Origin of the sequence: Paenibacillus sp. Marseille-Q4541 (assembly GCF_018310695.1) — a bacterium.
In the GTDB taxonomy this organism is placed as follows: domain Bacteria; phylum Bacillota; class Bacilli; order Paenibacillales; family Paenibacillaceae; genus Paenibacillus.
Genome location: NZ_JAGXCY010000007.1, coordinates 1 through 115,343 on the forward strand (window position 1 = coordinate 1; position 115,343 = coordinate 115,343).

Consider the following 115,343-nt stretch of genomic DNA (forward strand, 5'->3'; position numbering starts at 1 on the left):
ACTTAACATTTTGTGCATAAGAAAGTAGATTGGAGGTGAGGCTGCCCGTATGAATGGTGGCTTGGTTCGTCTCAAAGAAGTCTATGAAACGCTTAATCCTTCGGAACGCAAAATTGCAACTTACATCCTCCAGCACCCCGGAGAAATGATCGAGTTCTCCGTTGCTGAACTTGCTTCCAAGAGTGGAGCAAGTCAAGCAGCCATTATTCGTTTGTGCAAAACGATCGGCTTCAAGGGGTACCAAGATTTGAAGCTGAAAGTGGCAGGTGATCTGCAGGGGCACAGCGACGAGGCAGGCTATCAGGAGATCAGACCGAATGACAGCGTATCAGCGATCATCCAGAATGTGTCTATCAATAATATCCAGTCTATTCGGGATACGCTGAAAATTATGGATGAGGCGATGGTTGAGCGTGCTGCCTTTTTAATGGAAAAAGCAAGACGTATTTATTTTTTTGGCGTCGGTGCCTCCAATTTAATCGCGATGGATGCCCAGCAGAAGTTTTTGAGGATTAACAAAACGAGTTTTTATTTCGCAGATCCTCACCAGCAACTGACAGCTGCCGTGACCATGACCAAAGAGGACGTCGCCGTATGTATTTCCTACTCGGGAGAGACAGAAGAGGTACTGCGCGTAGGTGAAATTGCAAGACAGCGAGAGGCAGAAGTAATCAGCTTGACGAAGTACGGACATTCGAAGCTCAGTAAACTAGCAACGGTGCCCTTATTCACGTCTTCTACAGAGAATGAGATACGCAGCGGTGCCATGGGTTCCCGCATTACTCAGCTTAATCTGATTGATATTTTATACCTCTGTGTAGCCAGCAAGAATTACGAGCAATCCGTAAAATATCTGGAAGAGAGCAGAAGGGCCCTAAAAAGGTAGAGAATCAAAATCTACGTTGTTCCTTGAAGGAACACGAGGGGAGATATTTTTCATGAGAAAAACGTTAATTCTGCTGACTTCTATTCTAATGTTTGCCGCAACAGCTTGCAGCGGCGGGGGTGGAGGCAATTCTCAAAGTGCGGATGCCAAAGATACGGTTACGGTATGGACGTATCCTGTTCATAACAAATATGAAGACGATTTAAAAGATCTTCTCGCTGACTTTAAGAAAGATCATCCTAATATTACGGTCAAAACTGAAATGCTGACTTGGGCTGAGGGCCCTAAGAAATTCGATGTTGCCCTGAATACAGGAAATCCGCCAGATTTGTATTTCCACAGTGTGGATGGCAGTTATGTGGATTCAGGTCTAGCTATCCAGTTGGATGATTTTCTGACACCGGAAATCAAGGATGACTACTATCCGGGGACGCTCGAACTGGGTCAAGTTCAAGGAAAACAATATGGACTTCCGATTTATCAGTATCAGTGGGGTTGGGGCGGTAACAAGAAGATCCTAGATGATGCTGGTGTTGATTGGAAAAAGATTCAGCAAGAAGGCTGGACATGGGATGAATTCTTACAAATTGCGCCTAAGCTGATGGGCAAAGCACCCGATGGTACGACACAGTATGCTTTTGTGACTGAAGGACAAACGATGGAAATCATGGAACTCCTCTCCCGTAACTACAACATGCCGGATGTCCTGAATGCGGAAGGTGAATTTCAGTGGAATGATGATCGAATTCTAGAAACACTCAAGTTTCTCGAGTCACTGCGCACGGAAGGATTTATGCCAAAAGAAACGGCAGCGATTGCTCCAGCAAAACGGGTAGAAATGTTTTACGCTGGGCAGGCAGCCATTATTTCCAAAGCAATTCCTTACTACGACGTATTGATTAAGCAAAGAAATGCGGATATTGATGCCGGAACAGTACAAGGTGACAAAGTAGAGTTCGTATTACTGCCGGTTCCACATCATAAAGACGCACCGCAAAAATCAACAATGGGCGGCGAAGGTTATGTAGCCTTTAAACAAAAGAAAGACAAAGGTGAGCAGCATGCCAAAAATACATTCCTCGTTATGGAAGCTCTTAGCGGTGCCAAAGCAGGAAATTCAGCCAACGAGCTTGTCCTTCCTTTTGTAAGAAAATCGCAGGCTGAGTACTTTGAAGGTAAAGGTTTAGGTACAGAAGAAACCATTGCCGCAGCTAAAGTGATGGCTGAAAACATGGAGCAACCTGTAGTTCTGTCGCTGGATTCTGATCTTGCAGCTAAGCAGAAACAATTCAAAGAACAAGTCATGAAACCAAATATTCAAGCCCTCTTTACAGGTGAGAAATCAGCAGAGGAAATTGCCGCTGAATTCAAAACTAAGGGAGAGCAAATGTTCAAGTAAAGTACAGCTAAACCAAATCATGCAGTACCAAAGGAGAATCGGGATATGAAGAAACCACTAACGCTCATGCTCGCCATGATGATGCTCATCGTTACGGCGTGTGGTGGAGGAACTTCCGGAGACGGCGGAGCACATAGTGCAGATGCAAAAGATACCGTTGTGGTATGGACATACCCTGTTCACGGAACGTATGAAGATGATTTGAAGGAGCTCATTGCTGATTTTAATCAGGACCATCCCAATATTACAGTCAAATATGAAATGCTGTCCTGGGCTGAGGGACCGAAAAAATTTGATGTGGCACTAAACACCGGGAATCCGCCAGATCTCTACTTTCATGCGGTAGATGGTGCTTATGTCAAAACAGGGCTTGCCTTAGAGCTGGACTCGTATATTACCCAGGAAATGAAAGATGACTTTGTACCAGGTACCTTGGAGCTCGGTCAGATTCAAGGGAAACAATACGGTCTGCCTCTCTATCAAAGTCAGTGGACTTGGGGTGGGAATAAGCGGATTCTAGAAGAAGTGGGCATCGACTATAAGAAGATCCAAGAAGAGGGCTGGACCTGGAGTGAATTTACGGAAGCGGCTGCCAAACTAACGGGGACAGCTCCAGATGGTTCCAAGCAGTATGCTCTCGTTACCGATGGTACTTCTCTTGATTTTATTGAAATGATTGCTAACAACAATGGAATGCCTGATGTTCTGAACGACAAGGGAGAATTCCAGTGGGGTGACGATCGCATTTTAGACACCTTGAAATTCATCAAAAACCTCATTGATCAAGGCTACATGCCTAAAGAAACTGCGGCAATTGCTCCTGCTAAACGAACAGAGATGTTCTATGCTGAGCAGACCGCAATCCTCTCCAAAGCACTTCCCTACTACGATGTCATGATTCAAAACCGGAACAAAGATATTGATGCAGGAACCATTCAAGCAGAAAAAGTAGAATTTGTACTGCTGCCAGCTCCTTATCATGATAACGCCAAGCCAAGAACAACGATGGGTGGCGAGGGTTATGTAGCTTTTAAACAGAAGAAAGATAAGGGAGAACAGCATGCAAAAAACACCTTCCTTGTCATGGAGGCACTGAGCGGTGCTAAAGGCGGAAACTCAGCTAATCAGCTCGTATTGCCATTCGTTCGTAAATCCCAGCAGGAATATTTCAAGGATAAAGGTGTTGGGAGTCAAGAGACAATTGATGCAGCAAAAAAACTGGCTGAAAATCTAGATGTTCCCGTCACGCTTACGCTGGATGTTGATAAAGCTGCTCAGCTCAAACAGTACAAGGAGCAAGTGGTGAAACCGAATATGCAGGCACTCTACTCGGGTGAGAAGACGCCAGAGCAGATTGCCGAAGATTTTAAAGTCAAAGCAGAGCAGATGTTTAAATAATGTCTCTTAGAAAAGCCGGGCGAACAGGAAAAAATATCATCTTGATGATCCCTCTTGTTCGCCAGGTCTCTTCTTTTACCCAATAAACATACGCAGTTCATGATGTTCCTAACAACAGATAGGGGTGAACAACGATGCAGACAGCGCTTGCGCCGAAACGGGCGCCTTCTTCCGGTCCAGGACGCTTTTTCAAAGAATATGGCTGGGCCTATCTTTTTATTTTTGCACCAGTCCTGTTGTTCCTTATCTTTACACTTTATCCTGTAGGCAGCGCCTTTGTGATGAGTTTTCAGGAGTATGATGTTATCCAGTCCAGCTGGGTTGGAGTTGATAATTACAGTAGGTTATTTCAGGACACGATTTTCTGGAAATCGATGCGGAACACACTTCTTTTCACATTAGGAACGGTTCCTATCAACATCCTGATTACGTTTGTACTCTCTGTGCTAATCTTTCAGATGAAAACAAAGTGGCAAACGTTCTTCAAGGCGACGCTGTATTTACCAGCCGTTGCTTCCGGTGTGACCATCTCCGTTGTATGGCTCGCCATCTTTGACCCGACGGGGTCTGGTCTTCTTAACCGCTTTATTGGTTTGTTTGGCCTCGATCCGGTTATCTGGCTAGGCCAGTCCAGCACCGCATTATTTTCGCTTATTCTGATGAGCTGGCTCGGATCGCACGGGGCAGGCATTATTTTGTACATGGCTGCTTTAGGTGGAGTTCCCAAATCACTCTATGAAGCCGCAGATATTGATCACGCAAGTGCATGGACCAAATTTACCCGGATCACGTGGCCTCTTTTGAAACCCACCACACTTTATTTGCTCGTTACTGGGGTTATTGGTTCATTCCAGGTGTTTATCTCGGTTTATCTTATGACGCAGGGTGGACCAAACTTTGCAACGACGACGATTGCCTACCTCATCTATCAAACAGCCTTTACATTCTATGAATTTGGTCTGGCGTCCGCACAATCATTTATTCTTGCCATTATTATTGTGGTCATTTCTGTAGTGCAATTTAAATACTTCTCAAGTGATGTTGAATACTAGACGGCAGCCAAGAGGGAGGTGCTACCCGTAGATGGATACGAAAAAAAGATCAATTCTGCTCATTCTCGCCGCCGTTATTATTTTGCTGTGGGCCATTGTGACGGTTATTCCTTTGTACTGGATGCTCGTTGGTTCAGTTCAGGATACGAAAGTATCAGCTACATTTCGTCCGCAGATGATTCCGGAAGTCGTTTCAATGACACCTTATGAAAGGTTTTTTGGTAAAACGGATGCCTGGCGATGGTTATGGAACTCCTTTTTTATCGCAGCGGTAACGACTATTACGAATGTGTTCTTTGCCTCACTTGCAGGTTATGCCTTTGCCAAGCTGAAGTTCCCTGGGAACAAGGCGATTTTCTGGGTACTGCTGAGCACGATGATGATTCCCGCACAGGTGACACTCATTCCGCTTTATGTACTTATGGTCAATGTGTTTAACATAGGGGATACCTATACAGCGATTATTTTACCGATGGCCGTTAGTGTAGGGAATATATTTTTAATGAAGCAATACATGTCTTCTCTTCCGACCTCACTCATTCATGCCGCTCGTATTGATGCCTGCAGTGAGTTTGGGATCTTTTGGAAGGTCATACTTCCGATGGCTAAACCAGGACTTGCTGTCCTTGCTATTTTTAGCTTTGTTGCCTCTTGGAACGAATTTTTCTGGCCATTCTTGATTACCAATTCAAACGAGATGCGGACCATACAGGTGGGACTGGCTTCCTTTGTATTCGGTGACGCTTCCGATTTTGCCGCGATGATGGCGGGGGCTACCGTTGGTGCACTCCCGATGATTATTTTGTTCTTCTCCCTGCAGCGTTACTTCCTGCAAGGCATTACCATTGGAGCCGTTAAAGGCTGATGACATGAAGGAGGAATTCCTATGGCACGCGTAGAGTTTCGACAAGTGCGTAAGCAATTTACAGATGATAAAAAAGGAACTTTTACCGCGGTGGCGGGCTCTGATTTTGTCATTGAAGACCAGGAGTTTGTCGTGTTTGTCGGTCCTTCCGGCTGCGGTAAAACAACGTCGCTTCGCATGATTGCAGGCCTTGAAAAACAGACCGATGGAGACATTCTGATCGGAGATCGGGTAGTAAACAATCTACATCCCAAGGATCGGGATATTGCGATGGTGTTTCAGGATTACGCACTGTACCCGCATATGACTATTCGTGAAAATCTCTCATTTGGACTTCGGAATCTGAAGAAAGATAAGCAGTTTATTGATCAGCAAGTTGAAAATGCGGCTTCCATTCTGGGGCTTACCCATATGCTTGAAAGAAAACCTCGTGAACTTTCGGGGGGACAAAGACAGCGTGTTGCAGTAGGTCGTGCCATTGTACGTGACCCGCAAGTGTTCCTGTTTGATGAGCCGCTTTCTAACCTTGATGCCAAGCTGCGCATTCAGATGCGAGTAGAGCTAAGTGAGCTCCACAAAAGACTCGGAGCGACCATCGTATATGTAACTCATGATCAGGTAGAAGCAATGACGCTTGGTGAGCGTATCGTCGTTATGAACAACGGCGTCATCCAGCAAGTTGATTCACCTACCGAACTTTATGCGAATCCCCAAAACATGTTTGTTGCCGGTTTTATCGGTTCCCCAGCAATGAATTTTATGGATGCGACGGTAAAAGGAAATCAGGTTGCGGTAGAAGGTGCCTCCTTTACCCTTTCAGATGGAGTAGCTGCTGGTCTTTCCGGTTATCAGGGCCAAAAAGTGATTCTCGGCATACGTCCTGAGCATATTTATGGAGAAGATTTGGCCCCAGTGCTTGAAAGCCCGCATAAACTTGCTGTGAAAGTAGAAGTGGTCGAGCACTTGGGCTCGGAGAACTTGGTGTATTTTCATGTTGGTAGTCGAATGATTACAGCGAAGGTGAATCCGGAGACGATTGCATACAGTGGTCAGCCTAAAACTTTCTTATTAGATCTTAGAAAAGCCCACTTTTTTGACCCTGAGACAGAAGAGCGAATCCGCCTATAAGGCACTTTAAGGAGTGATGAAGCGATGCGAAAGTTAAATGAAGTCCTGGTGAAGACAGGTGCAGAGGTCTACCGCGAGATCGTTCCGGTGGCTTTGTACAGCCTGATTAGCTCACTAATCCTGCTTCCTGCCATTCTGTTACTGCCACTTACGGTAAGTCTGATTGTCGTACCGTTCGTTTACATGCCACTGTTCTTTGGCGTACTTCATGTATTTCATCATAAACTGGAACGGAGAAGCAGAAGGTCAGGAATGCGTGATTTGCTGGAGGGAGCAAAAAAAGGCTACTTTGCCGCGGTGATCATGGGACTATTCGTATCGCTGCTTGTCATCATTCTGTGGTCTACATGGTGGTATTACGGAAGCAAAGAGGGCATGTTCTATACGGTAATAGCCTTATTTCAAACGTACTTTGTCATCATGGCCTTCATCTCCCAGTTCCACACCTTCCAGTTGATTCTGCAAAAAGAAATGGGCATCTTCCGCGCCATGGGTGAAAGTGCCAAACTGCTATTTCGTTATCCGGGATATACGGTGGGTGCATTTTTTCAGGCTGCCTTGCTAAGTTTATTGCTTGCTCTAACAGCTGTAGGTTTCTTCGTTCTCTTTAACGGCATGATGGGCGTGTACCTGAACAAAATAACTGCAAATGTGCTCCAAGAAGATGAGCAGCCAGTAAATGACGAGTGGGATGAAGGACATTTTGGAACAAAGCATAGCGTTTCTTCTATGAAATAACGAGAGCGGAAGCAGCACAGTTGTTTCATAATCTGCTTCAAAAATAAAGAAAGAGCGCAGGTATGAAATTACCTGCGCTTCTTTTATTCAAATTCTGTTTCATTCTCGGTAGAGCGGCTAGTTTGTTACCTCATATAGAAGGAGGACGTAACCATGACAGTAAAAGTACGTACAGGAGCAGATCTGATACAAGATCTGGATCATCCATTTCTAAGAGGCAAGCGGGTTGGTCTAGTCACTAACCCGACTGGTATTACTTCGGATTTCCGAACAACGATTGAGGTATGTTCCCATCTTCCGCACAGTAAGCTGACAGCCCTCTTTGCAGGGGAACACGGACTATACGGAGAGCGGCAAGCTGGGGTTTTTTTTGAAGATGAGTTTCATTCAGAACTGAATATCCCTGTATTTAGTCTCTATGGGAAGCATAAAAGGCCAACGGCGGAGATGCTTGCTCACGTAGATACAATTATTTTTGATATGCAGGATATTGGTATCCGTTTCTATACCTATTTGTCCACTCTTTTCTATATAATGGAATCATGTGCTGCGAGTGGGAAAGCGCTCTTAGTTCTTGACCGTGTGAACCCCCTTGGCGGAGAACAGGTAGAAGGTGGATTACTGCAGGAAGGGTATGAGTCTTTTGTAGGTGCATGGTATATGCCAATACGTACGGGAATGACGATAGGTGAAATCGCCTTGATGAGAAATCAGGAAGAGCGAATGCATTGCGATTTGGATGTGGTGAAGCTTGCGGGATGGACCCGAGGCATGGAATTTACCGAAACGGGTCTTCCTTGGATGATACCATCTCCCAATATGCCAACACCGGATGCGGTCCGTGTTTATGCAGGGACGTGTCTCTTCGAAGGGACAAATCTCTCGGAAGGACGGGGAACGACACGTCCCTTTGAGTGGATTGGTGCTCCTTGGATCGATGGAAAAAGGCTAGCTGATCAATTGAACAGTAGGTGCCTTCCTGGCGTTCATTTTCACCCGGTATACATAACACCGATGTTTTCTAAACATCAAGGTACGTTGTGCGGAGGAGTACGTCTTTTTGTAACAGATCCGCTCTGGTATCGGTCTGTGGAGACGGGGCTTGTCTTGTTGCATGAGGTGATCAACCACTGCCCGGAAAAGTTCGAATGGCTTGCTCCGCCAGAAGGAAGAACGAGATGTTTTATAGATTTGCTTACAGGCGGGGAAGAAGTTAGAAGTGTTGTGGCAAATCAGGCAGGACTCTCGCAAATCATGAAGAAGTGGAAGCAGGATGAAAGTGCTTGGAAACAACGACGTAAACCTTATCTATTATATGGGAGATGAAGACATGGATCGAAACCTGAATGTAGAAACGTTACTTAAGAAACTGAGCTTGCGTGAAAAAATAGGACAACTGCTGTTATGCGGATTGCCAAGTACAGAGCTGACAGAACCGCTTGCTGATTTTTTTAGAGCCAATCCGGTCGGCGGCATCATTTATTTTGCGAGGAACGTACAGAATGTGGGCCAAGTTGCGAATCTAACTTATGAGTTGCAAAACGTAGCACAGAACGCTAATCAAATTCCGCATTTCATCTCTATCGATCAGGAAGGCGGTATGGTTGCAAGGATTGCCGAAGGGATCACTTTATTCCCTGGAAATATGGCGATTGCCGCTGCGGGTTCACCGGAAGATGCATATGAAGCTGCACTTGCGAGCGGTAAAGAGATGAGTGCGCTTGGAATTAACCTGAACTTTGCGCCCGTTCTTGATGTAAACAATAATCCGCTTAACCCGGTTATTGGCGTTCGCTCTTTTGGGGAGTCTCCGGAAGTCGTAGCTGAATATGGTGCGAATTCTGTTCGTGGACTGCAAGATGCCGGTGTGTCTGCTGCAGCCAAACATTTCCCTGGACATGGTGATACCGCAGCTGATTCCCATCATGACTTGCCTGTTGTTCCTCATGATCTAGCCCGGATGAATGAGGTGGAGCTAGTTCCGTTTATCAAGGCGATTGAAGAAGGCGTAGATTTCATCATGTCAGCCCATATTTTCTTCCCGGCACTGGAATCTGAAGGGAAACCTGCTACCCTATCTTCCTCAGTACTCACAGGTCTGCTAAGAGAGGAACTTGGTTACCAAGGTGTAATTATGACCGATTGCATGGAGATGAACGCAATTGTAGATACCTATGGAACCGTAGAAGCATCCGTGATGGCGATTGAAGCAGGAGCAGACTTGATTTTGATCAGCCATACGCATGATTTGCTGACCGGAGCGTACGAAGCGATTGAAAAGGCGGTAGCCGAAGGAAGAATCAGCGAAGAACGTATTAATGAGTCTGTTCGCCGTCTACTTGAAATGAAAATTCGCCGCGGGATTATGACCGAACAAGGTGATTTCCCTGCTCATAAGGTAACTGCACCCGTAATTAATGCCGAAGGGCTTCCGGTTGGGGTTGGAGTTAAAGAACATCAAGATCTTGCACGCCGAATCAGCGAGCGCAGCATGACTTTGGTTCGTGATGAAATAGGTATGTTGCCTCTGAAGAAGCAGCGTACACTGGTCGTAACGGTCGCTTCGTCTGCTATGACCATTGCGGATGAAATTATTAAGGATCAATATAGTCTGGGGACTGCACTGATCGAGCAGGGGCTAAATGCGATTGATCTGAGCATCCCTGCTGCAGAGGTAGCTGAAGAAACGGCACGTGTGCTGGAAGCAGCTCAAGAGGCAGAAATAGAACAGATCGTCATTGCGACGTATAATGCTCATTTCTATGAAGAACAGTCCGAGCTTGTTAAACAGTTGCAGGCGCTTGGAAAACCACTTGCGGTTGTCGCTACTCGTAATCCGTATGACATTGCAGCTTTCCCTGAGGTAAAGGTATACATGGCTGCATATGAGAGCAGACCTCTAACGATGGAGAGCATTGCGAAAGCGCTGCTCGGTTCGATTCCTTTCCAAGGAACACTACCTGTCTCCCTAGGCGACCAAGAAAAAGCAAATACGGCCCACGTATGATTACCGGATTCCATCAGGAGACAGAGAAATTAGTCATCGGACTGATGTCCGGTACGTCCCTTGACGGAGTTGATGCTGCCCTTGTCCAGTTAGCTGGGAGCGGGCTTCGTACGAAGGTAAAGCTGTTAGCTTTTACAAGCTTACCTTATGAACAGCATTTCAGAGAGCAGATTAAAGAGCTCTGTAATGTAGACCATTCTAGTGTAGATAAAATTTGCTCTATGAATTTTCGGCTGGCAGAACGGTTTGCGAAAGCAGCGCAGGCAGTAGCGGATCAAGCCAGCCTTTCGATGGAGCAGATTGATTTTATTAGTTCACATGGACAGACGGTGTGGCATATTCCCGAGCTTGACCCGAAGCAGCCTGAGCTGAGTCGGTCTACCTTACAGCTTGGCGATCTGTCTATTATTGCACAGCGTACAGGCAGGCCCGTTGTTGGGGATTTCAGGCCGGCTGATATGGCTGCTGGAGGTCAAGGTGCACCCCTAGTGCCTTATGGCGATTTGATCCTCTTTAGGGATGCTCATAAGGGAAGAATACTTCAGAACATTGGTGGAATTGGTAACTGTACTGTGCTCCCAGCAGGTTGTCAGCAGGATGATGTAATCGCTTTTGATACGGGGCCTGGAAATATGATCGTAGATCAGATTGTTCAGACGTTATCCGCTGGGGAGCAGTTGTATGACAGCGGTGGCCAATGGGCGGCTTCTGGCACTCCAGATAAGGATATGGTTCAGCGGTTGATGGAACATCCTTATTTTCAGCTGCCTGCGCCGAAGTCCACCGGCCGTGAAGTGTTCGGAGTAGCCTATGCCACTAAATTCCTAGAGGTAGCGGCAGGGCGAGGTTTATCACAGGCAGATATGGTAGCTACAGCAACCTGGTTTACAGCTGTTTCCATAGCGCACAGTTACGAGAAATTGATTTTCCCTAATCATGATATTGATGAGATCATTATTTCGGGTGGGGGAGCCCATAATGTAACTTTGATGAAGATGATTAACGATCTTTTACCGGGGAATCAAGTTACGACTTCAGGAGCATATGGACTCATTGATGACGCGAAGGAAGCTGTGATCTTTGCCATACTTGGCAATGACTTTATGCATGGAGTAGCCAATAACATGCCATCAGCAACAGGAGCAAGTAAAGCTGTTGTTATGGGGAAATTGGCATTAGGATAAAATATCGTGCAAAACTATTGTGAAAAAAAGGAGAGCCTAAATGGGCTCTCCTTTTTTATAGACAAAAACATATAATGTCTAATTATATTTAAACGTAATATTGATTAGTTTGACATTTTACAAACGAATTCATATAATATCTATATATTAATAAACAATGCAGGGAGAAATTACTGTGACAGAACAACATCCTGATTTTGCGTATGATGCCTCTCTGGAGGAAATGAAACGCGGATATATCGAGACAGAATATGAATATGTTTGTGTCTGCTGTGGTTACGCCGCTGAAAAAGGGATCATCTACCCTCACAATGGAGTGTTATACGAATCATTCAGATATATACAAGTCCATATTCAGCAGGACCATGGCTCGGTGTTTGAATTCCTGATATCACAAGATAAAAGAATTAGTGGACTTTCTGATGTACAGCGCAGGTTGCTAGCTCAATTTTATCAAGGGAAAAAGGATGCTGAAATCCAAAAAGAGCTTGGAATTGGCTCTACGTCTACGATTCGAAACCATCGATTTGTACTCAAGGAGAAGGAACGACAAGCAAAAGTGCTGCTCGCCGTGATGGAACTGCTGCATTCACATGAACCCGATGCTGCCGGATTACCTCCTGCTCCACTTCGAAGCAAAGTGTCGCAGGAAGTGAATAAGGAGACTAACTCACTGACCGAGCAAGAGCAGGTACTCAGCAAATATTTCCCGTTTGGTACGGATGGCCCGCTTGAAACGTTTGGTGCTCAGGAGAAGCATCGTCTCATCATTATGGACGAAATCGCAAGACGTTTTGATGTAGAGAAAGTTTATACCGAAGCAGAAGTGAATGGCATTCTCGAGCAAGTCTATGAGGATTATGTGTTACTTCGCAGATCTATGGTTGATTACGGAATACTGAGCCGGGAAGAAGATGGAAGCAGTTACTGGCTCACACCTCAGGAAGGAGAGAATAGCCAGATGACAAACCGCAGAGAGGAATTAAAACAGCTAGCAAAGGAAATGAAGACAGAAGCAGGTGTCTACCAGATTCAAAATAAGGAAAACGGCAAGCGATATATAGCAAGTACGCCCAATTTGAGAAGTCTGAATGGTCAGCAGTTTATGCTGAATATGGGCAGTCATCGTAACCGCAGGCTTCAGGAAGAATGGAAGCAGTATGGTGAAGATGCTTTTGCTATTGAGGTTGTAGAGAAGCTAAAAGTACCGGAAAGCAATCTGTTTTTTGATGCCAAAGATGCACTCAAGAAGCTGGAAGCAAGTTGGCTTGAAAAGCTACAACCTTATGGGGAAAACGGTTATAACGAAGCATAATGCTAGGAGATACAGCACGCAAATCTTATGATCGAACAAAGATCAAATACAGGTAATAGAGTTAAGATTACATCTATCTAAAGAGGACGGGGCAGAAGCGAGCTGCCCCGTCCTCTTTTTGATTTACGGGACAAAGTCTTGGATGAAAAGGGGAGAGGGGGATGTCTGCATCATTGTTCATCTTTTTCAAATAAGTTATTGACAGATATAGTAATTGAGACTAGTATTCATTCATATAATACTGATTATCATTCTCAATAGAATGATGATCGAGAACGTTATTATTCGATTATATTCATAAGGGAGATAAAGAAAGATGAAGAGATTACTCGTTCCATTTATTTTAATTATGGTGCTGGTTATTAGTGCTTGCGGAAACGCAGGTAATGGCTCAAGTAGTACTGGCGCTTCTGAATCCGCTAACAATGGATCTGAGCAAACCAAAGATTCCGGACAGGTACCGGTAGAGTCTGGGACAATTACATATCAGTCAGAAAGTGGACCGATTGAGGTTCCTGCGAACCCACAGCGCGTGGTTGTTCTGTCAACCTATACTGGGGACTTGATTTCTTTAGGTGTAAATGTGGTCGGAGTCGATTCATGGGCGATGGCAAACCCTAAATTTAAAGAGAAATTACCAGGTGCAGTAGAAGTGTCAGATGAGAATCTGGAGAAAATTATTGAACTAGATCCAGACCTTATTATCGGATCGTCTGATAACAAAAACTTGGACAAGCTAAAAGAAATCGCTCCAACAGTAACGTATACTTACGGAAAAGTAGATTACCTTACACAGCATCTAGAAATCGGTAAGGCAGTGAACAAAGAAAAAGAAGCACAGGCTTGGATCGATGACTTTAAGCAACGTGCCCAGACTTTGGGTGACGAAATCAAAGCAAAACTCGGTGAAGATACTACCGTTACAGTAATGGAAAGTTTCGATAAACAAATGTACGTTTTTGGAGATAATTGGGGTCGTGGGACGGAAATTCTTTATCAGCAAATGGGGCTGAAAATGCCGGAAAAAGTAAAAGAAATGGCTCTTAAGGACGGATACTATGCGATTTCTTCAGAAGTCCTTTCCGAATATGTGGGTGATTATCTGGTGTTCAGCAAGTCTGCAGAACAAGATAATTCATTCCAAGAGACTTCCACATATAAAGAAATACCTGCCGTAAAAAATGGTCATGTATTTGAAGCAAATGCAAGTGAGTTTTATTTTAATGATGCGTTAACATTGGACTCACAACTTGAATTCTTCCGTGAACACTTTCTAGGAAATGAATAGGGAAAGAACAGATGACAATGTTTAAAAATAAAACGATTAGCATACCGATGATCGCAAAATTCATCGTCGGCGCCATCTTATTTGTAACTGCATTTATGCTAGCGATCGTCCTTGGTGCAGCAGATACGAGCCTTAAAGATGCTTGGTCTGCCATTACCTTTGGAGCCACTAATGAGGCCATTACGATGATACGGGAAATTCGGCTGCCAAGAGAAATTGCAGCTGTATTAGTAGGCGCGGCTTTAGCGGTATCGGGAGCAATTATGCAGGGGATGACTCGCAATCCACTTGCTGATCCAGGCCTGCTTGGCATTACAGCGGGTGGTAATTTTGCACTTGCTGTCACGCTTGCCTTACTGCCTTCGGCGAACTATTTTACAGTCATGCTGGCCTGCTTTGTAGGAACAGCACTTGGTACGCTGCTTGTTTTCGGTATAGGAATGCTGGCGAAAAACGGGCTGACACCGGTGAAATTGGTCCTGGCCGGCTCTGCTATCTCTGCTATGCTCTATGCGCTCGCGGAAGGAATCAGTTTATATTTTCGAATCTCGAAGAATGTATCGATGTGGACATCTGGAGGATTGATCGGTACAACATGGGGTCAGCTGCAGTTAATCATTCCTTTTATTCTTATCGGGCTGATTGTTGCGATGATTCTATCACGGCAGCTTACCATTCTAAGTTTGAATGAAGAGATTGCAGTAGGCCTTGGACAGAACACCAAATATATTAAAATCATTCTGCTTCTCGTTATTATTGTTTTAGCAGGTGCGTCTGTTGCTCTTGTGGGAAGCATGGCATTTATTGGCCTGATGGTTCCTCATATTGTACGTTTCATTATCGGTACAGATTACCGATATGTTCTTCCGATGTCGGCGATTTGCGGTGCTACTTTTATGCTGCTTGCCGACACGCTGGGTCGTACCATTTATGCTCCTTACGAAACACCTGTAGCAGCGATCGTTGCTATGTTAGGATTACCTTTCTTCCTGCTCATTGTCAATAAAGGAGGGAAAGGTTACTGATGCTCGGATTTCAAAAAAACAGAAAAGTTGGCATTACGCTGGCTGCGCTCGCTTTGCTTATTTTGTTCACTTTGCTTGTCAGTCTAAGCCTGGGTGCTTCTTCTTTATCTTTTAGCCGCCTGCTTCCGACCTTTCTAGGTAACGGGACATTTAAGGAAGAGTTTGTACTGTTCTCGATTCGGCTTCCGAGAATCATTATTACACTGCTCGCCGGGTTTGCTCTTGCCTTATCTGGTGCGATTCTGCAAGGAGTAACAAGAAATGATCTTGCCGACCCAGGGATTATCGGGATTAACTCAGGTGCCGGCGTAGCGGTCGCTATCTTCTTTCTATTTGTTCCGATTGAAGCAGGGAGTTTCACATATCTCATTCCAGTGGTTGCTTTTATAGGGGCATTGCTGACGGCAGCTGTTATTTATGTTTTCTCTTATCGGCGCGGGGTGGGGCTGATTCCGATGCGACTCGTGCTTGTCGGAGTCGGGTTCTCGATGGCACTTTCTGGCGTTATGATCGTGTTAATCTCTTCCACCGATCAGGTGAAAGTAAGTTTCATCTCTCGCTGGCTTGCGGGGAATATATGGGGAACGGACTGGATTTTTATCTATTCAATCCTGCCATGGCTGATCATCTTAATCCCTTTCACTTTGTATAAGGCACGCCGTTTAGACCTGCTGGGACTTAGTGAAGGAGTAACGATTGGTCTTGGAGTCTCCATTAACAAGGAAAGAATTATTTTGCTTGTCTCGGCTGTTGCACTTGCGGCCGCTGCCGTATCTGTTGCCGGGAGCATTGCTTTTATCGGGCTTATGGCTCCTCATATCGCTAGAGCGCTCGTGGGACCAAGGAATTCAGTTTCATTACCTGTGTCGATATTAACAGGAGGCTGGCTGCTACTGTTAGCAGATACGATTGGTAGAAATATTGCAGACCCTGATGGTATTCCTGCTGGCGTAATTGCGGCGCTGATCGGTGCTCCTTACTTCATATATTTGTTGCTGAAGAAATAAATCAATGCTCTTATTGGTAAAAATAAAAAAGACGAAACAGCCAACATGCTGACTTCGTCTTTTTTTGTTTATTTTTAAATGTAATAATTGGTTATATGTGTAAAATGTAAGCGGTATTACATATTTATTAATTTAGAGTGAACGTGTATGATAAAAGAAAGAGGAACCGGTGTTCCAAGGGGGTCAAGAGATGAGATCATTATGTAAAGTCATTATCGTCGATGACGAAATGTTGGTCAGACAGGGGATCAAACATCTTCTGGACTGGGAACAAGCTGGTTTTTGTATCGTAGGGGAAGCTTCAAATGGTTTGGAAGCGCTCGATTTGGTGGAAGAGCTTCAACCACATATTGTAATTACAGATATAGTCATGCCGATTATGGACGGCGAAAAACTGGTGAGGGTAGTGAAAGAGCGATACCCAGCAATTGAAGTTATCGTACTTAGCAGTTTCAGTGAATTTGATTATGTACGTTCTACTTTCCAGAATGGGGTAGCAGATTACATTTTGAAACCTAAACTAGAGGCAGAATATTTGCTCTCTATCTTGAACAAAACAGCTGCCAGAATAGAAGGACTAGGTAATCCAGTACAAGAAGAGCGATCGGAAGAAAATCAGATAGAGCAAGCAATTGATAGAATGATATCCGGCTATGAGGCAGAGTTATCTGAAGAGGTTGTCAGCAGACAGTTTCCTTACGAGAAGTTTGTTCTCATCGGTGTGGATTTAAAACGAATGAAGGAATCAACTTGGCAGAAGAATATTGAAAAACAATGGGATCGGTATATGGAGCAGTTCGGGACACAACAAGCTAAATATATGAAAGTACGATCACTTTCTGGTACTCTTCTTTATTTACTGAATGCAGATGACCCATGGAAGGAACGAATTGAACATTGTAAACAGTTCATTTCCCGTATTGTACAAGAGAACACACAGCAAATACCTCTTCATTTTGTATTTAGTGACCGGTTTACTGATTTTTTCAAGTTGGGAGAGGTTTATAGAGATCAGTACGAGAAACTAAAACGATATTCGTTTTATTTGCCGACCAGTTTGGTACTGGAGAGAAGTCATTTGCCTGCATTGCCAGAGTCCTTATCAGAGATCGACATGGCAGAGCTGGTAGATGGATTAAAGCGAAAGCAATTTCATAAAGCGTTTACTACTTTTCTCGAACATGTACATTTCAAATCTCTGGACTATGAAACCGATGTTTTTGAATTCAAGTCACTGCTTGGTAATTTTATATTTAATGTTACGAATACGCTGGGCAAACTGAAGTATGAAATTGTTCCGCTAGAAAACAAGAAATATGATTATTTCCGTCAGATTGACGAGGCAATGTATGCACGTGATGCAATCTTGCTCATTGAGAAATTTATTCAGGAGGTAGAGGGTATTACGAGCGAGACGGAATCGTCAGTGAATCCCGGTATCCACCGACTGCTGACGTACATTCAAGAGCATTATGCAGAGCCGATTACACTGACCGAGGTCGCAAAAGAGTTCCATTTTAACGCATCGTATTTATCCAGTTATTTCTCTGCTAATAATAATGAAGGATTCAGTGAGTATTTGAATAAGGTCCGAGTAGAGAAGGCGAAAGAAATGCTGGTATTCACAGATGAGTCCATCTCCGAAATCAGTGATCGAGTAGGCTACTCTGACCAGAGTTATTTTACGAAAGTATTCAAGAAGATGACAGGCGGTTCACCAAGTCAGTATCGTAAGGAGCAGGTACAGGAGAAACAGAATCTATGATGAGGGGGAAGCTTGCAAGTTTGAAAAAACAAAGCCTATTTGTGAAGCTATTTCTTGTAACCCTAATCAGTATTATTGCGGTGTCGCTGCTTTCGGTGGCCATTACAATTCGCATGTCTGAAAATCTGTTTCTAAAGACGTTTAGCATTACCAATGAAAAACTACTTGGGCAAGTTAAATCGAACCTGGAGTCATACAACAGTGCTGTAGCGACGAGCGCCACCCAAATTGCACAGAGTGGAGTCATTCGAAATTATTTGACGAGCGGCGAATCGGACGCTGCATCTATGTCAATGCAGACGTATACGATGACCGAACGCCTAAAGTCTATTAAATCCAATCTTAGTGCCTATGAAGTGGGAGTGACCTTGATTGGTACTAACGGACGAAGTTATACGACCGATCCTTGGTACTGGTCTATGACCGCAGAAGAATTGAAGAATCATGAGATCACCAAGCAGACGGAAGCACATCCGCGCCAAATTATGTATCAGCTTTATGATGGTAAAAAAGAGTCGGGAAAGGAAGAGGAACCCATCCTGGTCGCATCTAAAGCCTTGTATCAACATTCTACGGGTCAAATATATGGCAAAATGTATGTCATGCTTCGAGATAGTTATTTTCAATCTTTTTACGAAAATTTCACGAGTGAAGGTAACGATGTACTGTTGATGAATTCCCAGGGGCAGATCGTCTCCAGTAATCGCAGTGAACTGATAGGGCAAACGGATGCTGCTTTATTGCATACGGTAACGGAGCAGGAGGAGAGTGGTGTCAGCAGCTCTAATCTTTCTTTTAACGGAAGCGAGCTTACCGTATTATCGGAGTATTTGCCTGAGTTTGATTTTTATCTCGTGAATCTTCTTGATAAAGATATAGCCATGGGTGATATGGTTAATGTAAAAGCGCTTACGCTCACGATCATGTCCATTGTTCTGCTATCCCTGATCGTCGTCTATCTGATTACTAGAAAAATGACGAAATCGATGAGAGGGCTTGTCAGCCATATGTCTCGAATTCCGACCAGTGGATTTAATCACCGTGTAGATGTGACAAAAAGCGGATATGAGGTAGAGGAGCTTGGGAATGCTTTTAATTATGTTCTGGATGAATTAAACGATTATGTGGACAGATTGGTAGAGACGCAGAAACAACAGCGCAAAGCCGAACTTGCAGCACTCCAAATGCAGATCAATCCACACTTCTTATATAATACGCTTGCCTCTGTTAAGTTTCTTGTACAACAAGGGAATAAAGAAAAGGCCGCAGAAACCATTAATGCACTAATTACCTTACTGCAGAATACCGTCAGTAACGTACAAAGTACGGTTACCGTTCGTCAAGAACTGGACACGCTCAAAAATTATATTTTTATCAATCATGTGAGGTATGGTGAAAAAATTCGGGTGAGTTACTTCATTGAGCCAGACAGTATGGACTATCAGGTTCCGAAGTTAATGCTGCAGCCTTTTATCGAAAATGCATTCTTTCATGCATTTAATCAAAAAGGTGAGGGGACCATTTTTATTATGATTTCGGTTCAAGATGAACATCTCGTCTGTGAAGTGAATGACAATGGAGATGGGATGGATCTTGGTTCATCTGAAAGCGGTGAGGATGGAGTCTTTCCAAAGACAAAGAGGAATCGCCAATTATTTTCTGGTATTGGGATTCAGAATGTGGACCATAGACTTAAGTTCATGTACGGGGAAAGCTATGGAGTGGATATTAACAGCAAACTTGGTGAGGGTACCAAGATCAAAATAACACTTCCTCTTGTAAAACAGGACGAAGAAAGTATATAAATGATGAAGCAAAAAACATCTGATTTGGAATATAAAAGGGTATAAATCTAAAGAAAAAACCAAAATCTAAAAATAGTACACGTAAAAAGCACGAGATAAGAAAGGGAACTAAGAAAAGCACCAAAGCTTGTAAATATAGTTCTAAAGAAAACGCATACAAGGGTGATAAGATGGGGGTGTAGTAAGTAAACGCTTCCATCTTTTTTACTTTTAATTAAAGCCTTGAGGGGGTTATTTCATTGAGAAAATTACCAAAAATACTTTCTGTACTGCTAGCTAGCGCAGTAGTGCTTTCCGCTTGTTCTACAGGGTCAGACGGACAATCTAGTGAGGGAAGCAGTGCAGATACAAAAGAGATTACAGTCTGGGCATGGGACCCGGCATTTAACATTGCTGCAATGAATAAAGCAAAAGAAGCTTATGCAGAAACGAATCCCGACCTGAAAATCAACGTCGTGGAAAATGCACAAGCGGATATCGTGCAGAAACTGAACACGGGCCTAAACTCCGGTTCTACTAAAGGACTTCCTAACATTGTTCTGATTGAAGATTACCGGGCACAAAGCTTCTTACAATCGTACCCAGACTCTTTCTTCAAAATGGGTGACCTCATTAACGCAGCTGATTTTGCAGATTACAAAGTCGGACCTACTAGCGTAGATGGCGAACAATACGGCGTTCCTTTTGATTCTGGTGTTACTGGATTGTATGTAAGAACAGACTATCTGGAGCAAGCCGGATACAAGGTGAGCGATCTTCAGGATATTGATTGGAACAGATACATTGAGATTGGTAAAGACGTAAAAGAGAAAACAGGAAAAGCTATGCTGACACAAGATCCTAACGATCTTGGAATCATCCGTATGATGGCTCAATCAGCGGGTTCTTGGTACACAACAGAAGATGGCCAAACGCCTAGCATTGCTGACAATGCAGCCATGAAAGCCGCATTCGAAACTTACAAGCAGTTAATGGATTCCGGCATCGTTAAAGTGATTTCCGACTGGAGCCAGTTTGTTGGTGGCCTTAACAGCGGTGATGTAGCATCCGTTCCAACTGGAAACTGGATTACGCCTTCTATTAAAGCAGAAGCTGCCCAATCCGGTAAATGGGCTGTAGTTCCTCTTCCAAAACTTCCGGGTGTAGAAGGTGCTACTCATGCATCTAACCTAGGCGGCAGCTCATGGTATGTAATGAACGTCGATGGTAAAGAAGCAGCAGCAGAGTTCTTGGCTAAAACATTCGGTTCTGATTCAGATCTGTACCAAACATTGAACAAAGAAATCGGTGTAATTGGTACACTCAAGGCTGCATCAGAGGGTGAAGCGTACAAAGCGGAAGACGAGTATTTTAGTGGTCAAAAAGTGGTATCCGACTTTGCTGCCCTGACCGAGCAAATTCCTAACGTAAACTACGGTTTGAACACGTATGCGATTGAGGATATCCTGGTTGTTGCGATGCAGAACTATATGGGCGGAAAAGATCTTGATTCCGTATTGAAAGATGCTCAATCCCAGGCTGAGACGCAAATTCGTTAATTGATTGCCTGCAAGCGGACCCTTGCTCCTTCTGCTTCTCCTCTAGAGAAATCTCTACAGAAGGAGGAAAGGGCAAGGGTCCTCTTTATGAAAACCATACAGAGAAAAAAACATACTAGAAAACATAGAGAAGGGTGTGGAGTGGTGTGAAATCTGCGAAGACCGCGACGAGTACCGGAAGCCCTAAGGGCATGGGCAGTCAGAGACGCATAAATATGACAGGCTGGTTGTTTGTGCTCGTGCCGGTTCTTGCGATTAGCTTGTTCTATTTTTATCCGATGGTTCAGGCACTGATTCTGTCATTCAAATCAGGCCGAGGAATGAATCTGGATTTTGTCGGATTTGATAACTATCTTCGTTTGTTCCAGGATAGCAACTTTATTACAGCAGTAAAAAATACATTTATCTATCTCATCATTCAAGTTCCAGTGATGCTGGTTCTTGCCATCTTTATTGCCGTTCTGCTAAACGATGAAAATCTGAAATACAAAGGTTTCTTTAGAACAGCAATCTTCTTACCGACAGTAACATCACTTGTTGCTTACTCCGTAGTATTTAAATACATGTTTGGCGGAGACGGCATTGTAAACAAACTACTGATGAATGTACACCTGATTTCGGAACCAATCCAGTGGATTACCGATCCGTTCTGGGCGAAAATTACGATTATCATCGCCATTACTTGGCGCTTCACAGGCTATAATATGATTTTCTATCTGTCTTCTCTGCAAAATATTGATAAATCAGTATATGAAGCAGCTCGGATTGATGGAGCGAATGCTTTCACCCAATTCTTCAAAATTACAATTCCACTTCTAAAACCGATGATCTTATTCACGACCATTACATCGACCATTGGTACCCTGCAGTTATTTGACGAAGTTGTCAACATTACGAAGGGTGGACCGGGTAATTCCACCATGTCGATTTCACAGTATATTTATAACTTATCGTTTGAGTACACACCTGACTTTGGATATGCAGCAACTGTTTCCTACTCCATCGTAATTATGGTAGTTCTGCTGACACTCATTCAGAACAAAATTGGGGGCGATAAAAAATGATAAAACCCAAACGATTTTTTACGTATCTATTTCTCATTCTCGCTGCCCTGATCTCGATCTTTCCTTTTCTATGGATGATCACAAGTTCAACGAATTTGTCAGTAGATGTTACGAAGGGAAGAATGTTACCTGGATCGCATCTGATCGACAATGTAAAGAACCTATTTAATAGTGTAGATATGTGGCAGGCTCTTTGGAACTCAGCTAAAATCTCTATCGTAACGACGATCCTCTCGTTACTTGTTGCATCGGCAGCAGGTTATGGATTCGAGATCTACCGCAGTCGTGCCAAAGATATCGTATTTAACATTTTGCTAGCATCGATGATGATTCCTTTTGCAGCGATTATGGTTCCGCTCTATCAGATGTTTGCGAAAGTATCTAGTGTGATTCCCTTCCTTGGGATCGACACAGCTTCGGCCGTTATTTTGCCGACATTTACTACTGCGTTCTTAATCTTCTTCTTCCGCCAAAGCTCGAAGATGTTTCCGAGAGACTTGCTGGAAGCAGGACGTATGGATGGTCTGACTGAAATTGGACTTTTCTTTAAGATCTACATGCCAACGATGAAATCAACGTATGCAGCAGCTGCGATTATTACGTTCCTCAACAGCTGGAACAACTATCTGTGGCCGCTCATCGTATTGCAATCGCCTGAAAATATGACGGTACCGCTGCTGATTTCTAACCTAGGATCAGGGTATGCACCGGATTATGGAATGATTATGTCGGCGATTGTCATTACTACTTTGCCTACTGCTCTTGTATTTTTTATCATGCAAAAACACTTTGTAGCAGGAATGACAGGGTCGGTTAAGTAAATGAATAGGAGTACCTATTAGGAAAGGCTGTTGTGACGTCAGTGTACGTAAGTACTGGCGTCACACAGTCCTTTCACATATAGAAATGGAGGATCAATAATGAAACAATTACTAGATCAAAAAGTAACTCCCACTACAGCGTGGCTGTCTGATGTAAGCGTATTCGGAGTAGGCAGGGTACCTGCTCATTCTGATCACAAATATTATGCAACAACCGAAGAGGCGGAACAGAGCGGAGAAATGCCGCTTCGCTATAGCTTGAATGGGAGCTGGAAGTTCAGCTATGCTAAGCAGCCCGCTTCGCGCCAAGTGGATTTTTACAAGAAGGATGTATCCTGCCGAGGTTGGGATCTAATCGAAGTTCCGGGACATATGCAGTTGCAAGGGTACGGAAACCCGCAATATGTGAATACCATGTATCCGTGGGATGGACACGAAAACCTTCGTCCTCCGATGATTTCAGAAGATCATAATCCGGTAGGCAGCTATGTGAAGTATTTTACGGTACCGGAAGGATGGGACGGACGCCCTCTTTATATTTCTTTCCAAGGTGTAGAATCGGCTTTCTATGTATGGCTGAATGGAGAATTTGTTGGATACAGTGAAGACAGTTTTACACCTAGCGAGTTTGATCTTACCCCTTATGTAACGGATGGCGAGAACAAACTAGCCGTAGAAGTATATCAGCGCAGTACGGGCAGCTGGCTGGAGGATCAGGATTTCTGGCGTTTCTCCGGTATCTTCCGGGAAGTATATCTATACACTGTACCTGAGGTACACGTCCAGGACGTTTTTGTGAAGACAGATTTAGATGAGAAGTACGAGATGGGTACACTTCTGGCCGACCTTACACTCACTGGAACGTCTGCTTCTAAAATCGAGTTCGTATTGAAGGACGCAGAGGGCAATATCGTTGCGGCGCAGGAAGCCCTGTCCTCAAGTGATCATCTTTCTATGAATTTAGCTGCGGGCCAAGTTCATCTATGGAGTGCAGAGTCACCTTATCTGTATACACTGTATGTTTCTTTGTATAACGAAGCAGGAGATCTAGTTGAAGTTGTTCCTCAAAGAGTAGGCTTTCGCAAGTTCGAAATGATAAATAAAGTGATGCATCTTAACGGTAAACGAATTGTTTTCAAAGGTGTTAACCGGCATGAATTTAATGTGTATCAAGGACGGAATATTACGAAGGAAGATATGATCTGGGATATCAAGACGCTCAAGCAGGGTAATATGAATGCAGTTCGTACATCCCACTATCCAAACCAAACACTTTGGTACGAGTTATGTGACGAGTATGGAGTATACGTGATTGATGAAATGAATCTGGAAACTCATGGTTCGTGGCAGAAAATGGGGGCAGTTGAGCCGTCATGGAATGTACCTGGGAACCAAATGGAGTGGGAAGATATCGTGATGGATCGTGCGATTTCCATGGTAGAGCGGGATAAGAATCATCCTTCTATTCTGATCTGGTCTTGTGGTAATGAATCGTACGCTGGGCAAGTGATTTTGAATGTATCGAATTATTTCCGTGAAAAAGACAGTACTCGTCTTGTGCATTATGAAGGGGTATTCTACGATCGAAATTATGGTGCAACGAGCGATATGGAGAGCCGGATGTATGCCAAAGTAGCGGATATTGAAGAGTATTTGAATGATAACCCGGATAAGCCATATATCAGCTGTGAGTATATGCATGCGATGGGGAACTCACTCGGAGGCATTAGTAAATATACCGATCTTGAACAGAAGTATCCAATGTACCAAGGCGGTTTTATTTGGGACTACATGGATCAGGTAATTATGAAAAAAGACCGTTACGGCAAAGAATTTATGGCCTATGGTGGGGACTTTGACGATCGTTCTACCGATTACAACTTCTCCGGTAACGGAATTGTATACGCAGACCGTCGCTGGTCTCCGAAAATGCAGGAAGTAAAATTCGTATATCAGAATGTGAAGCTGATGCCGAGCCTGACGGGAGTAACGATTCGAAACGAGAATCTATTTGTGGGTACGGATGCGTATGATCTTGTATACACGCTGAACAAAGAAGGGAAGCAACTGTTCTCCGGAAGAATGGATGTTCATGTGGCTCCGGGAGAGGAAAGACATATTGCGTTCACTCTGCCTGAAGTAAGTAGCCAGCCTGGCGAGTATAGCATAGACTGTTCTCTTGTACTGAAGGAAGGAACGCTATGGGCAGAAGCTGGATACGAAGTATGTTACGGACAGCATGTGTTCCTCGTGGAAGAGGCAAAAGGGGATTCATCTCGTGCGAAAGGATCAACAGCGCCAAATGATTTCCGCGTTGTAGAGGGCGATGTGAATATCGGCGTTCATGGCCGTGATTTCTCGGTTATGTTCTCAAAACAAGCGGGAACACTGATTTCCGTCAACTATGGGGGACGGGAGATGATCTCAGCTCCGCCAGCTCCGCTCTTCTGGAGAGCGATGACGGACAACGATAAAGGAGCAGGACTCCATTTTGATTCTTCAGCTTGGTATGCAGCAAGCCTGTCTCGCCGGACACTGGGCTTAGAACTTGCAGAACAGGATGGACAAGCAACGATAACGTACACGTATCAACTCAGTGTTTCTGAGGATGTACGGGTAAAAGTTGCTTACACCGTATTTACAGACGGAAGTATTCAGGTCGATTCTACTTATAAAGGTGCAGCTGGCTTGCCTAAATTCCCACTCTTCGCACTATCCTTCAAAGTTCCAGCAGATTATGCGAACCTTAACTGGTATGCAAAGGGGCCAGAGGAGAACTATGTAGACCGTGCTGAAGGGGCAAGACTCGGACGTTTTGAGAATCGTGCTGAAGACAATGTATCTGCTTATCTCGTTCCGCAGGAATCGGGTAACCGTACGGGCGTTCGAGAAGTTGCTATTACGAACGATACAGGAAAAGGGATTCTCATTACAGCTCCTGCGTCACAGCCTGTAGAAGCAGGAATCTCGCCTTATACGGCGTTTGAACTGGAGCAAGCAACCCATCATTACGAGCTGCCAAATGTACATCATACCGTGGTGACCATTGCCGGATGCCAAATGGGTGTGGGTGGAGATGATAGCTGGGGAGCACCCGTGCTGGATGAATACTTGATCGATTCAGCAAGCGATCTATCTTTCCAATTCACAATTCGAAATAACGGATAATTATATATGTAGAAAGAGCCTTTCCCCGATGAAGAGGAAAGGCTCTTTTGTTATTATCTGTTATTGTATTGATCAATTAACTGAAAAGAAAATAGATTTATGTTTTAATCTAATTGGATAATTATTTCTTTCTAGAGGAGATGGTGAATATTGTATCTAATTGCTCAAAAAAATGTGATGAATATTAAACAATTAATAGATATTTATATACACTCAGAGGAAATCGTGTCATCTCGCGAAACTTCTAGTTCAGAAAAGAAAGAGAAATGTAAAGACATAGAACTAAGACTGGAACATGTTCTACAAAAGTGCACCTTAGATGATTTGAGGGTGATTTATGCCGTCGCTTCAATCGGATCTCATGAAAGAGGTGAAAGACATTATTATTCTAATAACAGTATAGAAATCATTGAGTTAGATATTAGAGAAAATGAAGAGGAACTAATATTTAAGCATAGTAAATATATTTCTTTTCTTACTAAAGAAGAGTTGATTGAATATTTTTTATCCCAAGCTTTTATGACGCAAAGTTTAAACGAAGGAATGAAGATACTAAAACTGAGCTGAGGTGGTAATTATCGTAATTTCAATTAATATTCACGAGATATCATTTTTCTATGATGTGATAGATGAGGTAGGTTCTAATTTAGAGCAATTACAACAAGAGTTTGGGTGCTGGCTGAGTAGTGTTGAGGGAAATCATCCATTTCGAATATATACAGAAATCATTGAAAGTAATGGAGAACTATCTTTTGCTGATTATGTAAATATCTATGGTGCTGACGACTTTATCGCTTGGTTAAATGTAGATAAATACAATGATAAAGTAGCAGTTAAGATCAAAAATACTGATAATATATCGCCAAAAGCAACAATTCATTTTTAATCAATCTACCACTTATTGACCTTCAAACCATTGAAGTCATGGTTCGTATCATTCGTTAATTCGTTAATAGAAAGACGGCATCCAATACATTGGTTGCCGTCTCTTTTGGTTATTGAGCTAACATGAAGTTTAGTTCAATAAGAAATTAATTTTTTAGTACATTTGAGGTAACGGGGTTCCTGCGGGTCTCCACCAAGATTCAACTGTTCTCCAAGCTGTTTCATAATTGTAGCCACTTCCCATCAAGTATCCGATAGCAACAGCTTCAGTCAACGCATGTTGAAAACCAAGATAGTGGGCTTCTCGTAATCCATGTCTAACCGCTGGGCTAATGATGGCAAGAGTCTGTTGATGAAGATCAGTATCCCGATAATAGGCTTGTTGATGATCTTCTTGCTGAAGGTGTTGGTTGTTAAAATTCATTTTTAAATCCTCTCCCCTAAGTAAGTATTCGAAATAACCTATGCGAGTATAGGTGAATGCGGAACAGGGGAGGCACAATCCGTACTCAATTTTATTTTTTAGGAGAGATTGGTTTATTACACCAAAATACTATTCCTCTTTTGGAGATGCAAACATCCAATGTAACGCCCCCAGGAATTGTTTCGCGAAAAAATAATCATCATGAGTTCCGCCTTCTTCCAATACAAATTTCAGCTGATCAGAGTTCATTCCCTTCTCCAGGAACAAGGCATGAGCTTGTACCGTGTATGTAACCATATGACGTTGGATATTCTCCTTATAGACTCCTTCGAGGCTGCCCACGGACAAGAATAGCTTTGCTCTATGTATAGAAAGTGGGGATGTTTCGATGAAAGACAACATGCTTTCATACCATAGGGAAGCAGACAACGCTCCAATTTTCCCGAATACATCAGGGCGAAGATAACCTGCGTAGAGGGAAATCAACCCGCCGAGGGAGGCTCCGAGGATTCCTGTGTGCTCGGGCTCGATCAAAGTGCGGTACGTATGGTCGATATGCGGCTTTAATGTATCTGTAATGTAGGCAATATATTCAGCCCCTTTTCCATCAAATCCGGGAAAAGCGGTACCTCGAAGGGAAGGAGCGGGCCATGGGGTATATTCATGACTCCGATTCGTAGGTTCGATCCCTACAAAAATGAGCTCAGGGAGTTCTTTCGTTCTAAATTTATGATTGAGCAGATTAAACACTTGGCTTACAAGGTCCATTCCATCTTGAAGGTAGACAACTTGAAATCGTGTAGAATTATTTTCCTCACGGTAGGAGGGGGGCAAATAGACCGATATTTGTTTACCTAAAATGACTTCCTGCTGATAAAGTTCTCTCATGTGGGTATTCTCCTTATACATCGATTTGTATTCATGAACCGAGATTATTGCGTTACCCATTAGCATAAGAGAAAACAAAAAGACCATCCATGGACAATATCCTGAATGATCATGGATCGCCTTCTTGCTAAAAATGAAAGCGCAAACAATTAATGACTCTTCAATGTCATTACCTAGCTACCAGCAGGCCTGCTTTTTTGGCAAGAAATTGCGTGAATAGCGCGTGTAGCATCCCTATAATGGAGGCAAGCAAGATTGCAGTTATTTTGGCAGTAGTGCTCCAGAAATCAATAAAATGAAACAAAACGGCAAATAACAAAACATAAATAAGTACAGAAGCAGCAAAGGTCGTCATTCGTTTGGATACGGCCCCGGCCACACCCTGTAAGGGAATGGAGAAGCACGCAATATAAATTGACGGGAGAAAAAGAAACAAGGTGTTTTTATCAGCAAACAAGGAGAAGATTTGATCGGAATGATTCGAAGGCCAGGCATAACCGATACCAACCAAAGCGAGCAGAGCAGATCCAAACATCCAACTCACGTAAAAATAGAGCATAAAATAAATCACGCTCCTTTAAGAAAAACGATTTTTGTAACAGCTTCTGTCATAGGAATCTCCCTTCATGAAGATGTGCGCTGTTTTCTCTTTTTACTCACTGACACGACACAGACCCCTGAAATTAATTTCAAGCTTAAGACTATAGGATAAATATATTCTCTAGATAGCATGACATTCCTCTTTTGGAGATGATGAAAAAATACAAATTTTATCATTTTAGTATTTGAATGAGAGTGAATGAGGGCAGAGGACATAGAAAACCCTTCACAAGCTTTGGGCTCGAAAAGGGTTAGAATGATTTATTTTTCAAGCATGATAAATGGATCACTGATGAGCACTATTTGCTTCTTGTCTTCCCGGTCTGTTGTATGAACGAACTCCACTTCCTTCGTCAAACGATACGTTCCCGTCGGCAATTTTTGTGTAACAGGTGCGCCAAGCTCAACTTGTTCATCGGGTTCTAGTCTATGTAGGGGGCTGTTATAGGAAAAATCGACATGGACCTCTGTCCATGTGCCATCGATGTCAATTTCTATTCCTGTAAACTCACCATAATGGAGGTTCATGTCCGTTTGATTCGTCATCCGAAAACAAACTGCATCGCCGACGATGTACTCTTTTTCGGATAATCCATACTTTACTACTTCTGAGCCGGTTAGATCGATTTTTGAGATCTGCTGTTCCGGCAGGACAAGGTTGGATTTTTCGCCAAGGCTTACTCCTTTTGTTCTCTCAATTCGATCTTTCAACGAAAGGGCGGGAAGAGCGGACATAGCAGACTCAGATGAATCCTTTTGGTCAGGAGGGGTTGTCTCGGTGATGATAAATGGATCACTAATGAGTACCCATTGGTCACTCTCTTGCCCAGTCGCCTCTATTATCCATACTTCCTTAATTAAACGGTATTCGCCAGAAGGTAGATCCCCCGACCTTGCGTAGGTCTTCACTTCAGACTTTCCCGAGTCGAGCCCATACGCAATATCGATAACACTTTCATTTTCAAAATAAACCTCGAACCAGCGCTTTCCTACCTTTTTCTCAAAATGAAGCCCCGCGCCATAGGAAATAGGATGCCCGGATAGATTGGTCAGCTCATAAGAGAGGATTTCCCCTCTTTTATATTGCGACTGTAGGACGTGAAATTCTAATTTCCCGTTTTGTTGTATCCCAGACCTTGTGTAAGGAGATTCTTTGCCCTGCTTCATCTGCTCTCCTTCATCAGAGCGGGCTGCAGTATCAGTCCCAGTAAGATCGCTACAGGAGACGAGAGGGATCGTGAGTAGTAGCAGCGATAGCAAATGTGTTATCTGTTTCATGGCTAATTTTTTATTCCACATAAAGCATATCCTCCGTAATTTTCTCATAAATCTTATCTTTCTGAAGGACGCCCATGATTGCGTTTTTCAGAATCGTAAGGTTCTGATTGTTTTTATCGCATTCATTCCACTCGTAGGGGTACGTATTATCGTCCTTGTAAAGTGTCAGCTTATAGCTCTCATGCGGTTTTTTATTACAGGTTACCGTTTCCTCATTGTTGTCTTGATCCCATAAGAGACCTTGATTCACGGCTTCTTTATAGATGAGTTTCATGTCTTTCTCTCTCAGCTGAAAGTCACTGACGCTCTTATTCACATCACTGCTTACCTTCACGTCAAGTTTCTGTTCTCTTGTATCTATAAGGATTAGAATGTTGTTGTTTACGCCGTACTCGAACCTAAAATCGAAAGGTTTCCCCTTGTTGAATCGTTGGTAATCCAGCTGAATAAGTGATATTTTTCCAGATTCAGAGTATCCATCTTTACAATCTGTCAGTTCATAGGCCAAACGGTTATCTGCCTCCGTACGATCTAGCGAGCTGCATGTGTAGTTAAGAACTTCTTTACTTCCGAAGTGGTCCTTTCTCGTATCATACTGGACGTGAATTGATCCCTCCTTCGTGTACTCCAAGGTATAAAAGATAGGGTCTCCTTCAATGGTGTATAAGACGATACGTTGAACCGCATTTTTTTCCTGAATGAATTTATCCAGCTTGTAAAGGTTTTGCACGTATCCATGCAGACCGATCACATCCGATGTAGGATCAGGATCAGCCGGAGCTGTAGATTGTTTCATGTCTTGTGAAGGGTTACGTGTGGCTTCCGGAGCAGGTAGATCTTCTAAGGCGGGGTCGTTCGATGTACACCCGGTAACGGCGACAAGGACGAGTACAAGAAACATAAGCCCCTTTAATTTGACCATCATCATAAGCCTCCTAACGTCTCTACCTTATATTGAATATGGACGCAGTCAGCTTGGATTTTGTTCCCTTTAATTGGAATGTGAAATGAAGAAGAAGTTCAACATATAGCTTGCTTTACGGTACAATGTAAACGCACACAAAATTTCTTAAAGGTGGTTTGAATCCCCCATGGAAATGAGTAGCACGGAGAAAAAGAGCACCCATTGGAGCAATGTTGATAGCCAGGTAATAAGAAATGCCCTAAAATCAAGCCATGCAGATGCGAATGAAGATTTGGGTGGCCTTATTTTTGGGACGCCGAACTGGAGAGATAAACTGCGCCTAACACAAGAAAACCCATACTTTCATAGAAGTTGGGAGCAGATCAGGTCAAAGGCCGTACAAGCAATGAGTGAACCTTTGCCTGAGCTTTCCTTTGCTCTTTTCCGGCAATTTGCTGAGACAGGTGCGCGTAAAGTGTATGAGGATATTTATTTTGAACGGAGAGCCAGGTTGAATGCTCTTAGTGTTCTGACAGCGGTAATTACAGATGAACCGGAGCATACAAAATATATCGTTTCCTTAGAAAATGTGATCTGGGAAATCTGCGGAGAGTATACGTGGTGTTTGCCCGCCCATCTTCCAGCAGAAGGCGATCCAACCCAAGAGGTGGATCTGTTTGCTGCCGAAACGGCACAAACGCTTGCCGAAATCTACGCAATGTATGAAGGAGAACTGGATCGTAGGGTGACGGAACGTATTCGTACAGAAGTGAGAAGACGTGTGCTTACTCCGGTTTTTACTGAGAAGAGACCTTTCTTCTGGCGCAATTCGGATCATAACTGGTCAGCGGTATGTGCTGGCGGAAGCGGGATGGCTGCTCTTATTCTGATGACTAATTCGGAAGAGCAGGCAGAAGCAGTGGAGCAGGTACTAGGTTCCTTACAGTCTTTTCTAAGCGGCTATGGCGCGGATGGGGGATGTGCAGAAGGACTTGGTTATTGGGTATATGGATTTGGATATTTCACCTATTTCTCTGAGATGCTGAGGGAATATACAATTGGCAAAATCGATCTGCTTGCAGCAAGTCATACGCAGGCGATTGCCCGTTTTCCTTCGTCTATTCATCTTTCAGGTGGTGTGTACGTTAATTTCTCCGATAGTAGTGAACGCGAGGTACTGCCATCGGGATTACTTAGCAGATTGGAAGAACGAACAGGAAATATAAATGAAATTCCCTTCCTTATTCCTGGGATGCTAGATGATCCGGTACGTAGATGGGCACATCTGATTCGTAACTTCTTGTGGAGTAGTGGAAACAAGGACGCCAAGCAGAGTTACAATAACAATTTCTTAACAGAGGCATCTGAACGTACTCTTCTTGATACAGCGGAATTCCCGGACCTTGGCTGGTGGGTGAGCAGAGGTACTGTACCTAGGCTTCAACATCAGGTTGAGCAGAGCAATGGGCTAGCGGTAGGTTTTGCTTTGAAAGGTGGGCATAACGGGGAACCACATAACCACAATGATTTGGGACAGTTTATTGTGCTTGGTGGCGGAGAAAGTTTGCTGTGTGATTTGGGAGCAGGCATGTATACCAAAGCTTATTTTCAAGAAGGAAGGGAATCGATTATTAATATCTCCTCAGGCGGGCACAATGTCCCTATCATCGGTGGGTATATGCAGCAATCAGGTGGCGAATATGTTGCCAATGTCCTTGAATCGAGGACAGATAAGGAGCAGTTAATAGTAAAGCTCGATCTGACAAGTGCTTACTCTGAAGCTCCGATTCGCAGTTTTATCCGTTATGTTCATTTCAGATGTCCATCCATTGAGGAAAGGACAATACTGCAATTGGAAGATATTATTGAATGGCAGGAAGCAGCAGAATCCGTAGAAGAAAGACTGATTAGTCAGGTGTCCCCTGTAATCGGGAAAGATAACGTAACATGGAGTGGTAGCAGAGCGAGGTTGATCCTTACCTACGATTCGGCTCGCTGGACGGCATCATGCATTGAAACATCCCACTTCACCCATGAGGGAGAGCCGTTTATTTTTTATACGACTTCACTAGTAAGTACAGATCATGACGACAACGAAACTAGGTGCCGGCTTCAGTTTGATATAGAGGAAATCTAACAAAAAAAGAGCAGCCAAAAAATAGCTGCTCTTTATTTATGTCTTGGTGCCTAGTAGTCTCTTCTAAGTTATTAACGTGTGACAGGTAGAATGCCGCTTGAGAAATAGACGGATAAGAACACGATGCTGACAAGAACTGCTGCTCCAACACTCCAGAAAATAAGCTTTTGAATCATGGTTTGAAAACTCCCTTTTACATTATTAATAATTGGTACCATTAGCTATTATACACATCAAATGTTAGTTAAAAGAGACAAAATTATAATATTTGTGTCTATTAAAGAAGAAGTTGATTTTTATAGCGCACGATGTAGAAAATTCATCACTTTTTTTCCAAATTAATAAATAAAAACACCCTCAAATCTAATAATCTGTAGTCTCTTGACCGACAAAATAAGAAGAATACGAACAGATATGGGGGGAAATCATGATAAAAAACAGGTTGGCAAAAGTAATGGCGGCGTTTATGGCTCTTATTTTGATTTTGACAACAACAGGACTGACTTCCGTGAATAGGGTGTCCGCAGCAGACGCGGAAATTACCAAACTCGTTTTATCCACGGATTCATTAAGTTTGGAAATTGGGGATAGCAGTACATTGACAGCAACAGCGATCTTTAGTGATGGCAAATCAAACAATGTAACGATCAGCACAGACTGGACGAGTGACAATAGTTCTGTTGCTTCCGTATATAACGGTACAATTACAGCTAAAGGCGAAGGTACGGCAACCATAGTCGCTGTATACCAAGGCAAGTCCCAGGCTGTTAATGTGAAGGTAACGAAGAAAGTTAAAGCACTGACAAAGGACAAGCAAACGCTTGATCTACGTACAGGACAGGAAGAGAGTATTGCGCTTAAAGCGATTTATACCGACAATACGGAAGAAAATGTATCAAATATAGCAGAGTGGACGACTTCTGACAGCAAAGTAGCTACTGTAATCAATGGTTCCGTACGCGCTTTGTCTGCAGGTACAGCAACGATCACAGCGAAGCTCGGAAAACAAAGCGTGTCTGTTGAGGTTGGAGTCGAAGTCGTGAGACGCATCGAGATGGACCATACGAAACTATCACTGCTCCTAAACGATGAAGAGAAAGTAATCCTTACAGCTACGTATCCGGATGGAGAGACGAAGGATGTTACAGCAGATGCTGTATGGTCTTCCAGCAATGAGAAAGTAGCGGATGCATTCAAAGGGAAAATCGTAGGTTATAGTGCAGGTACAGCTACGATTACAGCTGAATACGGCACAAAGACGACGACTCTTGAAGTGGAAGTAGATAAGACACGTAAGCTTGTTGCGAGTGAACAAAGTCTTTTTATGAAAATGAATGAAAGCAAACAAATCAACTTATCCGCTGTTTATCCAGACGATACAGAAACGGATGTTACCAAAAACGCGGTTTGGACTTCGAGTAATGAGAAGGTAGCGGATGTAATTGATGGCAAGGTGTATGCCAATGCGTCTGGATCTGTGACGATTACAGCGAAATACAGCAATCAGACTGTTGAAATTCCAGTGGATGTAGAAGTTGCTCGTCATCTGGATATCGATAAGGAAGAGCTTGGACTCAAAGTAGGCGGTACACACACATTTAAAGTAATGGCGGCTTTTGCAAACGGCGTAACAGAAGATGTGACGAGTAAGGCTACCTGGACGTCCAGCGAAGAAAGTGTAGCTTATGTTACAGGCGGTAAGCTGACAGCATACAAATCGGGTAAGACCACGGTAAAAGCTTCTTATGGCGGTAAAACGGTAGAAGTCGCAGTTAGCGTTGATATTCCGACCAAAGTAGAGATGGCAAGTAAAAAAGGAGTTGTTCCTGTAGATGGAACACTACAAGCCAATGTCATTGCTACTTACACAGATAATCGGGAAGAAGTAGTAACAGAAAAGGCGGAATGGAGCTCAAGTAACGAGAAGGTTGCTGAAGTTTCTTCTAAAGGTTTAATCACCGGGGTAGCAACAGGAAAAGCAACGATTACTGCGAAATACAATGGAAAATCGTATACAATGTCAGTAGAAGTAGGACTTGCTAGCGGCTTGCAAGCTGACGTTCCTATGGTAGCGTTGCTCTCCAAAGAAACATACCAACTTAAGCTTACAGCATCGGACGAACATGGTAATGAGCAGGATGTAAGTAATGATGCAACTTGGAAATCAAGCAGTGCCCGTGTAGCTGACGTGAAAAAAGGCTTAATCACTGCATACGGCAGTGGTAAGACCAATGTTACAGCCGAGTACGGTGATCAGAAGGTAACGATTGCAGTAGAAGTTGACGTTATTGAGCGCATGGAAATTTCGAAATCAGCCCTTTCTCTTAAAACAGGGGATAGTGTTGATTTGACGCTCAACGTAATGCTTAACGATGGTTCAACGCGTGATGTGACGAACACTGCAGAATGGAAAACGAACAGCTATAAAGTAGCTGAGGCAAGCAAAGGTAAAGTAAAAGCAGTAGGTTATGGAAAAGCCAAGATTACAGCGAAATACGGAAGTAAATCGGTTTATGTACCGGTTGATGTGGATACGCTGAAATACTTGCAAACAAATGAAGTGAGTCTGACGCTGAAAAAAGGCCAAACGGTCAAAATTGCGGCAGAAGCAACTTATGCAGATGGCTCGGAGGCTGATGTATCCAAGCCGGCTCTATGGACTTCATCCCGAATTACGGTTGCTACAGTGAAGGACGGTACGATACGGGCAACTGGAAAAGGGAAAGCGACCATTACGGTCAGCTTTGCTGGCAAGAAGTCAAAAGTGAGTCTTGTCGTTACGGAGTAATTCTTTAGTGTTATAAAAGCAGCAAAAGGCCGCTATTCCTTATATGGGATAGCGGCCTTTGAGTTGAAATCGAATTTATACGATCGTATGAGATAACACAATCGCTCCATAAGCAAATGCAATTAAGATAACAAATGCGGGATGAATCTTCGTCTTCGTGAGTATAAACAGCGCAATCGCTGCAATAATTAAAGTCTGCCACACATTAATAGTATCAATCGAGACGAGTCCCATTTCCCAGGTCAGCAAAATCATGAGTACGGCAATTACAGGCTGAACAAGTAAGGTCATTCCTTTGACTACATTAGAAGTACGATATTTATTAAGTAAGCTAAGCAGTAAAATAAGCGCTGCTGCCGAAGGAACGACAGTAGCGAAGGTAGCGATAATAAATCCGGGCCAGCTGGCAACTTGGTATCCGACAAAAGCGGCAATTTTGGTCGCAATCGGTCCAGGAAGGGCATTCCCGATCGCAAGGACATCACCAAATTGTTCATTTGTCATCCATCCATAATGGTTCACAACTTCTTCTTGCATAAGCGGTATGGATGCAGGTCCACCGCCATAACCAAGCACATTGGCTACAAAAAATCCCCAAAACAGTTCCCACCATGTTTGTAGTTGTTCCACGGTTTATGACACTCCTTTATCGTTCTGTTTGCCGCGTTTCAATCGCTGCACGAGGTTTAGATGGAACATGCCATAAACAAGGAAAAGCATAACCACGATCCCTGGGTGAATTTGAAGCAGCTGCAGCAGGACAAAGGCAAGAACGCCAAATAGGATAGCAAATCCTTTTCCAAGGCCTTTCCATGCCTTCAGTGCAAATTCATAAGCCATAATACCAAGCATGACGACAATAACAGGTCTTACCGCTGCGATCATTCCTGCAATGTATTTGGAGTCCTTCAAGGTGTACATCACACCGAGCAAGGCAACAATGGCAATACTTGACGGTAAAATATGAGCAAGCACCGATACAATGGCGCCGGAAACCCCTTTTTTCTTATAGCCCAGATAAGCAGCCATCTTGGTTGCAATGGGTCCGGGAAGAGCATTAGCGAGCGCGAGCGTTTCTCCGAATTCCTCATCTTCCATCCACTTATAGCGGGTTACTGCTTCATAACGGATAAGGGGAATAACGGATGGTCCACCGCCGTATCCCAAAATCCCAGTCCTGACCATCCCAATGGTCAGTTCTTTGTAAGGCTGTAAGTTCATCGCTGATGTCTCCTCCTATAGGCGCATGCCCATGCGGCTCTTGTAACGTTTGAGCAGCAACTGGGATTCTACCTTCACAATCCCGGGCATTTTATATACTTTCTCTAATAGAAAATGTTCCATCTCTTCCATATCTGCAAAAATACCGTGCATATGTAACGTGCTAGGACCTGTCATGTGGTACAGGCTGGTAACCGCAGGCTCTTGATCGAGCTTCTCTGCAACTTCATCCAAATACTGCGGTTCAATGTCTACATTAAAAAAGGCAGATACAGATAACCCCACCTTCACCGGATTAATGACGACGGTAAAGCGTTCGATGACTTCCTTCTCGGAAAGCGCGTTAATTCGGGCCTGAACGGCAACGCGAGACAACCCAATTTGCTGACCAAGATCGGTGTAAGAGATACGGCTGTTTTGGTGAAGGGCTGCTAGTATTTTGCGATCTATTTCATCCAAATTATGCATGCGGGGGATTTCCGATGGGGAAACCTGATCTGCCCAATCCTCACTCATGGTACGACCACCTTTCAAATGCATATGAATACTATTTGTAATATATATACATTATTTAAAAACTTTTCGTAAGATAAGTCAATGATTTATATGCATATCGTTTATTTTAATGACTTATTTCTTTCTATTTGTTTGTTGAGGGACATACAAAAAAACCAACAAGTATCCGGCTAATCGGATGATCTTGTTGGTTTTTTACGTCATAGCATATACGTTACTCTTTAGCAAAAATAAGGGTGATCATCGTTCCTTCTCCAGGAGAAGATGTGATTTTCAGCGTGCCGCCAGCACTTCTCGCTCGTTCTTCCATACTGAAAAGACCAACGCCAGCCTCATTTCCGGCTGCTCCAGCGGTAAACCCTTCACCATTATCACTTATCGTGACGATTAGCTTCGCTTCACGGTCGTCGATCGTGACTATTGCTTCTTCAGCATCGGCATGTTTGGCAATGTTGGTCAGCGCTTCCTGAATAATACGGTACATTGCAAGTTCCAGCTGATGGGGTAATCTTCGGCGTAGATGGCACTCGAAGCTGACATCAATTCCATAATAGCTCGTGAATTTCTCAATATAGGTACGAATCGCAGGAACAACGCCTAGATCGTCCAATACCGAAGGACGAAGCTGCCAGGCAAGACCTCGTACATCTTCAATGATAGCAGTTACCTGTTCACGCAGGGGCTGTAAGTCGGAAGGAAGTACGGATTCATTCGAAGTGAGCTGATCTAGCTGAATCACGAGAGAATAAAGGCTTTGGCCAATTCCATCATGCAGCTCTCTGGAAAAACGTTTGCGTTCATCTTCTTGAATCCGAATGACCTTTGTCATCATGGATTGCAGTTCTGCTTCCGTTTGTTTTAGTCTCGTAACTTCGTTACGAACGGCTAAATACCTTTGGGGTTTTCCTTCTTCGTCCATCAGCGGTACGATCGTGGTATTTACCCAGTAGTAATTTCCGTCTTTGGTTGTATTACGAATTTCTCCTTGCCATACCTTACCCTTGCGAATCGTAGTCCACAGATCCTTCATAAAAGCAGAATCGTGATACCCCGAGTTGATAATGCGATGATCCTGTCCAATGAGTTCTTCTCTGGTATATTTTGAAATTTCACAAAATTTATCATTCACATATAGGATTTTACCTTTGGTATCGGTCATAGCCACAATAGAGGATTCATCTAAGGCAATTTTGAGATCGGTGAGTTCCCGAAGTGCACTTTTCACTTCATTCTTCACCGTTTCATGCTCCATGTGGTGTTCTACTTCATTCACCAGTGTATCGATGGAATAATTACGAAAAGGAGTTGTAAAGCTTTGTGCGTCAGTCATAAGTCATAAGCCCTTTCTTCATGGCAAGCTTGACGAGCTCAGGTCTGCTTTTCAGCCCAAGTTTATCCATGAGGTTACTCTTATGTGACTCAACGGTTTTGACGCTGATAATAAGCTGTTCAGCAATTTCCTTATTGGAATATCCTTTGGCAATCCAGGTCATGATCTCTTTTTCACGATCGGATAAGGATTCAAAAGGTCCATCTGTTTCCCCGCGCCGAATCATGTCAGAGTATTCCTTCATCAGTTTCTTCGTTGCACTTGGATACAGGTAAGCTGTTCCAGCCGCCACAGAGCGAATAGCAGCAATGAGCTCCTCATGTGGGGCGCTTTTTAGGATGTAGCCTGAGGCACCTGCATGGATTGCACGGAATAAATATTCCTCATCATCATGCATCGTTAGAATTAATACGCCAATATTCGGCATTTTTTGTTTTAGTTCGGCGGTTGCGGTGAGGCCATCCTTTCCAGGAGGCATACTGAAATCCATGAGTACAACATCAGGATTCAGTTCTTCAGCCTTTACAATAGCCTCATCACCATCGGCTGCGTCCCCGATGACTTCAATCTCATGCTTCCCTTGAAGCAAGGCAGATAGTCCAGATCGCACCACAATATGGTCGTCTGCTATTACGATACGAATCAAATGCTCTCCCTCCCTTTCTTTAAGGTCCGGTGTGATGTAGTTAACATTTTACTACACATAAGAAGAGGCTGCATCTGATCTTTTCAGGAAGAGAGCTGTATATACTTGTTGGGTTCATTGGATTTAGCAAAAAAGGACTTAAATCACAATCGGTATGGTTGGCATTGAAGAGGAGAGGTTGGAAGCTTCCTTTTGCACATGCTGGATTTCATTATGATGAAATGTACGTGAGTGGTATCGTGTACCGGTAAGAAGGAGCCCGATCAGAGATTGGCTCTGGAAGAGAGGGACAGAGATAATGCTTGTTAGCCGCTCTGCGAGCAAGAGTGGACAGGAATGAAACAGAGGGGCAGCATGGCTAGTGTTAAAGCTAGCACTGAAAACCCGGCCGGACTTGAAGACAGGTTCTGCAATCCCTTCATTTGTCTTAAAAGAGAGTTTGCCAGTGCGTTTACTACGGCTTCCGATGTGAAAGATGACATGCAGTTTTCCATCTGTTTTGGAGAGAAGCAAAATCGCGGTAAAGTCGGTATTTAGACTTAGCTGCATTTGATTTAAAGCATGCTCTTCGGCTGGGGATAAGTGTTGCATCATCATCAATCACATCCTTCGGTTTTGATTTATGCAACTAAGATTACTCGTTTTTGAGAAAGAGGCTGTGAAAAATATCACCAGATCTCAGGGGAATGAGTAAGATAGGGGAATTTTGGATCGATAATCAGGTGATTCCCTGATCCCTTTTGATGGAGCGCAAAGTACAATAGAGATATAAGAAGAGCGAGGGGCGATTTAAGATGACACTAGTATTAGCCAGAAGAGGACGTGAGGTAGAGGTGACCATGTGCGAAGGTAACGAGACCAGCCAGGGGGAAGCTGAACTGAAAAAAGTACTTCAGGGCTTGATGCAGCTTAAATCGATCACAGCCGGAGATACACTGTTCTATGAAGGTGACGATGTTGAGGCATTGTACTATATCAAGTCGGGCCGTGTTAAGATAACAAAAACCAACGAGGATGGTAAGGAGATCATTCTTTCGTTTATGCAGACAGGGGATCTGGTAGGGGAATTTGGAGGCATGGATGGAGAGTTTCATGGATATGGAGCTGAGATCGTCGAAGAAGGCATGGTGGGCGTGATCAGGATAAGGGAACTTGAGATCTATCTCAGCCAAAACGGAGAGATGGCCTTGGAATTTATCCGCTGGATGGGGACAACACAGCGAATGATGCAGTATAAGCTGCGTGATCTTTTAATGAACGGAAAAGCGGGTGCGCTCGCTTCGATGCTTGTAAGAGCATGCAACAGTTATGGGAAGGCAACTGCCGAAGGGATCCTGATCACCAAAAAGCTGAATCATGCTGACCTGGCAGAACTGATTGGAGCAACTAGGGAGAATGTAACGAAGACACTAAGCGGTTGGAAAGAACAAGGGATCGTTGAAGTGTCGCAGGGACGAATTCTCGTCCGTGAACTAAGCGAACTTCATAAGATTTGCGGTTGCCCGGCAGGTAACCTGTGTTCTTCGCAGATTTGCCGTTTGTAACTTAAAAAATAACGTGAACTAAAAAAGACACCTACAGGGTGTCTTTTTGTATATTTATTCTAGAATCAGCGAACGGCTTCTCTAAAATGCATTATGTTTATTGGTTAGAAACAAGCTTTTTGGAAGGATAAGTATAGGATAACTTACGTAAAATTTCCTTTTGCCATTTCTCATCGCCGATGGACACAGCCAGATTGAGCAGGTCTAGGTAGTCATCAAGCTGCAAAGTCGTTTTGGTTACCGATATGTTCATTCTGTCCTTCAGTCCCCTTTTACAATAAAATATGCAAAGCTGCCATGGTAGGACAACTCGCAATAATGATAATCATTATCAATAATTTTATTATGCATGGTTTCTTATGGAATTGCAATCATTTGTAGTTATTTTTCTTTTATTCTTTTGGGGAGTAGTAGATAGGTAATAATCAGAAAAGGTACATAAATGCCAAGAAAGGCACCGGGAATAACCAGCAGTGGGTCCAGTAAAATATGATGGACTTGGGTAGTGAAAGTTGTTCCGTTCGCATTGGTTTGGTACACCGCAAGAAGGATCGTAATACCAGCGAGGTAAATGCAAAACAGGGCAATAAAGTGCAGTAGACGCTGCAATGGTTTATAGAGCAAAGAAAGTCCGCTGAGAACAAACGGGAAAAGTATAAAGCCCGCAATCATGAGTGTGTTCATGTAAGTCAGTCCTCCTTTTTTGTTAGAAGTATGGACAGATTGATGGGACCGCATACTTTGTTCCACAGTTAGAACCATTGAAGTTCAGATGATGCCAGCCATAAGCACGAAGGAAATGCGCAGAAATAGTCACACTTTTTTTACGATTCATATGCGTGAAATGAAGAAGAATTAACCTTTTTTATAGGAAAAAGCCGATATTAACTATTGAATTTACACATAATGGGTCATATTCCTTTATAAGAGGAATGATCTGTTACGTTTCTGTTAATTTATACAAGGAGTATTCAGGCATAATGACAAAGTACCATTTTTAATTATTTGCCTGGGAGGCTTTTTATAATGAAACAATTACATAGAAGAACATATAAAATATACAAAACAATAGGAATGGCTGTACTAACAGGCGTGCTAATGATGGGTGGACTTAGCGGAACAGGATTAGTTCGTGCGGAGGCATTGGATCGTCCATCTGTAACTACCATAAGTCCAGTCTTGACGGACTTTGTTACTTATGAGGAAATTACAAGAGAAGAAACATATCTTAATATTCATATGAAAGTCCCTGTCCTGAAAGGGCTGATTGATACAAAATATCAGGCCGAGTTGAATGATAACATTAAGCGTCACGCGGAGAAAGACATAGCATCGTTTGAAGCGGAAGCTAAAAAAGATGCGAATGAAGCTAAAAAACAAAATGTAGAATGGCGGCCATATGAGCTGTCTATGGATTATGAACTGAAGGCAGACGGAACAGGGAATCCGAATGATATTGTGTCACTGGAAGTCGTCACTTCCAAGAGCAGAGGGAATAACCCAGAGGAGCGGAAAGACTTCTATAATATCCGCAATGTAAAGGAAGCGAGCCGGGTTACGCTCAAAGAGCTGTTCGGGCCTAGCTACAAGCCGTTTATTGATCAGATGATCCAAAATACAATGGATCGGAATCCTGAAAATTACTTCCCGGAAGAATTCCAAGGAATTAGTGCAGAACAAGGTTTCTATGTTCAGGATAACAAAGCCGTTATCGTCTTCGGCAAATATGAGATTGCTCCGGGTTCGATGGGATCTCCTGAGTTCGAATTCCCTCTATCTATGTTACAGGATGTAGACAGAGATCAGGTTACTCTCGATCAAGCACTGACCTATCGGACGAAAAACGGGAACCTTATGATTCCTCTTCGTATCGTGACGGAGCGGCTAGGGTATGAGTTGACCTGGGTTAAGGATACGAAGTCAGCTGAACTGAAAAAACAAGCGCAATGGGCCTCGGTAACAAATGGAGAAAATGCTTACTTTATAAATAAAATGGCTCCGCAATCCCTCGTGGAGGCTCCTGTAATTAAAAATAATAAGATGTATGTTCCATATGCATTCGTATCCGAAATTCTAGGGGCAACATTGAACTTGAAATAATGAAATGTATGCGTATATTTCCGCAAATATAATATAACGAAATAAATAAAGATCACCCTCCATCTTTACTTGAGGTGATCTTTATTTTGTTGCCTGTTTTTTTAAGTTTCTACTTGAAGGGAAGAGCATCCTAGGCGTCTACCCGCGTTTCTAAACGACGAGCAAAGCGAGATAAGGAATAATTGACGATAAAATAAAGTATTGCTGCAAAGATGATGGCAGGTAAATAAAAAGCAGGATTCTGCCCTCCGACGATCCGCACGTGGTTCATCAGCTCCGGTAGGGAAATGGCAACTGCAAGCGAAGTATCCTTGAGTAGAGAGATGGATTGGCTGACGAGCGGCGGTATCATTCGGCGCAGTGCTTGGGGCAGTATGATAAGACGCAGCGTCTGGAAATAGGTCAGACCAGAGGAACGCGCAGCCTCAATTTGTCCCTTATCAATCGAGTTTAATCCTCCTCGCACGATCTCTGCGATCATACAGCCTTCAAATACAGTAAGCCCGGTAACCGCTGCCCAGAACACAGGCATTTCAATACCAAACTGAGGCAGGATCAGATACGTGACGAGAATGATGAGAAAGAGGGGCAAGTTCCGAATGGTGTCCACGATGACAGCGACGACTTGCGTAAGGACAGGAAAGCGTGTGTATCTTGCCGTTCCGAGTATAATACCGACAACAAAGCTCAGTACGATAGCGACGATAGCTACCTGGAGCGTCAACATAAATCCTTCTAGTAAGAATCTGACATAGGGCCAGGAATAAGCGCCGGCAAAATCCATAAGAATCCTCCTCTCTTAATGATGTGATCCTAGGCGTTCTGGTCAACACCTGTGGCAGGCGTAATCTTCCGTTTGTTCATCCCAGCTTTGCGGATTTCGCGTTGATTCAGTCTTCGTTCCATATACATGACAAGGAAGTTCAGTGGAAGCGTAATGATCAGATAAAGCAGGGCAACTACGGTGTAAACCGATAACGTTTGGTACGTAGCAGAGTTTACACTGTCGGCAAAATACATCAGGTCCATTCCGGCAACGACAGCAAGGATGGAGGAGTTTTTCACGAGATTAATCGCTTGATTCCCCATGGAAGGAAGCACGATGCGAACCGCCTGAGGCAAGATAATATGAATCATGGCTTGAATATAGCTAAGCCCAGAGGAACGTGCAGCCTCGACTTGACCTTTCGGCACAGACTGGATGCCTGCCCGTATTGCTTCTGCAATAAAAGAAGAGGTGTAAATCGTAAGACCGATCGTACCCGAGATAAAACCATCCAAATTGATGCCAAAGGCGTTCAGTCCATAGTAAAAAAAGAAAATGGTTACGAGCAGTGGGATGTTACGGATAAATTCAACATAGGCCGTACCAAACCAGTTCAGAACTTTTATAGGAGAAATCCGGCAAATCGCTACGGCAGAGCCAAATATAAAACTCCCTATTAAAGCAATAAGGCTAATTTGCAGTGTGTTCAGAAAACCTTCCGAGAAATCACCCCAATACCGCCATAGCACGCTAATATCTAGACCAGTCACATGGAATCACTCCTTCTTGATAGACGGTAAAAGAAAAAAGGCGGCCTGGCCGCCCTTGAACAAATACGTTCGTTACTCTGGAGTTGTTCCGAGCCATTGTTCGTAAAGTGTATTGTATTCTCCGCTATCTTTCATTTCCTTCAGCATCTCATTAACCGTATCGACCATCTTCTGGTCTCCTTTACGAATGGCCATACCGTACGGCTCATCGGTAAAGTTACCACCAACCATTTCAAAATTAGGATCGTCTTGCATCATCCCGAGCAGAATGGAATTATCCGTTGTGAGGGCATCGCCTTTTTTGGACTTAAGCGCCGTGAATGCTTCCTGATAGTTCTCGAATTCAAGAACTTTCGCATCCGGGGCTTTTTCTTTAATATTTGTAACCGAAGTAGAGCCCTTCACAGCGAGAACCGTAGTATCCGGTGTCAAAGAGTCTATGCCGGTAATCGCGCTCCCCTTGGGTACGAGGAGGGATTGACCTGCATTAAAGTAAACATCGCTGAAATCCACTTCCTTTTTACGTTCCTCCGTAATGGTCATCGTCGCAATTATGATGTCAATTTGTCCGTTTTGCAAAAGCGGGATACGTGTCTTGGAAGTTACTTCTTTTAGTTCTACCTTGGTTTCGTCACCTAGAATTTTTTTGGCAAGCGCTTTGGCCATGTCGATATCAAGGCCTTCGACACTGCCTGATACGGGGTCTTTCAGACCAAATAGACGTGTATCATATTTAACACCGGCAATGACTTTGCCGCGGTCTTTAATGGCTGCAATTGTATCAATGGACTCGGCCGGAACATTGTCTCCGCCTGAAGTTGAATCCGTTCCACCTGATGTTTTATCCGATCCACATCCTGATAGAGCAACACTGAAAGCCAGAAGGAACAAAAGCAACAATACTGGTGTTTTTTTCTTCATTGTCATAAAAGTGAGCTCCCCTTTTTAAATCAGTTTATTTTGCAGAATTAGTGATGAATCAGACGACTTAGAAACTGACGGGCACGTTCTTCTCTCGGATTGTTAAAGAACTCGGCTGCTGTATCATCTTCAACAATCTGCCCCTCATCCATAAAGATGACTCTATCGGCGACTTCCCTAGCAAAACCCATCTCATGGGTAACGATGACCATGGTCATCCCCGTATCTGCTAGAGAGCGCATGACATCAAGTACTTCTCCGATCATTTCGGGATCGAGTGCGGAAGTAGGCTCATCGAATAACATAATCTTGGGGTCCATCGCTAGACCACGGGCAATAGCAACACGCTGCTGCTGACCGCCAGACAGCTGGCTTGGATAACTTTCTGCTTTTTCGGCTATGCCAACACGGGTTAAATATTTCATTGCTGTTTCAGAGGCAGCCGCTTTAGATTGTTTCTTTACTTTGATCGGTGCGAGTGTAATATTTTCAATTACATTTTTGTGAGGGTACAGGTTGAAATGCTGGAATACCATACTGATGTTTTTGCGAAACTGGTTAATATCAATTTTACGCTGATGTAGTGGAATCCCACTGACATGAAGCTCTCCACCTGAGATGGTCTCGAGCCGATTGATACAGCGTAGAAGCGTACTCTTCCCAGAACCAGAGGGACCGATGATCACAACGACTTCACCTTCGCGGATTTGTAAATTAATATCTTTGAGCACATGAAAGCTTCCGTAATGTTTGTTCACATTTTTGAACTCGATCAGAATGATTCACCGCCCTTTTGTTCATATTCATCATAAAAAAGGAACTGAATGGTAAATATTGATAAGATGATACAATAAGATCAATGATTAGAGCAATGAATATGTCAAAAAACATGACATTTGTAGCAGTATTTCCTAGTTCTTAGGGCATGATTGTGTAAGTATGTTGTTAATTTGACGAGAAAGAAAAGAGATTTATGAAGCAGGAATGTGGGTCTTTTAACATAAATATGTAATTATATTGAAATAAAGTTGTTGGAAATTAAAAATTGAATAGCAGAGGGTGAGTTAAGAAATAAATGGAATAGGGTAATTTGATATGAACGAAAGCAACGATGAAGAAAGAAGGAGACTTATTTATGATAAAAATCGTACTCGTCCGGCATGGGCAGAGTGAATGGAATTTGGAGAATCGTTTTACGGGCTGGACCGACGTCGATTTGTCTGAGGCAGGGGTTGAAGAAGCACGTCAAGCAGGACTGATATTGAAGCAAAATGGATATGTTTTTGATGAGGCCTACACTTCGTATTTGAAAAGAGCGATTCGCACACTTTGGATTATCCTTCATGAAATGGATCTGATGTGGATTCCCGTCTACAAGACGTGGAAACTGAATGAGCGTCACTATGGTGCTTTGCAAGGGCTTAATAAAGCAGAAACTGCTATAAAATATGGCGAGGAGCAGGTATTATCTTGGCGCCGTTCTATTGATGCACGTCCTCCTGAACTTCCACTGGATGATCCAAGATATGAAGCGGAACTCCCGCAGTACAGTGTAATGAGAGAAGGGGAATATCCGCGTACTGAAAATTTGCTGGATACAGAAGAACGGGTACTGGCTTACTGGAAGGAACGAATTGTACCCGATCTTAGTGCCGGCAAACATATTATTATTGCAGCCCATGGCAATACAATCCGCTCTCTGATTCAGCACTTGGATCATCTTGAGGGCGACGGACTCATCAATCTGAACATACCGACAGGAATTCCACTCGTCTATGAACTGGATGAGGAGCTTAATCCGATACGTCACTATTACCTCGGAATGGAAGGACCTCTTCCTGCGGGGACGATTCCCAAACATATTAGTAAAGAAAGTACAACGAAAGGGCCCCCTGCATAAAGCGGGAGGTTCTTTTTATGTGGATTTCAAAAGGGCATAGCCTGTTATACACTTTTTCCATAAAAGGGTCCCTAGAGCAGGAGGAAGTGTAATGAGTGAGAAAGAGGAGTTAACCCGATTTGGCGTTGCTTTTCCCGCACCACTAATCGAGCAGTTTGACAAATACATAGAAGAACAGGGATACAAGAACCGATCAGAAGCAATTCGAGATTTGGCGCGCAGAGCGATGCTTGAACCGGCAAAACTGCACTCTGATGAACAAGTTGCCGGAGTTATTGTCACTGTATTTGATCATCATGCCAGTGAACTGCCGGGTATCCTCATGGAACTACAACACGATTATCACCATGATATTATTTCAAACATGCACGTGCACCTGAATCATCATCAGTGCCTCGAAGTCATTGCAGTTCGGGGCAATCTGGGCAGACTTCGCGCGCTGCATCAGCAGATACAGGTACAAAAAGGAGTGCACTACGCTGAATTATCCGTAACCTTTAATGATGGAGAATCACATGTAGATCATCATCTGAACAGAGAATAGAGAATGGCTTTACAAGCTACCCACAGACGATATAAAATGGAGCTTATCCTATTTAGGGTATTATAGGAATGGAGGGAACTTGCATGAACCGTTATTTGTTCGAGTATGAACTGAAATCTACTGGATTCAAAGGTGAATTTAGCTGGATTGAAGAATCCGAAGAGAAAGCAAAAGAAGCAATTCGTGATCGGATTGCCGACCTCGAATTTACTGAAATAGAAGATGTCGTTGTAGGCAACCTGCTGAAAACGATGGATGCAACAGGGCGTTTCTTTGAATGCGAGAACTGTGCTTCCTAAACACATCTAGATGAAGAGTATCCTTTCTTGTCCATGGGGCAGAAGGGATGCTCTTTTTTTGAGGCGAAAGTAAGCAGATAATATCGATATCCCAAGAAAGCTGGGCAAGAATGACTGCAGAGAATCTATCCGGTTCAATACAAAAAAAGGAGGGCTCTTTACTAGAGTCCTCCTTTATCATAGCTTTAACTACTTATTTTATCTCTTGTCTTGCTCTGTTTGCTCTACTTTTTCATGGATCTCGGTTTCTAATTCTTGCACAAGGTCCTCTTCGAGCTTCTGATGGGGCTGAGGATGAAACCATTGAATTTCCCCATTGTGAACAAACCCTTTGAATTCCTCTCCTTGCACATATAATGAGAATTGCTGACGTTCATGTGCGGTATCTTCAAATACAGGTTTGATTTGAATGTCCTCGGCTTTTTTCGAATTTCCATAATGTTTCATGAAGGAGTGTATAGTCGATTCAATTTTATCCACTTTATCCTCACCAATCATTTGTTTCGGGTGGGGGTTCAGCCATAGAATCTCATCATTATGATAATGTCCTTTAAATTCGTCTCCTCGAATTTTGAAGGTGAACGCAAGTCGCTCATGCATACGGTTCTCATAAATGGTTTCTACCTCAAAATCTTCAAGTTCAGGTTTTATATGATTATTTTCCGTCATGTGTATATCTCCTCTCATGAAAGTTTTACTTACCCAATTTCTCGTAAAAAGCACCATCCTGATTAGCATAAATAGGATAATAATGGAGGATCTATTAGTTGCCTATTATATAGGTTTGTTTTCCAGAATGTCCATTGAAAACGTTAACTCTCACGAAAAATCGGTCTTTCTTTGCATAACAGGACAATATAAATAGAGGACTTAGGTTGCATTAATATTTTCGTAAAGAGCTTGGAGAACGATTATTCCATTTTTCACTAATAATGATATGACATTGGTCGAAGATCCGCTCAATGGTTTGCGTGTTGTTTGCTTGGATTCGGATGCTAAATCCAGGTATAGCTAGATGGGAGATACCGAATGAAATATTTGAATCTTCCTTACGAATCACTTCATAAAGTTCGTCCAGAAGTGCATCGTTTGTTCGTTCACTAACTGCAATCATAGATCCTAGGTGAGTATAACCTTCCATAAAGCCAAGATCTGATATAGGCTGCTGCTGCGGCATTAATTTAATATGGTCATATACCCCAAGCTTGCCGTCCCAATAAATCTCAGTCACTAGTTGGATCGTGTTGTAACTAAATTTTTGTCCGCTCGGAGACCAGCCCGGAGTAAGGATATCTGTATATAGAAACGTTGCTCCGCGCTCCATATGAACCACATTTTTTTGCTTATAGTGCGCATTTTCATAGGCGATCAAAGGGTCTGGAAGGTATTCCAAATAGCTGCCTTTTTTCAAGTTGATTTCTGTTTCTTGATAAGCAAAGCTTTTCGGTGTTTTATATACTTTTGTCGCGGACTGCGTGGTTAAAGTCACCTTTGATCCTTCATCAGCGGAGATCTCCATCTTGTATCTGTCCCCATCTAAATAACCGCCGCCAGGGTTTAGGAGGTAATAGCAAACTTGGCCTGAATCATCAAAATAAATCGGTCGCATCACTTTGAATGCCCCTTGAAAATACACTCGCTTAGCTACTGTTTTCCCTTTTCGCTCTTCAAGATCCAAAGTTAAAGAGCCAGTCCAATCTGACATATTATTCTAATCCTTTTAACAGAGCGTGCTGCCGAATCCAGTCCATTACTTCTGGGAGACCATCATTATTTTTTAAGTTGGTGAAGAAGAAAGGTTTGTTCCCACGGAATTCTTTCGTGTCCTTCGCCATGACTTCAAGGCTGGCACCAACAAAAGGAGCAAGATCCGTTTTGTTAATAATAAACAAGTCAGATTTAATCATCCCTTGTCCACCCTTACGAGGAATTTTCTCCCCTTGGGCAACATCAATGATATAAATGGAAAAGTCGACGAGCTCCGGGCTGAAAGTAGCTGCAAGGTTATCGCCACCGCTTTCTACAAAAATAAGTTCAACATCGGGGTGACGCTCAACCAGCTGGTCAATTGCAGCGAAGTTCATCGAAGCATCTTCGCGGATGGCAGTGTGCGGACAGCCGCCTGTTTCCACTCCAATGATACGGTCCTCGGGAAGAACCCCGTTTTGAATTAAAAATTTAGCGTCTTCTTTTGTATAAATATCGTTAGTGACAACAGCCATTTTGATTTCATTTTCAAGGTGACGAGTCAGTTTTTCTACAAGCATCGTTTTGCCTGCTCCAACAGGTCCTCCAACACCGATTCTGATAGGTTCCATTAATAACACACTTCCTTTACTGATTGTTAGAAAAATTAAGACATGAATATTCGAATATTTACTCGTTCATGTTTCATTTGAGATAGTTCAATTCCTGGTGATACCATTCCAAAATCATCAATTGTTAGCTCCATGATTTTATTCACGGCTTCTGTTAATTCCGGTATAAACTGATGTGAAATCGTTTGACCTGCTGTTTGTCCAAGAGGGATGGCGCGTACTGCGTTTTGAACTTGACTGGAAATAGCAGAATACAAATAGTAGAGGATGGTATCTTCTTTTGATACCTGAAGCCCATGAGCTACCATCGAAAAAACAATAGCCGGATGGCCGAATACGTTCTTACTTTTTATTTCTTCTCTGTACTGAGAGAGGATAGGTAAGCCATATAGGGATTCCGTCAGTTTCAGCATTCGATCCCCAATCATTTGGGTTCCTTCTCTCGATTCTCGTGGCAAGTTCTGAACCGTCAATAGGCGATCCATATGCCATACCTGCTGTATATCTTCGTCCACGAGAGCTTCATAAACGAGACGAGAGGCAAGCCCATCCGCATAGATAAGCTGTTCATGTAAATACACTTTCAGCCATTTGAAAAACGTTGCTTGGTTATGGACCTTATCTTCCTGGATATAACTCTCAAGGCCAAAAGAATGACTGAAAGCTCCTGTAGGGAAATTAGAATCGCATAGTTGAAACAAAGAGAGCAGATGACTATTCATGACTATGGCCAATATGCCGGAATGCTTGTTTTACTTTTCGATCCTCTCGTTTAAATGGAATCTCGAGTTGCCTAAGCAGTTCCTCAACTAAATAGTCATACTGAACTAACATATCATTGTCTTCGAATTGAGCAGGGAGATGGCGATTACCAAGCTGGTGAGCGATCGTTCCCATTTCTTTGATGCTTCTAGGCTGAATGACAAGCAGATCATCTGACATGACATCAACGACGATCATGTTCTTGTCGTCCATGAATAATACATCACCAGCGACAAGATCACGTGGCTCACGCAAGCGTATACCGAGCTCATTTCCGTGATCTGTTTTTACGCGTTGAATACGCTTCATCAAATGTGCACTTTCTAGATACACTTTTTCCATGTGGCGTTTTTCTATTTCGTTTTTATCCATTTGTTCGATGTTGGTTACGATTTTTTCAATAATCAATATCTTTCACCTCAGAATAGGAAATATCGCTGTCCCATGGGTACGGTATCAACCGGATCACATGTCAGTAATTCTCCATTTATTTTTACTTCATATGTTTGTGGATCTACCGTGATATCCGGCGTCTCTGAATTTAACTTCATGCTTTTTTTCGTTAATGTACGAATTCCACCAACAGGCAGGATGATTTTGTTAAGACCCAGTTTTTCGTGAACTCCATCGTCATAGGCTGCTTGTGAAATGAAAGTAGCAGAACTGCTTGCTAATGCTTTTCCGAACTGAGCATACATTGGACGATAAATATATGGCTGTGGTGTCGGTATCGAAGCATTGGCATCCCCCATTAAACTAACAACCGCATGTCCGTTTTTAAGTACCATTTCTGGTTTTACTCCGAAGAACTTAGGATTCCATAGAACCAGATCGGCCATTTTGCCAACCTCAATGGAACCTACATGTTCTGAAATTCCATGGGTAATAGCAGGGTTAATCGTGTACTTTGCGATATAGCGTTTTGCCCGGTTATTATCTGCGTATTTACTATCTCCTTCTAGGAGTCCACGCTGTTTCTTCATTTTGTCTGCTACTTGCCAAGTGCGTAGAACGACTTCTCCAACTCGGCCCATGGCTTGGGAATCTGAGCTTACCATGCTGAATACGCCCATATCGTGAAGGATATCTTCAGCTGCAATGGTTTCTTTTCTAATTCTAGAGTCTGCAAAGGCAATGTCTTCTGGAACAGAAGGATTTAAATGGTGGCAGACCATGACCATATCAAGGTGTTCGTCAATCGTATTTATCGTGTAGGGGAGGGTAGGGTTCGTTGATGAAGGCAGAATGTTAAGGTAACCTGCTGATTTGATTAAATCAGGAGCGTGACCACCGCCTGCGCCTTCTGTATGGTACATGTGAAGAACTCGATCTTTTACAGCAGCCATTGTATTTTCCATAAAGCCGCTTTCGTTCAGAGTATCGGCGTGAAGAGCAACTTGAATGTCATACTCGTCCGCTACTCGCAGAGCGTAATCAAGGGAAGAACCTGTAGCGCCCCAGTCTTCGTGAACTTTTAATCCGATCACGCCAGCTCTTACTTGCTCGATTAGCGGTTCAGTAGAAGCTGCGTGTCCTTTTCCAGTAAATCCAATATTGATAGGGAGGCCTTCTGCTGCTTCGAGCATTCGGTGTATATTCCACTCTCCTGGAGTAACGGTGGTAGCTTTAGATCCTGCTGCAGGGCCTGTACCACCGCCAATTAATGTCGTTGTCCCCGATGTGAGAGCCACTTCTACTTGTTTCGGATTGATAAAGTGAACATGTGTATCGATAGCTCCTGCGGTTACAATCAAACCTTCTCCAGCGATGATTTCTGTAGAAGTACCGATGATAATATCGATGTTATCTGTAATAAGCGGGTTACCGCTTTTACCTATTCCAAAAATCTTCCCATCTCGAATGGCTAAATCAGCTTTGCAAATTCCGGTGTAATCTAGAATGATAACATTGGTTATTACCGTATCGGCTACACCATCTTTACGAGTTGCAAGGGGATGCTGGCCCATACCGTCTCGAATGACTTTACCTCCGCCAAACACAACTTCTTCTCCATAAGAAGTGTGATCTTTCTCGATTTGAATGAACAAATCGGTATCAGCAAGGCGAATAGAGTCACCCGTCGTTGGGCCGTACATTTCGGCATACTGTCTTCGGGACATTTTAAAACTCATATTGAATCCTCGCTTTCTAATTTTCCATCCACTTTATTATTGAAGCCATATACACGGCGTTCTCCTGCAAAATCAATGAGCTGTATTTCTTTTTCGTCTCCGGGTTCAAAACGAACAGCCGCTCCAGCAGGGACATTTAGCCGTTTTCCGTAGGCCTGCTTTCGGTCGAAGAGAAGTCCTTCATTTACCTCATAAAAATGAAAATGTGATCCGACTTGAATAGGGCGATCCCCTGTATTTGTAACGGAAATCGTGAAGATTTCGCTTCCTGCGTTACAAATAATTTCATCTTCTTGTAGAATATATTCTCCTGGTATCATATAGAGCTCCCTTCTGTTTATCGTATCGGGCTGTGAACGGTAACTAATTTTGTCCCATCTGGAAAAGTAGCTTCAACCTGAATATCATCAATCATTTCAGGAATTCCTTCCATAACATCTTCTCGGGTCAAAATAGTAGCTCCATACTCCATCAGTTCGGCAACTGTTCTCCCGTCCCGCGCTCCTTCTAATACTTCATAAGTGATGAGAGCGACAGCTTCGGGATGATTTAATTTCAATCCTCTGTCTTTCCGGCGCCTTGCAAGATCGGCTGCGACTACGATCATAAGCTTGTCAATTTCTCGCGGCAATAAATGCATAGTTCAATCCTCCTATTATCATCCCACACAACAATACCCCTCCATTTCGAAAGAGAAAGGAGGGGTATTGATTGAAAAATATAAAAATTCTTTATATTGATTTCTTTCAAAAGCCCGGTATTTACACTTTCTACAGAAGCCCGATAATTAAGTATATCTAAACTATTATATCATAAAGAAAATAGAAGATGAATCATTATGTTAATCATTTTTTCTGGAAATGAAGTTACAATGCATGTTTAGCCTACCTCATAACCAACTTCGTACGTGAACTCTTTCACGTTTTACTTTAGTTGTGCTTAGTACATTGATAAGAATTATGTTGCCTACTGCTAGTTTAGCCATTAAGATAGGGAAAGCCATATCTCGGCTATACCACTCTATCTATGTAAGATGGATAGTTCTATTTTCTGCGTTTTTTTCCGTGAAGCCTTGTCTACCCTCCTCGTAGATACAAAATTTGTCATATCTCGTATAACATCGTCTGAGTAAGCATGGGTTTTAAGTACACATCTGTTGTATGTAGCTTGTTAAGTTTATGATTTTATCCTAAATATGCTGGTCGGTTTTCAAAATGAGTATCGCTATTCCCTTCCAAATCTACTCACATACAAATGAGAAGGTTTCTTTGGGAGGAATTCTTGATGAAGGGGTGCAACAAATACAAATGGAAAAGAAATTAGTTAGAATGATTTTTCTCGTTGTTATTATCTCTGCTTTTATGTTAACGGGATGTAACGTATCGAACACAAACCTGTCCGATGATGAAAATAATGGAGCAAGTGAAAAGAAAAAGGACGAGCTGGTGCTGGCATTTGGATCTGAGCCGGAAACCGGATTTGATCCTACAACAGGGTGGGGACGTTATGGATCACCCTTATTCCAAAGTACGCTCTTAAAGAGAGACGATGATTTGAACATTATCAATGATCTTGCCACAAGCTATGAAGTGGATAAAAGCGGCAAGATTTGGACGGTGAACATACGAGATGATGTAAAATTTTCTGACGGACAGCCATTAACAGCGGATGATGTTGTATTCACATTTGAAACAGCGATGAGTAATGGGTCTGTAGTCGATTTGAGCAGTATGAATAAAGTGGAGGCAGTAGATGCACATACCGTTACATTTACGTTAAAAGAGCCTCAATCTACGTTTGTGAATACATTAATAGGAACGGGGATTGTTCCCAAACATGCTTATGGACCAGACTATGCAGATCATCCAATTGGTTCAGGACCTTATCAGCTTGTGCAATGGGATAAGGGACAACAGTTAATTATTAAAGCCAATCCGGAATACTATGATAAACAGTCCTATTTCAAAAAGATTACCTTTTTATTTTTAAACGAGGATGCATCCTTTGCAGCTGCAAAAGCAGGAACGGTTGATCTTGCCTATATCCCGGCTGCATTCAGTAACCAGAAAGTATCTGGTATGAGGTTGGAATCAGTACAAACCGTTGACAATAGAGGCATTGTTTTTCCTTACGTTGCATCAGGCACGAAGACAGAAGATGGCTTGCCCATTGGGAACGATGTAACCGCTGATCCAGCAATTCGTCATGCCATTAATATGGCTGTAGACCGACAAGCACTTGTCGATGGTGTTCTTGAAGGACAAGGGACTCCAGCATATACTTCCGTAGATGGACTGCCTTGGTGGAATCCAGAAACGGTTATTGAAGATGGGGATGTGGAAGGTGCGCAGAAGCTGCTAAAAGAAGCGGGCTGGGTTGATACCGATGGAGATGGAATTGTTGAGAAAGGTTCTTTGAAAGCAGAGTTCACTCTTTATTATTTAGCGGATGACGCAATTAGACAATCTCTTGCCATTTCTGTTGCAGATATGATGAAACCACTGGGAATAAATGTCAAATTAGAAGGTGGAAGCTGGGACATCATTTCTAAGAAAATGTACTCCAATCCCGTACTACTAGGTTGGGGAAGCCATGATCCGCATGAAATGTACAACATTTATAGCAGCAATACGGCAGGGATCGATTACTATAACACCGGTTTTTATTCGAATAAGACCGTAGACGAATATTTTGATAAAGCTCTTCAAGCCACAAGTGAAGCGGAAGCCCTTGAATATTGGAAAAAAGCCCAGTGGGATGGAACGACGGGACTTAGCGCGAAAGGTGATGCTGCCTGGGCTTGGCTTGTAAATATTAATCACTTGTACCTAGTAAAAGATGGACTTGATATCGGAGATCAAAGAATCCATGTTCATGGTCATGGTTGGCCTGCAACCGATAATATCGTTGAATGGAAATGGACTGACTAACCGTGCGTAATTATATAAATAGAAAACTTGGATTTTTTATTTTGAGGAAGGGATTACGAATGGCGACATTACTTGTTGCCATTTGCTTTATTTCCTTTCTACTCGTGAAAAACTCTCCGATTGATCCTATTCAAGCGTATATTGGGGCAGATATGCTAAGAGTTGGCCCCGAACAACGCGAACAAATTGCCGAGTATTGGGGATTAAATGAGCCCATGATGACCCAGTTTATCAATTGGGCTTCTGCTGTAGTAACCGGAGATTTAGGAACTTCCATGATCTATCGCAGGCCAGTCATTGATGTAATTGGTGAACGATTTTTAAATTCTCTTGTGCTTATGTTATTTGCCTGGATTTTATCAGGTGTGATTGGCTTTGTTATGGGCGTTGTAGCGGCGATGAAAAAAGGAACATGGATAGATCGTTTAATCAAATGGTACTGTTTCACGTTAGCATCTACTCCTACCTTCTGGATGGGGCTCCTTATTTTAATGGTTTTCGCTGTGTGGTTAGGATGGTTCCCTATTGGAATGGGAGTTCCGGCAGGAGTCCTTGCGGAGGATGTTACACTCATGGATCGAATTCAGCATCTTATTCTGCCTGTATTGACCTTAAGTATGGTTGGTGTTGCTAATGTGGCACTCCATACAAGGCAGAAGCTAATTGATGTTCTTGCAAGTGATTATGTGTTATTTGCCAGAGCGCGAGGCGAAAAAGGGTTTATGCTATTTTGGAGACATGGGTTACGTAATGTTGCTATGCCAGCAATCACCTTACAATTTGCAGCATTCAGTGAATTGTTTGGCGGCGCAGTACTAGCAGAGCAAGTGTTTTCCTATCCTGGTCTGGGACAGGCTACGGTAGAAGCAGGATTAAGAGGAGATGTACCCCTTTTATTAGGGACGGTTATTTTTAGTACCCTGTTTGTATTTGTAGGAAATTTACTAGCTGATATCAGCTATCATGTATTAGATCCGAGAATGAGGGAGGGGAGGGAAATATGATTCCTAACCAGAAGAAATTCCCTCTGAATCAACAGCAACGGGCATTATTAAAAGTACTCCTCTCCGTAATGGTTATAGTCATTGTTATACTAGGGCGTTTTCTTCTTGATAAAGGCGGAATTGCAACGAATCTTACAGTTCGGAATTCTCCGCCATCTTGGGATCACCTTTTTGGTACGGACTGGCTAGGCCGAGATATGTTTACACGCACGGTAATGGGACTTTCATTAAGTATCGGAGTAGGATTAATAGGTGCCATTGGAAGTACGTTCATTGCTACCCTTTTAGGGATGGCCGCTGCAACAATGGGGAAGACAGCGGATCGCTTGATTTCATGGCTTATTGATCTTTTTTTAAGTGTTCCTCATCTGGTAACCCTTATCCTTATTGCCTTTACATTAGGGGGAGGATTTAAAGGGATTGTCATTGGCGTGATGGTAACCCATTGGCCAAGTCTTGCTCGGGTCATTCGAGCAGAGGTGATGCAAGTTCGATCAGCTGAATTTGTTCAGGTGTCGCGGAGAATGGGCAAACCTGGCTGGTGGGTAGCTTTGCATCATATCGCTCCACATATTGCACCCCAGTTTCTCATCGGATTTATGCTATTGTTTCCTCATGTTATTTTACACGAGGCAGCAGTTACGTTTGTCGGTTTAGGGTTGTCTCCTCACGAACCCGCTATTGGCATTATTTTATCTGAATCGATGAAGTACTTATCTTCTGGTATGTGGTGGCTTGCTTTCTTCCCTGGACTTTGTTTGCTACTAATCGTTAGAATGTTCGAACAGATTGGGGAAAATCTCCGATTGCTTATGAACCCTAACGGGAATCGCGAGTAAGGAGATGATACAACAATGTCTATTCTTGAAATAGAGAATCTATCCGTTTCTTTTAAGCAATATACAGCCGGATTTAAACAAATCCAGCATCAGGTCATTTCAAGTTTGGATGTAAAGCTTGAAGCAGGTAAAATTCTTGCTGTTGTAGGTGCAAGTGGATCGGGAAAAAGCTTGCTTGCGCATGCCATTTTAGGAATACTTCCGAGCAATGCCATGGTAAGTGGTGTAATCAAATTTGAAGGGGAGGAGCTCACTCCTGCTCGGCAAAAGGCAGTGAGAGGGAAAGAAATTGCTCTTGTCCCCCAATCCGTAAACTTCTTGGACCCGCTCATGCGTGTAGGAAGCCAGGTGCGAACCTCGGTCCATAAAGGTGATCCTGTTCAAGCGCAGCGAAATGTGTTTAAACGATTCCACTTAGGACAAGAGGTGGAACGCATGTATCCATTTCAACTATCCGGCGGGATGGCAAGGAGGACACTATTGTCAACTGCGATGGTAAGTGGAGCAAAGGTCATCGTTGCCGATGAGCCCACTCCAGGACTTGACCCGGTTGTCATCAAGGAAGCGCTGAATCATTTTAGAGAGTTCGCGAACCAAGGTTGTGCGGTCATGTTGATCACGCATGATATTGAATCTGCCCTTCAGATTGCAGATAAAATCGCTGTGTTTTATGCAGGAACGACTGTAGAAATTGCTAAGGTCGAGGATTTTACAGGTCAGGGCGAGGCCATAAGGCATCCTTATACTAAGGCTTTGTGGCGAGCGTTGCCGCAAAATGATTTTATTCCTATTCCCGGTTCACAGCCTCATCCAAGCTCATTGCCACCGGGCTGCTTGTTTGCACCGCGTTGTGAACTGGCTACAGCTGAATGTCATCAGGCTGAGCCTAATATGAGGGAACTTCGGGATGGAATGGTGAGGTGTATTCATGCAACTTGAGGGTGTGAATCTCGGATACCGCTATGGCGAGCAGTGGACGTTACGACATCAGAACATCACGCTGGGTAGCGGGGAAGTCGTAGGACTACGTGGCCCAAGTGGTGCAGGGAAAACGACCCTTGCTCGTATTCTTGCTGGATATATCAAGCCTGAAGAAGGTCATGTACTTCTAAATGGACAACCTATGAAAGATAAAGGATATGCCCCAGTACAGCTCGTATTTCAGCATCCGGAAAGAGCGGTAAATCCTCGTTGGTCTATGCGTAAGGTTCTATCTGAGGCCGGGGGGCTTGATGATTCGTTTCTCGAAGAGCTTGGCATTCAAGAGGAGTGGCTGAACAGGAAGCCTGGAGAACTCTCAGGAGGGGAACTTCAGCGATTTTGTGTTGCGAGAGCCTTTGGAAAGGAAACAGAGTTCCTGATTGCGGATGAGATGACGACGATGCTTGATGCTGTGACACAAGTCCAAATCTGGCAAGCAGTAATGAATAGAGCCAAGCAGCTTGATACAGGAATCCTGATCGTCAGCCATGAAGATGCTTTATTGCAGCGATTGTGTACTCGAATCATCGACTGGCACAGATTCATTTGAGCGTCTTCTCTTTTCGTAGTATGATGGCGTAAGGTAAATAGAGGGAACCATTGAATCATCAATATTAATGGATAGAAAGTAGGTATGTAAGATGTCAGAACGTATTCTATCTCCGCTCGTAGCAGCACTTAACATGGAGCCTCATCCGGAAGGCGGATGGTATAAAGAAATGTGGAAAGCTTCTTTTCAGATTCCGCATTCGGTTCTACCAACGAACTACTCTGGATCGCGTCCTGCAGCAACTTCGATTTATTTCCTTCTTCATCCGGGTGAAATTTCTGATTGGCACGTTGTACACTCCGACGAGCTTTGGATGTGGCATTCCGGCAGTCCGCTTGAACTTATTGTTGGTGGAAGTGGCGAGGGAGAACCGGAGCAGACAGAATCATACATTCTGGGTTGTGACGTAGAAGCAGGTCAATATCCGCAAGCTCTTGCACCGGGTGGACAGTGGCAAATGGCTCGCGTACTGGGCGATGAACCGGTTTTGGTCTCCTGTGTAGTAGCACCGGGATTTCATTATGATGATTTCCGTTTGATTCAGCGTGGCTAAGGGATAAATAATGAAATGATAATACAAGCGGGTCGACGTGAGTCGGCCTGTTTGTTGTGAATGAGAAGAAACAGCCTATCGTAGTGAAAGTAACTATAGATGGTGATAATAGTAAGATGGAAGAAGGTTTGGAATATAGGGATTGTGGTGATAAGATGAATACTAACTACAGGATAGATATTATGCGGGGTAGTAGGAGTGAATATCACGTAAAAAGATGTATCTACATAGTTTCTTATAACATGGATAGTAGTGTAGCAACCAGTTAAATAAGGCAGAGTATAAAGATGAAAGCAAATAAAGGAGTCAAAAAATATGGGTAAACAGACGAAAAAAGCGGCTGCATGGTCACTGGTCATCATGGGAGCAGGTTTTGCGGCTTCCTTGCCTTTTCATGGAAGCCTCCCAGGTAAAATATTAATAGGAGCCTTTGAAGCAGGACTGGTTGGCGGGCTCGCGGACTGGTTTGCGGTTACAGCATTGTTTCGACATCCCCTTGGATTAAAGATTCCGCATACGGCATTACTTCCTAAAAACCGAGATAAAATGACAGATGGACTGGTGTCCGCGGTGGAGAATAATTTGCTGAATAAGGAAAGTATCTCTGCCAAAATTTCAGAAATGCCGGTAAGTGAAATGATTCTTGAAATGGCTGAAAAAGAGTTGCATTCACAGGGAACGCAAGATGCCATTGATACGATTGCAAAACGAATCGTAGCAACCCTCCCGCTCGAACGCATTGCTCCTTTGGTTGCAGGAGAAATGAAACGCCAAATCGGACAGATGGATGTAACTACTTTGCTTACCAAAGCCGAGCAACAAATTACAAGTAAGGGTTATGACAAAATAGCACTCGATTATGGATTGGATCAAGCCGAGGCATGGCTAGTGAAACCGGACACGATTTATACACTGGGCGAGATCGGTATGAGAGCGCTGAATTCCGTGCAAGTGAACGGGCTTATGCAATTTGCTATGAATGCGCTCATGGGCTATCTGAATGAAGAACGCCTAGGCGGAATCCTCCAGCGCTTTTTGTATGACCAGGTTCAGGATCTGAAATATGAAGGACATCCTCGTCGTCACAATGTATTAACCGGAATTCGGGGACAGCTGTCTCGATTAACGCATAATCACAAGGTCGTTTCTGGACTGACGGAGTGGAAGGACACTTTACTGGAGAACTGGGATGCGGAGATGACCGTATTACACAAAATGCAAGAACTTCGGGAGAAGGCGCTTGTTTACATGGAGGACGGAAAGTATGTGTCAGAGCACGTACTGCCTATCATTGAATCCCTTATTGCTGAGGTAAAAGATAACGCCGTGCTGCTGGAACGTATTGATCAGAAGATCGTACACAGTGTAACGAGTCTTGTAGAACGTAACCATTCCAAAATCGGAAATCTTGTACGAGAGAATGTAAACAAAATGGATAATGAATCATTAATCGCACTGATCGAGGATAAGGTTGGACAGGATTTGCAATGGATTAGGATTAACGGGGCGGTTACTGGTTTTCTCATTGGTATCGTACTTACCGTACTTCAGATTATTTTCATTTAATTCAAAAAATAGTGCATTCCATTTTCCTGGAACCTATAAAAAAAGGCACACCAACATAGCTGAATATGGTGTGCCTTTGTTATTTTTCCGTACTATTTAAGAGTGACGGGTTGAATGAATGGGTGTTTCCAAGTTGATCCATTCTGTTAGCAGCTTAAATGTTTTCTTGGCTGTGGTAACCGTAGTCTGTCTGTCTTCCTCAGAATGGATGTTATCATTCACGATCTGCGCAAATTCCTTCCACTTGCTGCGAGTCTCCTGACCATAGGCATTAAAATAACGAAGGTTTTGTTCCAGTTCGGAAGGCAGATGCTGTTTTAACTTTTTGTTAATGATCTGTCCGCCCATTGTAGATCCTTCTATAACATATAAGTATCCCAATAGGTGGGGTGTTGAATTGATAGTAGGGAGATCGGAAGCTATAGGCAGTGAACTGAGGTCACTATCTTTAGGCAGGAGATCTTGAATGTCCTTTTCTAGTAGAGGGGTCTTTTTTCTTGCATGCATATCAAGTAACGTATCTTGTCCAAGTCCCAGCAGGCTAATCTGATCCTCGAGCGGTTTGATAAAACCGTAGAACTTCTGTAAGTAGGTAAGATATTGTTCTGACGTGAGGGTTTGGTCCATAATTGCAATTGCGTATGCATTTTGCTCAATATCGTGATGTTCTTGAGCTGTCTCCTGGCGTAATTGTTCCATGATAGTTTGCTGCTCCATAAAAACCATCCCCTTATTTTCATTACCATAGAAAACGTCTTTCTATATCAAGCAGATCTAGATACTTACTTAGAAATTCATTTTCCGGTTACTACTAGAATAACAAAAAAATGATGGAAAAACGATTAACTTGATAGTCTTGACGTTGACGCTTAGTATCCTTTTTACTATGCTGAGAAATAAAGAACGATAGAAGAAAGGGTCTACGATATGCGTCTGTGGCATGAAGACTTAATTGGTAAGCTTCCTAGAGCACAATTGCTTGGACAACACCGAGAGTGCTGTGCACTTCGCGGAAATGGTTGGGGGAAGAAGCATGCAACCGTAAATTATGTTTTTGAATACCATCCAATGAAACTAGTCAGATACCATCTGCTCATTATCCAAGAAATGAAGAATCGTGGCTACAACGTGGATGTACTTTGGGAAGATCCGTTGTATCGCGGGAAGCAATGTGAGAGATGGGATGGAGAGAACCCTGATTCGCTGCATGAGTTTGGGCGGTACGAAGAACATAATGAGGCTTATATGGAGGAATGTACGATGAACCTTGCGTCAAAAGGGATTTATATCGTATAGCGCGCTGAAGCAGGCCTCCATCGTGCAACTATTCACCAAAATAAAAAAAGCAGACCTCGCGAAATGTCGGGGTTTGCTTTTTATTTTCTATAAGCCGGAATACATTTAGCGTGGAAAATTACGCTCAACGAGTCCTTGTTCAAGCGCATAACGGGTAAGCTGTACCCGATTCTCGAGCTGTAGCTTTTGCAAAATATTTTTCAAATGATTTTTTACCGTTTGATCTGAAATGCCGAGGGCATCCGCAATTTCTCGGTTTGTTTTTCCAGATGCAACCCAGTTCAAAATTTCTCTCTCTCGGTTTGTTAGTGGAGGTCCTGCATCTTCCATCTTCATTGTTTTAGGGAACTCTTTCAAAATTTGATAGGCCAGCTCCTGACTAACAGGTGCTTCATCGCTTACTATAGCCCGCAAGTACTCCAGCCAAGTAGAAGAAGAAAGGTTTTTGAACAAATATCCTTGGGCACCCTGTTTAAGTGCTTCAAACAGATGTGTTACATCGTCCGAGACAGTGACCATCACAATGATAACGTAAGGGTAACGCTGTTTGATCACTCTAGTGGTCTCCAGCCCGTCCATACCGGGCATCCGGATATCCATGAGAATCAGGTCAGGCATCCATTCCTCTGTAAGACGGAGTGCTTCCTCGCCACTAGCGGCCATTCCAACAATATCGAATGCGGGATCCTCTGATAAAATAGCCTCCATAGCCGCTCTCGCATGCGCAGAATCATCAACGATAAGTACACGTGTGTTATTCATAAGTGATGCCCTCCCTTTTCTATAGTCATACAGGTTCCGCCGTTACTCTGGTTGTGAAAATCAAAATCCCAACCCATTTCGGCGGCCCGATCTTTTGTAATCCGCAGTCCATATCGATCCGCTCTTTCCCAAGGGTCCTCTTCATATCCAATTCCATCATCACAGATCGATACTTTCCACGATACGGCATTGCCCTGACCCGAAATCTGTATGGAATCCGCATTGGCATGTTTTCGAATGTTGAGAACGGCTTCCCGGATACAAGCGATAAGCGCGATTTGTTCTTTAGTGGATAGATCTTCATCTGGGATCGTCCAACTAATGTGTGATTCCATACGGCTGCTATAGGTAAGATCTTCAATCTGCTGCAAAATTTGCTGTGGATGTGTTGGAAGATCCCCGGAATGGGGAGCAACTTTCAGCTGAGCGATGGCTTGTCTTACATAGTGATGAATTTCATGAACTGTTTTTCTTGCATCCTGCAGCTCACTTTGATGAGCAGAACCAGACAGATTACGATCTGCCTTATCCATTTGTACGGACAATAAGAACAGGGACTGAGCAATACCATCGTGCAATTCCCTTGCCATTTGTTCTCTTGCCTCAAGCGCAGATTTAGCAGCTTTTTCTTTTTCTAGCTCGGCCTGAGCCCGCTCCATTACTTGAAATAGCTTGCTTAACAGCGTCACGCTGACAAGATAAACGATGACAGGAGTTAGCCAGTTTCCTGCTTCCATCGAGAGATAGGGCATAAGAAACTGGTGCCTGATATATTCCCAGAGACCTACGGTAATGGTCGGTATAATAAGAATCATCCATTTAATATGTTTGTAACTCATGTGTAGGAGCACTCCTTTTAAACAGGTTGATCAAATAATAAATGGTTTGGATTTTTTCTAGTGGTCTTTATTATATCCTTTTATAGATGACAAAGGGGTTGCTTCATTCTATGGACATAGGGTAAATACTAACTTAACGTGTCAATTTAAGTATATGGAAGGATGTTTATGAAAAAAGGCGGTAGAGAAGAGTCATCCTTGCTCACTTCCTCTTACGCTTCATTATTCCGGGGAATGGAATTTCCCTTCGTACCCGAAGCTTCGGTATACTTATTGTAATATTATTGCTGATGACGAAGTGCTTCATTATAAGTCTTCTCATTTTAACAGCAGATAGCGTCACAATCTTAGAGAAATTAAAGGAGTGTAAGTAGAAACATGAGTCTAGCAGTATTGGAACGTCGAAGCGAACTACTGAAGAAAAATATCGAACAGATGCTAATCCGGGAAAATCAGCAGGGCATTACAAGACAGCAAAGCATGTTTTTACAGCAAATGATTAAAGAACTCCATCAGACTTCCCACGATTTGAACTTAGAAAGACGCTAAATAACGAACGGGTATACGAAAAGCCCGGTACCTTACTGCTCGGTGTATAGGAGCAAGAGAGGTACCGGGTTTTTATTATTTATTCATAAACTAAAGGTGATTGCTCTTGTAGGAGTGAATCGTTTTTTGGCGCCTGAACGCTAATATAGGCAATAAATTTCTCAACGAGCTCAGGATCGAACTGGGTACCTGCACAGGAGCGAAGCTCGATAATCCCTTCTTGCAAAGTTTTTGTCTTTTGGTACGGGCGTTCTGAAGTCATGGCATCAAAAGAGTCGATAATCGTAAGCATCCGGCATAGCTGGGGTATCTCTTTTCCCTTGAGTCCATGAGGGTAGCCCTTGCCATCAAATCGTTCATGATGAAGTTCAATATAGGGTATCAAGTCTTTGAATCGATGGTCTGTAAGAGCAATTTTCTTTCCCCAAGTCACATGCTGTTTAATGGTCTCCCATTCATCTGGGGTCAGTTTCCCTTTTTTATTCAACACGCCCCACGGAATTTCCAACTTGCCGATGTCATGGATGAGTGCGCCAAGGACAAACTCACGTTTCTCCTCTTTGTCGAGAGACAGGATGCTACTCATATCAAGCGCATATTTATATACTCTTTTTGAATGTTTGAACGTATCAATGTCTTTGTACATAAACAAATTCAACTGTTGCTCGATGTAATGCACTTCCTGAGACATGTCCAGTTCTTCTTCCATTACAATGTCACATCCATAAGTATGTACCGTGTTTTTGCCTTGTTTTTTGGCATAATACAATGCTTTGTCGGCATGATCCACGAGCTGCGATTTATCATATAAGTCTATGCTGTACTGGGCAATTCCAGCTGAAAAAGACAAGCATTTATGAGGGAAAACTTCAACGCCATCAAAAGGTGTGTCGTTTAGTTTTTTTCTAATCTTATCAACGAAATGTCTAGCTTCTTCAAAGTTGAATCCTGGCATAAGAAGAGTGAATTCTTCACCGCCGTAACGTGAAGCCACGATTGAGGTGTCTTTTGTTTCCTCTATTAACATAGAACCAAGAAAACTGATTAACAAATCTCCCTTTAGGTGACCGAAGCTGTCATTGTATTTTTTAAAATCATCAATATCGATCATGGCAAGAGCAAGCGGTTTATCATTTGCTTTAGCTTCTATAATATGATGCTCCAGCGAGCTTTCAAAAAAACTATGATTATAGAGTGATGTTCGCTGATCAATATTGGAACGATTCAGTATTTGATGGTACATGAAGAATAGCTGACGGAAAGCATGTGACAATAAAATGGCTAAGCTAAGAAAAAGAATGAGGCCAAGTATTCCGTTGTTTACGATCAAGACACATAACACAAGAGAGAGGATTAACATACAAAGGTATACGAGTACGGTATCCTTAACGAACCCTTTTAACGTGTTAATTAAATCTTTACGGTATAAGAGATAATAGTATAAAAAAAGTCCGAGGGTATTAACTATAAAATATACTGCAAGAGAGACCATGTATGCTGTCAAGTTGAGTGAATCTACAGTGCCGAGCGTACCACCGAGAAATAGAAAAACCTTATAGCAAAGCGAAATCATAATAGAATAAAGAGCAAAGTTAGTACATTGTTTCCACCATGGTATGCCTCTCTTATAGATTAAATAAGATAAGGAGCAAATAAATAGAACGGATAGAGTAAATTGACTACCATACATAAAAATACTAGCCAGGTAAATGGAAGAATCAAAAGACATTAAATTTCCTTCCGGAGGAAGCCGGAAAGTAAGGCTGTTTAGAATTAATGTTGCCCCCACCATAGCATAGAGCTGAACCCACTGCTCACTGGAATAATGAAAAAAAGCCCATCCATTGATACCTTGGAAGGTTAGAAACCCACCTAAGCATAGAAAAACGATATACCACATACTAATATCCAGGTTTTTGATTTTTGAAAAGAGAGTTGTCATGAAACTGATTTCTCCTATATATTTCGTCTTATTGTTTCTATATTATCATGACATTAACCATTATCGGTGTATAAAGAAAAAAAACAGGCTTAGTCGCCTGTTTTAATAGTGATAAGCTTGTCTTGTTTTTAGCCAAGGGAGAATCCAGAAGTCAGCGCAACAACAACAGAAGCTACGATTACCGCGTTCATGATGATGCGAGCAATGTTTGTTTTTTTCATAGTATGTATCCTCCTTACGTTTTAGTTAGATGTATGTAAACTAGGTGCGAGATCTTGATCTTCATTATCCTTCTTTGGGACCATAATGCTCTGGATGTATAGGAATATGCCAACGTTCATAATGACATCTCCGATACTAATGACCTGAGTCCGAGGATAAGGATTAGACAGAGGAATGATATCTCCGAGAAATGATAATCTTGTGGAGGCATCCAGCATATAGTGCTTGAATACTGCATCACCGCTAGCAAGGAGTTCTGTATAATAAGGACCCAATACCTGAGCAGCATCCAATGAAACCGGCATCCGGCCACCATTTACAGCCATTACAAGAAAATTGAGAAACACTCCGACAAGAATGATGACAAACCCCTTATGCTGTCGATTTATCCATAGGAATCCCATACCAACAAGGTAAATGAACATAAAGAAATATCCCGAAGCAGGTACTAACCAGGAGGCATCTCCTTGAAAGCGGAAGATAATAAATTGAATAAGTAGAAGAATCGGGAAGATTAGTCCACCCTTCAATCTGATCTGACCAAACTGCATGAGACCATTCTTTAGACCGCCTCTGAACAAACCAACGATAAGTCCGAGAATTATACCATCATAGACCATGTATCAATCTCCGTATTTCATATTATTTTCCAGTCAAATACATGTATTCGACCAGAAAACGTAAATTCCTTCTTTTTTTTAAAAAAAATTTAGTTAATTTGTCTGATTTGAAATATCTTGACTAAATGTTATAGGTTTACTCGAATCCACCTTGCAAATAGTTATAAAAAGGTACATCGACCCACAATTTGTAACTAGAAACGTCGGCATCCGGGGCGAGTTTTTTGAATACAGCTGACACTTTAGCTGCATTTTCTTTTAGGGTAAAGGATTGAGCGTAGTAATTACCCTTTGTTATTTTGTTGTTTACGATTACTTTATAGTTCGGAAGAGCTGTGGTTGAGTAGTAGAGCGGCTGCCACCAAGATCCATAGAGTAGATCTTTTTGTTCATCGCTGTTTTTCTTAGCATAAGCAAGTACGACATCATTAAATCTGTGCTTATCATCTGTGTTATTAAATTCGAAATCTAGATCGTATTCTTTTGCGTATGCGATGTAGTTTCCATTTGCAATTTGCTCCACTTTATAATTTTCGGTCTCTTTCGGCTCTCCCCATTCTTTCAAATAAATGAATGCTGAGGTTTTTGGCTGAAGCTGGATATCAGCCTCAATGCCTTCGCTGCGTAGCAGTCCAATTAATTGTTTGGCATGTTTGATGTCGTCATGACCATAAGTAAGTTTCAATGAATCAATAAAGTTAGAATCAAACCGTTTATCTTTCAGGTTGTAACCCGTAACTTCGTTATTTTCTAGTGCTTGGTTTACGATTTTGCGAAGGTCAGGTGCTGGAATCAAATCAGAAGTGATATAGGCATCATAGAGTTTGGAATAGATATCTGCATCACTGGATTTACCAATACTGTGTTTGTAGTTTCCATTCAGCTCGAGCACTTGACCGAGTAGGGTTGCAGCATATTCGCTGGAAGCTTGTTTGGATTGCACGGTTTCTTTATACAAGGAAGAAGGAAGTAGACCGGTATCAACCGCTGCAGCAATTTCGGATGCAGCTTTACCTTGTACTCGAGAAGGGGATAGCCCGAGAGTATTCAGGGATGCTTCCACTTTTTTTGATGGATAAGTATAACTAAGTTCTTGAATACCTGCAGCCTTTACTGCGATATATAGCGCAGATAGTGGAGTAAGTTTCGCATCCGCATGGATCGTGTTTGTGGTTAGAATACCTGCCTTATAGAGTTTAACAGCAGAAGAATACAGTGGATCAGAAGATGCTACATCTGTAAATACTGGGCTGTCGCCTTCTGTCGCTGTTTCAATAGTCGGAAGAACTTTAGCTACGGCCTCAATAAAATCTCCCCGTGTAGGCTCATCTCCAAAGCGAATACCATATTTGTTATCTAAAAATTGAATAAAACCTTCTATAGAGTCTGCACCATTTGAATGATTTACGGCAGAGACCACTGCGGTTGCTGGGCTAGCAGCAAATACCGAAGCAGAAGGGAGTACTGTTAAAGCTACGCTTGCTGCAAGTACGGTTTGTAGTAAAACTTTTTTCATAAGACCACTCCTCAATTTGAGATGAATAAGTTATAATCCTTACTAAACCTACTAGTTATGTATGTTTAATCTTCTAAATTTAGGGACCATCTTACCATTGGTTTTAGAAAAGTGTCAATCTATCATTCGCATTAGAATAGACAACGTCGTATAAAATTTACACTTTTTCACTCCTGGTTAAGTAAATTCCGAAAGTTTCGTTGACATATGTCGACAATGTTCGTAAAATTGAGCTATGAAAATGGGAAAAGGGGATTAGGTCATCATGAAAAGAACGCTTTCGTTCATATTAGTCATTTCGATGCTTTCTATCTTACTAGCAGCTTGCGGTGGTAATAGCAGTACAGATGCAGGTGGGTCCACAGACACATCTGGTACAGATTCCAAAAAAGCAGTTCTCGTTCTTCCTGAGCAGATCGGTGTAAATCCATTCTTCGTACAGATGGATGAAGGTTTCAAAAAAGCAGGGGAAGAATTCGGTATTGAAGTGAAAACAATCGAATCTACAGACCCTGCTGCGTTTGAACAAAATCTTCGTGCTGCGGTAGCAGAAGATTATGATCTTATCATGACCGCAACATTCCAGGCTGAGGATGCACTTAAAAAAGTGGCTGCTGAAAATCCGGACAAGTCCTTTGCCGTTGTTGATACTGTAGTTGATCTGCCTAATGTTCGAAGCGTTGGTTTTAAAGAGTATGAGGGTGCGTATCTTCTAGGCGCAGCCGCTGGACTTGCTACCAAAACAAATATTGTCGGCATGATTGCCGCTCAAGATATTCCTTTGATTAAAAAGTATACGGAAGGCTTTAGAGCAGGACTTGCTTCCGTTAACCCGGATGCCAAATTCCTGATCAACTATGCAGGTGGATTCGATGACCCTGCTAAAGCAAAAGAGCTTGCGATCGTTCAATTCGATCAAGGAGCTGACTTTATCGCCGGAGCTTCTGCGGTAGGCGACCTCGGCGTTTTTGAAGCAGCAAAAGAAAAAGGTTTCTATACTTCCGGTCAAGACACGGATCGTACCGTAGAAGATCCAGAACATATTGTTCTTTCACAACTTAAATCAACGGACTCTGTTGCTTATGAAGAGTTGAAAGCTTTTGCGAATGGTTCGTTTGAATTCGGATATGTAAGTTATGGCCTGAAAGAAGATGGCGTTGGCCTAACTTATGTAACAAGAGATAGTGAATCTCCACTCAGCCCGTTCATCGGTCAAGAAGTTGTTGATCAAGTTAAGGCAATCAGAGATAAGATTGTATCTGGTGAAATTGTAGTGAAAGATCCTTTGCAACAGTAGTCTAAATTTGCTTCAAGATTTGGCCGGCTGCCCCAACAGGTAGTCGGCTTTTCTTCATTAAGAGGAGAAAGGGGACGGGTACACGTGCTGCTAGAAATGAATGGAATTACGAAGAAGTACGGAACACTTACGGCAAATAAGGAAGTTCACTTCGACCTAAAAGAAGGCGAGGTGCATGCACTTGTCGGGGAAAATGGTGCAGGAAAAACGACGTTAATGCGTATTCTTTACGGGATGGAAGAGCCTACCTCAGGAAGTATTCGCGTGAACGGGAAGGAAGTAAGTTTTGCAACTCCTTCACATGCGATGGCAAGCGGGATTGGCATGGTACACCAGCATTTTATGTTGTTCCCCTCGTTTACGATCGCAGAGAATATTGTTATTGGAAGAGAGCCCTCTAAAAATGGTGGTGTTTTTGATCGGAATGCTGCGGCCAAAACGGTTGAAGAGCTAGGTGAAAAGTACGGAATGCCGGTCGACCCTTGGAAAAAGGCAGGCGAATGCTCTCTTGGTATGCAGCAGCGCGTCGAAATTCTAAAAGTATTGTATCAAGGTGCTGATATCATCATTTTAGACGAACCATCGGCGGTACTTACTCCACTAGAAGTGAAGGAGCTCCTGGCCAATGTCCGTGCCCTAACGAAGCTGGGTAAAAGCTTTATTCTCATCACACATAAATTGCAGGAAGTTATGGAAGTGTCTGACCGTATTACGGTACTCCGTGATGGTGTTGTGACAGGTACACTCGAAGCAAAAGATACCGATGTAGAACAGTTATCAAGACTGATGGTAGGTAGAGAACTGGTACGTATGGTCAAAAAACCGTATCACCCTGGTGATGCCGTACTCGAAATAGAAGGAGTGTCGATTACAGGGTCCAAGGAACAAACGTCACTCCGGAGTGTGAATCTGACAGTCCATGCAGGTGAAGTTATTGGAGTAGCTGGGATATCAGGCAACGGACAATCCGAACTTATTCAGGCTATTGCAGGGATCAGACCGGTTACCGAAGGGGCGATCCACTTGGCAGGGAAAGACATTACTAAGCTATCTGTCCGTGATATCAGAGAAACAGGCCTTGCCCATATACCGGAGGACCGCTATATGTGGGGAGCGGCTAAAGATGCGACCGTTCTGGATAACGGACTGATGGGTCATCACCATACATTGCAAACGAAAGGCATCATATCTTCCCGGAAGGTTCGCAAGAAAGTGGAAGAATGGATCAAGCGTTTTGGGGTAAAGACAGGCTCTGTCGAGACCAAAGCGCAGTTTCTGTCCGGAGGAAATCTGCAAAAGCTGATTGCTGCCAGGGAGTTTGCTCATGAAGCACCTTTCCTCATCGCAGCTGAACCGACACGCGGAGTAGACATTGGAGCAATGGAGACGATTCATAAGGAATTGCTGCACCAGCGTGATCAAGGTGCGGCAGTATTGCTCGTTTCTTCAGAACTATCGGAGATTTTACAGCTTTCCGATCGGATCGTCGTTATGTATGAAGGAAGAATTGTTGGTGAGCTGGCTACTGAGGATGCAACGGAAGAAAGCATCAGTTTGTTGATGGCAGGAGGGAAACAACAGGCATGAACATTTTGAAAAACAATTTGAAGAGTCTAATACAGCCGCTGCTTGCTGTTCTTATCGGTCTGCTGGCAGGAACGGTTGCCATCCTTATTGTTGGTGGAAATGTAATCGAAACCTACGGAGAAATGTGGAAGGGTGCTTTTGGAAGTTTCTATTTCTTCACGAATACTTTATCACGGGCAACGCCGATTATTCTTGTTGGGCTTGGAGTAGCGCTCGCATTTAAAGCTGGATTTTTTAACATGGGGGCAGAAGGCCAAATGCTGCTAGGGGCTCTGGCTTCAGCGCTGACTGCGCTCTATCTGCCAGGACCCAGCTGGTTTGTTACAATTGTCGCGATTCTCGCCGGTGCTATTGTCGGTGGAATCTGGTCCCTTTTTGCAGGTTGGCTTGATGCCAAATTCGGTATGAACTTGTTGATTACTACGCTGCTTCTGAATTACATCGCTACGTTGTTTGCTGGATATATGGTTGCTTATCCTTTCAAGGATACTACGGGTTCGGCTGCAATGGCGCAGTCGCCTATGATTGATCAAGCCATCTGGCTGCCTAAGCTGTTCCAAGGAATGGGACTGCATGCCGGATTTATTATCGCCATTATTGCTGCCGTAGTACTCTACTTCTTCATGCAAAAAACAGTGCCGGGTTATGAAATTCGGATGCTCGGAAGCAACCCCTCCTTTGCTGCCTTTGGTGGTGTGAAAAGGGTGCGTATGATGATGCTGTCCATGCTTGTCAGCGGTGCGCTGGCAGGAATAGCAGGCGCAGGTGAAGTGTTGGGTACCCAGTACCGGTATATTGATGGTTCACTTAGTACAGCAAATTATGCATGGAGCGGAATTATGGCAACACTGCTTGCTGGATCACATCCGCTGGGCACTGCTTTTTCTGCTTTCTTGCTCTCTGCACTTCAGACTGGTTCCATGGGTGTGGAACGGAATACCGAAGTACCACTCGAGGTAGGCAGTGTTATACAGGCTGTACTGACTCTTTTTGTATCAGCTAAAATCGGCTATAGCTTCCTAAAACGGAGAAAGGGGGACAAAACGAATGGAACAACTTCTTGATGCATCCTTATTTAATGCAACGCTTCGTTCGATTACACCGATTTTGCTTGCTGCGCTTGGGGCTGCGCTATGTTCCCGCGTCGGTCTGTTTAATGTAGGGCTTGAAGGACTGGTCTTGATTGGAGCCTTTTCTTCTATAGTAGGGAATTATCTGTTCCATAACGTTGTACTCGCAATTATCTTTGCCATTCTGATTGTATCGCTCTTCTCACTTTTGTTTGCTTATGTCAGTATTAATTTGAAGGCGAATGAAATTGTGGTCGGTCTATCGATCAACTTTTTGGCTGCCGGTCTGACGACCTTCTCCTTACGTGCGATTTTTGATGTAAAAGGTGCATATTACGATAAAAACATGGTCGGTTTGCCCAAGTGGGACATTCCGTTTATAGAAGATATTCCATGGCTTGGTTATGTCATTTCTGGTCATACACCGCTAGTATATTTGGCATTAATTCTAGTATTTGTTCTTCATTTCTACTTATTTAAAACAATATCTGGTTTCCGTCTTCGTTCTGTTGGTGAAAATCCGGTTGCTGCGCAAAGTCTCGGAATTCCAGTTCGTCGTACGCAATACCTCGCTGTACTGATGTGCGGTGTGCTGTGTGCACTTGCCGGGGCACAGTTGTCACTTGGACAGGTGACGATGTTCACGGAAGGAATGACAGCAGGGCGCGGATTTATCGCTCTCGTCGCTACGATGCTTGGACAGTCCAGTCCGATTCTTGTGATGGCGTCGAGTATGTTGTTTGGTTTTATGGAAGCTATGGGTATTCGTCTGCAAGGCTTCTCGCTTCCATCCCACTTCACTAATATGCTTCCTTATATCATTACGCTGGCTGCTATGTTCTTCTTCAAGGACAAGAGTTATGCTCAAGATGCACAGAAAGCGGGCGGAAGCTCGAGGTAACAAGCACAGGGAGGAGTTACTACGGATGAAAAGTAAAGCAGAACGTTTAAAAGGGACCAAGTCCCCTAAAGTCAATATAGATGAATCTCTTGCTCACCGGCTGCCACCTGGGCAGGTACTGACAGAGAAATTCCCTATTCTGCATGAGGGGGAAGTTCCCGAGTATGACATGAGCACATGGGATCTACGTGTCTATGGAGAAGTAGATGAAGAAGTGAGTTTCTCTTATGAAGACCTTTTGAAGCTACCGATGACCAATACGGTGAGTGATATTCACTGTGTCACGCGCTGGTCCAAGTTTGATACTGCTTGGGAAGGTATTCGATTTACTGATTTTATGAAACATTTCAAGATTAAACCGGAAGCAAAATTCGTTATGATTCATGCTGATGAAGATTACGAAACCAATCTGCCGATTGAAGCGCTGCTACGTGATGATGTGCTGCTGGCATTTAAATATGATGGTAAGGATTTAACACCAAAACACGGATGGCCACTGCGTCTTGTTGTGCCTGAGTTTTATTTTTGGAAAAGCGCAAAGTGGATTCGCGGCTTTGAATTTATGACAGAAGATCGTCATGGATTTTGGGAGCGTAACGGTTTTCATAATACAGCTGACCCATTTCTGGAGCAACGTTTCTCAGATGAGGAACTACCGATTCCAGAGGATGAGTGGATGAAAAAGGAGTTTGATTAACATGTTGATGCCCATTTTACAAATTCATTCGGAAGATATGCCCCCTTATGCGGTGGTATGTGGAGATCCATTTCGTGCAGAAAAGATTGCGCAAAAGCTTAGCGGAGCAAAGGAGCTTGCATTCAGCCGGGAATACCGTACGTTTGTTGGTGAATATGAAGGAGTTTCCATTGCCGTTGTGAGTCATGGTGTGGGTTGCCCAGGAGCTGCCGTTTGCTTTGAAGAACTGATTCGGGCCGGAGTGACGACACTGATTCGTGTGGGAACAGCCGGTTCTTATACAGTAGATGTACCAGCAGGGGGACTTGTCGTGAGTACATCAGCGATCCGTACGGATGGTCTTACAAGACAGCTAGTACCTGAAGGATTTCCAGCGGTAGCAGATCATGATGTGACGCATGCTTTGTATGGCGCTGCTTCGGCGATGCCAGGCGTGGTTCAAAAGGGAATGACTGTGACTTTGGATGTATTCTTTAACGGAGTTGAGGAAATTCCACACAAAAAATTCAAACAGGCCGGGGCGCTTGCCGCTGAAATGGAGATTGCCGCTCTGTTTGTTATCAGTTCTCTCCGGGGAGCTCGTGCGGGAGCGATCGTAGCGATTGACGGTTTTGCCGATCAAGATTTGGCTGCTGAGTATGATCCGCATACGAATGTTGTAGGTGATGCAGTTGAGCGTGAGATGGAAGCTGCGCTGAAGGCGATGGTGACCCTTGCACAGAAGGATGCAGAAGCCGCAGGCATGTAATGATAAATAGAAATTTAAGGAGGCCAGCAGAGATTGCTGGTCTTTTTTTGTGGCGTAGGAGATGAATGTAAGAATAGTCATTTGTATATTGACATACCCCACGGGGGTATACTATACTGTGTTCAAGAGCGACGAAGGAGGTCATGGGATTGGAAGAGTTCAAGGGTGCCCATACTCATAATGAGGAAATGCCGAATAAAGATGGTGTCTTACCAAATGGGGCATTTGTAACCAATTCCTGTCATGATGCTCATTCGGTTCAAGGCAAGGACGAACCAAGACATAGTCATCACTCGGATGAGGTGAAGAACAATCTGACGACACGTCTCAATCGCATTGAGGGCCAGGTTAGAGGAATCAAGGGCATGATCGATCGCGATACGTATTGTGACGACGTACTGACCCAGATTGCCGCTGTACAGTCAGCGCTGAATGGAGTTGGAAAGCTTTTGCTCGAAGGCCATATGAAGAGTTGTGTCATTGAACGCATCCAAGCTGGAGAATCTGAAGTGATTGATGAGCTGCTGGTTACGGTTAAGAAGTTAATGAAGTAAAGCCAAGTGGCGGTCTTAGTTTATAATACAACACATTTTAAGGAGGAAATAAAAATGAGTAACGTTACATTGAACGTAAAAGGGATGTCTTGCAACCACTGTGTCAAATCCGTAGAAGGTGCACTTGAAAGTGTTGGAGCGAAGGGAAATGTGGATCTAGCTGCTGGTACGGTAAGTGTGGAGTATGATGAGCAAAAAGTAACTGTAGATCAAGTGAAGCACGCGATTGAAGACCAAGGATACGACGTAGTTTAATTCACTTCAATGAAGAACATAGTAAAGGAATGGTCAATAGAATGTTGATCGTTCCTGCTCTATTTTTGTCATAACGTAATGAGCAGTCAAAGGACTGCTTTTTTCAGATTATAAATATACCCCTAAGGGGTATGAAGGGGTTGTAAATGATGAGTGAACCAACAGGAGAGAATAGCACCAATCATAAAACAACAAAACTCAATATTACAGGAATGACTTGTGCTGCATGTGCCACACGAATTGAAAAAGGGTTGTCACGCATGGAAGGCGTAAAGGAAGCGAATGTGAATTTGGCTCTCGAGCAAGCGTCCGTTCAGTATGATCCTGCATCTATCGGTGTAAATGATCTGAAGAATAAAATAGATTCCCTAGGCTATGGAACCGCGGTAGAAAGCGTGGATCTAAACATCACAGGGATGACATGCGCCGCATGTGCTACCCGGATTGAAAAAGGACTAAGCCGCATGCCTGGAGTCACTAAAGCGAATGTAAACTTGGCGCTGGAAACAGCTCATGTCGAATATGCTTCCGGTACGGCAAGCGCTACGGATTTCGTGAAAAAGGTAGAGCAGCTAGGCTATGGTGCGCTTCCGCAGCAGGCTAAGGAAGATATAGCAGATCTGCGGCAGAAAGAACTGGATCGCAAGAAATGGAAATGGATGATCTCCGCCATTTTGTCCATTCCGTTACTTTGGGCAATGGTAGGTCATTTCTCCTTCACGTCATGGATCTACGTACCTGATGTGTTCATGAATCCATGGTTTCAGTTTATTCTGGCTACGCCTATCCAGTTTGTGATTGGTTGGCAGTTTTATAAAGGAGCCTACGCTGCTCTTCGGAATAAGAGCGCCAATATGGATGTGCTCATCTCCCTTGGGACTTCAGCGGCGTATTTTTACAGTCTTTATTTGAGCATTGTATGGACGACTGAAGGTGGGCATCATGGAGCTGAGCTCTACTACGAAACAAGCGCCATACTTATTACACTTGTTCTGGTAGGGAAATGGTTTGAAAGTGTGGCAAAAGGGCGCTCATCACAGGCTATTCGTAGTTTGATGGAGCTGGCGCCAAGAACAGCCCTCGTCATTCGCGACGGAGCAGAGAAGACGATCCCGGCTTCCGAAGTCATCGCTGGAGATCTGTTTATTGTGAAACCTGGTGAGAAGTTCCCGGTTGATGGTGTGGTCGAGAAAGGTTCCTCTTCTGCCGATGAGTCGATGCTGAGCGGGGAGAGCCTTCCGGTCGATAAGAAGCCGGGGGACAATGTCTCAGGTGCTACCATTAACAAAAATGGAGCGCTAACTGTACGAGCTACGAGAGTTGGATCCGACACAGCCCTTGCCCAAATCATTAAAGTGGTGGAAGAGGCGCAAGGTTCCAAGGCACCGATTCAGCGGATTGCAGATCTTATTTCGGGTATCTTTGTACCGATTGTTGTTGGGATCGCAGTATTGACCTTTGTGATCTGGTTCTTCTTCGTTGATCAAGGTCAGTTTGCAAATGCACTGGAAAAAGCCATCGCAGTGCTCGTTATCGCTTGTCCTTGTGCGCTGGGTCTTGCTACTCCAACATCCATTATGGCAGGTTCCGGTAGAGCTGCTGAATATGGCATTCTTTTTAAAGGTGGAGAACATCTGGAGCATGCGCAGGAGATACAAATCGTCGTACTCGACAAAACGGGAACAGTAACCGAAGGCAAACCACAATTAACCGATGTGATTACTCGTAAAGATATGAAAGAAGAAGAATTTTTAGCTCTCGTTGCCGCAGCAGAAAATGCCTCCGAGCATCCGCTTGCTCAAGCGATCGTGCAAGGGATCGGAGCAAAAGGCATTCGTTTTTCCGAGGCAGAACATTTCGAGAATATTCCCGGTTACGGGGTGAAGGCTAGAGTAGAAGGTAAGGACCTGCTTATCGGTACACGCCGACTGCTTGAACAGCATCACGTTGATAGCAAAATGGCAGACAGTGGGATGCGGCAGTTAGAAGAGAAAGGGAAAACGGCTATGCTGGTAAGCATTGATGGTAACTGGGCAGGAACGATTGCTGTAGCAGACACAATCAAAGCGACTTCACGTGCCGCAGTTCAGCGCTTGAAAGAGATGGGCATTGAAGTTGTTATGATGACAGGCGATAACAAGCGGACGGCGGAAGCTGTGGCTAAGGAAGCAGGCATTGATCATGTACTGGCTGAAGTACTTCCAGAAGGTAAAGCGGAAGAAGTGAAGAAACTCCAGCAGACAGGTAAAAAAGTAGCGATGGCGGGCGACGGCATCAATGATGCTCCTGCACTTGTTACCGCAGATACTGGCATGGCAATGGGAACCGGGACCGATGTGGCGATGGAAGCAGCTGATGTAACGCTAATGCGCGGTGACTTGAATAGTATTCCGGACGCCATCCTAATGAGTCGACGTACTATGGGGAATATTAAACAGAACCTATTCTGGGCACTTGGATATAATGTAATTGGAATCCCTATAGCAGCTATAGGATTGCTTGCTCCATGGCTTGCCGGAGCGGCGATGGCGCTAAGTTCAGTATCTGTTGTACTGAATGCATTACGATTGCAACGGGTAAAACTGTAACAAACGAAACTGATTTAAGTAAGAAGATATCCTGCTTCCTAAGAGCGTGCAGGGTATCTTTTTTTGTTATAGGATGTGGGGAATAAGGAATTCTATTTGAAAAGGGAGAGGAAGCTACAGTATGTTACATCCACAATATCCATATGAAACGTTCATTAGAACACTTCCGGTGAAGTCCCAATATACAAAAGAGGAATTGTTAGTGGAGGATTTATTAGTAGGCCGGGAAGGTCCTGTTGAAATGTATTATGCACCTCATAATGAGTACATCAATCCTCTCGCTAAGGTTGTTCTGGTCGGCATTACACCTGGCTGGACGCAAATGGAACTTGCCTACCGAACTACCATTCAGTCTTTGCAGAAAGGGGAGACGTTTGAAGAAGCATGTAAAGCTGCAAAAATAGCCGCAAGATTCGCTGGCTCCATGCGCACCAATATAATAAAAATGCTCGAAGACATTAGCTTGCATCACTATCTGGGCATCGAAAGCGTAAGCGATTTGTTTGATGCAAACTGCTCTTTGTTACATACAACTTCATTACTGAAACACCCGGTATTTGTTTCTCGAAAAAACTATAACGGACATAGTCCGTCTTTAAGCAATAGTAAGTTTTTATGTACAAAAATAATTCACTCCTTCCCCCAGGAGATGAGCAAGCTGGAACATCCCCTAATCATTCCGTTAGGAAGGTCGGTTGAGATGGTACTCAGGCAACTCCCTGAGCAAACTATGGGGCAAGGTTATAAATATTTATGGGGATTTCCGCACCCATCCGGCGCCAACGGACATCGTCTCAAGCAATTCGAATCCGCGAAACCAGAAATGATACAACTGCTGAGTCATTTGAAAGGTCGTTAGTTGCTATTTCCGGGATAACAATATGTATTCTGCAATTGCCCAATAAACATGCGGAGGGCAAGGGTCGTCTCTAAGTTGGCCGCATGAACCATACTAAATTCTCTCTCCATCTGATGTTGTATTAGATGAATTTGAGCGATTTCCCTGTATTTGATTTCTTTTTGTACAATCCACTCGGATAATAGAGCAATTCCAAGTCCTGCGACGACCGCTTCTTTAACGCCTTGACTGCTATAAAAGGAGTACGTGTGTTTGACCCGAAGCGCATATTCTTCAATAAACTGATCGCTAAAAGCGCGTGTACCCGAACCGGATTCTCTTAATACCCATATTTGGTCTTGGAGTTGCAGTGGTTCCACGACACGTTCCGTGGCAAGTGGGTGATTGGAAGGGGCCACTAGAATCATTTTATCCTTCATATAAGGGGTTACTACCCATTCAGAAGTACTTACTTTTCCTTCTACCAAGCCAATATCCAGTATTCCCTCGCGCAGACCTCTCATAATTTCTTCTGTATTTCGAATCGTAACCTGAATCTCTACATGGGGATATTGTTTTGCATACTCTGCAATCATACGGGGAAGTATATACTCACCAATTGTAAAACTTGCTCCGAGTCTAATGTGTCCTGTCACTTCATGTTGAAGAAGTCGGATGGACTGTTTAGCTTCATCGTACAAAAGCATAATTTGCTTAGCACGTTTATACAACATTTCCCCCGCTTCTGTTAAGCGAACTTGTTTGGATGTGCGATGAAATAATTTAGCGCCCATCTCGTTCTCCAGATTGCGAATGTGAAGGCTGACTCCTGGCTGGGATAGGTTTAGTATTTCGGCTGCTTTGGAGAAGTGACGCAGCTCCGCAACGGTGACAAACACTTTTAATGCATCTGTAATCATAATCATTCCTCATTTATTATCAGGTTTATTGGACAAGTTATTGTAGGGATCTGAATCAAGCATAAGTATTTATAATGATTGGCATAGCATATCGATATTTCACTCAGCAGGCATGATGAACTATAGTAAACACCATAGGAATCACACAGAAGTCATCAGGGTTAAACAAGGGGTGTATTGTTATGAATAAATCAGTGGCTGCACCGCAAAAAGAATCAAACAAAAAGGGATTCTATTTGGGGATTGGTCTCACACTGGTCATCGCATTAGTCGCAAGATATTTGGCGATGCTTCCTTTTTTAAGTATCATGGGCCAGCTTGTGCTTGCTATCTTGCTTGGTATGCTTTACCGAGCTTTTGTACCTGTTCCTGAAATTGCTGCTGGGGGCATATCATTTTCCAGTAAAAAGCTTCTTCGGTACGGAATTATTCTGCTGGGTGTGAGGCTTAACTTAGCCGACGTAATTGAAGCGGGTCCAAAAGTACTGGCTATAGCTATTATTAATATTATTTTTGCCATCACCGTTATATTCTTACTTGCAAAATGGTTCAAAGTCGATCAGAAGCTCGGACTATTAACCGCGTGCGGAACTGCAATCTGCGGAGCGGCTGCGGTAGTTGCTATTTCTCCTCAATTAAAAGCAAGCGATGAAGATACCGCAATAAGTGCGGCAACCGTCGCGATTCTTGGCACGATTTTCACCTTATGCTATACCGTATTGTACCCTGTACTTGGATTAAGTGCATCCGGCTACGGCATCTTCTCAGGTGCAACGCTGCACGAAATCGCTCATGTCATTGCAGCAGCAGATCCTGGGGGACAAAGTGCAGTAGATTTGGCGGTTATCGTTAAATTGTCCAGAGTTGCAATGCTTGTACCGATTGCCATCATTATTGGAATGTGGAGCGCTCGCAAAGAACGTAATGAAAATGGAATCAACACGAAAATGAGTTTCCGTAATATCCCCATACCTTGGTTCATTGTAGGTTTCTTGGTGATGAGTGGGGTTAATACACTGAATATTATTCCACCTGCTATGGTATCCATTTTGATCACCATTTCTTATCTTCTGATTGGAATGGCAATGGCCGGTCTTGGACTCGGTGTTCAGTTTTCTACATTTAGAAAAAAAGGATTACCTTCTTTTATCGCAGGTGGAATCGGATCGATCTTATTATCCATTCTTGGTTTTGCTCTTGTACATTTATTCGGACTTGCATAAAAAAAACATTTGAAAGCCCTTGGGATCAGTTGTCCGCAAGGGCTTTAATATTGTGTGTGAATTCGCTATAAGGTACTTCTTCAGCACTCGGTGGATCTAGTTCGGAATCGATGGAAGAAACAAGATCGTCCTCTGAGACTACATAAATCCCTTTGGTCTGTCCGACAAGATTATAGGTGCCAGGTTGTTCAGCTTTGCTCATAAATAGAATGACTCGGTCTTCTTTTGTTAATGAAATATCAGCGTGGTTCAAAGTCTCACTCATATCAATCTTCAGATCAGAAGGTATCTCTTTTTCGCTAGAAACTACAATTTCATTCACCTGTGCTTGAATAGAGATTCCTTTATCGCTTCCGTCGGTTGCTTTTATTTCATGCGTTTCTGTTATGTTGAGGTCTGCAATGAGGTCGGCCTCATTGATCAAGTCCTTCATCCAAAGATTCTGATCTGAAATACTCGTTTTGTATGTTTCATTCTCACTTGAGGAGTATAAGTCATCCTCGTTTTTGGTGGATTTCTCAAGACCTCGTTGATCCATCGAGAAGGGGAGATTGTTTACTGCATCTTCAAAGGACTCCGTAGGCATTGAGGTTTCAGCCATGCTTATCGTAGCTGCATCATTTGGTTTCAGCCCGTTACTTGATAGGAGCATCCAAGCTGCAGTAAGTACCGCACCGCATGCTGTAATTGTGACGAAGATATGTTTTAGGCGAAAACGTTGTTTTTTGGAGGCAGGATTCTGTGAAATACGCTGCACCGTCTGGATTACTTTTTGCTTATGTTCCTCTGTGAAAGGTTCATCCCCAAATGGTCCTTTTTTTACATGCTTTTGCCATTCCTCATGATGTTCTGTCATTCAGCCCGCCTCCCTAGTTCTTTTTGTACCTTTTCCTTAGCTCTGGAAAGACGTGATTTCACCGTACCCTCTGAAATGTGAAGTACATTTGCGATTTCATGAATTTTCATTTCATATTTTAAGGAGAGAATAAGTACCTCCCGTGATTTGACAGACAGGCTCATGATGACGTCCCAAATCGAGTCTTCGTAGTGTTGTTCCATGACAATCGATTCAGCAGAAGGGACAATCCGGCTGTTGCGGGACAGGGCACTGCTCCCCGCTGTTTTTTCCTCATCTATGGAATAGAGCTTCCCGCCTAAGCTCTGCCGAAAGAAACGCGATCTCCGGTAGGAGTGAGCCGTGTTTCGCGTGATGGTGATCAGCCATGTTTTGAGAGAAGCTTCTCCCCGGTACGTGTGAATCCCTTGATACGCCTTAATAAAAACCTCTTGTGAGATATCATCGGCGTGATCCCGGTCTCCAGTCAGAAAAAAGGCGTAATTCCACACGTCATTACCATAGTCGTCCATCATTTGATATAAAGTTTCGTTATCCAGCGTAACCGCATGTTTTAGATCGCCATAATCCAAGCTTGCTCACCTCACTACTCTATAGACTATCTAAATGCGAAATAAGTTCCTAGGTGTAAAGAGAATCCATGTTTTTCCTTACTCGCTGGAGGCTTTACTAATATGGTGGGCAAAAAGGCACGTACAATGAGGTACTGATGGAGTTTGAGAAGTACCTGACGATCAAGTAGACTTAGGAGGTGCTTTTTGCACATGAATGAATCCAAGTATTCAAGATCGGAGCTGAATAATACGATGAATGAGACGATTAATTTATTGATGAATCACAAGTCGATACGTAAATACAAGAATGAACCAGTGACAGATGAACAGCTGGAAACCATTGTTGCAGCAGGGCAGATGGCTTCCTCTTCCAGCAATGTACAGGCTTATAGTGTCATTGCCGTTACTGATCCCGAGCTAAAAACAAAGCTGACTGCACTAGCAGGAAACCAAGCTTATATAGAAGAATGTCCCGTCTTTCTTGTCTGGTGCGCGGATATGTACCGGTTGCGTGAAACCGCCTTACCTCACACTGCCGGGGCAGAAACGTACGAAGATACAATGGAGAACTTTACAGTAGCAACGATTGATGTGGCACTTGCTGCACAAAATGCGGCGGTAGCTGCGGAGTCTCTAGGACTTGGTGTTGTATATATCGGGGGCATTCGCAATAACATCGAAGATATTTCCAAACTTCTGGGATTGCCTGAATTTGCTTACCCTGTATTCGGTATGTGTCTTGGCGTACCGGATCAGGAACCTGTGCTGCGTCCACGTTTGCCCCTAAAAGCAGTCCTACACAAGAACGGGTATAGCAAGGAGCAAACTCTTGCTGGAGCAAAGGAATATGATGAGACTCTTTCAGCCTACATGATGGAACGTTCTGGCGGAGAGCAGTCTGCTACGTGGTCTGAGATGATGGCGAAAAGACTGACTCAGCCCGCTCGTCTCCAGTTGAAAGCTTTTCTTAAAGGTAAAGGATTTATGAAACGCTAATATCGAATTTCATTTGTTAGAGGAATAAAGAAGGAGAGGCCTCCGCACAAAAGTGCGGGGGCCTCTCCACGTATGTAGTAGAGCACTAATATTGAAATTATAATGGAAATTTATAGGCTGTAAAACTGTCTGGTGTTCCTATAAAACAGTTCTGCTGCGGCAGTAAGTTTCACTCCAGTGACATCACACCACGCACGTATTACGTCTTTTACCATACGGGGATGGGTTTTGTGAGCGGCAAAAGGCCCTTCAAAAGGCCAGGGACCATCGGTTTCTGCCATGATCTGATCATGAGGATACTTACTAGCCAAATCTTGAATTTCTTTTTCATAAACAAGATCAGGTGTGAAAGAAATGTAGTATCCGTTCTCGGCCATCCTGCGGACAGTATCATCGGAGCCTTTAAACCAGTGAAAATGCGCCTTGTTAAATTGATGTCGCTCCAGCAAATCGCAGGCGATATCGGCATCCTCATAAACCGCATGCAGTACAATGGGTTTGTCATGCTTTTTAGCAAAGACGATAAACTTCTCCAGCATGGAGATATACGGATCTAAGTCAAAAGGTTGTCCGGCTTTTTCTGCTTCCAGCCGTGAATAATAAGGTAATCCTACTTCACCTACTGCGATCATGGAATCGATATGATTCTCCATCCAGTCCAGCAGTTCATTCAGTTGTTCCATACTTGGCACAGGCTGCTCCGGGTGATATCCATAAGCAGGATAGATCAAATCTGGTGCAGCTGATGAGATTCTCTCCATCTTCTGGCACGAAGTAAGGTGAGTTGATACGGCAATTACAGATTCTACGCCGTTTGGAGCAAGTGACAACCGTAGCGGCTGAATTTCATCATCATACTGGTCAAGGTGAATATGTGCATCAATAACCGGGCACCCAAAATCATCGGTTTGCTGCATGTAGACTTCACCTCCTTGTATCTAGATTACAACAACCGACTTTGTTCTTTTTCCGCGCGTAGCAGGCCTGATATCTCCCTTTTCAGGGCCAGAAACTCAGGGTCCTCAGTAATACGTTCCTGTCTTGGTCTTGGAAAAGGAACTTGGACCTCATGTAGCACAGTAGAAGGACGTCCGGAAAATACGTATATTCGATCTGATAACAACAATGCCTCTTCAATATTATGAGTAATAAAGAGCACCGAGCGGCGATACTGCTCCCAAATACCGAGCAGCCATTCCTGCATTTCACTTCTTGTGAGCGCATCGAGCGCACTGAATGGTTCATCAAGCAGCATGAGCTCTTGAGGGCTTAGTAGTGCGCGTACAAAAGCAGCTCTCTGCTGCATACCTCCGGAGAGCATATGGGGATAGGCTTCTTCGAAACCTTCAAGTCCCGCTTGTTTAATCCAGTGGTGGATGTCTTCCTGAGTGATCTTCCCGCTCTTCTCAGCATGCATCCGAGGAGCAACCTCACTGGACAGCTTGATATTATCAATGATTGTGCGCCAAGGAAAAAGTGCCGGTTGCTGGGGCATATAGCTGATATGCCCTCGTTCTCCTGTTACCACTTCTCCATCCATGTGCACACTTCCTGCCCCGGGATCAAGAAGTCCACCAATAATTTGAAATAGGGAGCTCTTGCCGCTACCGGATGGACCAACAATGGAGATGAATTCTCCCTTCTGAACGGTGAGCGAAATATCCTTAAGGACGGGTAATGTTTTTTTCTTCTCTCGGAAGGAGAGAGCAATCTGTTTTACTTCTAAAGCGGGTACCTTCATGTGCTTTTATCTCCTTTCCGAGATGTTTTCGTTCATAGAGTAGCTTCTTTGCGACATCATTTCGTACCACTTGCCCGCCAGCGGACAAGTACTTTTTCAAGTAGAGCAATTAACGCAAATAGGATCAGACTTAAGATGACGATAATTGCCATCGCCACAAATACCCGGTCTGTACGATAGGCTGATTTTTGAAGCATCATATAATAGCCAATTCCCCGATCCGTTCCAATCCACTCTGCAATAACAGCACCCATAACACTGTAGGTAGCAGCAATTTTCACCCCGGAAAAAACAGAAGGGAGCGCGTGCGGAACTTCCAATTTGCTGAAAATTTGCGCTTTGCTTGCTCCGGCCATACGCATGTAGTTCATCATGCCCCGATCCGTTTGGGTCAGACCGTCCATGGTGGAGACTGCGACAGGGAAGAAGCAGACAAGCGTAATGACTATGATTTTGGGGAGAAGCCCAAATCCGAACCAGATCATCAGCAGAGGAGCCAGAGCGATGGTCGGTATATTTTGGCTAAGAATAAGTAGCGGGTATAAGGCCGATTTCAGAAACGGGACCAAATGAAGCAGCATCGCTGTGAGAAGACCGACACTTGTACCGATCAAAAATCCAAGCAGAGTCAGCTGTACCGTGGCCCATGTATGCTGGGTGAGGCTTGCTGCCTGAGCAACCGCTTCTTTAGTAATATCAGCAGGACTTGGCAGAATCCACTTCTCAATATGAAAAAGCGGCACGGCAATTTGCCATACCGCCAAGAAGAGAATGACTGCCGCAAGAGGCGGCCATACGCTTTTCCACCAAGAACTCATGGACGGTATTTCTCCGTAAGTCCTTCCATGCTGATTCCACTAGGATAGTGAGCGATCTTGATCTGGGAGATGACACTCGGACTGCCTGCTTCAATCAGTACTTCGTGCATTTGGCGAACGACCTCGAGCAGCTCTGGTAGTTCCCCTTCCAGTGTTGTTTCGAGCGGATTTACTTGATATTTGACCCCCGACTTTTGAATGACCTCAATAGCTCGGTCAACATAGGGGATGGAATCTTCTCCATTCGGAGTTTTCGGTATGACTTGAATGCTGAGTAGCGTCTGTGCCATGATGATTCACCTTCACTTTCCTTCATTATAGTAATAACCGTATTATTCAGTTGGTAAAAACTCATTCGTAAAAGATTTATCTACTTCGAGTGGTTTATCCAGAAGTTTATGCTCAACCATCCAGTCAGAATAGTTCTGCCATACTTCTGCTTTCTGCTCACCCCAGCGAGTAGCGTCATCCTGATATTTCGGACTCAGCCATTTTTGGCTGGCAAGCACAAGATCTTTATCTAGATCAGGTACGGCTGCACTCAAAATACCTGCAGCTTCTTCTGGGTGTTCAATCGTGTATTCATAACCTTTTGTTGTTGCTCGCATAAAAGCTTTTACAAGCTCCGGATCTTCGCTAATGGTCTTTTCATTTGAAATCAGAACTGGAGTGTAATAGTCTAATTTCTCCGAGTAATCTTTAACATAGAACATGTCAATTGGTTCTCCGCGAAGCTCAGCTTCGATCCCGGTCCAGGCATAGAAGATCCAAGCAAAGTCAATATCACGTTTCGTTGCTGTAAAGAAATCGGCATCGCCCATGTTTACATTTTTAACTTTCTCTACATCACTGCCTTCGAGGCTCATAATGGTATCAAGCACGGCAGAATCGATTGGGGAGCCCCAGCCGCCGTAAGTTTTACCTTCAAAATCTTTAGGTGACTTGATGTTCCGATCGGCTGGAGCGGCGAAGCCAGACGTATTATGCTGAATGACTGCAGCGATTGATACAATTGGTACTCCTTGTGTACGGGCCTGAGTTACGCCTTCCTGATAACTTACCCCAAATGGGACTTCACCGGAAGCGACCATTGTGTCGGCACCCGCTTGTCCAGGTTGAATAATCTCGACATTCAAACCTTCTTCCTTGAAATACCCTCGATCTACCGCAGCATAAAGGCCGGTATGATTCGTGTTCGGTGTCCAGTCTAGGACTACTTTGATGTCTCGAAGTGTTTCATTTTCTGTGGATCCTTCTGGTGAGCCCTGTTCTCCTGAATTACTACTCCCGGCATTCCCACAGGCTGTTACGATCGTGAGCATAGTAAGCAGCAAGAAGATGCCTAATTTTTTCTGCACGTGTTCCCTCTCCTTTAGATGTCGTAGGTATCCTTTAGAATGCACCTGAAAGCTTCCTTTTCTTCATAAAAAAAAGCATCCCGGATCGGGATGCTTTGTACGTAAGGGGGAACGGCTATACTTATACTTCAAGTGAAAGCCAAAACATATTTCTCCATTCCTACGCTGGCATTATCCAGATCAGGTTACAGGGTACGTATCTACACGTTTTCACGGATACTATCTCAGCCGGCTTTGAACCAGCACCCCTTGAGCACATTATAAAGTAAGGTATTACAAAAACTCATTATAGTCTTATACCGCAGGCATGTCCAGATCATAAGAGGATGAAATGGGAGGGGAATGAATGAAAAGGTTGCAAATTGGAGAAAGCTATTCTATAATCATTTTCAACTAAAAACCGATTAAAATGCCAGTGAAGAGAATCCAACTCGGAGGCGTTTTCGTCAAGGGAGTACGTCAATCCCCTAAGTTAATCGGCACCGCCCGTTATCGCGGAACCAAAGTGATTGAAATGGATGCAAATTCAGAAATTCAAAGTTCATTTCAATAAGTTGGGTGGCACCGCGAGCATATAGAGCGCTCCTCGTCCCAAGGGATGAGGGCGCTCTTTGTCTTTTTTTAAATAATAACGACAGGGACGTGAGCGGTTTATGCTAGATATGAAATGGATTCGTGAGCATGCAGATGAGGTAGAGGAAGTTGCAAAGCAGAAGAAGATGAATATGTCGCTCCGAGAACTTTTGGACGCAGACGACAAACGCAGGGAACTAATCACGAAGGTTGAGAAGCTTCGTGGGCAACGAAATGCAGGTTCGGAAAAAGTAGGTCTGCTTATGCGGGAAGGACGTAAGGAGGAAGCGAATCAGTACCGCGAGGACATAAGGGAACTTGGCGTTAGCATCGCACAGATGGAGAAGACATTGTCCGAAGTTGAACAGGATTATGACAGGCTAAAGATGCTAGTTCCCAACATCGTATCACAGGATACCCCCATTGGTGAGTCGGATGCAGATAATGTACTTGTTCGGCAGGAGGGTGAAGTCAAAGAGTGGGACTTTCCCATTAAAGATCATATTCAGCTTGGGGAACTGCATGAACTATTCGATGTGCCACGTGGAGTTAAGGTCGCTGGTTCGAGAAGTTATTATTTGAAAGGTGACGGAGTATTATTGCACCGAGCGGTTCAGCAGCTTGCGCTGGATATTGTGATGAAACACGGATTTACCCCAATGGAAGTACCGGTTATGGTAAGGGAAGAGGCACTGGTGAACACCGGTTTTTTCCCAACAGGGCGTGACCAAACTTATGCTCTGGAAGGGGAAAACAAATTTCTTGTCGGCACCTCAGAAGTTCCGCTTATCTCGTATTATGCCGGAGAGGTCATTGATGTAACAGAACCCATTCGACTTGCAGCCGTATCGACCAGCTTCCGCAGCGAGGTAGGATCGGCAGGTCGAGATGTCAGGGGACTTTACCGAGTCCATCAGTTTGCCAAAGTAGAAATGGTAGTTCTGACGGAAGCCAATGCCAAAGTGTCTGAACAGGTACTTCAAGAAATTACGGGTTATGCCGAAGAGCTGCTACAAGCGCTTGAACTTCCTTACCGGGTCATGGCCGTATGCACGGGAGACATGTCACAGAAAACGTACAAACAATATGATATCGAGACCTGGATGCCAAGCAGGCAGGCCTATGGAGAGACCCATTCGTCGTCCAATTTGCATGACTTTCAGGCTCGTCGATCTGAGATTCGCTACCGGGATGCAGATGGGAATCTAAAGTATGTTCATACGCTGAATAATACGGCTGTAGCCTCGCCAAGAATATTGATTCCACTGCTGGAGAACCATCAAATGGAGGATGGAAGCATTTATATTCCAAAGGCACTTCGTCCCTACATGGGAGGAAAAGATAAAATTATGAGCGGCCCTCAAGCATAATAAATACGGTTCAACTTTTGAGAGACGGGTACACTATAGTAATAGGAATTTCTATTAAACCTTAAAACTTCTCTCTCGAAAGGGGACAAATACAATGAATAAAACGGATCTTGAACGTGCAATCGTAACGGCAATTGAACAGAATAAATTTGGTTCCTTGGCTACAGTAGAGGGTGGTAAACCCAAAGTAAGATATATGGCTATATTTAATGATGGTCTGAACATTCATATGGCAACAAACCGCTGTACTCATAAGGTGGAAGAGCTAGAGGATAACCCGAATATTAGCTTGCTGTTAGGTTATGAAGCAGGGGGTACTAAGGATGTACTGGAGATCGAGGGTATAGCGAGTGTAACGAAAGACAGCGGACTGCGCAAGAAATTATGGAATGATGAATTTAAAAATTGGTTTAGCGGACCAGAAGACCCGAACTACGTAATTTTGGATATCACACCGAAACGGATAGAGTACACGGGTAAAGGTCAAGAAAAACAGGTATGGGAGTCATAAATACAAAGCTAATTTAGGCTGATGTTATCGAAAGAGGGGCGATCTTATAGGTTGCTCCTCTTTGCTATGATTTTTGTAAAATAGAAATTTGTCTTCTATAAAACGAAGGCTTTCACAAGGAAATGACATGAATATATTATATGATGTTACCTATGTGTAAATTGTATTGAAAATTTTGTCTGATTAGGTTGTTTCTGATAAATTAACTCTTTTATACTAGTAATAAATGGTTTAGAATATCGTGGAGAAGTCTATTTTTACCAAAGGGGGTTCGTGTGTAAAACAACCTGACAGATATGATTTACATAATTGATAATGACTTCGGATTCAGGGTTTACAGTAGATATTTACACTACACATGAGTCAAGAGTACATGGTAATGAAAATCAGGAGGGGTTCTTTTGAAATCACGCAAACCTATATTGGCAGGTCTGACCACGGCAGCCTTGCTGTTTCAATTATTCGCAATTCCTGGACAACCTGTATCAGCAGCCGATGCGGCAAAAGTTAAGTTGCGGATCCTAGAAACAACGGATATTCACGTTAATCTCCTCGATTATGACTACTACAGCGACAAAGCTGTGGATACCTACGGCCTTGCAAGAACGGCTACGCTTATTAAACAGGCTCGTAGTGAAGCGACGAACAGCCTTTTGTTTGATAATGGTGACCTTATTCAAGGGAATCCGCTAGGCGATTATGTAGCCAAAGTGAAGCCCCTGAAGGGTGCTGAGGTTCATCCCGTGTATAAAGCAATGAATCTGCTCGATTATGATGCAGCTACGCTCGGAAATCATGAGTTCAACTATGGGCTTGATTTCTTGAACCAAACTCTCAAAGGTGCTGAGTTTCCTTATGTGAATGCCAACGTCTACAAAGACGATGGGGACAAGGACGAGAGCAATGATGTGAACTATTTTAAACCTTATGAAATTATTGAGAAAAAAGTAAAAGACGAGTCTGGCAAGGAGCATACGCTGAAGGTCGGTGTGATTGGACTTGTAACTCCACAGATCATGCAGTGGGACAGTTCTTCTCTTACAGGCAAAGTCATTACTAAAGATATTGTAAAGACAGCAGAAAAGTTTGTTCCGGAAATTAAAGCAAAAGGTGCAGACATTATCGTTGCACTCGCTCATACCGGATATGATCAAAATCCACCAGCAGACATGGCTGAGAATGCCGTTCTTCCGCTTAGCGAAGTGGATGGTGTTGATGCCATTCTGTTTGGACATGCTCACAAGGTTTTCCCGGGAAGTGCATTTGCAGATCAAAAGGGAGTTAATCTTGAAAAAGGCACCATCAATAATGTTGCCGCTGTAGAACCCGGTGCTTGGGGAGATAACTTGGGAGTTATTGATTTGCAGCTGGAGCAAGTAAACGGCAAATGGAAAGTTGTAGATTCCAAATCCGTTGCAAGTCCGATTTACGATGCTGCGAACAAAAAAGCGATCGTTAAAGCAGATAAAGAAATCGTGGCAGCAGTATCAGCCGAGCACGAAGCAACAGTGGACTACGTTCGCGGACCTGTGGGAACAACAACAGCACCGATTACGAGCTACTTTGCTCTAGTACAAGATGATCCTTCCATTCAGATCGTAACGAATGCTCAAAAATGGTACATCGAGAACAAACTGAAAGGCACGGAGTATGAGGGGATTCCTGTATTGTCTGCTGGTGCTCCATTCAAAGCAGGCGGCCGTATGGGTGCAGACTATTACACCGATATTCCAACAGGAACAATTGCAATCAAGAATGTAGCAGATTTGTATGTATATCCGAATACAGTACATGCAGTTGAAGTTACAGGTGCGGAAGTAAAAGAATGGCTCGAATGGTCCGCAGGACAATTTAACCAGATTGATCCGAGTAAAAAGGGCGAGCAAGCGCTGGTTAATCTTGATTTTCCAACGTACAACTTCGACGTTATTGATGGCGTAACTTATGAAATTGATGTAACTCAGCCTGCTAAATACGATGCAAAAGGTCAAGTTGTAAACGCTTCTGCAAGCCGTATCAAAAACCTTCAATTTGACGGAAAAGCGATCGATCTGAAGAAGAAATTTATCGTAGCTACGAACAATTATCGTGCTGGATCTTCTAAACTTGCAAATCCAGATGGCAAACGTATCGTACTGGCTGCACCAGATGAGAGTCGTCAAGTGATCATTGACTATATCACAGAGAACAAAACGATTAACCCGGCTGCGGACGGCAACTGGTCGTTCTCTGCTGTAAGTGGCAATCCTGAAGTTATTTTCAATACAGCACCTGAAGCGAACAAAATGGTTCAAGCAGATAAAGAGCTGAGCAATGTGATGACATACCTTGGTGAAGGAGAAGGCGGGTTTGGTAAGTATTCCTTGAAGCTGGCAGGAAACACAACATCAACGCCTGAACCAACACCAACACCGGAGCCGGAGAAACCATCCAAACCGGAACCAGAAAAACCGTCAAAACCAGAACCATCCAAGCCAGAAAAGCCATCCAAGCCGGAAGTTAGCAAAGACAAAGTCCACGTTGTGAAAAAAGGTGACAACTTATATCGCCTTGGCTTGAAATATGGAGTGGATTGGAATGCAATTGTAAAAGCAAACAAAATTAGCAATGTGTATACCCTGCAAGTGGGTCAAAAACTAATTATCCCTGCGTCGTAATAAATAGAATGTAAGCAAGTAAAAAGCCTTGTCCTTCCCCGAGTAAACTCGGTTAGGGCAAGGCTTTTTGATATGAAGGGGATGTTGCGAAGGAGTTGAAAAGATAGTTCATGAATAGACAGAGAGGATTAAGCTTCCGGGGTAAGTGTCGTTACATAAATGCCAAGCGGTGTGCTTGCGCTGCCAGCCGTCATGTATTTGAAAGAGTAGGAGCTCTCACCGGGAGGAACAGTGACGTCCGCGATGGGACTTGCCTGTGTATTATTGCGAAGAAGCGGAATACCGTATGTTTTACCATCAATGAGTGCAGCTCCGGCAAAGGCACCCCCGCGTGGATTTACCCGAATACGAATGGTAGATTCACGATCCGTTTCATTCAGAATAGGTATGGTTACCTGATAGACAACTCCAAATTGTCCGCGATTAGTCATAGACCCAGGAAGCGTGCTGCTGTCAGCAGTGAAGAGCAGGTCAGCGGGCAACTCTCCCGTTAATTTTGTCCCCGCACAGGTACGGTAATTGGCACTTTGGCCAACACGATATACCGGTGTCGTTGCATCGGTTTCTGAGAAAGTCCAACTTCCGCGCGGATGGGCCTGTGGAGCCGGACGAGGTGGAAGCGGGTCTGAAGTAATCTCTCGGAGGTCTTTATCTTCGACTTTGGATACGACGGTCCGAATCTCGTAATTCTGACCCCCTTTTCCGCTTGCATGCTCTACTGTAAATTCGTAAATGAATCCTGCGAGTACGTCTTCTTCCACTGTAAATTCCTCAATGAGAGCAACTCCTTTACTGAATTTATAATGATCTACCGGTTTGATTCGATCGAGGGTACCACCCACGCATGATTTGGCAAGGCATTGACCTACATCGATGATCCACTGACCTGTTGAAGGACTAAGTTTGAGATCTCTTTCGATGTGTCGGACCTCGATTTGATCCTTGTCTTTATTTTCAATCGTGACTCCAATACGAACGGGAGCCCCTGTGCGATTGTAGTGCCATCCAAAGATCCGATGCTTCATGGAGCGTTTGGAAGTCACTACAACATCATGCCAAAGTGTTGCAAAAGGTTCAGTCAAAATTTCTTGAGTCAACGTCTCCGGGTTATCACTAAGCATTAGTCTGCGTTCGTCACCTGCTTTTGCGGAAGCGATATCGATATTAATGTTTCCTGGTACCGTCAGTGTTTCTACGACTAGATTTTCTTGTTTACAGCTCATACTTAATTCCTCCTCTTATTTCTTTTATTTTTTTGTTGTTCACTAATATAGGAGTCGAGAGCAGCGAAAATACAACCAGTTTCAAAATTTTTTTTATTCTTTTGAATTTGGCTCTCATATGTACATAACAGTAAGAAAAGCTCCACCCTCGCTTGTTGGGCGAAGGTGGAGCTTCGGAGGATAAGAACATATGGGTGACACTTTTATTCAAATGAATGAAGTAAGTTGTATATCGCTTGCGCTGCTTCTGCACGAGAGGTAAGAGCAGTAGGTTCGAAGCGTCCTGCTTGACGTCCCTTCAACAAATTCGAATGCAATGCTGCATTGACGTAAGGAAGCGCCTGTTTGCCAATTTTTGAATTATCAAGGAGCTTCGCAGGGGTGCGCTCCAGAACCTGTCCAGTCTGATACTCGTAAGCTCGGACGAGCATCATCGCCATCTCTTCACGGGTGATGTTTCGATTTGGATGGAATGATTGTTTTGATGCACCAGTGACGATTTTTGCAGCATACGCTGCAGTCACTTCATCTGCATACCATGCATTTTCGTTTACATCGTTAAATGGAGAGGCAGCGGAAGATGAAGTCAGACCAAGCGCTTTAGCAATTAATGCCGTGAATTCTACACGGGTCACGTCTTGGGATGGAGCAAAGCTTGAGTTCGTCACACCTGTAACGATATGCTTCGCTGTCAGTTCCCGGATGGTGTCGTATGCCCAGTGCTGAGCATTTACGTCGTCATATGTCTTTTCATAAGATAACACGGCGTACGGGCTGAAATGATCAAGCTCGATTTGAATCGTCGTATCCTGAACGAGCTTTCCTCCCAAGTATAGCGGGCTCCCATTCTCTTGGATTTGATAAATTCCAGCAAACTTTGGATTCATCCCCTTAGGAATCGGGAACGACACCGTTACAGGCTTCGGCAATGAACTTAATGTGTACATTTTTCCGGAAGCATCTGTGATGAAGATCGATAGATCGAACATATTGCCACCGAGCGTATAGCTACCATTGCCTGTTAGGCTTGCCTTCTGGATCGTTTCATTGGCAAGTTCTGCTGCAATCGGTTCAATTTTGACTGTAATCATCGCGGATTCATCAGCCTTTGGCAGCAAAAGGTTTAATGCGCTCAAGATTTGGGCAGGCACGGTGAGAGTGATGTTCTCTGCTTGTACGGTTAAGGTGCGCCCTTTCAGTTTATCTGATTGCGACACGGGAATCATGACGCGGTTTATACCTTCAGTCAGCTTAATGGATACAGATGGGCTATCGGTGTTTAGATCTTTATCTTCAATAGCGATGGCATCTGATGGAAGCTCTGGCTTGACCGGAGGTACCAAAGGTGGGATTACAGATGAACCTCCGGATGGATCACCAGTCGATTCCCCAGGCGATGTCTCGGAAGATGGTTTATCCCGATTGACGTTCACTACATATTCCTTGGTGGTGCTGTTGTCCTGTGCTGTGATAAGAACGGAAATACGGTTGTCCCCCACACGTAATTCAGGTCCTCCCGTAATGTGAACCGTTGCGGCGGGATCCTCTGCCACGTAAGTGACTTGGGCTACGGACACGTCGTTGGATACGTTTAGGGTGTAATCGAGCTTATCCGGTGCAAAATGTGCTACGGTTGTTCCGTTTATACGCAGATCTGATAGGTTTGCATTAGACAATATCGCTTCAGGCTGCCTTGTGATCAAGACGTTATAAATAAGTTTTGTAATACCGTCTTGAGCTGTTACGGTCACAGTGATTGGATTCTCACCGACGACTAATTTGTCGCCGCCAACAATCTCTACGACTGCAGCAGGATCGGCTGCTTCATAAGTTACTGTTGTTACCGATGTTTCGTAAGGTACCTTTAGCTCATAATCAAGTTTGTCTGGAGCAAAATCTGTAATCGCTTTTCCATTAACGTTCAGTTGCAGTAGTGAGGCATCGGATGGAAGAGGGGCTTCGGTCCGATGAACATGGATAACATAAGTTTTGCTGTTCCCATCCAGTGCGGTTACGACAACCGACACAACGTTATCGCCAACCTTCAAATCCGTTCCTCCGGTCACGATGACGCTTGTATCTTCATGCTCTGCTGTGTAAGTGATTTCGACCGAAGTGGTGGTGTTAGGCACATATAGCGAATACTCAAGTTTATCCGGTGCAAAGTCCGCTACCGTCGTTCCATTAACCTGTAAATCAAGCAATTGCACGCTTGGGCTAGCCATCTTTTCGCCTGTAAAATCAATTTCACTCATGCTTGTAAACTTCTTGGTTGTATCGGTATTGTAAGTGCCAGTAACTAAAAATTTGACATATCGTCCTTGTACGTTTCTGTCAAGAGCGACAAAATCCTTGTACACCGAACCTGTCCAAGTTTTGCTGAACACACCAGACACCTTGTTTGATTCGTCATCTAAGAAGGTAGGATCGCTCAGGTCGGTTAGCTTGTCTGAAGCATAAAGTTCAAATCCTTTTGGAAATTCCATCGCCGATTGATTCGGCCGACTCGTACGCTGAATTCCATTAAGTTGATAGGAGGCTTTCATGTCGATGATGACCCAATGCGGGAAATCAGGTACAGGTGCTTCCCATTTTGAATGCCAGATCGTAGTTTGGTCACCGTCCAAAATGTTAGCAGCAATGGCATCCTCATTGTCTGCATAGGAGCTGAAAGAGTCGATGGTAAAGCCGGTTTTTGGAATAAAGCTGTATACCACGGCTTCCTTTGCCGCTTGTAACTCCCACATTAGCTCAACATAAGACTGATCGATAATCGCTGCGTCGTCTCCGGAGCTCAAGGACTTCGCCGCAGTTAACTTCCGTTCCAGCTCATCCTTCTCTTGTGCAGGAAGGGACACTCCCGTCGTTGCAGAGATATAGGATATGAATTTATCGGCCTCGGCGATTTTAGCCGTTAACTGATCGTAAGTGTAGTACATCGTGTCCATTTTATAGGAGTCAGATAGCGCCTTGGCTTCTGTAGCAGAGAGTGCACGTTTCCATATTTTTAGGTCATCCAGGGTCACGTTGGCTCCGCCATTCGCTTTCCGCCCGTCTGCCCCAAGTATGATGTTATACGGGGTATCCATACTGCCTGTCCCCAAAGTAGAAATATCCTTGGTAGCTTTGGCAATACCATCAACGTAGGTTGTCGCGGCATTGTTCTCCCGATCTACCGATACTGTAATGTGGTGCCACTCGGTTCCTACACTGGTCGCTGAATAATCGATGCGTTTTCCGTTCGAAGCCATGTTCAGCGTCAAGTGATTCGCTGTAGCAGGACCGATGTACCAGCCGACATTGGCGCCTGAATTCCAATCTTTATTGGACAGAACCGTCTGATCGCCTGCTAAATTGCCCATGTGCATGAACGATACAGTAAAGTTGCCACTTCCGAATTTCAAGTCTTGGCGATCGCCTAGATCAACATAATTGCTATTGCCAGCAGGAATGCTGATAGCTTTGCCGGATTTGCCATCGACGAAAGAGACGGACCCTGACTTGGTTGCGAGCCCTGTTACACCCGCAGCGGTGTCATTTAAATTATCATCGAATTTCATATCGGATACGAGCAGATTCCACATCGTTGCTGGATCAATCGGTGTTAATTCAGGCGGCGTACCACCAGTTACGAAGGAGGTTTGGAGTGCCGCACTCTTGTTGCCATAGGCATCTACAGCGGTAATTGTAACAAAATAAGAGGTTGCCGCATCCAGTCCGGTCATTGGAATATTCATTCGGTTTGGAATCGGAGAGAAATAGTAATCTGATAAGACATTATAGGTCTTTGCGATGCTTCCCGTGCGTTTGTTTGATACTTTAATCTCGTAATGATGCATAGATTGATCGTCATTGGCTTGTCTGAATGCGAGCACAGGCGTATCGTTCGCGCCAGCTTTCACTTGAAGCTCGGGATTCACGGGGAATTGAGGTGCGGTTTTATTCCGGTTGTTCGATGTATAAGTGAAATTGTCTTTGATTTCTTCCATGGTGTTCCCTTGCAGCTTCACCACCCACTTCTTGCCTGCTAATGCACCAGCACTGTTGAACGGGGCATCGGTAGGGCCTTGCCATTTGCCACCGCTGTAGATGGAGCTGGAATCGCCATTGAACTCGACGCGATCAATCTCGATCCGATCGGCATACACCTCAATGAATTGAGCTTGATTCACTGGGAATTCGAACCGGCCATCTACAAGACCTTCATCCGTGATAGCAGAGTAGCCATGATCTACTTCAATATAGGACATCGATCCTAGGTTAATGGAGGTAAAATCTTTTTGATGTATAGATCGATCGTCATTGATATTCAAATGGGAGTGCCCACTTAAGACGATAACCTCCGGGTAATCCTGCAGATCCTTATAGAGGTTCGGGTTAGATGTCTGTTGACCATCCATAACGGTGCCTGTGACGGGGTGGTGTAACGTAATGAAAATAGGCTTGTTCTTATTCGCTGCATCACTCGTAATCGTGGCAAGTCTACTTTTCAGCCAGTTCCGCTGCTCCGTATCATTGTTATAGTTGTTGCCATTCAGAAAGAAGAACGAATAACCGCCGATTGTCTGCTCATAGTAGCCGTTGGGCTGTGTAGTAAACCATTCCGGCGGATAGTTATTTATAGCAGTCGAGACTTTGTCATCGTGATTTCCCATGGCGAATTGAACACGGGTATTCGTCATGTTCGTGCGCGCGAGTTGTTCCTTGAAAATATTTGTCACAATCGAATGATTTGCACCGAGACTATCGCCATTATCATTGATTGCGTCTCCTGCAATGACGATGGCGTCAGGATTTTTGAAAATCGAAGAAATAACATCAAAGTTGCTTGTATAACGCGCTCTAACTTTTGCCAAGGCCTCAGCTGAATTGCCTTGAGGATCTCCATTGGAGGATCCCATATGGATGTCAGACATCGCTACTACTTGAAGTAACGGCTTTTCGGTTGATTTAATGATATAGCCGTAAGTGCCAGCTACGCTCCATACACCGTCTTTCAAAGCTCTTACCGAAACGTTCGTTGAGTCCGTTAGAACAATGGGTGTTCCATTGTACTTAAGGCTCATCTCATCGGGGAGCGTCCCATCCAGTGTGTAGTATATGGTTGCTCCAGGGGTAGAGCTGTTTAGGGTAATCGTTACAGACTGCTCATAGCGTCCGCTAGGTTTGGAACTCACTGGTTTATCGACTGCAGTAGTAACTTGAGCAGCTTGAGCATGCTCAGTATACATAGCTTCAGTAGAAGACATAGCAGAAAATGCAATAATTCCTGCCATGCATGGGGATAACAATTTCTTGATTTTCAAGTTTTGAATCCTCCTTGTGATGTCGATTGTGAAGTAAGAGACTAGAAACGATGAACATTACATCTACATGTTTGAACTCTAAATAGTTGACTTATCGATAATAAGTTACAGCTCCCTTCTGTCATCAAAACAACACGAAAAGTATTTTTTTGTTTTTATTTCTGTTGTTTTTGTTGTTTTGCTATCTCTGTGAATTTTAATACTGATTTGTTTGAAGATTGTCAATTGCATCTATTTCTTATGTAAAATTTGCTGTAATAAAGCATTTATTCATAATTTTTACACTTTGTTTCTACGAGGTTTTTTCATTATCTAAAATTACACGTGATTATCAGTTTCAAGATGTTTCATAGTGAAGTTTAGTGTTTTTTCTTAAAGTGAAGGACAAAAGACCCAGCAAATAAAAATAAGAGATAAATAGATTTCAATTTTGGGACTTGGAAGAAAAAGGAGTTGCGATTATAATAGCTATAAAAGGGAACAAACGTTCCTATAAAAATGATGGGAAAGAGGTGTTATTTATGAGCAATGCCATTCACGATTACCAAAAAGAACTCAAACGAATTGCTTGGCGTCTTCAGTACCGTGCCCGTGCCGAGCGTCAAAGAGAACTTCCCCTAAAAACAGACATCCTATTTATTACGGGCACGTCACCTGAGCAAGAGATCGAGTCCAAAATGTTTGTCGAATATATCCTTGGACTCATCCCCTCGGACACGGGACAGAAAGTCATTCGTTTATTTTATTTGGAAGATCGAAGTGAGGCTGAGATCGCAAGTAAGCTTAATATCAGTCAGCAGGCGGTGAACAAATGGAGAAGAAAAACAATTCAGAGTCTATCGAAGAAAATGAGTTCCTAAGGCTTGTTCATGGCGTGCAGCAGGGCGATTCTGAGGCGATGGAACAACTGCTTGATATGTTTGAATCCGATATGAAACTTCTAAGTAGGTACATCCCTATGCCAGAAGAAGATGCTTTGCAAAGTATGAAGCTTGAATTCATTACGCTTATCAAGAACAAAGTTCTGCTGGAAAAGAAGGGGCCGCTAGATGAAGAGGAGTAAAAAACGAAGTACCCGCTGTCCGGTGAGACCGCGGGTACTATACTATTTCTGTAATAGGAGGTACTATACCAGAAATCAGACCGTTCGTTGAGAAAGATTATACATCGAGGATTCTCTTACTATAAGTTTATGAGGAATAATATGGCGCTTGGTGAACAAGGATTTATCCTCATCTTGAATCGCTTGAATTAGAGCTTGAGAAGCAACATACCCCAAGTGATAAATTCCGATATCAATACTGCTTAGAGGAGGACTGTACAACTCGGACAAAGGATTGTTATTAAAGCTGACAATGCACAGGTCGGATGGAACTTTGAATCCCAGTTCATTAAGTCCACGAAGGACACCGAAACTGACCACATCATCAATAACAACGAGGGCTGTCGGACGTTCGGGGAGACTCATAAAGAACGACATTGCCCGATACCCGCTCTCCTGCAAAAAATCATCTTCCACAATCCAATCGGATTTAACAGGTAGCCCTGCTTCTTTCATTGCTCGGTGATAGCCATTTAATCTGTCTTTGGATACCATTAAATTTTTGGGACCACTGACAAAACCGATCCGTTCATGTCCAAAAGAAATGAGATGCCGAGTGGCATCATAGGCTGCTTGTACATTATCCGTGTCGACAGATAGAAGTTCGGGATATTGTTCATTTCTGCCAATTAGTACAAACGGGAAATTCTCTTGCTGCAAAAAGTCGACGACAGGGTCGTTTTGTCTAGAATAGAGCAAAATAGCTCCATCTACGCGTCCTCCATATACGAGTCTTCTTACGGCTTCCACTTCTTCTTGCTCACTAGCACCCGAACTAATGACAATATCATACCCCGATCGGTTAGCCTGGGTGACGATCCCCCGAATAAGCTCCATAAAAAAGGTATTGAGGAACAACTCTTCCGCCGATTTTGGAAGGATAACCCCAATACTCTTCGTTGTTTTGGATACAAGACTTTTTGCCATAATGTTTGGATGATAACCAAGTTCCTGCATAATAGTACGCACTTTACTGGCTGTTTTCTGACTGATACGTGGGTGTCCAGAAAGCACACGGGATACAGTGGAAGGAGATACGCCCGCCAGCTTTGCCACGTCTTTAATCGTTACCGCCACTTACTTTCACTCCCTTGATGAAACCGTTTGCTTTGTATCGATATGTTAATCGATGAATTACTGCTTTGTAAATGAAGATTTTTACGAGTCCATGAATCAGATTGTAATTCTATATTGCGCTAAAAAACATCATATAGCAATCCAAACCAGTTTGAAATCGCATTTTCAAGATAAAGACAAGTGAATATGGCACTGTTTTTGATGGAAATGAACAATATTTTCAAAATTTTCAGCCCAAAAGCACTTGTTGTATCTACATTTTTAGTGTAAGCATTAGTAAATTGCAGTCAAATAGTGTAATAAAGAGATAATAAGGTGTTATATATTATAAATAAGGAAATATGATCAAATATGATTAATGCAAACGTTTTAACAAAATCGATTTGTCGGTTATGATTAGTTTGCTAATAAAGCGCTTACCTACCAGTAAATTCATGTGATTCAGGATACATACACTGATAACTTACCGAATTAACGTAGAAACCTGAGCTTGGATACAAACGTTTGCACAAATTAAAAGTGTAATTCATTCAGCCCTAGGTTTTTACAAGGCAGGGTAGATAAAGAGTGTATTTGCCTGTTTTTCGGGAAGTTCAGTGAAAGCTAAGTTGCTGTGTACATACAGCAATGAAAGCTGGTGTATGCGCAGCAAAAAAAGGGGAAGGGATGATTTTCAATGAAAAACGGAAAGAAATTCAGCTTCATGTCACTCTCACTTGCTATGACTGTTCTGCTTGCGGCTTGCGGCAGTGGAGGTAACGATGCTTCTACCGATACAGGAAACACAGGAAATACGCCAGATACTGAAGCTCCACCTGCAGAAGTAGAGGAACTTACTGCAGAAGAAGGGGCTACGCTTACGGTATGGGACGGCGGAGATCAAAAAGGATTCGTTGAACAGGCTGCAGCTGCCTTTGAAGAAAAATATGGAGTTAAAGTATCCTTCACTGAGCTAGGTGCGGATAAAGCAATGAGCCAAATGGTTACGGATGGACCTGCTGGCGTAGGTGCTGACGTGTTTGCTGGTGTTCATGACCAAGTAGGTCAAGGGGTAACGGCAGGCGTGATTATGCCGAACGACTGGTTTGAAGAAGATGTAAAAGCGAGAAACAGTGAAGTCGCTGTAAACGCTTTAACATATGACGGTATTTTGTATGGATATCCGAAGTCTGTTGAGACAACAGCTGTATTTTACAATAAAGATCTCATTGATGCAGTTCCAGCAAACTGGGATGAAATCAAGGAATTCGCAGCTACTTTTAACGATACAAAAGCAAACAAGTTCACAATTATGTGGGATGTAGGTAACGGATACGGCTCTTATCCTTTCTTTGGCGGATATGGTGCATATGTATTCGGCAGTGATGGCACAGATCCTACTGATATCGGTCTGAACAGTGAACAAGGCGTGGAAGCTGCTACTTTCCTTAGGTCTCTAAAAGAAATCTTGCCACTGAAATCTTCCGATATTAACGGAGATATCCGTAAATCTCTGTTTACATCCGGTAAACTTGCGATGAACATTAGTGGCCCATGGGATGTAGGTTCCTTGAAAGAAGGCGTAGCGAATATCGGTGTGAGTGAATATCCTGCTCTTCCAAATGGCGAGCCAATGAAACCATTCTCAGGCGTAAAAAGCTACTTCGTAAATGCAAATACGAAATATCCTAATGCAGCAAAAATGTTTGCTGACTTCATTACCAATGCAGAGAACCAAACGAAAAACTTTGAAATGACGGGTGCACTCCCAGCGAATACAGAAGCAGCAGCAAGTGAAGCAGTGAAAAATGATGAAATTGCTTCCGCGTTCCTTGCACAATTTGAGAACTCCATTCCAATGCCTTCCATTCCTGCAATGGCTCAATTCTGGTCTCCGATGGAAGCAGCATTGTCCGAACTTTGGAACGGTAACAAAGATCCAAAAGCAATTATGGATAACGTAGCAAGCCAAATGAAGAGCAATATCCAGACTGGATCTTAAGATCCGGAAGGAATCACTAGATAAACAGTAGACAAAAAAATGAGAGCCACCGCCGGAGTTGAAGGTTTCCGGTGGTGGTTCATCACAATTTTGCGGAAGGAAGGGCTGGGACCATACTATGAACAAAGGACAATCACCCACCATGATGTCGACCGGCAAACCGCAATCGGCCGGAGCAAGCCATGCCCGTAAAGGGGCCATACTTTCAACAGTGTTTATGGGACTTGGACAATTCTATCACCGCCAGTGGGTGAAGGGTGCCATTTTCATGCTTGCAGAGATCGTAAGTATCTACCTCATTGTTGCACAGATGGGGGCAAATCTATGGGGTCTCGTGACGCTCGGAGATTCTCCTTCTCGTATGGAGAAGGTAGGAAGACTCTATCAGAACGTTCCTGGTGACCACTCTATTTTTATGATGATTTATGGCCTTGTGGCATTAATCTACATCGCCCTATTCATTCTGTTCTACATCGGCAACATTAAGGATGCCCGGCATATCGGTCAGCTTCGGGATGAAGGAAAAGAAGCACCATCTTTCCGAGATACCATGCGCCATTTACTTGATAAAGGCTTCCCTTATCTTCTGCTTTCCCTGCCTACGATCGGAGTACTGTTCTTCACCATTCTACCGATTTTGTTTATGATTTTGATGGCATTTACAAACTATTCTGCACCAGATCATATTCCACCGAAAAACCTAGTAGACTGGGTCGGTCTTGAAACTTTCAAAAGTCTCTTTACCCTTCAAGCTTGGAGCAAGACGTTCTATGGCGTGTTGATCTGGACGATTGTATGGGCTGTAGTAGCGACAGTAACTACTTATTTTGGCGGTATACTCGTAGCCCTGCTGATTCAGCAACATGGTATTCGCTTCAAGACAATGTGGCGTACCATTTTTATTCTTCCATATGCAATTCCGCAATTTATTTCTTTGCTCGTCATGAAAAATATTCTGAACTCTCAGTTTGGTCCAATCAATCAGTATCTCGGTATGCTTGGACTTGGGCAAGTTCCTTGGCTAAATGATCCGTTCATGGCGAAAGTGACAGTCATTCTCGTTAACATGTGGATCGGTATTCCGGTATCCATGATTCTGGTACTTGGTGTACTAACGGCGATTCCAAAAGATTTGTATGAAGCTGCTGAAGTAGATGGCGCTTCCGGATTCCAGAAATTCCGTAACATTACAATGCCTTTTGTGTTGTTCCAAACTGCGCCGATTTTGATTATGCAGTTTGCCGGCAATATTAATAACTTTAACGTTATTTTCCTGTTAACAGGCGGTGCTCCGGCGAATGGAGATTATGCTTTTGCGGGAAGTACGGACCTGCTCGTGACTTGGCTGTACAAACTGACGCTGGATAATCAAAGATATAACTTTGCCTCAGCGATCGGCATTCTCATTTTCTTAATCATTGCCTCGTTCTCAATCTACAACTACCGTAGAAGCCGTTCGTTTAAAGAGGAGGATATGATTCAATGAAAAGAAAAAAACGGATTAAGCTTACGTTCAGCTACATTTTGCTGATTCTCATAGCCATTGTATGTATCTATCCCGCACTGTGGATTGTAATGTCTTCTTTCAAAGTCGGGGACTCCTTGTACAGTGAGACGATCATTCCAAAACAGTTCACTATACAGCACTACGTAGATCTCTTTAAACCACAAGCGGATAAAGATCTTCCTTTCCTGAAGTGGTACGGAAATACGCTGAAAATTGCAGTCACAAGTATGATATTAGGTACGATCATTCAAGTGCTTACGGCATATGCGATGTCTCGTTTCCGGTTTAAAGGTCGTAAGACAGCGATGTCCGTCATTCTTATCCTCGGGATGTTCCCAGGATTTATGAGTATGATCGCGGTATATGTAATGCTGCTTCAAATGAATCTGCTTGACTCACCACTGGCACTGATTCTGGTATACACATCGGGTGCTGCGCTGGGGATGTTCGTTGCCAAAGGATTCTTTGATACGATTCCTAGAGCGCTGGAAGAATCGGCTTTGCTCGATGGTGCAAGTCATATGCGGATCTTTATCAGTATCATCTTGCCACTCTCAAGACCGATCATTACGTACATTTCATTAATGACATTTAGCGGTGCTTGGGTTGATTTTATTTTCGCCAGATTGATTCTTCGGTCACGTGAAAACTGGACACTCGCAGTTGGACTTTATGAACTCGTAAACAGTTATTCCAGTACGGAATTCACTTTGTTTGCAGCTGGCTCTGTTCTAGTTGCCGTACCGATCACACTTCTCTATATGTTCTTGCAGCGCTTCCTTGTGGATGGGCTCACAGCAGGCGCAACGAAAGGGTGATATCTATCTTGAAGGATAAGTTCGCCTGGAAAAAATGGATTGGTGCAAGTGTGCTGATATGTTCACTTGGTCTTACAACGGCTTGTAGTGATGCTGGTCAAAAGGAGAGCAACACGCTCTCCAAAGAACAAAAGGATTCTGAAAGCAAAGAGGAGCAGGCGGAAACGCCTGCTCCTCACCCATCTGAAAACGTAGCTGCTATAGATGAACAGCCAGGGCGTGTATATTATGAAATCTTTGTGCGTTCCTTTTACGATTCAGATGGAGATGGCATTGGGGATCTGAACGGTATTACGGAAAAGCTAGATTATTTAAATGATGGCAAACCTGGGGGAGACGATTTAGGCGTAGAAGGAATCTGGCTTATGCCAATCAATCCTTCTCCAAGCTATCACGGATATGATGTTACAGACTACTATGGGATAAATCCGGATTATGGCACGGTGGAAGATCTGAAACTTCTATTAGATGAAGCGCACAAGCGGGGCATCAAGGTCATTATGGATCTGGTGGTGAATCATACGAGCACGGAGCATCCATGGTTTGTTGATTCAGCATCGTCCAAGGATAGTACTTACCGTACTTGGTACAAATGGGCAGAAGATTTGAACGCTGATCCATCTGGGCTCAGTGCTGCAGGGAGTGGACCAGCTTGGCATGAGAAGAGTGGCAGCCATTATCTCGGCACCTTCTGGAGTGGTATGCCTGATCTGGACTTCGATCAGGATGCAGTACGCCAAGAGATGATCAATATAGGGCAATTTTGGCTATCTCAAGGTTTTGACGGTTTCCGTTTGGATGCAGCGAAACATATTTACGAAGACGTACAAAGTGATCGCAATGCAGAGACTGTAGCTAAAAATGTAGCTTGGTGGCAACAATTCCGCACGGCTATGAATGAAGTGAAAGAGGATGCTTATATTGTAGGCGAAGTATGGGAGAATTCACCGGTATCGGTTGCCCCATATTTGGATCAGGCATTTGACTCCGGATTTAACTTTGGACTCGCTGAACAAATCATTCGTACCGTTAGCAGTGAACAGAACGGCGGATTTTTAGTTCAATTGGCCCGGAATTATGAGTTGTTCGCAGATAAGTCACAAGGTGAATTTGTGGATGCCGTATTCCTAGCGAACCATGATCAGAACCGAGTGATGAGTCAACTCAGTGGAAATAAAGATCATGCACGTATGGCATCAGCTATTCTGCTAACCCTACCCGGTAATCCTTTTATCTACTATGGAGAAGAGATTGGGATGAAAGGAGCAAAGCCTGACGAAGAAATTCGGGAACCTATGCTATGGAGTCAAGACAGTACAGGAAGTAAAGGGCAAACAACGTGGGAGCCTGCAAAACATAACCTGGATGATGACTCTGTGAATGTAGAAGCACAGCTCTCTGATCCGTCGTCCTTGTTATCTCAGTATCGTACTTTGATCCAGTGGAGAGCAGACACGACTGCTTTACGGGATGGTACTGTAGAGGATTACTCCGTAGAGGATAGCCGAATTCTTTCTTATATAAGAGCGACAGCGAAGGAACAGGTGCTTGTCATTCATAACCTGTCTGGTGAAAAGAAAGAAGTTGGTTTGTCTGAAACAGAGCATCGTTTTTCTGTAGTCTTGCATCAAACCGATGGCAAAGCAGCGTTACAGGATGGAATGCTCAGCTTGCCCCCTTATAGTACGGTTATATTAAAATAATGAAAAACCTTGTTTCCTGCTGGTCCTTTATTAGGCGCAGGAGACAAGGTTATTTTTGAGTTAATAACATTGGATATATAGAATTTGCCAAGTTGGAAAGGCTTGAATGATAGGGTATGGCTGCGTCTGAAGAAAGACAGTTACTCCTGGATTCGTAAAGAGCACAATTCCCAAACGAACTGTGAGATTAAATGGATTGGGACCAGTAATGATAACAGCCCAACGATTTGTACAAAAAGGGAGTGTCCATGGAAAACGTGCGCTTCGGTATTCCGAGACTGGAATTTCCGAAACTTGAACTTCCGAAGTGGAACTCTCGGCAGCATCTAGTTCCTTGTCTTCTTCTCTTGGACTGCCAAGGCCGGGTAGGATATTCCCAAGAATATTCCCAGGATTTCCAAGACCGCCTGGACCTATTACTGTTCCGGGTGAACCGCCTGGGCCTAATGGAATAATAGATCCGCCGCCTGGAAAACCTGGATAAATGGGTCCTCCGCCGGATCCCCCAGAACTGCCTGGACCTCCGGAAGGAATCTGCCAAGGAGATCCACCAGGTCCAGTTTGCTGACTGGCCTGTGCAACGAGAGTCTGCGCCTGCGTCGGATTGGAAGTTAACAATTGATATTGCTGAAGTGCCTGGTACGGTGGTGATGGCAGTGAACCGAGCAGATTAGCGGGAACTGCCTGCGTTGCATTAGGTGTAGATGCGAGACTCCCGATATTTAATGAACCTAATAAAGACTGGAGCGGAGTACCCTCTCCTTGACCGGGTGTATATGGAGAAGGCGAAGGAAACGTGGAAAAAGTCAAAACAATCAACTCCCATTCCGAATGTTGGCTTCATAGCCCATGGTCATATATATGAGCTACGAATGGGATGGGTGCATGATGGATTTTATATAGTTCCAGAACGCAGAAGCTGCCGGCGAAAGATTTTTTCTTCTATATAAGTAAGTACACACTCGGGTGTCATTTGCTTCTAGACCCGGGATGGGGACGGCAATTACATTCGACTGCGGAGAAGTGAGCATACTTGAAGGCAAAAAGGTAATCGCATTCCCCGCATGCACTGCCCTCAGCGCTGCTTGTGGTGTAGCCGCCGTCACTCGTTTCCACAAATGGACATTCGTTCGTTCTGTAAATAGTTCCGTATACTTCCCAAGAAGGCCTTGGCTTTCATAATCCACGAATAAGTTTCCGGAGAGATCACCCGGCTTTATAGAAGGGTTCATCATGAGAGGATGGTTCTCCGCGTAAACAAGCATCAACTGATCCTGCTGCAATAAGATATAATCATCTGAATTCGAATCATCGACATTCGAGGTTTGTTTTTCACTACGTGCAAGTAGCAGCGAACCTTCTATATTTCCTTCTCCAGAACAATCCTCCACCAAGCTACTTTTCATTTCGATGCCTGGGTATTCCGATGCAAAACGATTCATTAACAAAGGTAAGACATTTTCCGCTGCAAGGATATCTGCTTTGATATGCACATTTCCTTGTTCAAGGGAGCTGTACTGCTGTACCGTTCGCCTTACTACATCCGTAAGAGCAAGCATCTGTTTGGCATGAGGCAAGATCGCTCGTCCCGCATCCGTTAGCACGATTCTCCCTTGTTGCGAAGTATATAAAGAGGTGTTCATGTCCTTCTCTAAACTTTTCATATGAAAAGTTACGGTAGGTTGCTTCATATCGAGCTCTTTGGCAACATCCGTCACTTTATTATATTTATCGATGAGGACGAGAATTTGAAATTTTAATACGTTCAATTGAGGGCACCTCATTCATCTATTCTAGTTATTTTACAAACTCTACATTTAGGGATAAGAAGGCAATAAAGAGGGAAACCTCTGGTTTAGAGTACTCTATCACGCATTTTTTGAATCTACTATATAGAAAAATTATATCATTTAATAGATAAAATATATACATATTTAATCTCTAATTTACAAAACATAAATTTAATGATGATGCACCCGCTTTACAATAAGAACATAGTCAAACGTGGTAAACAAATAAAACACCACACACAATTTGGGGGAGGACAACCTAACATGTTCAAGAAAGCAAAGAAATTTCCTTTAATGATGACAACACTCGCAATGACCGTCGTATTGGCAGCTTGTGGATCAGGCTCAGACACGGGTACGGCTGGTTCTGGAAATACAGATAATGCAGAAACACCAAAACAATTAAGCGGTTCAATTCTCGCGGTTGGATCTACAGCACTTCAACCTTTGGTTGACCAAGCTGGACAAGACTTTATGGCTGTTAAAGGTAACGAGGAAATTACCGTTCAAGTTCAAGGTGGCGGTAGTGGAACAGGGCTGACTCAAGTTTCTGACAAACAAGCAGATATCGGTAACTCCGACGTATTTGCAGAAGAAAAGCTAGATGCTGATAAAGCAGCGGCTTTGGTTGACCATCAAGTAGCTGTTGTAGGTATGTCTGCTGTAGCTAACAAAGATGTAGGTGTTACTGACCTTACGAAACAACAACTGGTTGATATCTTCACTGGTAAAGTAACGAACTGGAAAGAAGTAGGCGGAGCGGATCAAGCGATCGTTATCGTTAACCGTCCTGCAAGCTCAGGTACTCGTGCTACTTTCGAAAAATATGCACTTGGCGAGAGCGCACCAGACCTACAAGGATCTATTCAAGAAGATTCTTCCGGTACAGTTAAGAAAATCGTTACAGAAACACCAGGAGCTATTGGTTACCTCGCTCTTTCTTATCTCGACGACAGCATTACTGCAATTAAGTATGAAGGTGTAGAAGCGACTGTTGAGAACATCGAAACTGGTAAATATCCGGTATGGGCTTACGAGCACATGTATACAAACGGAGAACCTAATGAAGTTGTTAAAGCATTCCTAGACTACATGTTGTCTGATGACATTCAAAACGGTTATGTTGTAGACCTTGGATACATTCCAGTAAACGGTATGGAAGTAGTGCGTGATGTGGAAGGTAACGTTACTAACAAATAATAAAAGTAACCATATCAAAGAAAATGACGCGATATAGATCGATAAGAGGCGGGCAGATTTTAAGCTCGACCTCTTTCGTTCGGTTCTCGAGATGATATACAAATTCTACTAAACTGGTTTAAAAGGATGGTTCTTGATGAGTCTAACGAACGCGGAACATGCGGAACAGCCTCGTCCCAAACGGGAAAAGCATTTTTACGAAGATTGGATCGGTAAAATATATACTTCCATTTGTGTCGTATTTTTAATTGTCGTTATTGTATCTATTGTCTTTTTTGTAGCTTCAAAAGGATTAACAACTTTTGTGAAAGATGGTGTAAGCCTCTTTCAGTTCTTTACATCAGGCAACTGGAGTCCAACGGCTCCGGAACCTTCCTTCGGTGCTTTGCCGTTTATTGTGGGTTCCTTTACGGTTACCATTCTCGCTGCTCTCATTGCAAGCCCACTCGCACTCTGTGCTGCATTATTTATGACAGAGATAGTACCGGGAAAAGGAAAACGAATTCTGCAACCAGCAATTGAACTCTTATCCGGTATTCCTTCCGTTGTATACGGATTTGTAGGTCTTACGGTGATTGTTCCGCTCATTCGTTCCATTTTTGGCGGTACAGGTGTTGGGATTTTGGCTGGATGTTTAGTGCTATCCGTCATGATTTTACCAACAATTACAAGTATTATGGCTGATGCGATATCCTCCTTGCCTGGCGGGCTGAGAGAATCGTCTTATGCACTTGGTGCAACTCGCTGGCAAACAATTATCGGAGTCGTCATTCCAACGATGCTTCCCGCGCTACTGACAGGTGTTGTTCTCGGTATGGCACGCGCCTTCGGTGAAGCACTCGCTGTACAGATGGTTATTGGTAACGCGCCACATATTCCAGGTTCTCTTCTGGAATCTGCTTCAACACTGACCAGTGTAATTACGCTGAGTATGGGGAATACAGCGACAGGTTCGGTTCACAACAATGCGCTGTGGAGTATGGCACTAGTACTGCTTCTTATGACCTTTGTCTTTGTATTACTTGTTCGCTTGCTTGAAAGGAGAAATCGGGTATGATGAAGCCAAAAACAGTGGATAAAATTGCAACTGCAGTCATCGTTACTTTTGCACTTGCGATTGTTGCTATCCTTGCCGGACTTCTCGGATTTATTATTTTTCGTGGGATTGGACAGATCAGCTGGGAGTTCCTAACCAGCAAACCGCAAAATCTACGTGCCGGCGGCGGAATTGGACCCCAACTCTTTAACTCCATCTTCCTGCTCGTCCTTACCTTAATTATTACGATTCCCCTCGGATGGGGAGCCGGTATTTATATGGCTGAGTACGCGAAACCAGGTAAAATTACAAACTTTATTCGTTTGGTTGTTGAAGTATTGTCTTCCTTCCCATCCATCGTTATCGGTTTGTTCGGTTTGCTCGTACTTGTTAACACATTTGGTTTTGGATTCTCGCTTTTATCGGGTGCACTTGCACTCGCAGTATTTAACTTACCGCTGATGGTACGTACAACCGAACAAGCTTTCCGGTCTGTGCCTACCGCACAGAAAGAGGCTGGTCTTGCACTAGGATTGTCCAAATGGAAGATTATTACCTCCATTCTTCTTCCTGTAGCTCTACCGACAATGATTACAGGAACAATTCTTGCTGCTGGCCGGATCTTCGGTGAAGCGGCTGCCCTGATGTTTACTGCGGGAATGAGTAGTCCGCCGCTTGATTTTACAGACTGGAATCCGTTTAGTGAGAGATCTCCGCTGAATCCGATGCGCCCGGCAGAGACGCTAGCTGTGCATATCTGGAAAGTAAATAGTGAGCAGCTTAAACCGGATGCTGCTGAGATCGCAGCGGGTGCTTCCGCAGTTCTAGTAATTATGGTTCTTCTGTTCAACCTGTTTGCTCGCTGGCTCGGACGTTTTGTATACCGCCGTATGACAGCTGCTAAACGCATGAACTAATCGTTTTTTTTCGTATATAGGGAGGTACAGCTGTAATGTCACAACAACCATTTAGTACACAAGATTTAAGCGTTTTTTACGGGGAAAAAGAAGCGGTAAAGCAAATCAGCATGGAATTTCCCGAGAATACTGTAACGGCACTTATTGGTCCATCGGGCTGTGGGAAATCTACATTTCTGCGTTCCTTGAATCGGATGAATGATGAGATTCCAGGTGCAAGAGTTACCGGCCACATTTGGATGGATGGCAAGGACCTCAATGCACCGGGTACTGATGTTATCAAGCTTCGCCAGCAAATCGGAATGGTGTGGCAGAAGCCGAATCCTTTTCATAAATCAATTTACAATAACATTGCGTTCGGACCGAAATACCGCGGAGTGAAAAATAAGAAAAAGCTAGATGAGCTGGTTGAAAAAAGCCTGCGCCGTGCAGCGCTTTGGGATGAAGTAAAGGATCGTCTGAACGATTCTGCTCTTGCTTTGTCCGGTGGTCAGCAACAGCGTCTGTGTATCGCTCGTGCACTATCCGTTGAACCGCAGATTCTATTGCTGGATGAACCAGCCTCGGCACTAGACCCGGTATCCACAGGGAAGATTGAGGAGCTAATTACGGAGCTCAAAAAAGATTTGCGTATCGTTATCGTAACTCATAACATGCAGCAAGCAGCGCGGATTTCTGATTTTACATCCTACTTTTACATGGGTAATCTTATTGAACGGGATGTTACGGAAAAGATTTTCTCCAATCCAGAGAATCAGTCGACACAGGAATACATTATGGGTCGATTCGGTTAAAACTTATACAATGTACATGAAAAACACAGCCTGTGTCTCACGGCTGTGTTTTTATTTTTCACAAGAATCAGATTTTACCATATATACATAGTTTCTCCGATATAATGGAACGTAGCGTGTAGTTATGTAGGTATCTACTATTAGATGAGCGAAGGGAAGAGGATTCGGATGGCTGTGAGTAACCACTACAACCATTGGTGGGGAAAAGGGATACTACTTGGCAGTATCGGTATCTCCAGGATCGGAGACTTTATCTATCTTATTGCAATCAATATTCTGATTCTAAATATGACCGGATCGCCTGCGGCGGTTGCGGGACTCTGGATCATTGCTCCGCTCGCTTCTGTACTTACGAAGTTTTGGTCTGGAAGTATTGTCGATCGGTATAACCAAAGGCAACTTATGATTCTGACTGATATCATTCGGGCTATCCTTGTGGCTATACTGCCCATATTACCGGAGCTGTGGATGATGTACGTCTG

Annotated in this window: 108 protein-coding genes and 1 riboswitch (1 of these 109 running past the window's edge); of the genes, 64 read left to right on the forward strand and 44 right to left on the reverse strand. The window is 43.5% G+C overall.

What is annotated here, in order from left to right; genetic code table 11:
* The first annotated feature begins 49 nt into the window (after positions 1–49).
* The 22 genes from KFT32_RS10175 to KFT32_RS10280 all read left to right on the forward strand — a co-directional run bounded on the left by KFT32_RS10175 (position 50) and on the right by KFT32_RS10280 (position 27,339).
* Positions 50–886, forward strand: a complete 837-nt coding sequence (locus KFT32_RS10175) for a MurR/RpiR family transcriptional regulator (protein ID WP_211747092.1) — start codon at positions 50–52, stop codon at positions 884–886.
* Positions 887–938: 52 nt separating this feature from the next.
* A complete protein-coding gene (locus KFT32_RS10180; protein WP_211747093.1) occupies positions 939–2,285 on the forward strand; it encodes an ABC transporter substrate-binding protein in 1,347 nt (448 codons plus the stop codon).
* 45 nt (positions 2,286–2,330) lie between these two features.
* Positions 2,331–3,683, forward strand: a complete 1,353-nt coding sequence (locus tag KFT32_RS10185; protein ID WP_211747094.1) for an ABC transporter substrate-binding protein — start codon at positions 2,331–2,333, stop codon at positions 3,681–3,683.
* Between the two features lie 134 nt (positions 3,684–3,817).
* Positions 3,818–4,735, forward strand: a complete 918-nt coding sequence (locus KFT32_RS10190) for a carbohydrate ABC transporter permease (protein ID WP_211747095.1) — start codon at positions 3,818–3,820, stop codon at positions 4,733–4,735.
* Between the two features lie 31 nt (positions 4,736–4,766).
* Positions 4,767–5,600 (forward strand): carbohydrate ABC transporter permease, encoded by an 834-nt coding sequence (locus KFT32_RS10195; protein WP_211747096.1) that lies wholly within the window; start codon positions 4,767–4,769, stop codon positions 5,598–5,600.
* 21 nt (positions 5,601–5,621) lie between these two features.
* Entirely contained in the window at positions 5,622–6,728 is a 1,107-nt protein-coding gene (locus KFT32_RS10200; RefSeq protein ID WP_211747097.1) for an ABC transporter ATP-binding protein, read from the forward strand.
* Between the two features lie 24 nt (positions 6,729–6,752).
* Positions 6,753–7,466 (forward strand): hypothetical protein, encoded by a 714-nt coding sequence (locus tag KFT32_RS10205; RefSeq protein WP_211747098.1) that lies wholly within the window; start codon positions 6,753–6,755, stop codon positions 7,464–7,466.
* Positions 7,467–7,619: 153 nt separating this feature from the next.
* The gene (locus KFT32_RS10210) at positions 7,620–8,792 is read left to right on the forward strand and encodes an exo-beta-N-acetylmuramidase NamZ family protein (protein WP_211747099.1); all 1,173 of its coding nucleotides are present in this window, start codon (positions 7,620–7,622) and stop codon (positions 8,790–8,792) included.
* 4 nt (positions 8,793–8,796) lie between these two features.
* Entirely contained in the window at positions 8,797–10,473 is a 1,677-nt protein-coding gene (gene nagZ, locus KFT32_RS10215; protein ID WP_211747100.1) for a beta-N-acetylhexosaminidase, read from the forward strand.
* The gene (locus KFT32_RS10220; protein WP_211747101.1) at positions 10,470–11,657 is read left to right on the forward strand and encodes an anhydro-N-acetylmuramic acid kinase; all 1,188 of its coding nucleotides are present in this window, start codon (positions 10,470–10,472) and stop codon (positions 11,655–11,657) included. Before nagZ ends, KFT32_RS10220 begins: the two co-directional genes overlap by 4 nt.
* A 175-nt stretch (positions 11,658–11,832) precedes the next feature.
* Complete coding sequence (locus KFT32_RS10225; RefSeq protein WP_349304892.1) at positions 11,833–12,972, forward strand: DUF2087 domain-containing protein; 1,140 nt, start codon at positions 11,833–11,835, stop codon at positions 12,970–12,972.
* A gap of 316 nt (positions 12,973–13,288) precedes the next feature.
* The gene (locus KFT32_RS10230) at positions 13,289–14,260 is read left to right on the forward strand and encodes an iron-hydroxamate ABC transporter substrate-binding protein (protein WP_211747103.1); all 972 of its coding nucleotides are present in this window, start codon (positions 13,289–13,291) and stop codon (positions 14,258–14,260) included.
* A gap of 17 nt (positions 14,261–14,277) precedes the next feature.
* Entirely contained in the window at positions 14,278–15,285 is a 1,008-nt protein-coding gene (locus tag KFT32_RS10235) for a FecCD family ABC transporter permease (RefSeq protein WP_211747268.1), read from the forward strand.
* Positions 15,285–16,292 (forward strand): FecCD family ABC transporter permease, encoded by a 1,008-nt coding sequence (locus KFT32_RS10240; RefSeq protein WP_211747104.1) that lies wholly within the window; start codon positions 15,285–15,287, stop codon positions 16,290–16,292. Before KFT32_RS10235 ends, KFT32_RS10240 begins: the two co-directional genes overlap by 1 nt.
* 190 nt (positions 16,293–16,482) lie before the next feature.
* Complete coding sequence (locus KFT32_RS10245) at positions 16,483–18,057, forward strand: response regulator transcription factor (protein ID WP_211747105.1); 1,575 nt, start codon at positions 16,483–16,485, stop codon at positions 18,055–18,057.
* Entirely contained in the window at positions 18,057–19,862 is a 1,806-nt protein-coding gene (locus tag KFT32_RS10250) for a cache domain-containing sensor histidine kinase (RefSeq protein ID WP_211747269.1), read from the forward strand. The genes KFT32_RS10245 and KFT32_RS10250 overlap by 1 nt, the downstream gene beginning before the upstream one ends.
* A 233-nt stretch (positions 19,863–20,095) precedes the next feature.
* Positions 20,096–21,400: an ABC transporter substrate-binding protein gene (locus KFT32_RS10255; protein WP_481856326.1), complete on the forward strand. Its 1,305-nt coding sequence runs from the start codon at positions 20,096–20,098 to the stop codon at positions 21,398–21,400.
* 215 nt (positions 21,401–21,615) lie between these two features.
* Entirely contained in the window at positions 21,616–22,464 is an 849-nt protein-coding gene (locus tag KFT32_RS10260) for a carbohydrate ABC transporter permease (protein WP_211747270.1), read from the forward strand.
* Positions 22,461–23,285, forward strand: coding sequence for a carbohydrate ABC transporter permease (locus tag KFT32_RS10265; protein ID WP_211747107.1), 825 nt, complete (start codon positions 22,461–22,463; stop codon positions 23,283–23,285). Before KFT32_RS10260 ends, KFT32_RS10265 begins: the two co-directional genes overlap by 4 nt.
* Positions 23,286–23,384: 99 nt before the next feature.
* Positions 23,385–26,453: a beta-galactosidase, LacZ type gene (gene lacZ / locus KFT32_RS10270; RefSeq protein WP_211747108.1), complete on the forward strand. Its 3,069-nt coding sequence runs from the start codon at positions 23,385–23,387 to the stop codon at positions 26,451–26,453.
* A gap of 150 nt (positions 26,454–26,603) precedes the next feature.
* Positions 26,604–27,020, forward strand: coding sequence for a hypothetical protein (locus KFT32_RS10275; RefSeq protein WP_211747109.1), 417 nt, complete (start codon positions 26,604–26,606; stop codon positions 27,018–27,020).
* Between the two features lies 1 nt (position 27,021).
* Positions 27,022–27,339, forward strand: coding sequence for a hypothetical protein (locus tag KFT32_RS10280; RefSeq protein WP_211747110.1), 318 nt, complete (start codon positions 27,022–27,024; stop codon positions 27,337–27,339).
* 153 nt (positions 27,340–27,492) lie between these two features.
* Here KFT32_RS10280 and KFT32_RS10285 read toward each other — a convergent pair whose 3' ends face one another.
* The 5 genes from KFT32_RS10285 to KFT32_RS10305 form a co-directional block, all read right to left on the reverse strand.
* The gene (locus tag KFT32_RS10285) at positions 27,493–27,762 is read right to left on the reverse strand and encodes a hypothetical protein (protein ID WP_249435801.1); all 270 of its coding nucleotides are present in this window, start codon (positions 27,760–27,762) and stop codon (positions 27,493–27,495) included.
* A 129-nt stretch (positions 27,763–27,891) separates the two neighbouring features.
* Complete coding sequence (locus KFT32_RS10290; RefSeq protein ID WP_211747111.1) at positions 27,892–28,650, reverse strand: alpha/beta hydrolase; 759 nt, start codon at positions 28,648–28,650, stop codon at positions 27,892–27,894.
* A 169-nt stretch (positions 28,651–28,819) separates the two neighbouring features.
* Complete coding sequence (locus KFT32_RS10295; protein WP_211747112.1) at positions 28,820–29,209, reverse strand: hypothetical protein; 390 nt, start codon at positions 29,207–29,209, stop codon at positions 28,820–28,822.
* A gap of 302 nt (positions 29,210–29,511) precedes the next feature.
* Positions 29,512–30,549: an immunoglobulin-like domain-containing protein gene (locus KFT32_RS10300; RefSeq protein WP_211747113.1), complete on the reverse strand. Its 1,038-nt coding sequence runs from the start codon at positions 30,547–30,549 to the stop codon at positions 29,512–29,514.
* On the reverse strand, positions 30,539–31,456 hold the full coding sequence (locus tag KFT32_RS10305; RefSeq protein ID WP_211747114.1) for a DUF4362 domain-containing protein: 918 nt from the start codon (positions 31,454–31,456) through the stop codon (positions 30,539–30,541). Before KFT32_RS10305 ends, KFT32_RS10300 begins: the two co-directional genes overlap by 11 nt.
* Before the next feature lie 163 nt (positions 31,457–31,619).
* On the opposite strand from KFT32_RS10305, the gene KFT32_RS10310 reads away from it, so the two are divergent.
* The gene (locus KFT32_RS10310; RefSeq protein ID WP_211747115.1) at positions 31,620–33,569 is read left to right on the forward strand and encodes a heparinase II/III family protein; all 1,950 of its coding nucleotides are present in this window, start codon (positions 31,620–31,622) and stop codon (positions 33,567–33,569) included.
* A 427-nt stretch (positions 33,570–33,996) separates the two neighbouring features.
* Complete coding sequence (locus KFT32_RS10315; protein ID WP_211747116.1) at positions 33,997–36,357, forward strand: Ig-like domain-containing protein; 2,361 nt, start codon at positions 33,997–33,999, stop codon at positions 36,355–36,357.
* Between the two features lie 75 nt (positions 36,358–36,432).
* Here the strand turns inward: KFT32_RS10315 and chrA are convergent, their stop codons facing one another.
* The 6 genes from chrA to KFT32_RS10345 form a co-directional block, all read right to left on the reverse strand.
* Positions 36,433–36,987: a chromate efflux transporter ChrA gene (gene chrA / locus KFT32_RS10320; RefSeq protein ID WP_349304893.1), complete on the reverse strand. Its 555-nt coding sequence runs from the start codon at positions 36,985–36,987 to the stop codon at positions 36,433–36,435.
* Between the two features lie 3 nt (positions 36,988–36,990).
* The gene (gene chrB, locus KFT32_RS10325) at positions 36,991–37,578 is read right to left on the reverse strand and encodes a chromate efflux transporter ChrB (protein WP_211747117.1); all 588 of its coding nucleotides are present in this window, start codon (positions 37,576–37,578) and stop codon (positions 36,991–36,993) included.
* Between the two features lie 15 nt (positions 37,579–37,593).
* Positions 37,594–38,094 (reverse strand): chromate efflux transcriptional regulator ChrS, encoded by a 501-nt coding sequence (gene chrS, locus KFT32_RS10330; RefSeq protein WP_211747118.1) that lies wholly within the window; start codon positions 38,092–38,094, stop codon positions 37,594–37,596.
* Between the two features lie 214 nt (positions 38,095–38,308).
* On the reverse strand, positions 38,309–39,424 hold the full coding sequence (locus tag KFT32_RS10335; protein WP_211747119.1) for a PAS domain-containing sensor histidine kinase: 1,116 nt from the start codon (positions 39,422–39,424) through the stop codon (positions 38,309–38,311).
* Positions 39,417–40,070 carry a response regulator transcription factor gene (locus tag KFT32_RS10340; protein WP_249435802.1) on the reverse strand — a complete coding sequence of 218 codons (654 nt, stop codon included), beginning with the start codon at positions 40,068–40,070 and terminating at the stop codon, positions 39,417–39,419. Before KFT32_RS10340 ends, KFT32_RS10335 begins: the two co-directional genes overlap by 8 nt.
* Before the next feature lie 138 nt (positions 40,071–40,208).
* Entirely contained in the window at positions 40,209–40,667 is a 459-nt protein-coding gene (locus KFT32_RS10345) for a GAF domain-containing protein (RefSeq protein WP_211747120.1), read from the reverse strand.
* Between the two features lie 197 nt (positions 40,668–40,864).
* Between KFT32_RS10345 and KFT32_RS10350 the strand changes: the two genes are divergently transcribed.
* The gene (locus KFT32_RS10350) at positions 40,865–41,614 is read left to right on the forward strand and encodes a Crp/Fnr family transcriptional regulator (protein WP_211747121.1); all 750 of its coding nucleotides are present in this window, start codon (positions 40,865–40,867) and stop codon (positions 41,612–41,614) included.
* Between the two features lie 97 nt (positions 41,615–41,711).
* Here KFT32_RS10350 and KFT32_RS10355 read toward each other — a convergent pair whose 3' ends face one another.
* Positions 41,712–41,867 carry a hypothetical protein gene (locus tag KFT32_RS10355; protein WP_211747122.1) on the reverse strand — a complete coding sequence of 52 codons (156 nt, stop codon included), beginning with the start codon at positions 41,865–41,867 and terminating at the stop codon, positions 41,712–41,714.
* A gap of 128 nt (positions 41,868–41,995) precedes the next feature.
* Positions 41,996–42,298 (reverse strand): hypothetical protein, encoded by a 303-nt coding sequence (locus tag KFT32_RS10360; protein WP_211747123.1) that lies wholly within the window; start codon positions 42,296–42,298, stop codon positions 41,996–41,998.
* A 342-nt stretch (positions 42,299–42,640) separates the two neighbouring features.
* On the opposite strand from KFT32_RS10360, the gene KFT32_RS10365 reads away from it, so the two are divergent.
* Complete coding sequence (locus KFT32_RS10365; RefSeq protein ID WP_211747124.1) at positions 42,641–43,714, forward strand: stalk domain-containing protein; 1,074 nt, start codon at positions 42,641–42,643, stop codon at positions 43,712–43,714.
* 130 nt (positions 43,715–43,844) lie between these two features.
* On the opposite strand, the gene KFT32_RS10370 is transcribed toward KFT32_RS10365, so the two are convergent.
* The 4 genes from KFT32_RS10370 to KFT32_RS10385 all read right to left on the reverse strand — a co-directional run bounded on the left by KFT32_RS10370 (position 43,845) and on the right by KFT32_RS10385 (position 46,947).
* On the reverse strand, positions 43,845–44,498 hold the full coding sequence (locus KFT32_RS10370; protein WP_211747125.1) for an amino acid ABC transporter permease: 654 nt from the start codon (positions 44,496–44,498) through the stop codon (positions 43,845–43,847).
* A gap of 29 nt (positions 44,499–44,527) precedes the next feature.
* Positions 44,528–45,250 carry an amino acid ABC transporter permease gene (locus tag KFT32_RS10375; RefSeq protein ID WP_211747126.1) on the reverse strand — a complete coding sequence of 241 codons (723 nt, stop codon included), beginning with the start codon at positions 45,248–45,250 and terminating at the stop codon, positions 44,528–44,530.
* A 72-nt stretch (positions 45,251–45,322) separates the two neighbouring features.
* Positions 45,323–46,171, reverse strand: a complete 849-nt coding sequence (locus KFT32_RS10380) for a transporter substrate-binding domain-containing protein (RefSeq protein ID WP_211747273.1) — start codon at positions 46,169–46,171, stop codon at positions 45,323–45,325.
* 47 nt (positions 46,172–46,218) lie between these two features.
* Positions 46,219–46,947, reverse strand: a complete 729-nt coding sequence (locus KFT32_RS10385; RefSeq protein WP_211747274.1) for an amino acid ABC transporter ATP-binding protein — start codon at positions 46,945–46,947, stop codon at positions 46,219–46,221.
* A 359-nt stretch (positions 46,948–47,306) separates the two neighbouring features.
* Between KFT32_RS10385 and gpmA the strand changes: the two genes are divergently transcribed.
* The 3 genes from gpmA to KFT32_RS10400 all read left to right on the forward strand — a co-directional run bounded on the left by gpmA (position 47,307) and on the right by KFT32_RS10400 (position 48,914).
* On the forward strand, positions 47,307–48,071 hold the full coding sequence (gpmA, locus tag KFT32_RS10390) for a 2,3-diphosphoglycerate-dependent phosphoglycerate mutase (protein ID WP_211747127.1): 765 nt from the start codon (positions 47,307–47,309) through the stop codon (positions 48,069–48,071).
* Between the two features lie 91 nt (positions 48,072–48,162).
* Positions 48,163–48,615, forward strand: coding sequence for a nickel-responsive transcriptional regulator NikR (gene nikR / locus KFT32_RS10395; RefSeq protein ID WP_211747128.1), 453 nt, complete (start codon positions 48,163–48,165; stop codon positions 48,613–48,615).
* 83 nt (positions 48,616–48,698) lie between these two features.
* Positions 48,699–48,914, forward strand: a complete 216-nt coding sequence (locus KFT32_RS10400; protein ID WP_211747129.1) for a hypothetical protein — start codon at positions 48,699–48,701, stop codon at positions 48,912–48,914.
* 198 nt (positions 48,915–49,112) lie between these two features.
* Here the strand turns inward: KFT32_RS10400 and KFT32_RS10405 are convergent, their stop codons facing one another.
* The 8 genes from KFT32_RS10405 to KFT32_RS10440 all read right to left on the reverse strand — a co-directional run bounded on the left by KFT32_RS10405 (position 49,113) and on the right by KFT32_RS10440 (position 54,766).
* On the reverse strand, positions 49,113–49,583 hold the full coding sequence (locus KFT32_RS10405; protein ID WP_211747130.1) for a DUF5342 family protein: 471 nt from the start codon (positions 49,581–49,583) through the stop codon (positions 49,113–49,115).
* A 211-nt stretch (positions 49,584–49,794) separates the two neighbouring features.
* Positions 49,795–50,619, reverse strand: a complete 825-nt coding sequence (locus KFT32_RS10410) for an urease accessory protein UreD (protein ID WP_211747131.1) — start codon at positions 50,617–50,619, stop codon at positions 49,795–49,797.
* A gap of 1 nt (position 50,620) precedes the next feature.
* Complete coding sequence (gene ureG / locus KFT32_RS10415; RefSeq protein ID WP_211747132.1) at positions 50,621–51,232, reverse strand: urease accessory protein UreG; 612 nt, start codon at positions 51,230–51,232, stop codon at positions 50,621–50,623.
* Between the two features lie 35 nt (positions 51,233–51,267).
* Positions 51,268–51,954, reverse strand: a complete 687-nt coding sequence (locus KFT32_RS10420; RefSeq protein ID WP_211747275.1) for an urease accessory protein UreF — start codon at positions 51,952–51,954, stop codon at positions 51,268–51,270.
* Entirely contained in the window at positions 51,947–52,402 is a 456-nt protein-coding gene (ureE, locus tag KFT32_RS10425; protein ID WP_211747133.1) for an urease accessory protein UreE, read from the reverse strand. The genes KFT32_RS10420 and ureE overlap by 8 nt, the downstream gene beginning before the upstream one ends.
* A gap of 11 nt (positions 52,403–52,413) precedes the next feature.
* The gene (gene ureC, locus KFT32_RS10430; protein WP_211747134.1) at positions 52,414–54,126 is read right to left on the reverse strand and encodes an urease subunit alpha; all 1,713 of its coding nucleotides are present in this window, start codon (positions 54,124–54,126) and stop codon (positions 52,414–52,416) included.
* The gene (locus KFT32_RS10435; protein ID WP_211747135.1) at positions 54,123–54,446 is read right to left on the reverse strand and encodes an urease subunit beta; all 324 of its coding nucleotides are present in this window, start codon (positions 54,444–54,446) and stop codon (positions 54,123–54,125) included. Before KFT32_RS10435 ends, ureC begins: the two co-directional genes overlap by 4 nt.
* A gap of 17 nt (positions 54,447–54,463) precedes the next feature.
* Positions 54,464–54,766: an urease subunit gamma gene (locus KFT32_RS10440; protein ID WP_211747136.1), complete on the reverse strand. Its 303-nt coding sequence runs from the start codon at positions 54,764–54,766 to the stop codon at positions 54,464–54,466.
* A gap of 667 nt (positions 54,767–55,433) precedes the next feature.
* Between KFT32_RS10440 and KFT32_RS10445 the strand changes: the two genes are divergently transcribed.
* From KFT32_RS10445 to KFT32_RS10475, 7 genes are all read left to right on the forward strand, one after another.
* Positions 55,434–57,056: an ABC transporter substrate-binding protein gene (locus KFT32_RS10445; RefSeq protein WP_211747137.1), complete on the forward strand. Its 1,623-nt coding sequence runs from the start codon at positions 55,434–55,436 to the stop codon at positions 57,054–57,056.
* A 59-nt stretch (positions 57,057–57,115) separates the two neighbouring features.
* On the forward strand, positions 57,116–58,060 hold the full coding sequence (locus KFT32_RS10450; RefSeq protein WP_211747138.1) for an ABC transporter permease: 945 nt from the start codon (positions 57,116–57,118) through the stop codon (positions 58,058–58,060).
* On the forward strand, positions 58,057–58,899 hold the full coding sequence (locus KFT32_RS10455) for an ABC transporter permease (protein WP_211747139.1): 843 nt from the start codon (positions 58,057–58,059) through the stop codon (positions 58,897–58,899). Before KFT32_RS10450 ends, KFT32_RS10455 begins: the two co-directional genes overlap by 4 nt.
* 15 nt (positions 58,900–58,914) lie before the next feature.
* On the forward strand, positions 58,915–59,838 hold the full coding sequence (locus tag KFT32_RS10460) for an ABC transporter ATP-binding protein (RefSeq protein ID WP_211747140.1): 924 nt from the start codon (positions 58,915–58,917) through the stop codon (positions 59,836–59,838).
* Complete coding sequence (locus KFT32_RS10465) at positions 59,828–60,430, forward strand: ABC transporter ATP-binding protein (RefSeq protein WP_211747141.1); 603 nt, start codon at positions 59,828–59,830, stop codon at positions 60,428–60,430. Before KFT32_RS10460 ends, KFT32_RS10465 begins: the two co-directional genes overlap by 11 nt.
* Before the next feature lie 91 nt (positions 60,431–60,521).
* Positions 60,522–60,983, forward strand: a complete 462-nt coding sequence (locus KFT32_RS10470) for a cupin domain-containing protein (protein WP_211747142.1) — start codon at positions 60,522–60,524, stop codon at positions 60,981–60,983.
* Between the two features lie 315 nt (positions 60,984–61,298).
* Complete coding sequence (locus tag KFT32_RS10475) at positions 61,299–62,549, forward strand: DUF445 domain-containing protein (protein WP_211747143.1); 1,251 nt, start codon at positions 61,299–61,301, stop codon at positions 62,547–62,549.
* A 96-nt stretch (positions 62,550–62,645) separates the two neighbouring features.
* On the opposite strand, the gene KFT32_RS10480 is transcribed toward KFT32_RS10475, so the two are convergent.
* Positions 62,646–63,266: a biliverdin-producing heme oxygenase gene (locus tag KFT32_RS10480; protein WP_211747144.1), complete on the reverse strand. Its 621-nt coding sequence runs from the start codon at positions 63,264–63,266 to the stop codon at positions 62,646–62,648.
* A gap of 210 nt (positions 63,267–63,476) precedes the next feature.
* On the opposite strand from KFT32_RS10480, the gene KFT32_RS10485 reads away from it, so the two are divergent.
* Positions 63,477–63,845: a TIGR02328 family protein gene (locus tag KFT32_RS10485; protein WP_211747145.1), complete on the forward strand. Its 369-nt coding sequence runs from the start codon at positions 63,477–63,479 to the stop codon at positions 63,843–63,845.
* A gap of 105 nt (positions 63,846–63,950) precedes the next feature.
* On the opposite strand, the gene KFT32_RS10490 is transcribed toward KFT32_RS10485, so the two are convergent.
* Complete coding sequence (locus KFT32_RS10490; RefSeq protein ID WP_211747146.1) at positions 63,951–64,607, reverse strand: response regulator; 657 nt, start codon at positions 64,605–64,607, stop codon at positions 63,951–63,953.
* Positions 64,604–65,446: a sensor histidine kinase gene (locus KFT32_RS10495; protein ID WP_211747147.1), complete on the reverse strand. Its 843-nt coding sequence runs from the start codon at positions 65,444–65,446 to the stop codon at positions 64,604–64,606. Before KFT32_RS10495 ends, KFT32_RS10490 begins: the two co-directional genes overlap by 4 nt.
* Before the next feature lie 378 nt (positions 65,447–65,824).
* On the opposite strand from KFT32_RS10495, the gene KFT32_RS10500 reads away from it, so the two are divergent.
* Entirely contained in the window at positions 65,825–65,995 is a 171-nt protein-coding gene (locus KFT32_RS10500) for a hypothetical protein (protein ID WP_211747148.1), read from the forward strand.
* A gap of 79 nt (positions 65,996–66,074) precedes the next feature.
* Here the strand turns inward: KFT32_RS10500 and KFT32_RS10505 are convergent, their stop codons facing one another.
* The 3 genes from KFT32_RS10505 to KFT32_RS10515 all read right to left on the reverse strand — a co-directional run bounded on the left by KFT32_RS10505 (position 66,075) and on the right by KFT32_RS10515 (position 70,295).
* Positions 66,075–67,937 (reverse strand): bifunctional diguanylate cyclase/phosphohydrolase, encoded by a 1,863-nt coding sequence (locus KFT32_RS10505; RefSeq protein ID WP_211747149.1) that lies wholly within the window; start codon positions 67,935–67,937, stop codon positions 66,075–66,077.
* A 242-nt stretch (positions 67,938–68,179) separates the two neighbouring features.
* A complete protein-coding gene (locus tag KFT32_RS10510; RefSeq protein WP_211747150.1) occupies positions 68,180–68,779 on the reverse strand; it encodes a DUF5317 domain-containing protein in 600 nt (199 codons plus the stop codon).
* A gap of 136 nt (positions 68,780–68,915) precedes the next feature.
* Entirely contained in the window at positions 68,916–70,295 is a 1,380-nt protein-coding gene (locus KFT32_RS10515) for a hypothetical protein (RefSeq protein WP_211747151.1), read from the reverse strand.
* 265 nt (positions 70,296–70,560) lie between these two features.
* Between KFT32_RS10515 and KFT32_RS10520 the strand changes: the two genes are divergently transcribed.
* The 10 genes from KFT32_RS10520 (at position 70,561) to KFT32_RS10565 (ending at position 80,851) form a co-directional block, all read left to right on the forward strand.
* Positions 70,561–71,592, forward strand: coding sequence for a BMP family lipoprotein (locus tag KFT32_RS10520; protein ID WP_211747152.1), 1,032 nt, complete (start codon positions 70,561–70,563; stop codon positions 71,590–71,592).
* A gap of 84 nt (positions 71,593–71,676) precedes the next feature.
* Positions 71,677–73,179, forward strand: coding sequence for an ABC transporter ATP-binding protein (locus KFT32_RS10525; RefSeq protein ID WP_211747153.1), 1,503 nt, complete (start codon positions 71,677–71,679; stop codon positions 73,177–73,179).
* Positions 73,176–74,243 (forward strand): ABC transporter permease, encoded by a 1,068-nt coding sequence (locus KFT32_RS10530; RefSeq protein ID WP_211747154.1) that lies wholly within the window; start codon positions 73,176–73,178, stop codon positions 74,241–74,243. Before KFT32_RS10525 ends, KFT32_RS10530 begins: the two co-directional genes overlap by 4 nt.
* Positions 74,227–75,150, forward strand: coding sequence for an ABC transporter permease (locus KFT32_RS10535; protein WP_211747155.1), 924 nt, complete (start codon positions 74,227–74,229; stop codon positions 75,148–75,150). Before KFT32_RS10530 ends, KFT32_RS10535 begins: the two co-directional genes overlap by 17 nt.
* A gap of 25 nt (positions 75,151–75,175) precedes the next feature.
* The gene (locus KFT32_RS10540) at positions 75,176–75,847 is read left to right on the forward strand and encodes a sulfite oxidase-like oxidoreductase (protein ID WP_211747156.1); all 672 of its coding nucleotides are present in this window, start codon (positions 75,176–75,178) and stop codon (positions 75,845–75,847) included.
* Position 75,848: 1 nt separating this feature from the next.
* The gene (locus KFT32_RS10545) at positions 75,849–76,595 is read left to right on the forward strand and encodes a nucleoside phosphorylase (protein WP_211747157.1); all 747 of its coding nucleotides are present in this window, start codon (positions 75,849–75,851) and stop codon (positions 76,593–76,595) included.
* A gap of 188 nt (positions 76,596–76,783) precedes the next feature.
* Positions 76,784–77,149 carry a metal-sensitive transcriptional regulator gene (locus tag KFT32_RS10550; RefSeq protein ID WP_211747276.1) on the forward strand — a complete coding sequence of 122 codons (366 nt, stop codon included), beginning with the start codon at positions 76,784–76,786 and terminating at the stop codon, positions 77,147–77,149.
* A gap of 54 nt (positions 77,150–77,203) precedes the next feature.
* Positions 77,204–77,404 (forward strand): copper ion binding protein, encoded by a 201-nt coding sequence (locus KFT32_RS10555; protein WP_211747158.1) that lies wholly within the window; start codon positions 77,204–77,206, stop codon positions 77,402–77,404.
* A gap of 149 nt (positions 77,405–77,553) precedes the next feature.
* A complete protein-coding gene (locus KFT32_RS10560; protein ID WP_211747159.1) occupies positions 77,554–79,992 on the forward strand; it encodes a heavy metal translocating P-type ATPase in 2,439 nt (812 codons plus the stop codon).
* A 121-nt stretch (positions 79,993–80,113) separates the two neighbouring features.
* The gene (locus tag KFT32_RS10565) at positions 80,114–80,851 is read left to right on the forward strand and encodes a hypothetical protein (RefSeq protein WP_249435803.1); all 738 of its coding nucleotides are present in this window, start codon (positions 80,114–80,116) and stop codon (positions 80,849–80,851) included.
* On the opposite strand, the gene KFT32_RS10570 is transcribed toward KFT32_RS10565, so the two are convergent.
* Positions 80,848–81,750, reverse strand: coding sequence for a LysR family transcriptional regulator (locus KFT32_RS10570; protein ID WP_211747160.1), 903 nt, complete (start codon positions 81,748–81,750; stop codon positions 80,848–80,850). The genes KFT32_RS10565 and KFT32_RS10570 overlap by 4 nt on opposite strands.
* Positions 81,751–81,932: 182 nt before the next feature.
* Here KFT32_RS10570 and KFT32_RS10575 point away from each other — a divergent pair, with 182 nt between their 5' ends.
* Positions 81,933–82,973, forward strand: a complete 1,041-nt coding sequence (locus KFT32_RS10575; protein ID WP_211747161.1) for a YeiH family protein — start codon at positions 81,933–81,935, stop codon at positions 82,971–82,973.
* A 25-nt stretch (positions 82,974–82,998) separates the two neighbouring features.
* Here the strand turns inward: KFT32_RS10575 and KFT32_RS10580 are convergent, their stop codons facing one another.
* Both KFT32_RS10580 and KFT32_RS10585 read right to left on the reverse strand, forming a co-directional pair.
* The gene (locus KFT32_RS10580; protein WP_211747162.1) at positions 82,999–83,829 is read right to left on the reverse strand and encodes a hypothetical protein; all 831 of its coding nucleotides are present in this window, start codon (positions 83,827–83,829) and stop codon (positions 82,999–83,001) included.
* Positions 83,826–84,401, reverse strand: coding sequence for an RNA polymerase sigma factor (locus tag KFT32_RS10585; RefSeq protein WP_249435804.1), 576 nt, complete (start codon positions 84,399–84,401; stop codon positions 83,826–83,828). The genes KFT32_RS10580 and KFT32_RS10585 overlap by 4 nt, the downstream gene beginning before the upstream one ends.
* A 234-nt stretch (positions 84,402–84,635) precedes the next feature.
* On the opposite strand from KFT32_RS10585, the gene nfsA reads away from it, so the two are divergent.
* Entirely contained in the window at positions 84,636–85,379 is a 744-nt protein-coding gene (gene nfsA, locus KFT32_RS10590) for an oxygen-insensitive NADPH nitroreductase (RefSeq protein ID WP_211747279.1), read from the forward strand.
* 110 nt (positions 85,380–85,489) lie between these two features.
* Here the strand turns inward: nfsA and KFT32_RS10595 are convergent, their stop codons facing one another.
* From KFT32_RS10595 to KFT32_RS10615, 5 genes are read right to left on the reverse strand one after another with little or no spacing between them, the layout of a single operon-like run.
* Positions 85,490–86,296 (reverse strand): TatD family hydrolase, encoded by an 807-nt coding sequence (locus KFT32_RS10595; RefSeq protein WP_211747163.1) that lies wholly within the window; start codon positions 86,294–86,296, stop codon positions 85,490–85,492.
* Between the two features lie 26 nt (positions 86,297–86,322).
* Positions 86,323–87,120 carry an ABC transporter ATP-binding protein gene (locus KFT32_RS10600; protein WP_211747164.1) on the reverse strand — a complete coding sequence of 266 codons (798 nt, stop codon included), beginning with the start codon at positions 87,118–87,120 and terminating at the stop codon, positions 86,323–86,325.
* Positions 87,121–87,176: 56 nt separating this feature from the next.
* Positions 87,177–87,938, reverse strand: a complete 762-nt coding sequence (locus tag KFT32_RS10605) for an ABC transporter permease (RefSeq protein WP_211747165.1) — start codon at positions 87,936–87,938, stop codon at positions 87,177–87,179.
* Positions 87,935–88,228, reverse strand: coding sequence for a thiamine-binding protein (locus KFT32_RS10610; RefSeq protein WP_211747166.1), 294 nt, complete (start codon positions 88,226–88,228; stop codon positions 87,935–87,937). Before KFT32_RS10610 ends, KFT32_RS10605 begins: the two co-directional genes overlap by 4 nt.
* 42 nt (positions 88,229–88,270) lie before the next feature.
* Complete coding sequence (locus KFT32_RS10615; RefSeq protein WP_481856324.1) at positions 88,271–89,296, reverse strand: ABC transporter substrate-binding protein; 1,026 nt, start codon at positions 89,294–89,296, stop codon at positions 88,271–88,273.
* A gap of 139 nt (positions 89,297–89,435) precedes the next feature.
* Positions 89,436–89,556: riboswitch (TPP riboswitch) on the reverse strand.
* 393 nt (positions 89,557–89,949) lie between these two features.
* Here KFT32_RS10615 and serS point away from each other — a divergent pair.
* The 3 genes from serS (at position 89,950) to KFT32_RS10630 (ending at position 94,407) form a co-directional block, all read left to right on the forward strand.
* The gene (serS, locus tag KFT32_RS10620; RefSeq protein ID WP_211747167.1) at positions 89,950–91,239 is read left to right on the forward strand and encodes a serine--tRNA ligase; all 1,290 of its coding nucleotides are present in this window, start codon (positions 89,950–89,952) and stop codon (positions 91,237–91,239) included.
* Between the two features lie 94 nt (positions 91,240–91,333).
* Positions 91,334–91,750 carry a pyridoxamine 5'-phosphate oxidase family protein gene (locus KFT32_RS10625; protein WP_211747168.1) on the forward strand — a complete coding sequence of 139 codons (417 nt, stop codon included), beginning with the start codon at positions 91,334–91,336 and terminating at the stop codon, positions 91,748–91,750.
* Positions 91,751–92,151: 401 nt separating this feature from the next.
* Entirely contained in the window at positions 92,152–94,407 is a 2,256-nt protein-coding gene (locus KFT32_RS10630) for a bifunctional 2',3'-cyclic-nucleotide 2'-phosphodiesterase/3'-nucleotidase (protein ID WP_211747169.1), read from the forward strand.
* Positions 94,408–94,535: 128 nt separating this feature from the next.
* Here the strand turns inward: KFT32_RS10630 and KFT32_RS10635 are convergent, their stop codons facing one another.
* Together KFT32_RS10635 and KFT32_RS10640 are read right to left on the reverse strand one after the other, a co-directional pair.
* Positions 94,536–95,630, reverse strand: a complete 1,095-nt coding sequence (locus KFT32_RS10635; RefSeq protein ID WP_211747170.1) for a hypothetical protein — start codon at positions 95,628–95,630, stop codon at positions 94,536–94,538.
* Between the two features lie 203 nt (positions 95,631–95,833).
* A complete protein-coding gene (locus tag KFT32_RS10640) occupies positions 95,834–100,936 on the reverse strand; it encodes a cadherin-like beta sandwich domain-containing protein (protein ID WP_211747171.1) in 5,103 nt (1,700 codons plus the stop codon).
* Between the two features lie 521 nt (positions 100,937–101,457).
* Between KFT32_RS10640 and KFT32_RS10645 the strand changes: the two genes are divergently transcribed.
* Both KFT32_RS10645 and KFT32_RS10650 read left to right on the forward strand, forming a co-directional pair.
* On the forward strand, positions 101,458–101,796 hold the full coding sequence (locus KFT32_RS10645) for an RNA polymerase sigma factor (RefSeq protein WP_211747172.1): 339 nt from the start codon (positions 101,458–101,460) through the stop codon (positions 101,794–101,796).
* Positions 101,748–101,999 (forward strand): helix-turn-helix domain-containing protein, encoded by a 252-nt coding sequence (locus KFT32_RS10650; RefSeq protein WP_211747173.1) that lies wholly within the window; start codon positions 101,748–101,750, stop codon positions 101,997–101,999. The genes KFT32_RS10645 and KFT32_RS10650 overlap by 49 nt, the downstream gene beginning before the upstream one ends.
* 75 nt (positions 102,000–102,074) lie before the next feature.
* Here KFT32_RS10650 and KFT32_RS10655 read toward each other — a convergent pair whose 3' ends face one another.
* Complete coding sequence (locus KFT32_RS10655) at positions 102,075–103,115, reverse strand: LacI family DNA-binding transcriptional regulator (protein WP_211747174.1); 1,041 nt, start codon at positions 103,113–103,115, stop codon at positions 102,075–102,077.
* Positions 103,116–103,791: 676 nt separating this feature from the next.
* On the opposite strand from KFT32_RS10655, the gene KFT32_RS10660 reads away from it, so the two are divergent.
* From KFT32_RS10660 to KFT32_RS10675, 4 genes are all read left to right on the forward strand, one after another.
* A complete protein-coding gene (locus KFT32_RS10660; RefSeq protein ID WP_211747175.1) occupies positions 103,792–105,096 on the forward strand; it encodes a sugar ABC transporter substrate-binding protein in 1,305 nt (434 codons plus the stop codon).
* 145 nt (positions 105,097–105,241) lie between these two features.
* Positions 105,242–106,582, forward strand: coding sequence for a carbohydrate ABC transporter permease (locus KFT32_RS10665; protein WP_211747281.1), 1,341 nt, complete (start codon positions 105,242–105,244; stop codon positions 106,580–106,582).
* A complete protein-coding gene (locus KFT32_RS10670) occupies positions 106,579–107,421 on the forward strand; it encodes a sugar ABC transporter permease (protein ID WP_211747176.1) in 843 nt (280 codons plus the stop codon). The genes KFT32_RS10665 and KFT32_RS10670 overlap by 4 nt, the downstream gene beginning before the upstream one ends.
* Positions 107,422–107,429: 8 nt before the next feature.
* Positions 107,430–109,124 carry an alpha-amylase family glycosyl hydrolase gene (locus KFT32_RS10675; protein WP_249435805.1) on the forward strand — a complete coding sequence of 565 codons (1,695 nt, stop codon included), beginning with the start codon at positions 107,430–107,432 and terminating at the stop codon, positions 109,122–109,124.
* A gap of 60 nt (positions 109,125–109,184) precedes the next feature.
* Here KFT32_RS10675 and KFT32_RS10680 read toward each other — a convergent pair whose 3' ends face one another.
* Both KFT32_RS10680 and KFT32_RS10685 read right to left on the reverse strand, forming a co-directional pair.
* Positions 109,185–109,934, reverse strand: a complete 750-nt coding sequence (locus KFT32_RS10680; protein WP_211747177.1) for a hypothetical protein — start codon at positions 109,932–109,934, stop codon at positions 109,185–109,187.
* A gap of 56 nt (positions 109,935–109,990) precedes the next feature.
* Positions 109,991–110,893, reverse strand: coding sequence for a LysR family transcriptional regulator (locus KFT32_RS10685; protein WP_211747178.1), 903 nt, complete (start codon positions 110,891–110,893; stop codon positions 109,991–109,993).
* A gap of 285 nt (positions 110,894–111,178) precedes the next feature.
* On the opposite strand from KFT32_RS10685, the gene KFT32_RS10690 reads away from it, so the two are divergent.
* The 5 genes from KFT32_RS10690 to KFT32_RS10710 all read left to right on the forward strand — a co-directional run.
* Positions 111,179–112,114, forward strand: coding sequence for a phosphate ABC transporter substrate-binding protein PstS family protein (locus tag KFT32_RS10690; RefSeq protein WP_211747179.1), 936 nt, complete (start codon positions 111,179–111,181; stop codon positions 112,112–112,114).
* Positions 112,115–112,250: 136 nt separating this feature from the next.
* Positions 112,251–113,171, forward strand: a complete 921-nt coding sequence (gene pstC, locus KFT32_RS10695; protein WP_211747180.1) for a phosphate ABC transporter permease subunit PstC — start codon at positions 112,251–112,253, stop codon at positions 113,169–113,171.
* The gene (gene pstA / locus KFT32_RS10700) at positions 113,171–114,067 is read left to right on the forward strand and encodes a phosphate ABC transporter permease PstA (RefSeq protein ID WP_211747283.1); all 897 of its coding nucleotides are present in this window, start codon (positions 113,171–113,173) and stop codon (positions 114,065–114,067) included. The genes pstC and pstA overlap by 1 nt, the downstream gene beginning before the upstream one ends.
* Before the next feature lie 35 nt (positions 114,068–114,102).
* Positions 114,103–114,861: a phosphate ABC transporter ATP-binding protein PstB gene (pstB, locus tag KFT32_RS10705; RefSeq protein WP_211747181.1), complete on the forward strand. Its 759-nt coding sequence runs from the start codon at positions 114,103–114,105 to the stop codon at positions 114,859–114,861.
* Positions 114,862–115,029: 168 nt separating this feature from the next.
* Positions 115,030–115,343, forward strand: partial view of an MFS transporter gene (locus tag KFT32_RS10710; RefSeq protein WP_211747182.1) — the beginning only. 937 nt of this gene lie beyond the right edge of the window; the window shows 314 of its 1,251 coding nt (coding positions 1–314); its start codon is at positions 115,030–115,032; its stop codon lies beyond the right edge, outside the window.

Excerpts from the sequence above, each read along its gene's own strand:
- KFT32_RS10175 (WP_211747092.1), top strand. The coding sequence starts at position 50 with ATGAATGGTGGCTTGGTTCGTCTCAAAGAAGTCTATGAAACGCTTAAT.
- KFT32_RS10180 (WP_211747093.1), top strand. The coding sequence starts at position 939 with ATGAGAAAAACGTTAATTCTGCTGACTTCTATTCTAATGTTTGCCGCA.
- KFT32_RS10185 (WP_211747094.1), top strand. The coding sequence starts at position 2,331 with ATGAAGAAACCACTAACGCTCATGCTCGCCATGATGATGCTCATCGTT.
- KFT32_RS10190 (WP_211747095.1), top strand. The coding sequence starts at position 3,818 with ATGCAGACAGCGCTTGCGCCGAAACGGGCGCCTTCTTCCGGTCCAGGA.
- KFT32_RS10195 (WP_211747096.1), top strand. The coding sequence starts at position 4,767 with ATGGATACGAAAAAAAGATCAATTCTGCTCATTCTCGCCGCCGTTATT.
- KFT32_RS10200 (WP_211747097.1), top strand. The coding sequence starts at position 5,622 with ATGGCACGCGTAGAGTTTCGACAAGTGCGTAAGCAATTTACAGATGAT.
- KFT32_RS10205 (WP_211747098.1), top strand. The coding sequence starts at position 6,753 with ATGCGAAAGTTAAATGAAGTCCTGGTGAAGACAGGTGCAGAGGTCTAC.
- KFT32_RS10210 (WP_211747099.1), top strand. The coding sequence starts at position 7,620 with ATGACAGTAAAAGTACGTACAGGAGCAGATCTGATACAAGATCTGGAT.
- nagZ (WP_211747100.1), top strand. The coding sequence starts at position 8,797 with ATGGATCGAAACCTGAATGTAGAAACGTTACTTAAGAAACTGAGCTTG.
- KFT32_RS10220 (WP_211747101.1), top strand. The coding sequence starts at position 10,470 with ATGATTACCGGATTCCATCAGGAGACAGAGAAATTAGTCATCGGACTG.
- KFT32_RS10230 (WP_211747103.1), top strand. The coding sequence starts at position 13,289 with ATGAAGAGATTACTCGTTCCATTTATTTTAATTATGGTGCTGGTTATT.
- KFT32_RS10235 (WP_211747268.1), top strand. The coding sequence starts at position 14,278 with ATGTTTAAAAATAAAACGATTAGCATACCGATGATCGCAAAATTCATC.
- KFT32_RS10240 (WP_211747104.1), top strand. The coding sequence starts at position 15,285 with ATGCTCGGATTTCAAAAAAACAGAAAAGTTGGCATTACGCTGGCTGCG.
- KFT32_RS10245 (WP_211747105.1), top strand. The coding sequence starts at position 16,483 with ATGAGATCATTATGTAAAGTCATTATCGTCGATGACGAAATGTTGGTC.
- KFT32_RS10250 (WP_211747269.1), top strand. The coding sequence starts at position 18,057 with ATGAGGGGGAAGCTTGCAAGTTTGAAAAAACAAAGCCTATTTGTGAAG.
- KFT32_RS10260 (WP_211747270.1), top strand. The coding sequence starts at position 21,616 with ATGACAGGCTGGTTGTTTGTGCTCGTGCCGGTTCTTGCGATTAGCTTG.
- KFT32_RS10265 (WP_211747107.1), top strand. The coding sequence starts at position 22,461 with ATGATAAAACCCAAACGATTTTTTACGTATCTATTTCTCATTCTCGCT.
- lacZ (WP_211747108.1), top strand. The coding sequence starts at position 23,385 with ATGAAACAATTACTAGATCAAAAAGTAACTCCCACTACAGCGTGGCTG.
- KFT32_RS10285 (WP_249435801.1), bottom strand. The coding sequence starts at position 27,762 with ATGAATTTTAACAACCAACACCTTCAGCAAGAAGATCATCAACAAGCC.
- KFT32_RS10290 (WP_211747111.1), bottom strand. The coding sequence starts at position 28,650 with ATGAGAGAACTTTATCAGCAGGAAGTCATTTTAGGTAAACAAATATCG.
- KFT32_RS10295 (WP_211747112.1), bottom strand. The coding sequence starts at position 29,209 with ATGCTCTATTTTTACGTGAGTTGGATGTTTGGATCTGCTCTGCTCGCT.
- KFT32_RS10300 (WP_211747113.1), bottom strand. The coding sequence starts at position 30,549 with ATGTGGAATAAAAAATTAGCCATGAAACAGATAACACATTTGCTATCG.
- KFT32_RS10305 (WP_211747114.1), bottom strand. The coding sequence starts at position 31,456 with ATGATGATGGTCAAATTAAAGGGGCTTATGTTTCTTGTACTCGTCCTT.
- KFT32_RS10310 (WP_211747115.1), top strand. The coding sequence starts at position 31,620 with ATGGAAATGAGTAGCACGGAGAAAAAGAGCACCCATTGGAGCAATGTT.
- KFT32_RS10315 (WP_211747116.1), top strand. The coding sequence starts at position 33,997 with ATGATAAAAAACAGGTTGGCAAAAGTAATGGCGGCGTTTATGGCTCTT.
- chrB (WP_211747117.1), bottom strand. The coding sequence starts at position 37,578 with ATGAACTTACAGCCTTACAAAGAACTGACCATTGGGATGGTCAGGACT.
- chrS (WP_211747118.1), bottom strand. The coding sequence starts at position 38,094 with ATGAGTGAGGATTGGGCAGATCAGGTTTCCCCATCGGAAATCCCCCGC.
- KFT32_RS10335 (WP_211747119.1), bottom strand. The coding sequence starts at position 39,424 with ATGACTGACGCACAAAGCTTTACAACTCCTTTTCGTAATTATTCCATC.
- KFT32_RS10345 (WP_211747120.1), bottom strand. The coding sequence starts at position 40,667 with ATGATGATGCAACACTTATCCCCAGCCGAAGAGCATGCTTTAAATCAA.
- KFT32_RS10350 (WP_211747121.1), top strand. The coding sequence starts at position 40,865 with ATGACACTAGTATTAGCCAGAAGAGGACGTGAGGTAGAGGTGACCATG.
- KFT32_RS10355 (WP_211747122.1), bottom strand. The coding sequence starts at position 41,867 with ATGAACATATCGGTAACCAAAACGACTTTGCAGCTTGATGACTACCTA.
- KFT32_RS10360 (WP_211747123.1), bottom strand. The coding sequence starts at position 42,298 with ATGAACACACTCATGATTGCGGGCTTTATACTTTTCCCGTTTGTTCTC.
- KFT32_RS10365 (WP_211747124.1), top strand. The coding sequence starts at position 42,641 with ATGAAACAATTACATAGAAGAACATATAAAATATACAAAACAATAGGA.
- KFT32_RS10370 (WP_211747125.1), bottom strand. The coding sequence starts at position 44,498 with ATGGATTTTGCCGGCGCTTATTCCTGGCCCTATGTCAGATTCTTACTA.
- KFT32_RS10380 (WP_211747273.1), bottom strand. The coding sequence starts at position 46,171 with ATGAAGAAAAAAACACCAGTATTGTTGCTTTTGTTCCTTCTGGCTTTC.
- gpmA (WP_211747127.1), top strand. The coding sequence starts at position 47,307 with ATGATAAAAATCGTACTCGTCCGGCATGGGCAGAGTGAATGGAATTTG.
- nikR (WP_211747128.1), top strand. The coding sequence starts at position 48,163 with ATGAGTGAGAAAGAGGAGTTAACCCGATTTGGCGTTGCTTTTCCCGCA.
- KFT32_RS10400 (WP_211747129.1), top strand. The coding sequence starts at position 48,699 with ATGAACCGTTATTTGTTCGAGTATGAACTGAAATCTACTGGATTCAAA.
- KFT32_RS10405 (WP_211747130.1), bottom strand. The coding sequence starts at position 49,583 with ATGACGGAAAATAATCATATAAAACCTGAACTTGAAGATTTTGAGGTA.
- KFT32_RS10410 (WP_211747131.1), bottom strand. The coding sequence starts at position 50,619 with ATGTCAGATTGGACTGGCTCTTTAACTTTGGATCTTGAAGAGCGAAAA.
- ureG (WP_211747132.1), bottom strand. The coding sequence starts at position 51,232 with ATGGAACCTATCAGAATCGGTGTTGGAGGACCTGTTGGAGCAGGCAAA.
- KFT32_RS10420 (WP_211747275.1), bottom strand. The coding sequence starts at position 51,954 with ATGAATAGTCATCTGCTCTCTTTGTTTCAACTATGCGATTCTAATTTC.
- ureC (WP_211747134.1), bottom strand. The coding sequence starts at position 54,126 with ATGAGTTTTAAAATGTCCCGAAGACAGTATGCCGAAATGTACGGCCCA.
- KFT32_RS10435 (WP_211747135.1), bottom strand. The coding sequence starts at position 54,446 with ATGATACCAGGAGAATATATTCTACAAGAAGATGAAATTATTTGTAAC.
- KFT32_RS10440 (WP_211747136.1), bottom strand. The coding sequence starts at position 54,766 with ATGCATTTATTGCCGCGAGAAATTGACAAGCTTATGATCGTAGTCGCA.
- KFT32_RS10445 (WP_211747137.1), top strand. The coding sequence starts at position 55,434 with ATGGAAAAGAAATTAGTTAGAATGATTTTTCTCGTTGTTATTATCTCT.
- KFT32_RS10450 (WP_211747138.1), top strand. The coding sequence starts at position 57,116 with ATGGCGACATTACTTGTTGCCATTTGCTTTATTTCCTTTCTACTCGTG.
- KFT32_RS10455 (WP_211747139.1), top strand. The coding sequence starts at position 58,057 with ATGATTCCTAACCAGAAGAAATTCCCTCTGAATCAACAGCAACGGGCA.
- KFT32_RS10460 (WP_211747140.1), top strand. The coding sequence starts at position 58,915 with ATGTCTATTCTTGAAATAGAGAATCTATCCGTTTCTTTTAAGCAATAT.
- KFT32_RS10465 (WP_211747141.1), top strand. The coding sequence starts at position 59,828 with ATGCAACTTGAGGGTGTGAATCTCGGATACCGCTATGGCGAGCAGTGG.
- KFT32_RS10470 (WP_211747142.1), top strand. The coding sequence starts at position 60,522 with ATGTCAGAACGTATTCTATCTCCGCTCGTAGCAGCACTTAACATGGAG.
- KFT32_RS10475 (WP_211747143.1), top strand. The coding sequence starts at position 61,299 with ATGGGTAAACAGACGAAAAAAGCGGCTGCATGGTCACTGGTCATCATG.
- KFT32_RS10480 (WP_211747144.1), bottom strand. The coding sequence starts at position 63,266 with ATGGAGCAGCAAACTATCATGGAACAATTACGCCAGGAGACAGCTCAA.
- KFT32_RS10485 (WP_211747145.1), top strand. The coding sequence starts at position 63,477 with ATGCGTCTGTGGCATGAAGACTTAATTGGTAAGCTTCCTAGAGCACAA.
- KFT32_RS10490 (WP_211747146.1), bottom strand. The coding sequence starts at position 64,607 with ATGAATAACACACGTGTACTTATCGTTGATGATTCTGCGCATGCGAGA.
- KFT32_RS10495 (WP_211747147.1), bottom strand. The coding sequence starts at position 65,446 with ATGAGTTACAAACATATTAAATGGATGATTCTTATTATACCGACCATT.
- KFT32_RS10500 (WP_211747148.1), top strand. The coding sequence starts at position 65,825 with ATGAGTCTAGCAGTATTGGAACGTCGAAGCGAACTACTGAAGAAAAAT.
- KFT32_RS10505 (WP_211747149.1), bottom strand. The coding sequence starts at position 67,937 with ATGACAACTCTCTTTTCAAAAATCAAAAACCTGGATATTAGTATGTGG.
- KFT32_RS10510 (WP_211747150.1), bottom strand. The coding sequence starts at position 68,779 with ATGGTCTATGATGGTATAATTCTCGGACTTATCGTTGGTTTGTTCAGA.
- KFT32_RS10515 (WP_211747151.1), bottom strand. The coding sequence starts at position 70,295 with ATGAAAAAAGTTTTACTACAAACCGTACTTGCAGCAAGCGTAGCTTTA.
- KFT32_RS10520 (WP_211747152.1), top strand. The coding sequence starts at position 70,561 with ATGAAAAGAACGCTTTCGTTCATATTAGTCATTTCGATGCTTTCTATC.
- KFT32_RS10530 (WP_211747154.1), top strand. The coding sequence starts at position 73,176 with ATGAACATTTTGAAAAACAATTTGAAGAGTCTAATACAGCCGCTGCTT.
- KFT32_RS10535 (WP_211747155.1), top strand. The coding sequence starts at position 74,227 with ATGGAACAACTTCTTGATGCATCCTTATTTAATGCAACGCTTCGTTCG.
- KFT32_RS10540 (WP_211747156.1), top strand. The coding sequence starts at position 75,176 with ATGAAAAGTAAAGCAGAACGTTTAAAAGGGACCAAGTCCCCTAAAGTC.
- KFT32_RS10545 (WP_211747157.1), top strand. The coding sequence starts at position 75,849 with ATGTTGATGCCCATTTTACAAATTCATTCGGAAGATATGCCCCCTTAT.
- KFT32_RS10550 (WP_211747276.1), top strand. The coding sequence starts at position 76,784 with ATGCCGAATAAAGATGGTGTCTTACCAAATGGGGCATTTGTAACCAAT.
- KFT32_RS10555 (WP_211747158.1), top strand. The coding sequence starts at position 77,204 with ATGAGTAACGTTACATTGAACGTAAAAGGGATGTCTTGCAACCACTGT.
- KFT32_RS10560 (WP_211747159.1), top strand. The coding sequence starts at position 77,554 with ATGAGTGAACCAACAGGAGAGAATAGCACCAATCATAAAACAACAAAA.
- KFT32_RS10565 (WP_249435803.1), top strand. The coding sequence starts at position 80,114 with ATGTTACATCCACAATATCCATATGAAACGTTCATTAGAACACTTCCG.
- KFT32_RS10570 (WP_211747160.1), bottom strand. The coding sequence starts at position 81,750 with ATGATTACAGATGCATTAAAAGTGTTTGTCACCGTTGCGGAGCTGCGT.
- KFT32_RS10575 (WP_211747161.1), top strand. The coding sequence starts at position 81,933 with ATGAATAAATCAGTGGCTGCACCGCAAAAAGAATCAAACAAAAAGGGA.
- KFT32_RS10580 (WP_211747162.1), bottom strand. The coding sequence starts at position 83,829 with ATGACAGAACATCATGAGGAATGGCAAAAGCATGTAAAAAAAGGACCA.
- nfsA (WP_211747279.1), top strand. The coding sequence starts at position 84,636 with ATGAATGAGACGATTAATTTATTGATGAATCACAAGTCGATACGTAAA.
- KFT32_RS10595 (WP_211747163.1), bottom strand. The coding sequence starts at position 86,296 with ATGCAGCAAACCGATGATTTTGGGTGCCCGGTTATTGATGCACATATT.
- KFT32_RS10600 (WP_211747164.1), bottom strand. The coding sequence starts at position 87,120 with ATGAAGGTACCCGCTTTAGAAGTAAAACAGATTGCTCTCTCCTTCCGA.
- KFT32_RS10605 (WP_211747165.1), bottom strand. The coding sequence starts at position 87,938 with ATGAGTTCTTGGTGGAAAAGCGTATGGCCGCCTCTTGCGGCAGTCATT.
- KFT32_RS10610 (WP_211747166.1), bottom strand. The coding sequence starts at position 88,228 with ATGGCACAGACGCTACTCAGCATTCAAGTCATACCGAAAACTCCGAAT.
- serS (WP_211747167.1), top strand. The coding sequence starts at position 89,950 with ATGCTAGATATGAAATGGATTCGTGAGCATGCAGATGAGGTAGAGGAA.
- KFT32_RS10625 (WP_211747168.1), top strand. The coding sequence starts at position 91,334 with ATGAATAAAACGGATCTTGAACGTGCAATCGTAACGGCAATTGAACAG.
- KFT32_RS10635 (WP_211747170.1), bottom strand. The coding sequence starts at position 95,630 with ATGAGCTGTAAACAAGAAAATCTAGTCGTAGAAACACTGACGGTACCA.
- KFT32_RS10645 (WP_211747172.1), top strand. The coding sequence starts at position 101,458 with ATGAGCAATGCCATTCACGATTACCAAAAAGAACTCAAACGAATTGCT.
- KFT32_RS10650 (WP_211747173.1), top strand. The coding sequence starts at position 101,748 with ATGGAGAAGAAAAACAATTCAGAGTCTATCGAAGAAAATGAGTTCCTA.
- KFT32_RS10660 (WP_211747175.1), top strand. The coding sequence starts at position 103,792 with ATGAAAAACGGAAAGAAATTCAGCTTCATGTCACTCTCACTTGCTATG.
- KFT32_RS10665 (WP_211747281.1), top strand. The coding sequence starts at position 105,242 with ATGTCGACCGGCAAACCGCAATCGGCCGGAGCAAGCCATGCCCGTAAA.
- KFT32_RS10670 (WP_211747176.1), top strand. The coding sequence starts at position 106,579 with ATGAAAAGAAAAAAACGGATTAAGCTTACGTTCAGCTACATTTTGCTG.
- KFT32_RS10690 (WP_211747179.1), top strand. The coding sequence starts at position 111,179 with ATGTTCAAGAAAGCAAAGAAATTTCCTTTAATGATGACAACACTCGCA.
- pstC (WP_211747180.1), top strand. The coding sequence starts at position 112,251 with ATGAGTCTAACGAACGCGGAACATGCGGAACAGCCTCGTCCCAAACGG.
- pstA (WP_211747283.1), top strand. The coding sequence starts at position 113,171 with ATGAAGCCAAAAACAGTGGATAAAATTGCAACTGCAGTCATCGTTACT.
- pstB (WP_211747181.1), top strand. The coding sequence starts at position 114,103 with ATGTCACAACAACCATTTAGTACACAAGATTTAAGCGTTTTTTACGGG.